This is a genomic window from Rathayibacter sp. VKM Ac-2856, assembly GCF_013205055.1.
Lineage (GTDB): Bacteria > Actinomycetota > Actinomycetes > Actinomycetales > Microbacteriaceae > Rathayibacter.
In genome coordinates, this window is the sequence record NZ_JABMLF010000006.1 from 56,291 (window position 1) to 168,290 (window position 112,000).

Genomic DNA, 112,000 nt, shown 5'->3' on the forward strand with positions numbered 1-112,000 from the left:
GCGCTCGCCGTGGGCATCGGCATCCTGCCCGGCTTCGCGCGCACCACCCGCGCCGAGGTGCTCCGGGTGCGCACGCTGCCCTACGTCGAGGCCGCGCGCACCGGAGGGGCGAGCCGGCTGCGCGTGCTCGTGCGGCACGTGCTGCCCAACTCCTGGGGGCCGGTCGCCGTGCTGGCCGTGCTCGATCTCGGCACCGCGATCATCGCGATCGCCGCGCTGAGCTTCCTCGGCTTCGGCGCCGCGCCGCCCGCGGCGGAGTGGGGGACGCTGATCTCCAGCGGCCGCAACCACCTCGTCACCAGCCCGTGGCTCTCACTGCTGCCGGGGCTCTTCGTCGGGCTGCTCGTCTTCGCGCTCAACCACGTGGCCAAGAGCCTCGAGGAGGTGCAGCGATGAGCGCGGCCGCCGTCGCCTCGGCCCCGGGTCCGCTCGTGCGGCTCGACCGCCTCAGCGTCGCCTACGGCGACCGCACCGTCGTCCACGAGGTCTCGCTCGAGATCGCGGCCGGCGAGATCGTCGCCGTGGTCGGCGAGTCCGGCTCGGGCAAGTCGACGACCGCGAACGCCGTGCTCGGCCTGCTGCCCTCCGGCGGCCGGATCACCGGCGGCACGATCGCGCTCGCCGGCGAGGACGTGACGCAGGCCGCCGAGAAGCGGCTCCGGCATCTGCGCGGCCGGTTCGTCGGCCTCGTCCCGCAGGACCCGATGGTCGGGCTCAACCCGACTCTGCGCATCGGCGCCCAGGTGGCGGAGGCGGTGCGCCTGCGCGGCGTCGACCGCCGCTCCGTCGACGCCGAGGTGCTCGAGGCGCTGCGCCAGTCGGGCATCGACGATCCGGAGCTGCGCGCCCGGCAGTACCCGCACGAGCTGTCCGGCGGGCTGCGCCAGCGGGCGCTGATCGCGATCGCGCTGGCCGGGCGCCCGCGGCTGATCATCGCCGACGAGCCGACCTCGGCCCTCGACGTCACGGTGCAGAAGCGCCTGCTCGACCACCTGCAGTCGCTCGTCCGCGAGCAGGGCATCGCGCTGCTGATCATCACCCACGACCTCGCCGTCGCCGCCGACCGGGCCGACCGCGTCCTCGTGCTGCGGGAGGGCCGGGTGGTGGAGCAGGGTCCGCCTGCGCAGCTCCTGGTCGCGCCGAGGGAGGAGTACACCCGCGAGCTGCTCGCGGCGGCGCCGGGACTCGGCGGCGAGCTCGTGCCGCGCTTCGAGCAGGTCGAGCCGGCTCCGGAGATCGTCCGGGTCGAGAGCGTGGTGAAGGACTTCGCGCTGCCGGGCCGCCGCCCGCCGTTCCGGGCGCTCGACGACGTCTCGTTCTCGATCCGCGCGGGGCAGACCCTCGCGCTGGTCGGGGAGTCGGGCTCGGGCAAGACGACCGCGCTGCGGATAGCCCTCGGCCTCGAGCGGGCGTCGAGCGGCCGGGTGCTCGTGGAGGGGGCGGACCTCACCGCGGCGAGCGACCGGCAGTGGCGGCCGCTGCGTCGGCGTATCCAGCTAGTGCAGCAGAACCCGTTCGCCGCGCTCGACCCGCGCTTCACGGTGCTGGAGTCGGTCGTCGAGCCGCTGGTCTCGTTCCGGATCGGCGACCGCGCCTCGCGGCTGGAGCGCGCCCGCGAGCTGCTCGACCGGGTCGGGCTGCCCGCCTCCTTCCTCTCCCGGCTGCCGGCGGAGCTCTCCGGCGGTCAGCGCCAGCGGGTCGCGATCGCCCGCGCGCTCGCCCTCGGCCCGGATCTCGTACTCCTGGACGAGCCGGTCTCGGCGCTGGACGTGTCGGTGCAGGCGCAGATCCTCGAGCTGCTGGTCGAGCTGCAGCGCGACCTCGGCGTCGCCTACCTCTTCGTCTCGCACGACCTCGCCGTCATCGCCGAGGTCTCCCACGAGGTCGTCGTCCTCGACCGCGGGCGGGTGCAGGAGGCGGGGCCCACCGCCCGCGTCTTCGGCTCGCCCGCGGCGGAGTACACCCGCACCCTGCTCGCGGCGATCCCCGGCCGAGCGGCGGTGCGCCCATGAGCGGCCGCTTCCTCGTGATCGGCGGCGGGGCCGTCGGCTCCGTCCTCGCCGCGCAGCTGCACCTGGCCGGGCAGCCGGTCCTGCTCGTGGCGCGCGGGGAGCACCTGCGGCTCCTCCGCGAGAACGGGCTGCGGGTGCGGCGTCCCGCGGGCGACGAGATCGTCCGGCTGCCCGTCGCCGGTGGCCCGGCGGAGGCGGCGCCCGTGCGCGGCGACGTCCTCGTGCTCGCGATGAAGGCGCAGGACGCGGAGGCGGCGCTCGCCGAGTGGGCCTGGACGCCGCTCGCCGGGGGCGGGGCCGGCGCCGAGCTGCCGGTGCTGACCCTGCAGAACGGACTCGCCACCGAGGACAGTGCGCTGCGCCGCTTCGCCGCCGTCTACGGGGTGTCGATCGGCATCGCCGCGAGCTTCCTGGTGCCTGGCGAGGTCGTCTCGCCCTCCTTCCCGACCGTCGGCGTGCTCTGGATCGGCCGGCACCCCGACGCCGCCGATCCGCGCGCGGAGGAGTTCGCCGCGATCCTCCGGAGCGCCGGGTTCGCCGCCCGCGCGGTGCCGGACATCGGCGCCTGGAAGGCCCGGAAGCTGCTCGTCAACGCGGCCAACGGCCTCGACCTCTTCGAGGGCCCCGCCGAGCAGCGCGCCGCCGCGCGCGACCTGCTCGTCGCGGAGGCGCGCGCCGCCCTCGCCGCGAACGGGCCGGCGGTCGCCTCCGACGACGGCACCCGCCTCGCCGTCGATCCCGTGCCCGGCCACACCGCCGGCCGACTGTCGACCTGGCAGAGCGCCGCCCGCGGCACGAGCAGCGAGATCGACCACCTCACCGGCGAGATCGTCCTGCTCGCCCGCCGCGCCGGCCTGCCTGCCCCTCTGAACGAGCGGCTGCAGCTCCTGCTCGGCCTGCGCGGCCGCGCCGCGGCCGTCGCGCCGCTCCCGCTCGCGGACCTGCTGGAGCCCGCGTCCGGGCTGGTCGAGCACCCCCGCAAGGCCGCTTCCGTGCTGGTCGAGTAGCCCCGCGGGGGCGCATCGAGACCCCCCGCCGCACCCCACCCTCCCGACCACCAAGGAGCCCCCATGACCCTCACCCACCCGCCCACCGCCGCCGCCGCCCGCGCCTTCGACGAGCCCGAGGGGATCGCCCCCCGCGGCACCCTCGTCGTCCTCGGCGGTCGCGGCGAGACCCCCGCCGTCTACGAGCGCTTCGGCGCCCGCATCGCCCGCGACGCCTACCGCGTCCGCGCCTTCGGCGACGCCACGGCCCCCGGCGTCCGGAACGCCGCGCTCGCCGTCCTCCGCGACCCCGCGACCATCACGCCGCTCGTCCTCGTCGGCTCCGACGCCGGTGCGGCCGTCGCCCTCGAGCTCGCCGCGACGGAGCCGGTCGACGCCGTCGTCCTCGCCGGCCTTCCCGTCCGCGCCGAGGGCGGCGCGGAGATCGGCGAGCGGACGGCCTGCCCGAACCACGCCGGCGTCCTCGAGCGCGAGACCGACTCCGCCGCGCGCGACGCCGCCCTCCCGCCCGAGCTGCTCGCGGTCGCCGCCAGCGCCGTCGCCGTCCCGCTGCTCGCGCTCCACGGCGCGGCCGACGCGATCAGCCCGCTCGCGGAGGCGATCGCCGTCTACCGCACGGCGCCACGCGCCGAGATCCACGTCCTCGCCGACGGCCGCCACGACGCGCTGAACGACGCGACGCACCGCTCGGCCGCCGCGACGGTGATCCTCTTCCTCGAGCGGGTGAAGGCGTCAGCCGCCGCCGCGCCGATCATCGAGCGGGTCGCGGAGTGAGCGCGCTCGCCCCCGCCGTCGACCCCACCGACGCCCCCGCCGTCGAGATCACCGCCGACGTCCCCACCGCCGACCGCTCCGGCTGGTCGCCCGGCGGCATCCCGCTCGGCGTCGTGCGCGCCCGCTCGGTCGACGACGTCCGCGCTGCGCTCCGGCACGCCTCCGCCCACGGCATCCCCGTCGTCACCCGAGGCGCCGCCTCCGGACTCGCCGGCGGCGCCAGCGCGGGGGAGGGCGTCCTCGTCCTCGACGTCTCGGGCCTGGACCGCATCCTCGAGATCGACCCCGTCGACGGCGTCGCCCGCGTCGAGCCGGGCGTGATCGCCGCCGATCTCGACCGCGCCGCCGCCGTGCACGGCCTTCTCTACGCCCCGGACCCGGGCAGCGTCGAGCTCGCGACCCTCGGCGGCACCATCGCCACCAACGCCGGCGGCCTGCGCGGCGCGAAGTACGGAGTCACGCGCGACGCCGTCCTCGCCCTCGACGTCGTCCTGGCCGACGGCTCGCTCCTGCACCTCGGGCGCGACACCGTGAAGGGCGTCGTCGGACTCGACCTCACCGCGCTCGTCGTCGGCTCCGAGGGCAGCCTCGGTGTGGTCGTCGGCGCGACCCTCCGCCTGCTGCCCCGGCCGCGGGCGACCGCGACCGCCGCCGCCTTCTTCGCCGACGTGGCCGCAGGTGCCGAAGCCGCCGTCGCCCTCGCCCGCGCGGGCCTGCGCCCGAGCGTCCTCGAGCTGGTCGACGACCGCACCCTCGAGGCCATCGACGCCCTGCGCGGCTCGACCCTGGCCGGCCGCGGCGGCGCCTTCCTCCTGGTGCAGACCGACGGCTTCGGCGCCGCCGAGGAGATCGCCGAGGTGCGCGCGGTGCTCGCCGCGACCGCGCTCAGCGTCGAGACCACCCTCGACCCGGCCGAGGGCCTCGCCCTCGCGAGCGCCCGCCGCGACGCCCTTCCCGCGATCGAGGCCCGCGGCCGCGTGCTGATCGAGGACATCGCCGTGCCCCGCTCCCGCCTCGCCGAGGCGATCCACCGCGTGCACGCCATCGCCGCGGAGACCGGCGCCGACGTCTACGTCTTCGCCCACGCCGGCGACGGCAACCTGCACCCGATCATCCGCCTGCGCGACGAGTCGGAGCAGTCCCGCCGCCAGGCCGACGCCGCGGCCGAGGCGGTCTTCGCCCTCGCCCTCGAGCTCGGCGGCACCGTCAGCGGCGAGCACGGCGTCGGCGCCCTGAAGCGCGACTGGGCCCGCCGCGAGCTCGGCCCCGACGTCGTCGCCCTGCAGCGCGCGGTGCAGCGGGTCTTCGATCCGCAGGGCATCCTGAATCCCGGTACCGCGCTGTGAGCGCACCCCTCGAGAGGACCGACATGACCACCACCCTCCGCTCCGACGTGCTCGTCACCCCCGACGAGCTGGAGGCGGCGCTCGCCTCGCCCGAGCCGCCGCTCGTCCTCGACGTGCGCTGGCGCCTCGACCGTCCCGACGGCCGCCCCGCCTACCTCGAAGGCCACGTCCCCGGTGCCGTCCACGTCGATCTCGACCACGAGCTCGCCGTGCACGGCGCTCCGGAGGACGGCCGCCACCCCCTGCCCCCGATCGAGGCGCTGCAGGAGTCGGCGCGCCGCTGGGGCCTGCGCCAGGGTCAGGCCGTCGTCGTCTACGACGACCTGAAGAACCTCTCCTCCGCCCGGGCCTGGTGGCTGCTGCGCGCCGCCGGAGTCGTCGACGTGCGCCTGCTCGACGGCTCGCTGCGCGCCTGGACCGGCTCGGGTCGCGCGCTGGAGGCCGGCCCCGTGACGCCGGCTTTCGGCGACGTCGAGCTGGCCTACGGCGCCCTGCCGGTGCTCGAGATCGACGAGGCCGCCGCGCTGCCGTCGACCGGCGTGCTCCTCGACGCCCGCGCCCCCGAGCGCTACCGCGGCGACGTCGAGCCGATCGATCCTCGCGCCGGCCACATCCCCGGTGCTCTGAACGCCCCCGCCACGGAGAACGTCGACACCGACGGCCGCTTCCTCGACGCCGCCGCCCTGCGCGCCCGCTTCGAGTCCCTCGGCGTCCGCCCCGACGCCCCCGTCGGCGTCTACTGCGGCTCCGGAGTGACCGCCGCCGCCGACGCCGTCGCCCTCACCCTCGCCGGCTTCGCCCCCGCCCTCTACCCCGGCTCCTGGTCCCAGTGGTCGAACACGGCGGGCCGGCCCGTCGCCACGGGCACGGAGGCGTAGCCCCCTTCGTGCTGGTCGAGCAGCGCGAAGCGCGTATCGAGACGCGGCCCCCGCCCGGCACCCGGCGCCCGCCGGTCCGTCAGCGCGGGATCTCGATGCGCGCGCTGTGCGCGCTACTCGATCAGCATGAAGTGCCCCTCCGTCGGCGCGCCGCGGTCTTCGCGTGCGCTTCATGCGTCACCCGTGCGTCGGCGTTCGCCGTGGCCGTCGCGTGCGCTTCATGCCTCACCCGTGTGTCGGCGTTCGCCGCGGCCGTCGCGTGCGCTCCATGCCTCGCGCGCGCGTCTGCGTTCGCCGCGGCATTCGCATGCGCTGCACGACGTGCCCGTGCGTCGGTGTCCGCTGCCGCCAGAGCGCGGACACCATGCTGGTCGAGTAGCGCGGAGCGCGTATCGAGACCCACCGTCGAGCAGAACATCAGCCGTGAGGCCCGCTCGTCGCCCATCGCGGATGAGTCGCCTCCTCAGCTGATGTTCCGTCCCGCCTCCGCGGAACCAGCTCCGCAGGCCGGGCTCCGATGCTCGCCACCTCCGCCACCGACTCCCCGAAAGTTGCGGTAGTCGCGCTCGACTACCGCAACTTTCGAGGAATGGCGCGGCCGCGGCGCGTCAGCCCAGGCGGGAGTGCTCGCCGAGGTGGTGCCACGTGCGGTTGTGGTACACCAGCGGCGCGGTCGCGTCGGAGTCCTCGGGCACGTGCGCCTCGAGGGCGTGCACGGCGACGATGGTCGACGAGCCGGCCTCCATGCGGTTGATGACGGTGCCGCGGATCCAAGCGGCCGCCCCGGGGAAGTACGGCTCGCCGGTGGGCAGGCGCGACCAGATCGAGGTGTCGGCGAAGCGGTCGATGCCGCTGGTCGAGCCGAGGCGGGCGAGATCGAGCTGCTCGGCGCCGAGGAGGTGCACGACCAGGGTCTCGGACGCCTGGATGGCCGGCGAGCTGGACGACGCCGACGAGAGCGAGAACACGAACAGCGGCGGCTCCGCGCTCACCGAGAAGACGGACGTCGCGGTCAGCGCGACGGGCCCGGTGCCCGGGTCGGCGGTGATCAGCGCCACACCCGCGGCGTGGTTGCGGAACGCCAGCTTGAAGTCGGCGGGGGAGAGCCCGGCGAAGGCGGCGTGCGGCCGCGGGTCGCCCGCGGGCACGGACTCGGGCGTGGTGGCGAGGTTCTCACGGCTCATCGGAGACTCCTGATCGATCGGGGACGCGGCGGCAGGACCGGCCCGCCGTCGCGCCGCAGCACGGCCCCTCCAGCCTGTCGCATCCGGCAGGGGCCGCTCGCCTCATTGCGGAGTATGACACCCGCGCCTCCGCCCCCGCCGCCCCGCGCGCCCCCGTCCGATCTGCAGGCTCCGCGCCGCGGAGAGCGCATCCATCCGCACACGGCGGGCCGCAGCCTCCCGGATCACCTGCAGATCGGACCGCCGCCTCGAGCGCACCCGTCCGCTCCCCGCGCAACCCGTGGCACCGCCGCCCCCGGGCGCGCACACTCGGAACCATGGCCCACCGCACCCGCGAGTCGAACACCCGCCCCGAGAGCAAGACCTGCGCCTCCTGCGGCCGCGAGATCGAGTGGCGCGCGAAGTGGGCGCGCGACTGGGAGAACGTCCGCTACTGCTCCGACGCCTGCCGCCGCCGCGGCGTGGGCCCGGAGGAGGCGCGCCTCGAGGAGGAGATCCGCACCGTGCTCCTGGCCCGCGCAGCCTCCTCCACCGCCTGCCCGTCCGAGGTCGCCCGCCGCGTCGGGGGAGAGGAGTGGCGGCCGCTGATGGAGCCGGTCCGCCGCGCCGCCCGCCGCCTCGTCGACCGCGGCGAGATCGACATCGTCCAGGGCGGGCAGATCGTCGATCCGTCCCGCGCGAAGGGCCCGATCCGCCTCCGCCGCCGCCCGGGCGGGCCCCTGTCGCCCGGCGGCGCCGCCAGCTAGCCTCGCTGACATGCCCAGCAGCGACGCCGTCGTCCTCACCGTCCCCGGACCGCACGGCGACCGGGAGGTGCGCCTCTCCAGCCCGTCGCGCGTGCTGTTCCCCGACTCGGGCATCACCAAGCGCGACGTGGCGGAGTACCTGATCGCGGTCGGCGAGGCCTTCGTCGCGGCCAACGGCGACCGGCCGATCTCTCTGCAGCGCTTCTCCTCCGGCATCGACGGCGACCAGTTCTTCTCGAAGAACCCGCCCAAGGGCGCGCCGGAGTATGTCCGATCCGTCCCCGTCACCTACCCCAGCGGACGCGTGCACCCGCAGCTCGTCATCGACGAGCCCGCCGTCGCTGTCTGGGCCGCGCAGATGAACACGCTCGTCTTCCACCCGTGGGCGTCCCGCGCGGAGGACTCCGACCGCCCCGACCAGCTCCGCATCGACCTCGACCCGCAGCCGGGCACCGACGTCGCCGACGCCGTCCGCGCCGCGCACGCCCTGCGCGAGGTGCTGCGCGAGGCGGCGCTGGAGTCGTTCGTGAAGACGTCGGGCAACCGCGGCCTGCACGTCTTCGCGCCGATCGTGGCCGAGCACGAGTTCCTCGACGTGCGGCACGCCGTCATCGCCGCCGCCCGCGAGCTCGAGCGGCGGATGCCCGAGCAGGTCACGACGGCGTGGTGGAAGGAGGAGCGCGGCGAGCGGATCTTCGTCGACTTCAACCAGGCCAACCGCGACCGCACGATGGCCGGCGCCTACAGCCCGCGCCCGCTCGCGCACGCCCCCGTCTCCTGCCCGCTGGAGTGGGAGGAGCTCGACGGCGTCGACCCGACCGCCTTCACGATCCGCACCGTGCCCGAGCGCCTTCGCACGACGGGCGATCCGTGGGCGCGGATGCACGACGCCCCCGGCCGCCTCGACGCGCTCCTCGGCTGGTGGGAGCGCGACCTCGCGGCGGGGCTCGGCGAGCTGCCCTTCCCGCCCGACTTCCCGAAGATGCCGGGCGAGCCGCCCCGCGTGCAGCCGAGCCGCGCGAAGAAGCCGGCGGCGGAGCCCGAGGAGCACTGAGGCGCCCGACGCGCACTGAGGAGCCCGACGAGCACTGAGGAGCCCAGCGGACCCGACCAGCGCCGGGACGCCTCAGCCCAGCACGTCCCCCAGGTCGTACGCGACGGGCTGCTCCAGCTGCTCGAAGGTGCAGGAGTCGGCGTCGCGGTCGGGCCGCCAGCGCTCGAACTGGACGGTGTGCCGGAACCGCGACCCCTCCATCTGGTCGTAGCGCACCTCGAGCACCGTCTCGGGTCGCAGCCGCACGAACGAGGTGTCGCGGCTCCCGGAGAACCGGCTGCGCTCGCCGTCGCCGCGGACCGGCTCGCCCGCCTCGTCGCGCTCGACGACGCCGGCGAGCTCGTCGATCAGCTCGATCCGCCGGGCGTCCGTGAAGGCGGAGGCGCCGCCGACCTGGCGCAGCGTCCCGTCGGCGTCGTGGAGGCCCAGCAGCAGCGAGCCGAGCCCCGGCTTCGAGGTGTGCTCGCGGTAGCCGATCGCGATCACGTCGGCCGTCCGGTGGTGCTTGACCTTGAGCATCGTCCGCTTGCCCGGCGCGTAGGGAGCGGCGAGCGGCTTCGCGATCACGCCGTCCAGCCCCGCGCCCTCGAAGCGCTCCAGCCAGTCGCGTGCGAGCGCCTCGTCGGCGGTGGTGCGGCCGAGGTGCACGGGTGACGGCGCGCCGTCCAGCACGGCGGCGAGCGCCTCCCGCCGCGCCGAGTACGGCTCGTCGAGCAGGCTGCGGCCGTCGACGGCGAGCAGATCGAAGGCGACGAGCATCGCGGGAGTCTCGGCCGCGAGGGTCGCGACGCGGCTGGCGGCGGGGTGGATGCGCTGCGAGAGCAGCTCCCAGTCGAGCCGCTGCGCGCCCTCCGGCCCGGTGGCCAGCACGATCTCCCCGTCGAGGACGCAGCCGTCGGGCAGCAGCCGGAGGAACGCCTCCACCAGCTCGGGGAAGTACCGGGTGAGCGGCTTCGAGCCGCGGCTGCCGATCTCGCAGACCCCGTCCGCGACGGAGACGATCGCGCGGAAGCCGTCCCACTTCGGCTCGTAGGAGTAGCCGCCGGCGACGGCGTCCTGAGCGGGCACAGCGGCGACGGCCTTGGCGAGCATCGGGGCGAGGGGGAGCGGGAACGGGAGGTCCATCCTGCGATCATCCTGCGCCGCCCCCGTGCGGCGCACCCCCTGCGGCGAGGCTCCTCCCCAGGGTCGAGCGCGTGACGAACAGATCACAAGCGCCCGCCCGGGTACCGTCCCCGTCGAGGGATACGGAAGACTGCGCCTCATGATGATGTGGGGACAGCACGCCGGAACACGCTCGGGACCAGACCGATCGGCCCCGTCGCTCCGAAGAGGATCTGTGACCCCCGAATGTCGGATCTATGCCGGACGGAGCCGCCGCTGATGGCGCGCACCGCCGTCTCGGCCGCCCGGCAGCTGTTCTCGCGCTCGCGCCGCAGCGACTCCCCCGGGGAAGGGGAACCCCCGTACGGAGTCGAACCCGACGTGACCGAGTACCTGCCGGCTCCGGCGCGCCAGGAGGACGAGCCCCGCCACGGCTCCGACTCCGGGCAGAGCGCTCCCTCGGCGCACGCGATCGGCGAGCACGTCTTCGACGTGCCCGCCCCCGCGATCGGCGAGCACTGCGAGCTCGATGCGGATGCTCTCGAGTTCCCGCATCCGGGGGTCGCCTCCTTCGTCCCCGATCTCTCCCGTCCGGCGCGGGGAAGCGGCTCGCACAGCGCGTTCCGCAGCCCGCCGCCGGCTCCGGCCCCGGCCCCGGCCGCACCGTCGCCGATGATCGATCTCCCGAGGGACTTCGCTCCCGCGGAGGACGTCGAGCAGCCGCTCGCGCCCGAGCAGACGCCGCCGAGCGCGCCCTCGCGGTTCGAGCCGCAGGCCGTGGACGCCGCTTCCGCCCTGGACGCCGCTCCCGTCGGGCCGCAGCCCGTGGACCCGCCGTCGTTCGAGCCGCCGACGACCGAGCCCGCCGCCGTCCAGCCGCCGGCGCCCGTGGACGCCCCGCCGGCGCCGTCCGTCGACCCCGCCCTCCTCCGCGGCTTCGCGCTGGCCCCGACCGGCTCCGCCGTCGCAGCGCCGGCACCGGTCATCGGCGAGGTCTGCGAGCTCGACACCGAGCACCTCGAGTTCCCGCACCCGAACGCGGCGGAGTTCGTGCCCGTCCAGGGCCGCCCCCGCGGCGCCTTCGGACTCTTCCTGCCCGACGCGACGCGCCGCTCCGCGCCCGTCGAGCCCGAGCAGTACGACGAGCCCGAGCAGTACGACGAGTCTGAGCAGTACGAGGGGCCTGAGCAGTACGACGGGTCCGACCAGCACGTCGAGCCCGAGCAGTACGCCGAGCCCGAGCAGTACGTCGAGCCCCAGGGATACGACGAGCCCCAGGGATACGACGAGCCCCAGGGATACGACGAGCCCCGGGGATACGCCGAGCCCGAGCAGCACGACGAGCCCGAGGCGCTCGCCGACACCCGACGTCACGTCGCCGCTGAGCCGCTGCACGGTCTCTTCGACGAGCCCTTCACCGCTCCCGCCCCCTTCCCCGGGCGCGGCGACTCCGACGGCGCTCACGCCGACACCGACTCCGCCGCCGTCTTCCTCGCGCCGCCCGTGCCCGCCACCGCGCACCAGTGGCACGGCGCGCCGCTCGCGGCCGACCCCGAGGACGACGAGAGCCGCCCGCGCTCGCACCGGAAGCCGATCCTGATCGGCGCCGCCGTCGCCGCGGCGCTCCTGGTCGTCGGCGGCGCACTCGTCGCCGTTCCGCTGCTCACCGGGGGCGACGACGGATCCTCCTCCGGTCCCGTCGCCGCCGCCGACCCGGGCACCACCGCGGCCGCCGTCACCTGGGTCGCCGACACGATCGACCCTGCGTCCGTCCTGCTGGTGCAGGACGATCTGGTCGCGGACGTCACGGACGCCGGCTACCCCGTCGACACCGTCGTCTCGGAGTCGACGCTCACCGCCGCGGCCCCCGACTCGGCCTGGCGCGCGGCCGACTACATCCTCGCCACGCCCGCTCTGCGGGACACCGCGACCGGCGAGACCGCGACCGCCCTCGACAACTCCGAGTCCGTGGCGAGCTTCGGCAGCGGCGACACCGTCGTCGAGGTGCGCCGCGTCCTCGACCAGGGTGCCGACCAGGCCGCCGCCGCGGCCGCCGTGCTCACCGCCGCCCGCGCGTCCGCCGGTGCGCAGCTCGCGGCCAACCCCGCGCTGACCACCACCGACGCCGCCCGCGCCCTGCTCGAGGGCGGCCGGGTCGACTCGCGCCTCCTGCTCCTGCTCGGTCAGCAGCTCGCCTTCACGCCGCTCTCGGTCGCCGACTTCCCCGTCGGGCCGAACGAGATCGACGGCGTCCGCCACCGGATGCTCCTGTCCGACTACAACGGCGCCGCGCTCCCGGCCGACGCCGCCGCCCTCCAGAACGCCACCACGTGGCTCGGCAGCCAGTCGGGCGATTTCGTCCCGACGTCCGTCGAGTCGACCCCCGAGGGTCTCCTCGTCGCCCTCGACCTCGATGAGCCGGCCGGGCTGCTCCCGGGCGCTCAGTAGCACGACCCCACCCGAAGGACCCGCCATGAACCCGATCCGCCCCCTCCGCCTCGTCCGAGCCGCGATCGCCGTCGCTGCCGTGTCGGCGCTCGCCGCACTCGGCGCCGCCCCCGCGTCGGCCGCCGAGGCGCCGCCCGCGACGGGCTGGGTGCGGGTCGCGCACCTCTCGCCCGACACGAAGTCGGTCGACGTGACCCTCACCGCACTCGGTGGAGGGGGCGCGGCCTTCGAGCTCGACGGCGTCGCCTACGGCGCGGTCTCGCCCTACTGGACGCTGCAGCCGGGCACCTACGTCGTGTCGATGGTGCCCTCCGATGCGCCCGAGGGAACAGCCCCCGTGATCGAGCAGTCCGTCGACGTGTCCGCCGGCACCCCGCTGACGGTCGCCGCCCTCGGCCGCAACGCCGTCCTGCGCACCACGGTCTTCACCGACGACCTCACCCCTCCCGCCGACGGTCAGGCCCGCGTGCGCGTCGTCCAGGCCTCGACCACGGCGAGCCAGGTCGACGTCGCCACCACCACCGGCACCCTGCTCGCGACCGCAGCCGCCCAGGGCACCGCCACCGGCTACACCAGCGTCCCCGCCGGACCGTGGAGCCTCGACCTGTCGGCCGGCGCCGTGACCGCGAAGGCCGATCTCGACCTCGCCCCCGGCTCCGTCGCGTCGCTGTTCGTCCTCGACGACGCCTCAAACGGCCTCGTCGTCTCGCCCGTGCTCGACTCGGCCGCCATCGGCGACCTGCCCACGGGCGGCATCCAGACCGGAGGCGGCGCCACCGCCGTGCACGTCGCCTCCACCTCCTCGTCCGCGCCGCTCGTCGACGGGCTGCTCGGCGTGCTGTCGGTCCTCGGCGTCTTCGCCGTCGTCGCCGGCGCCCTCGCCCTGATCGCGCGCCGCTCCGCGGTCGGCAGCGGCCGAGCGAGCTGATGCGCCGCACCGCCGGAGCGGGAGCGGCCCTCGCGGCGCTCCTGCTCCTGGCCGGCTGCGCGGCCGCGGGGGAGCAAGCCGCGCCGCCCGCGACCGCCGGCGCCTCCGCCGCTCCCGCCACACCCGCGCCCGCCACGCCGGGCCCGGGCGACGCGGGCGCCCTCCAGGACCCGGTCGCCGCCGCCGCTCCCGCCCGCTCGAGCGCCGTTCCGGTGCGCGTCGTGATCCCCGCGATCGGCGTCGACTCCACCCTCGAGTCGCTGACCCGCGACGAGACCGGCTGGATCCAGCCGCCCGTGCAGGTGGACGAGGCCGGCTGGTACCGCGACGGCGTCGTCCCGGGCGACATCGGCCCCTCCGTCATCGCCGGGCACGTCGACTCCCGGATCGGCCCCGGGGTCTTCCTCGATCTCACGGCGCTCGTCCCCGGCGACACCGTGGACGTCGTGCTCTCGGACGGCAGCACCCGCACCTTCTCCGTGACCGGCTCGGTCTCGGTGCCCAAGGAGGACTTCCCGACCGAGGACGTCTACGGCCCGAGCCCCACGGCGCAGCTGCGCCTGATCACCTGCGGCGGGGTCTTCGACGACTCCTACGGGCACTACGTCGACAACGTGGTCGTCTCGGCGGACCGCATCGCCTGAGCATCCCCGGGGCAACCGCCGACTCGCAGGCGCATCGCCGATTCGAGGCGTAGCGTCGGAGGCTATGAGCACCTCTTGGAAGCGCTGGGTCCCGGCCGCCGCCGTCCCCCTGGTCGTCGTCGCCGCGGCCGTCACCCTGCCCCTGTCCGCGAACGCGGCGGGCGACCTCCCGGAGAAGTCCGCAGCCGACCTCCTGACCTTCGTCGCCGAGAGCGACACGACCGCCTTCTCCGGCGAGATCCAGCAGACCTCCGCCCTCGGCCTGCCCGATCTCTCCGCGCTCGGCGGCTCCGGCTCCGGCATGGAGGGGCCCGACGGCGCCTCCGCCGGCGACGCGCTGATGGAGCTCGCGACAGGCTCGCACCAGGCCCGCGTCTTCGTCGACGCCGAGCAGGGGGCCCGGCTCCAGGTGCTCGACCGCCTCGCCGAGCGCGACGTCGTCGCCACGAAGGCCGACGGTGTCTGGATCTACGACTCCTCGGAGAACTCCGCGACCCACCTGCTGCCGCCGACCGGCGACGCCGCGACGCAGGCGGAGGCCCCGGCCGGCGAGGTCCCCACTCCCTCCTCGATCGCCGAGCAGCTCCTCGCCGCGATCGACCCGACGACCACCGTCGCGGTCGGCTCCGACGTCCGCGTCGCGGGCCGCGACGCCTACGAGCTCGTGCTCACCCCGCGCGACAGCGGCACCCTCGTCGGCTCCGTCACCGTCTCGATCGACGGCGAGACCGGCCTGCCCCTCGGCGTGGCCGTCACGCCCGTCGGCGGCACCGCGCCCGCCTTCAGCGTCGCGTACACGAGCATCGACGTCTCGGCGCCCGACGCCGCGATGTTCTCCTTCACCCCGCCCGCCGGCGCGGAGGTCACCGAGAAGGCCGCGCCCGTGCACGACGAGTCGGCCGCTCCCGCCGAGGGCACGGAGCCGGCGACCGCTCCGGAGAGCGACGTCACCACGACGGGCACCGGCTGGGGCTCGATCGTGGAGCTGCCCGCAGGCGACGCCGAGTCGCTCGCCTCGCTCGACGCCGTGACCACGCCGGTCGACGGCGGCCGCGCGCTCTCCTCCGCCCTCTTCTCGGTCCTGCTCACCGACGACGGACGCGTCCTCGCGGGCGCCGTCCCGGTCGACGCGCTCTCCGCGGCCGCCGGTCGGTGACGAGCGGCGAGCTCGCGGTCGAGACCCGGGGCCTCACCAAGCGCTTCGGGCGCCAGGAGGCGGTGTCGGGTCTCGACCTCGCCGTTCCCCGCGGGGCCGTCTTCGGCTTCCTCGGGCCCAACGGCTCGGGCAAGACCACGACGATCCGGATGCTGCTCGCCCTGGCCGCGCCGACCGAGGGCGACATCAGCGTCCTAGGCACGGCGATGCCGCGCGGAGCCGCCGAGGTGCTCCCGCGCGTCGGCGCCCTCGTCGAGGGGCCGGGCTTCTACCCGTTCCTCTCCGGCAGCGCCAACCTCCGGCGCTTCGACGCGGCCGAGGCCGGCACCTCTTCGCGCAGCCGCGACAGCCGCGCGAAGGAGGCGCTCGCCCGCGTCGGCCTCTCCGCCGCGGCCGGCAAGAAGGTCGGCTCGTACTCCCTCGGCATGAAGCAGCGCCTCGGCATCGCCGTCGCCCTGCTCTCACCACGCGACCTCATCGTCCTCGACGAGCCGACCAACGGCCTCGACCCGCAGGGCACCCGCGAGGTCCGCTCGCTCGTCCGCAGCCTGAACGCCGACGGCACGACGGTCCTCGTCTCCAGCCACCTCCTGGCCGAGATCGAGCAGCTCTGCACCCACGCCGCCGTGATGCGCACGGGTCGCCTCGTCGCGCAGGGCGGGCTGGACGAGCTGCGCGGCGACGCGGCCTCGCTCGAGCTGCTGACGCCCGACGCTGCCGACGCGCAGCGCGCCCTCGTCGAGCTGGGGCTCGCGCCGCGCCTCGTCCCGGCCGAGCACCCGATCGATCCGCCGCTGGTCGTGGCGGCGATGCCCACGACCGCCGCTCCGGAGACCGTCGTGGCCGCCCTCGTCGCCGCGGGAGTCCGCGTGCGCGGCTTCTCGGTGCGCCGCCCCTCGCTCGAGGAGCGCTTCGTCGAGCTGACCGGGGAGGGCTTCGATGTCGAGCGCTGAGACCGCGACCACCCGCACGCCCGGCCCGCGCCCGGCGCGCAGCCTGGGCAGCGGCGCCCTGCTGGCCTCCGAGCTGGCCCTGCTCTTCCGCCGCCGCCGCACCTGGGCGCTGCTCGCCGCGCTCGCGGCCATCCCGATCCTGCTGGCGGTCGCCGTGCGGCTGTCCGGCGGCGACGGCGGCGGCCCCTCGTTCGTCGGTGCGATCGCGGGCAACGGCCTCTTCACGGGGTTCGCGGCGATCACGGTCGCCGTCCCGCTCTTCCTGCCGCTGACCGTCGGCGTCGTCGCGGGCGACGCGATCGCCGGGGAGGCATCGCTCGGCACCCTGCGCTACCTCCTGGTCAGCCCGGTCGGACGGATCCGGCTCCTCGCGGTCAAGTTCGCGGCGGCGATCGCGTTCTGCCTGGCCGCGGCGCTCACGGTGATGGTCGTCGGCATCCTGATCGGCCTCGCCCTGTTCCCCGCCGGCCCGGTGACGCTGCTCTCGGGCAGCACCGTCCCGCTCGCGGACGCGATCGGACGCGCCCTCGCGATCGCCGTCTACGCGGCGCTGTCCCTCGTCGGGCTCGCGGCGATCGGCCTGTTCATCTCGACGCTGACCGACGTCCCGGTCGGAGCGATGGCCGCGACGGTGGTCGTCTCGATCGCGGCGCAGATCGTCGGCTCGCTCTCGCAGCTCGACGCCCTGCACCCGTTCCTGCTCACGGACCGCTGGTTCGACTTCGCCGATCTGCTGCGCGACCCGATCGCCTGGAGCTCCTTCGGCGAGAACGCGCTGCTGCAGCTCGCCTACGTCGCCGTCTTCGGCTCGCTGGCGATCGCGCGTTTCACCACCCGCGACGTCCTGTCCTGAGACCCGGGTCCGCTCGCGCGCCGGGAACGACGGAGGCCGCCCTCCCCGCAGCAGCGGGAGGGCGGCCTCCGTCGTCGTGGGCCGGTGTCAGCCCTGGGGGGTGATGCCGAAGGTGACGGCGCCGCCCTCGTCCACCTGCGCGTCGAGCACCTTGTCGCCGAGGGCCACGGAGGCGGCGACGTCGAGGAAGACCCGCGCCCCGTCCTGCTCCACGACCGCATCGGTGGTCTCCGGGGCCGGCGCGACGGCGACGGCGAAGTTGCGGGCGTCGAGGTCGTCGCCGCTGATGCGGAGTCCGCCCTCGACGGGGGTCTCGGTCTGCCCGGTGATGGTCTTGACGACGGTGCTGGCGTTGTCGGTGAGCGTGAGCATCGGGTCGTTCCTTCCGTCCGTGATCGATGAGGGAGCCACGTTGCCGAGAACCGCGCCGGGTCTCAACCCACGGCGACGGACGTGCAGGGGATGCACACCTGGGGGCGGCGGCCGAGCGGGGCGGGGGGAGCGGCCCGGCCCTGCGAGACTGTCCGGATGCACCCCGCCGACGCCTGTCCGTGCGGAAGCCGCCGCCACTACGCCGACTGCTGCCGCCCCGCCCACCTCGGCGAGACGCCGTCGCCGACCGCGGAGCGCCTGATGCGCAGCCGCTACAGCGCGAACGTGCTCGGCAGCGCCGGCTACCTCCTGGCGAGCTGGCACCCGTCCACCCGGCCGAACCGCGTCGACCTCGACGACGACGTCCGGTGGCGGCGCCTGCAGATCGTCGACACCGCGTTCGGCGGCGAGGACGACGCCGAGGGGCTCGTGGAGTTCCGCGCCTCCTACCGCTCCCCGGCCGGGCCGGGGCTCGTGCACGAGCGCAGCCGCTTCCTTCGCCAGGACGGCCGCTGGTACTACGTCGACGGCGAGCTGCTCGACGACGGATCCTGACCGGCCCGCCCATCGGGCCCGCGCGCGGCCTACCCTGGGGAGATGGCCAAGGACTTCCGACGGGCGGACCACGCGTCCCGGTACGAGCTGCATCAGGACGGGGCGCTCGTCGGCGTCCTCGACTTCCACGAGAACGCGGAGAGCGTGTCCCTCGTGCGCTCCTTCACCTCGCCCCCGCACCGCGGTCAGGGGCTGGCGGGCGAGCTGGTCGCCTTCGCGGTCGACGACATCGAGGCCTCCAGCGAGCGCAGCATCGTGCCGATGTGCTGGTACGTCGGGCAGTGGTTCGACCAGCACCCGGAGCGGGCGCACCTGCTCACGCGCGGCGCCTCGGCCTGAGCGGCCCGAGCCCCTCGCCGGGGAGCGCCGCTAGGTCCTGACGATCGGCTCGACACCCGCGAGATCGGGCCTGAGGCCGATGTCGACCAGCCGGATCCGCCCGGCGTAGGAGCGCGCGGGCTCCAGCAGCAGCCCCGCCTTGATCGCCCCGAAGGTCACCGTCACATCGGCGGGCAGGACGGTCGTGTCCGGCACCGCGCCGTCGTCGGGCCCGATGCCGCTCGGCAGGTCGACGGCGACGACGACGGGCCGGTCCTCGCGGCGGTCGAGCGCGTCGATCACCGTCGCCACCACCTCGCGCGACCGCCCGCGGAGGGCCGGCTCGGCGGTGCCGATGCCGAGGATCCCGTCGACGACCACGTCCGCGCGCGCGACCGCCGCCGCGAGGGCCGCCGGGTCGTCGGCGGCGACGCGGCTGCAGCCGTCGTCGAGCGCGACCGCGAGCCCGCGCTGGTGGGCCCGGTCCGCGGTGAGCACCAGCGAGACGTCGGTGCCGGAGGAGGAGATCTCGGCGGCCGCGTACAGCGCGTCCCCGCCGTTGTTGCCCGGCCCCACCAGCACGAGCACCGATCCCGCGCCGCGCCTGTCCTTCCGCGCGTCGAGCGCCGCGCGCAGCTCGCGCGCGAGCCCGTCCGCTGCCCGCTGCATCAGCGGCTCTCGACGCGCCAGGTGCGGCGCCTCAGCGGCCCGCACCTGCGCGGAGGAGTATCCCTCGGCCATCCCTCCACTCTGCGCCCCTCGCGCCCCGACGGCAACCGCCCCCGCTCGCGTCATGCCGATCGCCGCTCCGTCCTGTTGGTCGAGCAGCCCGGCCGGCCCTCATGCCGGTCGAGTAGCCCGAAGGGCGTATCGAGACCCACGCTCTCGAGCTCCCCCTCACCCCTCCTGCACCGCCCGGTCCGCCTCCTCCACGATCGCGCGCATCGCCGCCTCCGCCGCGCCGCCGTCCCCCGAGCCCACCGCGGCGGCGACCGCTCGGTGCAGCCGCACCGCCTCCGAGTCCGCCTCCCGCGGCATCAGCGCGTGCCTCGTCCGCCCGGCGAGCACCTCCGCGACCAGATCGCCGAGCTGCGCGAGCATCGGATTGCCCGACGCGGCCAGCACCGTGCGGTGGAACGCCGTGTCCGAGGCGAGGTACGCCCCCTGGTCGGCGGCCCGGGCGTGCTCCGACATGCCGCGCGCCGCCTCCTCCAGCGCCGCCCGCTGCTCCGTCGACGCGTGCACCGCCGCCAGGCGCGCGGCGAGCGGCTCCACCCCCAGGCGCAGCTGGCTGAGCCGGTGCAGCTGCGCCTGCCGGTCCGGCCCGTCGAGACTCCAGCCGATCACCCGCGGATCGAGCGCGTTCCAGCACTCCGGAGGCTGCACCCGCGTTCCCGCGCGCCGCCGGGACACGACCAGCCCGAGCGACTCCAGCACCCGCACCGCCTCGCGCATCACCGACCGGGACACCCCGCGGCGCTCCGCCCGCTCGTCCGCGCTGAAGACGCTCCCGGGCACGAGCGCGCCCTGCACGATCTGCGCGCCCAGCTCGTCGAGCACCGCCTCGTGCAGCGAGCGAGGTCCGTCCATGCCCTCAGTATTCCGGCGCGGGCCTCGCGCGACCAACGATACGTCGGACATAATCGAGCCCATGACTGCACCGGCCACCCCCGCCAGCGCCAGCGCCCCCGTCCGCGCCCTCGTCGTGATGGGCGTCTCCGGCAGCGGCAAGTCCACGATCGCCACCCTGCTGGCCGACAGGCTGGGCTGGATCTTCGTCGAGGGCGACGACCTGCACCCGGCGGCCAACGTCGCGAAGATGGCCGAGGGCACGCCCCTCACCGACGAGGACCGCGCGCCCTGGCTCGAGACGATCGCCGCCCGAGTCGACGACCTCGTCGACGCCGGCGACTCCGTCGTCGTCACCTGCTCCGCCCTGCGCCGGCGCTACCGCGACGTGCTCCGCCGCGACGACCTCGTCTTCGTGCACCTCGCCGGCACCCGCGAGCTCATCGCCGACCGCCTCGGCGCGCGGACCGGCCACTTCATGCCGCCCGCCCTGCTCGACTCGCAGTTCGAGGCCCTCGAGCCGCTGGGCGACGACGAGCGGCACCTCACCGTCGACCTCGCCGGCGCGCCGGAGGAGGAGATCAGCCAGATCGTGGAGACCCTCCACCTGGCCTGACGGCGGATCAGCCGAGCAGCGCTCCCAGATCCGCCACCGGCAGGCCGAACGCCTCGGCGACCGCCGCGTTGACGACCTGCCCGTCGTGCGTGCTGAGCCCCTTCGCGAGCGCCGGGTCCGCCGAGAGCGCCCCCTTCCAGCCGCGGTCCGCCAGCGCGATCACGTAGGGGAGCGTCGCGTTCGTCAGCGCCCGCGTCGACGTCTCCGGCACGGCGCCCGGCATGTTCGCGACGCAGTAGTAGACGCTGTCGTGCACCGCGAAGACCGGGTCGTCGTGCGTGGTCGGCCGCGATCCCTCGAAACAGCCGCCCTGATCGATCGCGATGTCGACCAGCACCGAGCCGGCCTTCATGGTCGCGACCATCTCGTCGGTGACGAGCTTCGGCGCCCGCGCACCCGGGATCAGCACCGAGCCGATGACGAGGTCCGCCTCCGCAACCTGCGCGGCGATCTCGTAGGCCGAGGAGGCGCGCGTCTGGATCCGCCCGTCGAAGCGTGCCTCGAGCTCGCGCAGCCGCGGGATCGACAGGTCGACGACCGTGACGTCGGCTCCCATGCCGAGCGCGTTCGCGGCCGCGTGCTCGCCCGCCACGCCGCCGCCGATCACGACGACCTTGGCCTTCGGCGTGCCGGGGACGCCGCCGAGGAGGGTGCCGCGCCCTCCGGCCGCCCGCATCAGGTGGTAGCCGCCGACGGTGATGGAGAGCCGGCCGGCGACCTCGCTCATCGGCGAGAGCAGGGGCAGGTGGCGATCCGGCAGCTGCACCGTCTCGTAGGCGATCGCGGTGGTGCCGGCGGCGAGCAGCGCGTCGGTGCACGGCCGGGAGGCGGCGAGGTGCAGGTAGGTGAAGAGGATCTGGCCGGAGCGCATCCTCGGGTACTCGGCCTCGATCGGCTCCTTGACCTTCAGCACGAGGTCGGCCTCGCCCCAGACCTCGTCCGGGCCCGCCGCGATCCGCGCGCCGGCGGCGGCGAAGTCCTCGTCCGAGACGCGCGAGCCCAGCCCCGCGCCGGCCTCCACCAGCACCTCGTGCCCGCGCCGCACCAGCTCGTGCACTCCGGCGGGCGTCGCTGCGACGCGGTTCTCGTTGTTCTTGATCTCGGTGGGAATGCCGATGCGCATGACTGCTCCTTCGCGGTGGACTGCCCCTATCGTGCGAAGATCGTGTTTCGAATGGGAGAACAACCGCAGGATCGCCGGTATCGAGCGCAAGCGCCGCAGGATCCGCAATCAAGGGAGGCTGCACCGCCGTGAGACCGCACGATCTGCACGACCTGGGGGACCTCGATCCCGTCGACCGCACCCTCGTCCGCCTGCTGCGCGCCGACGCCCGCACGCCGAACAGCCGCCTCGCCGAGAAGGCGGGCATCGCGCCGTCCACCTGCGTCTCGCGGGTGCGCTCGCTCGTGGACCGCGGCATCATCACCGGCTTCACCGCCGAGCTCGATCCCGCCGCCCTCGGCCTGACGCTGCAGGCGCTGATCAGCGTCAACATCCGCGCCGGTCAGCGCCAGGCGATCACCCGGTTCGCCGAGGAGATCCGAGCGCTTCCCGAGGTGGTGCAGCTGTTCTTCCTCGGTGGATCGGAGGACTTCCTCCTCCACGTCGCCGTGCGCGACTCGAACGACATCCGCGACTTCGTGGTGTCGAACCTCTCGGCGCACCCGGCGGTCGCCTCGACAAGGACGAGCCTGGTCTTCGATCACCACCGGAAGGGACCGGCGCTGCCGGAGTGACGCCGGTGACCGCCGGGAGCCGCCGCCGACAGCCGCTGCCGGTCGCGGTCGATCAGTGCGCGCCGGGGCTCAGGTCGCCGCCGCCGCGCTGGGTGAGTCCCGGGATCCGCCGCGCGAGGCCCGCGATGTGCTCCTCGGCGATCTCGATCCGGGTGTCGCGGAGACGCTGGCGCAGCAGCGCCTCGACGTCCTCCTCGGGCCGCAGCTCCGCGTCGGCGGAGACCTGCAGCAGGATGCCGCGGAGCTTCTCGTCCAGGGCGGCGTCGTCGCTGCCGTGCTGAATCGGGTGGTCCTGCGATGCGTTCGTCATGTCCCCATCGTGCCACCGTCGACGCGGGCCGCAGGGCAGGATGGCCGCATGCCGTTCTCCCGCGCCGAGCTGGCCTCGTACCGCGACCGCACCGTCGAGGATCTGCTCGACGGCGACGTCCGCCTGCTCTTCGTCGGCATCAACCCCGGGCTCTGGACCGCCGCGACCGGCGCCCACTTCGCGCACCCCGGCAACCGCTTCTACCCGGCCCTCGCCGCCGCGGGCATCCTCGACCGCGTGCTGCGCGTCTCCGAGGGGATGACGGCGGAGGATCGCCGGGCTCTCGTCGATCGCGGGGTCGGCATCACCAACCTCGCGCCGCGCGCCACCGCCCGCGCCGACGAGCTCACGTCCGACGAGCTCCGCGCCGGCGCCGAGCGCCTCGTCCGGACGGTCGAGCGGGTCCGCCCGGCGGCCGTCGCCATGGTGGGCATCACCGCCTACCGCGCCGCGTTCGGCCGCCGGAGCGCCCGCCAAGGTCGCCAGGAGGAGCCGCTCGCCGGCGTGCCGCTCTGGGTGCTGCCGAACCCCAGCGGACTGAACGCGCACGACACCGTCGCCTCGCTCGGGCGCGCCTATCGCGAGCCGGCCGTCGCGGCCGGACTGATCCAGGAATAGCCGTCACCCCTCGGAGGTTGCAAAGTCCATGAGTACGCATGAAGTGAAGTTCGGTGTCGACACGTTCGGCGATGTCACGGCCGGTGCCGACGGCACACCCCTCTCGCACGGCCAGGTCCTGCGCGACGTCGTGGAGGAGGGCGTCCTCGCCGACGCGGTCGGCCTCGACTTCTTCGGCGTGGGCGAGCACCACCGCGCCGACTTCGCCGTCAGCGCCCCCGACGTCGTGCTCGCCGCGATCGCCGCGAAGACCGAGCGCATCCACCTCGGCTCCGCGGTCACGGTCCTCTCCTCGGACGACCCCGTCCGCGTCTACCAGCGCTTCGCCACGCTCGACGGCCTCTCGAACGGCCGCGCCGAGGTCATCCTCGGGCGCGGCTCCTTCACCGAGTCGTTCCCCCTCTTCGGCTTCGACCTCTCCCAGTACGAGGTCCTCTTCGAGGAGAAGCTGGAGCTGTTCCACGAGCTTGTCCAGGGCGGCCCCGTCACCTGGCAGGGCACCGTCCGCCCGGCCCTGACCGAGCAGAGCGTCTACCCGTCCATGGAGGGCGACCGCCGCCTGCGCACCTGGATCGGCGTCGGCGGCAGCCCGGAGTCGGTCGTCCGCGCCGCGCGCTTCGGCTTCCCGCTCGTCCTCGCCATCATCGGCGGCGCCCCCGCCCGCTTCCGCCCCTACGTCGACCTCTTCGGCCGCGCCCTCGACCAGCTCGAGCAGCCGCGCCTGCCCGTCGCGGTGCACTCGCCCGGCTTCATCGCGGACACCGACGAGGAGGCGCACGAGCTCTACTACGGCCACTACAAGGGCATGCTCGACTCCATCGGCCGCGAGCGCGGCTGGGCCCCGCTCACCCGGGAGCGCTTCGCCGAGGAGGCGGGCCCCGACGGCGCTCTGCACCTCGGCTCGCCCGAGACGGTCGCCCGCAAGATCGCGAGCACGGTGAGCGCCCTCGGCATCGACCGCTTCGACCTCAAGTACAGCGCCGGCACGCTGCCGCACGCGGCGATCATGCGCAACATCGAGCTCTACGGCACGCAGGTGATCCCGCGCGTCCGCGAGATCCTCGCCGAGAGCTGACCCGCCCCCGGAGCACCGACGCGCGTCCGGGCGCCGTGGAGGGTGCGCACTGCGCGCTCCCACCGGGCGCCCGGGCGGCGTCGATATGCTCGGAGACCGGGCACCGTCCCGCCGCCCCCGACCCTCCGGAAGCAGATGCCAGACAGCCACGCCGCCCGCACCCCCTACGAGGTGCTGGGCGTCCCCGCGAGCGCGTCGGAGGACGAGCTCAAGCGCGCCTACCGCCGCCTCCTGCGGGAGACGCACCCGGACACCGGGGGAGACGCGGCCTCGTTCCACGCCGTGCAGGTCGCCTGGGAGCGGATCGGCAGCGCCTCCGCCCGCGGCGACTACGACCGGGGAGCGCCGGCCCCCGGCGCCTCGTCGCCGGCGCCGTTCACCGGCTCGCCGCGCCAGCAGACCGCCTCCTCGGTCCGCGCGCGCTCCTACGGGCACCCGGGCGGCGCGGCCCGCGAGTACTACCTCCGGCTCGTCCGCGAGTGGGTCGGCCGCGGCGTCGAGATCGACGACCCGTTCGATCCCGCCCTCGTGCGCTCCGCGCCGCGCGAGGTCCGCTCCTGGCTCGCGAAGGCGCAGGCGGAGGAGGCCACCGCCTCGCTCGTCGGTGCCCTCGGCATCGCCTTCACCATCTGGAACGACGTCGCGGTCGGCGACGGCGGCGTCAAGATCGACCACCTCGTGCTCGGCCCCTCCGGCCTGCTCGCCCTGACGTCCGCCGACTGGGGCGAGCCGGTGCGCCTGCGCAAGGGCGAGGTCGAGGGAGCGGGCCTGGCCGAGGACGAGAAGCCGCTCGCGTCGCTGTCCAAGGCGGCCCGCCGTCTCGGCCGCGAGTTGGGCGTCCGCTTCTCCGCGAGCGTGATCGTCGTCCCCGACGACGCGCTCGAGCAGCCCTACGAGCAGGTCGAGCGCGGCCGCCACGCGGGTGACGTGCTCATCCGCCGCTCCCTCCTCCCGCAGCTGCTGCGCTCCGGCACCGACGACCCGCGCCTCGGCGGCTACGGCGAGTCCTTCGAGGTCCGCACCCGCGTCCAGAACCGCGTCCGCTTCGTCTGACGCTCCGCGCTAGCTCGGCTCCGCCCGGTCGGCAAGGGGCTGTCGTCGTCGTCGCTGCGCGTCCGACGATGGAGTCTCACGATGAACGCCTGCCCTCCGGCACGGCGACGACGACGAGCGGAACGAGGCGGACGATGGTGCGATTCGGCTACACCCTGATGACCGAGCAGAGCGGCCCGAAGCAGCTGGTGGGCTACGCGGTCGATGCCGAGAGGCTCGGCTTCGAGTTCGCGGTCTCGAGCGATCACTACTCGCCCTGGCTGACCGAGCAGGGCCACGCGTCCTACGCCTGGACGATGCTCGGGGCCGTCGCGCAGGCGACCTCGACGATCGAGCTCGCCACCTACGTGACGGCCCCGACCATCCGCTACCACCCGGCCGTGATCGCGCAGAAGGCGGCGACGCTCGCGATCCTCTCCGACGACCGCTTCCTGCTCGGCCTCGGCTCCGGCGAGAACCTCAACGAGCACGTCGTCGGCGAGGGCTGGCCCGCGGTCGCCGCGCGCCAGGACATGCTCGAGGAGGCGGTGCACATCATCCGCGCCCTGCACTCCGGCGAGCTGGTCACCTGGGAGGGCGAGTACTTCCGCGTCGACTCCGCCCGCATCTGGGACCTGCCGGAGAAGCCCGTCCCGATCGGCCTCGCGGTCTCGGGGGAGAAGTCGATCGAGCGCTTCGCCCCGCTCGGCGACCACCTGATCACCACCGAGCCGGAGGCCGAGCTCGTCTCGCAGTGGACCGCCGTCCGCGGCGCCGACGCCGCCCCGTCGCGCGCGATCGGGCAGATCCCGATCTGCTGGGCGCCGGACAAGGAGCAGGCCGTCGCCCTGGCGCACGAGCAGTTCCGCTGGTTCGCCGGCGGCTGGTCCGTCAACGCCGACCTGCCGACCACGGCCGGCTTCGCGGGCGCGACCCAGTTCGTCCGCCCGGAGGACGTCGCCGAGTCGATCGCGTGCGGCCCGGACCTCGACGAGCTCGCCGAGAGCGTCGTCCCCTACATCGAGGCCGGCTTCACGGACATCGCGCTGGTCCAGGTCGGCGACGCCCTGCAGCAGCGCTTCCTCGACGAGGCGGCCGAGGGCCTGCTCGAGCGCCTGCGCGCCCTGGCCCCCTGACCCACCCTCCGCCTGCCTCCGGAGAGCCCCGGAGGCAGGCGAGGCCTGCCCTGCCTCCGCCCCCGTGCCTGCTGATCGACCAGCCCGCGCAGCGGCCCCCCCATGCTGATCGACCATCCCGCGCAGCGGCCCCCCATGCTGATCGAGCAGCCCGCTCCGGGGGCGCCTCGAGCCACGCTTGCATGCTGATCGAGCAGCCCGCTCCGCGGGCGTATCGAGATCCACGCCTGCATGCTGATCGAGTAGCCCGCTCCGCGGGCGTATCGAGATCCACGCGCAGGTCCCTCACCCGAGGACGGTGATCCCGACCGTCCGCACGGTGTTCGTCGTCCCCGTGTCGACCGCCGTCAGGACGTGCTCGCCCGGCGCCGCCGGCGCGCCGGGCAGCACGATCTCCGTGACGAACCCGCCGTGCTCGTCGGTCACGACGGACGCGAAGCGCGCCCCGCCGTCCAGCTGGAACCCGATGCCGGTGGTGGCGGGCCAGCCCGCCCCGGTGAGGGTGAGGCTCGGCGTGCCGGCCGGGACGGCGGTGCGCAGTGCGGTCACGGTCGGCCCCGCCGCGGGTGCCGCCGGCGCCGCGGCGGCACCCGGCGGGTCGAGGTCGACGGCGAGGGAGAGCACGTCCCCGTTGCGGGCGGCGACGACCTGGGTGCGCCCGCCCGCTGCGTCCGGGTACGCGGAGAGCGAGAAGCCGCCGTCGGGGCCGACGTCGACGGGGTCGGAGAGGTCCGGGCCGTCGCCGTACCCCTCCGACATCCCGGCCGGGAGGTGCCGCAGGACGGCGGAGCTCCCCGGGGGCAGCGTTCCGGTGACGGTGCGTCCCTCCACGCGCAGGTCGCCGAAGGCGAGGGCCGCGGGTCTCGCGGCGCCGGCGGTGCTGATGCCGAGGACGTGGTCGGTGCGGGTGTACTCGCCGGTGTCGGTCGGTGAGGTCCAGAGCCGGTACAGGCGGGTGGTGCCCGGCCCTTGGAAGGGTGCGGGTCCGGAGTCGCAGCGCCAGAGTCCTTCCTCGTCGATCTCCTGCGCACCGCAGACGAGCGCGCCGGTGGCGTCGTCCGTGACTCTCACGAAGGTGGTGGCGGTCCCGGTGCCCTTGAGCAGGGTCGTGGTCTGCTCGGCGACGGTGCCGCCGCGGGTGCTGAACGCGGTGGGCAGGTCGGTGTGGGTGATGGCGTGGACGACGTCGACGGGGTCGACGGAGGGGACGACGAGGGCGTTCTTCGACGGGTCGAACAGGCGCATGCTGTTCTCGGCGTGCTCGTAGAGGTCGAGGGTCTCGTTCGTGATCGAGCCGAACTGCGCGTCCGCTCGGCCGGTGTAGGCGTCGGGGTCGATCGGGTGGGTGTTGTCGGTGGGCAGCTCGTCGAGCGAGACCTTGTGCTTGGCGGAGCCGCACTGGGACAGTCCGCCCTTCTCGTTCACGGCGTCGACCCACTGGGAGCGGAAGTCGGTGAAGGTCTTGCCCGTGTTGACCTCGTCGGTGAGGACGCGGACGGCCTTGCGCAGGTCCTGCCCGCCGGCCTGCCAGGTCAGCTGGAGGGAGTGGTTCGCGGCGGTCCGGATGTCGTCGATCGCGCCCTGCACCGACGGGGGGAGCGTCTCGGCGGTGTAGCCCTGCGCGACGGCGTCCAGGACGATCCGGGACTGGGCGAACCTGGCCCGGTAGGCGATCTGGTCCTGCGCCAGGCGCACCGCGTCGAGCTCCTTCTTCGCCGCGACGCGGGTCATCCGCGAGAGGGCCTCGTGGGCGGGCCACTGGTACGCGTCGATGAGCTTCTGCCCGGGGAACTCGCACTCGCGCGGGTCGGATCCGTGCAGCCACATGTCCATGATCGCGATCACCAGCGCCACCGGCCCCAGTTCCGGGAACGCGAGCGCGACCAGGCCGACGATCGCGCTCGCAAGCTGGTACCCGTCTCCCGTGCTGTCGAAGTTCATGATCCCCTGCAGGGTCCCCAGTCCCACGGCCGCGGGCCCCATCTCCGGCACCACGACCGACGCGACGCCTGTCACGGCGACCGCGTCGGAGAGGGCGTCCGAGTCCCCGTGGAACGCGTCGATCAGGCCCTTCACCGCGAACGCGGCGTTGGCGATGCCCTCGCCGTTCCCCGCCGACGTGCGCACCAGCTCCGCCGCCGTCGCCCGGTAGTCGTTCCACACGCTCGCCCGCGCCTCCGCCGGGACGTACTCCCCGCCGAAGCGCTCGGCCAGCGCCGCCATGCGCGCCGCCGACGCCTCGTCCGCCAGCCCCGCCTCCGGCGCCACGGCCGTCCCGGAACCCGGCGGCTCCGTCGACGAACCCGGCAGCTCCTCAGCGTGCGGCCCCGTCTCCGCAGCAGGTCCCTCGTCGGGCGCCTTCTCCGCCGCAGGGCCCGGGATCCTCCTCGGAGGGGTCGCGGTCGCCTCACCGCCCTCGACGGCGCTCGACTCCACCTCGCAGAGGACGCACAGGGCGTCCGTCGGAGTCGGTGCCGACTCCTCGGGGCTGCTCGTCCGCGACCAGACGGCGTCGAGGGACGTCTCGAGTCGGAGGCTCGGGGACCTGAGCGGGTGCAGCAGGTCGGCGTGCCCGATCGGGCCGGTCCTCTCGAACGCCCCGACGCTGTTGATCAGCTTCCCGGAGGCGATCCTCCGCACCAGCGGCTCGTACTCGGCGCGGGCGGGGATGTGCAGGGCGGCGGCGATCCTGGTCTCGGTGGGGTGCTGCGTCACGAGCCTGTCGAGGGCCTGCGCTCGGCGCGCGAGAGCCTCCCGGACGTGCTCGGGCTCGTCCCCCGCGGCCTGCTCCTGCGTCCTCGCGCGCTCGAGCGCGACGTTCAGGAACGGATTGGGGCTTCGGACGAAGTGGGCCTCCGTGTAGGCGTCGTCCGGCTCGGACTCCGCTGCCGCCGGCGCCCCGGGGTCGGCGTCGTCATCGCTCAGGAGCCAGTCCTTCACCGCTGCGAGCCCGCGTGGTCCCCCCTGCGTCACGAGCTCATCGACCGGGCTGAAGATGCGCAGGTCCTGCTCCGGAGTGCCGAGCGTCCTCAGGTCGCCGCCGCGCACGGGGGTGGGGATCGAGAGCCTGTACTCCTTCCCGACCTGCGCGCCGGCGAGCCCCTGGACCGAGTGGTACAGCTCGTGGGCGAAGGTCGCCGTCGGTGAGAAGGCGCGGACGGCGCCGGTCTCCTCGTCGAAGTACGACGGAACGCGGTCCGGGTCGAAGGTGAGGAACGAGTCCGACCCGGCTCCTCCGATGGCGTCCGCCCCGCTCAGACGACCCGATGACCAGCTGTCCCCCGGGACGATCAGGACCCGGACGTCGGAGACGTCGCCGTTGACCTCCAGGAACCGGTTGCCGTCCGCCTCACTCGGGCCGAGGAGGTCCGGGATCGCCTCGACGAGGCTCCTCGACGGTTCGGCCGTCAGGAGCTCGGCCAGCATGGAGCTCACGAGCCGATGGTTCCGCAGGCCCTTCGGCGAGATCGCCATCCCGCCGACAGCGCTGGGCTGAGCCGCGACCGCGATCCCGGGAGCGACGGTCCACGCCTTGAAGACGCGCCCCGTGATCGGACTCTCGACGAGGGTGAAGGAGGCGGGCGGCAGCTCGCTGCCGCCCGGCGAGTCGCCGCCGGGCGCGGCCGACGCCCCGCTCCCCGAGATCAGGACGCCGACCACCGCGATTGCCGCGACGGCGGCGCTCAGTCGCGCCCCTCGTCCCCGGTCCCCCCGCGCCGACCGGGGGCGCCGGATAGATGCTGCCAGGAGCCGGATCGATGCCGAGAGAGATGACATTCCCTCAGACTAGAAGTCCGCCGAGCAGCCGCGCAGCGCAGTGGCGCGCGATCGCGGAGCGTGCGCGAGGTCGTCGGACCAGCGCCTCAGAAGCCGCGGAGCCGCTCGATCTCGCGCCGGTCGCGCTTGGTCGGGCGGCCCGCACCGCGGTCGCGCTCGATGATCGCGGGAGCCGCCTCCCGGGGCGGCGGCGGGGGAGTGCGGTCCTCGAAGCACTCGGCGGCCACCGGCGCGCCGACCCGCTTCACGATCAGACCGCGGACCACGAGCTCGCGATCGAAGCCGCCGATCCTCACGCGGACCTCGTCGCCGACCCGCACCGTCTGCGCGGCCTTGGCCCGCTCGCCGTTCACCCGGATGTGACCCGCACGGGCCGCCGTCGTGGCGGCGGAGCGGGTCTTGTAGACGCGGACGGCCCACAGCCAGGCGTCCACCCGGACGGAGCCGGTCACCGGGATCTGCATCCGTCCAGTCTACGAAGCCATGATGGATGCAGTCCCCAGCGGCGAGAGCGCCAGCTGTGCAGAAGATGCGGCCCGCACCCGGCCGTCGACCGAGGAGGTTCACCATGAGCACGTACCACAGCTACGGCGAGGACACCGGCGAGGGCGTCCCCGCCCGCGGCGCCCCCGAGCACAGCGGCTCGCCGTCCGAGCTGCGCGACACCGCGTTCCCGCACGCCGGGCTCGAGTTCTCCCTGGTCCCCTCGGGCCACGAGGAGTGGCAGGTCCGCCACCCCGAGGGCCGCCCGGTCGGCGTCCTCGCGATCATCTCCCACAGCGGCGAGGAGGGCGAGGCGGTGTTCGTCACCCGCCGCGTGGGCTCCGACGAGGCCGTCGCCGAGGGCACCGACTGGCGCGGGATCGTCTCCGCGGTGATCAACGACGAGGCGGCCGACCAGCGCGTCCAGGGCAGCATCGATCCCGCGCTCGACTACACCCGCGGCGGCCTGATGCACCACGGGAAGGCCGACATCGAGGACCAGGTCTGACCCGCCGAGTCCTCTAGCGCGCGAGGAGCGCCGCGTTGATCCGGGCCGTGAGCTCGTGATCGACGCGGCGCTCCTGCGCGTCCACCGCGCGGATCGGAGCGGAGTTCCGCGCGCTCGAGACCAGCCAGGCCGCCTCCGCCGCGGCGAGGTCCTCCGCCCGGAGCGGTCGCTCGGCGGTGCCGAGGCCGAGTCCGCCGGCCAGCGCGAAGAGGTCCGCCTGCGTCGTCCCCGGCAGCAGCCCGAGGCGGGGCGGGGGAGTGACGAGCTCGCCCGCCGCGAGCAGCACCAGGTTCGAGGTCGGCCCCTCGAGCAGGAAGCCGTCGCTGGAGACGAACAGTGCGTCGTCCGCCCCGCGCCGCAGGGCCTCGCGCGAGGCCGCGCGGTTGACCGCGTAGGAGAGCGTCTTCGCGCCCGCGAGCAGCCAGGGCGAGGTGCGCTGGACGTCGGAGTGCAGACCGCGATCGAGCAGGACGATGCGCACGCCGTCGCGTCGGGCGGGCCCGAAGTCGGGGCTCGTCTGCACGAAGACGATCCCGGTCGGCCGCCCGTCGCCCTCGACGCCCCGGCTCAGGATCGTCTTCACCATCGCCTCCGGCACGGGAGGATGCGCCTCGACGGCCGCGGCGATCGCGGCGAGCCACGCCGAGCGGTCCGGGCGGGGCAGACCGAGCATGCGCGCCGAGTTCTCGAACCGGTCGAGGTGGGCCTCGAGGGCCTGCAGGCGCCCGTCGACCAGGTTGATCGTCTCGAACACCCCGTCCCCGCGGGTGAAGCCGAGATCCGTCACGTCCAGGCCGCCCCGGCCGGTCGGATCGAGCGCGGGCCCGGGTCCGCCCTCGTGCGCCGGAGCGTCGAGCGAGGGGCGGCCGAGGACGACGAGGGTGTCAGCGGGCATGGGCGGTGCGGTCCTTCCGGAGGCGGAGCGAGGAGCGGGCGAGCACGACGACCAGGAGCGCGCCGAGGAGCGCCCCGGTGCCGTTCGAGACGAGGTCGCGCACGTCCGCGACGCGCGAGGGGAGGGCGAGCAGCTGGATCGTCTCGATCGCGACGGAGACGCCGAGGCCGATCACCGCGGCGAGGAGCCGGCGCCGGGGCGGCAGCTGCGCCGCGAGCAGGGCGCCGAGCGGCACGAACATCAGCACGTTCGCCGTGAACTCGGCGACGTCGAAGGTGAACCAGGAGGTGACCGGCGTCGAGGCGAGGAACGCGATGATCCCGCGGACGAGGGCCGACGGCTGCCCGGCCGGGTACGGAGCCGGGGTCAGAGTGATCAGGGCGACGATGCCGAGGTAGACGAGTGTCGCGACCGGGAGGATCCTCGAGCGCCGCATCCCCCGATTCTGCCAGGTGCCCGCCGGACGGTCCGGAGCGCCCCGCCCGGTGTGGAAGGCTGGAGCGCATGACGAGCGACGGCCCGGCCGACGGCGGAGCGCTTCCGCGCCACCCCTTCGACGCCGCGCTCGGCGACGGCTGGGTCGAGATCGGCGACGGGCGCCGCTTCTGGGGCCGCTTCGGCGCCGCGGGCCTGCTGCTGAGCGACCCGGACGGCCGCGTCCTGCTCCAGCACCGCGCCACCTGGAGTCACTTCGGCGACACCTGGGGCCTCCCCGGCGGCGCCCGCCACCCCGACGAGACCGCCTTCGAGGGCGCCCTGCGCGAATCGGTCGAGGAGGCGGGAGTCCCCGACGGGATCGTCGTGCCCGTCCTCTCCCGCGTCGTCACCGTCGGCCCGTGGAGCTACACGACCGTCCTCGCCCGGGCCCTCGAGCACTTCGCTCCTCGGATCGCCGACGCCGAGAGCCAGGAGCTGCGCTGGGTGCCGCCGGCCGAGGTCGACGCCCTCCCACTGCACCCCGGCTTCGCCGCCTCCTGGCGCGAGCTGCGCGCGCTCGGCACCGAGCCCCGCGTCCTCGTCGTCGACGCGGCCAACGTCGTCGGCTCGCGCCCGGACGGCTGGTGGCGCGACCGCGCCGGGGCGGCGGAGCGCCTCGTCGCCGGGCTGGCGCGACTCGCGACGCTCGGCGCCCCCGGCTCCGTCCTCTCGGTCGACGCGGACACCGCCTGGCCGCGGATCGTCGCGGTCCTCGAGGGCGACGCACGGGCGGCCCGCACCGCCGAGGCGGTCGAGGCCGCCCCGCGCGAGCGCTTGAGCATCGTGAGCGCCGCCGGCTCGGGCGACGACGCGATCGTCGAGCAGGTCGCCGCGATCGGCCCCTCCGCCCGCGTCGTCACCGCCGACCGCGGTCTCGTCGCCCGGATCGAGGAGCTCGGCGCCGCCGCGCTCGGCCCGCGGGTCCTGCTGGACCTGCTCGACGCCGTCCGGGAATAGCCCGCCGACCGGCCCGGTTGCATACGTCATGGCCACGACAGCGATGACTCTCGACACCCACGACCAGACCGTCTCCGACGGCATCGTCCTCATCGACTTCTGGGCGGAGTGGTGCGGCCCGTGCCGCCAGTTCGCCCCCGTCTTCGAGGCGACCAGCGAGAAGAACCCCGACGTCGTCTTCGCGAAGGTCGACACGGAGGACCAGCAGCAGCTCGCCGGCAGCTACGGCATCTCGTCGATCCCCACCCTCGTCGTCTACCGCGACGGCATCCCGCTGATGGCGCAGCCCGGCGCCCTCCCCGCCCCGGCCCTCGACGCCCTGCTCGAGCAGGTCCGCGGGCTCGACATGGTCGCGGTCCGCAAGCAGTACGAGGACGCGAAGGCCGCGCAGGAGTCCGGCGCCCCGCAGCAGTTCGACCACGGCGCGCAGATCTGATCCGCACCCCTCCACGACGACGGAACCCCCGGCAGCCGCTCAGGCCGCCGGGGGTTCCGTCGTTCGTGCGTGGGGCCGATCAGCCCGTGTTCTGCAGCCCGGCGGCCACGCCGTTCACGGCGAGCAGCAGCAGCCGCTGGTTCTGCTCCGTCCCCGATCCGCCCGGATCCGTGCGGAGGGCCCGGAGCGCGCGCAGCTGCAGCAGCGACAGCGCGTTGACGTAGGGCGTGCGCAGCCGGACCGCGCGGCCGAGCACGCGGTGCCCGGTGAGCAGGCTCTCCTCGCCCGTGATCGAGAGCACCCAGCGCCGGGTGAGCTCCATCTCGTCGAGGACGAGTCCGGCGAGGTCGTCGCGGGAGTCGAGCGCGAGGTAGCGGCGGGCGATGCCCTCGTCGGTCTTCGCCAGCGACATCTCGACGTTGTCGATCATCGTGGTGAACAGCGGCCAGGTCTCGTACGCGGTGCGCAGCTCGTCCAGATCGCCGACCGCCTCGAGCGCGCTGCCGAGCCCGAACCAGCCGGTCAGGTTGACGCGCGCCTGCGTCCAGGCGAACACCCACGGGATCGCCCGCAGGTCCTCGAGCGATTCGACCGAGAGGCCGCGACGGGCCGGCCGCGAGCCGAGCGCGAGCAGGCCGACCTCCTCCTGCGGCGTCACCCGGGCGAACCAGGGCGCGAAGCCGTCGGCCTTCACCAGCTCGAAGAAGCGGCGGCGCGACTCGCGGTCCATCGTCGCCGCGACGTCGCGGAAGCGGTCGGCGGCACCGGCGTTGCGGTCGCCGATCGAGGGAGAGGAGGCCAGGAGCGTGGCCCCGGCGACCTGCTCGATGTGCCGCGTCGCGATGTCCGGGTTGCCGTAGCGGGCGAAGATGACCTCGCCCTGCTCCGTCAGCTTGAAGCGGCCGTCGACCGATCCGGGCGGCTGCGCGAGGACCGCGCGGTTCGCCGGCCCGCCACCGCGGCCGAGGGCGCCGCCGCGGCCGTGGAAGAGCGTGAGCACGATGCCCTCGTCCTCGGCCCACTTCGCGATGCGCGCCTGCGCGTCGTAGAGCGCGAGCGTCGCCGAGACGGGTCCGACGTCCTTCGACGAGTCGGAGTAGCCGAGCATGACCTCGAGGCGGTTCCCCGTCGCCGCGAGGCGCTCGCGCACCTGGGGCAGCAGGATCATCTCGGCGAGGATGTCCGTCGAGGCGTCGAGGTCCGCGAAGGTCTCGAACAGCGGGACGGCGTCGATGATCGGCGGGGCGCCGTCCGTGGCCGCCTCGGCGAGGTCGAACACCGTGCGGAGGTCGTCCGCCGACTGCGTGAACGACACGACGTAGCGCCGCGCGGCGTCGGTGCCGAACCGCTCCTGGACCTTCGCGATCGCGCGGAAGACCGAGAGCACCTCGGTACTGCGCTCGTCCAGCTCGCCGCCCGCACGGATCGCCGCGAGGGTCTCGCGGTGCACCTTCGAGTGCTGGCGCACCTCGATCTCGGCGAGGTGGAAGCCGAAGGTCTCCGTCTGCCAGATCAGGTCCTGCAGATCGCCGTAGGCCGAGCGCACGTCGCCCGCCTCGATCAGCGAGTCCTGCAGGGTGCGCAGGTCGGCCAGCAGCTCGGCCGCGGAGCCGTAGGCGAGTGCGCCGCCGGTGCGGGTCGCCGCGAGCCGGTCGGCCGTGAGGAGCAGGACGCGCCGGTGGGTCTCGCTCGGCGAGCGCTCCGCGATGACCGCGGCGAGCTCGGGGGCCCTCTCGACGCCGGCGCTCCAGAGCGCTTCGACGGCGGCGGACGGGGGAGTGGTCCCGGCGTCGAGCGTCAGCGCACGGCCGACGCGGCGGGCGACGCGCTCGAGGCCGATCAGGACGTGCTCGGAGGCGATGTCGACGGCCTCGAGGGTCGTCTCGGCGGTGACGAACGGGTTTCCGTCGCGATCGCCGCCGATCCAGGTGCCGAGCCGCACGAAGGCGGGGGCGATCGGCTTCCGCGTGCCGGAGGCGTCGCCGAGCAGGGCGTCGTCGAGCCGGCGGTAGACCCGCGGCAGCACCGAGAAGAGCGACTCGTCGAACACGCTCATCGCGGTCCGCACCTCGTCCAGCGGGCTGGGCTTCGACTCCCGGAGCGGGGCGGTGCGCCAGAGCGTGTCGACCTCGGCGAGCAGTCGCCGGCGGTTCTCGACCAGCACGACGCCGCCGGTGCGCGGGTCGTCCCGCTGCTCGAGCAGCGCGCTGATCCGGCGGATGGTGGAGGAGACGGCACGGCGGCGCGCCTCGGTCGGGTGCGCGGTGAGGACCGGCCGGAACTCGAGGCGGGAGAGGCGCTCGAACGCCTCCTCCTCGCCCAGCTCGTCCGTGAGCGTCGCCATCGAGGCGATGATCGAGTCCTCGGGGCGCTGGGCGCCCGCATCGGCGTCGCGGCGGCGCAGGACCCGCACGCGGTGGAACTCCTCCGCCACGTTGACGAGGTGGAAGTAGCAGGTGAAGGCCCGCGCCACCTCCTCCGCGCGCTCGGCCGTCAGCGAGGCGACGAACTCCTCCGCCGCGGCGAGCTCGTCGGCGTGCCCGCTGTCGTAGGCGCCGATCGTGAGGGCGCGCAGCCGCTCGACGTCGGTGTAGAGGCTGTCGTCGCCGGACTCGCGCAGCACCTGGCCGAGGAGCTCGCCGAGCAGGTGGACGTCACCGCGGATGCGGTCGTCCATCGGCGGCGCGACGGTCCCGTCGGCGGAGGGGGCGGAGGAGGCGGGTGCTGCGGTCGCGGCTGGCGCGTCGGAGATCGGAGGCACGGCACGACCTTAGCGGCGGTGCGTGTCCGGCGGATGACGCCACTGTCACGCGGCGGAATGGAATGATCGAGGGGTGACCGTGACCCCTGCACCTCCCGCCCCCGCCGTCCAGACCGAGCAGGCCGCCCCCCACGTCGTCGTCCTGTTCGGAGCAGTGGGCGACCTGTCCCGTCGGAAGCTCATCCCGGGCATGGCTCACCTGGCGCTGTCCTCGCTCGCTCCCGACCTGCAGATCGTCGGCACCTCGCTCGAGGAGCACGACGACGAGTCCTTCCGCGCCTTCGCGAAGCTCGCCTACGACGAGTTCGGCAGCCGCTCGCTCACGCCCGCCCAGTGGGACGAGTTCGCCTCCAAGCTGCGCTATGTGCCGCAGTCCGCCGGCCCCGCGGCGCTGGCCGAGGCCGTCACCGAGGCCGAGAAGGTGCTCGGCCCGGACGTCAGCCGCCTGCACTACCTCAGCGTGCCGCCGCGCGCCGCGCTGTCGGTCGTCCGCATGCTCGCCGAGGCGGGCCTCGTCGAGCGCTCCCGCATCATCATGGAGAAGCCCTTCGGCGTCGATCTCGAGAGCGCCGTCGTCCTCAACGCCGAGCTGCACGAGACCTTCGACGAGGAGCAGATCTTCCGGATCGACCACTTCCTCGGCAAGGAGCCCGCGCAGAACATCCTCGCCTTCCGCTTCGCCAACGGCCTCTTCGAGCCGATCTGGAACCGGAACTTCATCGACCACGTCCAGATCGACATCCCCGAGAAGCTGACCCTGGACCGCCGCGCCGAGTTCTACGAGTCGACCGGCGCCTACAAGGACATGGTCGTCACCCACCTCTTCCAGGTCCTCGCCTTCATGGCGATGGAGCCGCCGACGGCCCTCGAGCCGAAGGCGATCAGCGAGGAGAAGAACAAGGTCTTCCGCTCGATGCGGCTGCTGAACCCGGAGAACGTCGTCCGCGGTCAGTACATCGGCTACCGCGAGGAGCCGGGCGTCGCCCCCGACTCCGAGACCGACACCTTCGTCGCGCTGAAGTGCGAGATCGACAACTGGCGCTGGGCCGGCGTGCCGTTCTACCTGCGCACCGGCAAGCGGATGGCGGAGGGGCAGCGGATCATCTCCATCGCCTTCCGCGAGCCCCCGAAGAGCATGTTCCCGCAGGGGTCCGGCGTCGGCGCGCACGGCCCCGACCACCTCACCTTCGACCTGGCCGACGCCTCCAAGGTCTCGCTGTCCTTCTACGGCAAGCGCCCCGGCCCGGGCATGCGGCTGGACAAGCTGAGCATGCAGTTCGCGCTGCAGGAGACCGACCGCGCGGGCGACGCGCTCGAGGCCTACGAGCGGCTCATCCTGGACGCGATGCGCGGCGACCACACGCTCTTCACCACGGCCGAGGGCATCGAGCGCCTCTGGGAGGTCTCGGCCCCGCTCCTCCAGGACCCGCCGCCCGTGCGCCTCTACGCGCCGGGATCGTGGGGTCCGAACGCGATCCACCAGCTGATCGCGCCGCACGCGTGGCGGCTCCCCTTCGAGCGGGTCTGGCGCGACAAGCGCTGACGAGGATCCCCGGCATGGCTCGCGCGCCGCAGGACCGCATCTGGACGGTCCCGAACATCCTGAGCATGGTGCGACTCGCACTCGTGCCGGTGTTCCTCGTGCTGATCATCGAGGGCGAGGACGCCCTGGCGCTGCTGACCCTCGTGCTCTCGAGCCTCACCGACTACCTCGACGGCTGGATCGCGCGCCGGTTCGACCAGATCACGCGCCTGGGTGCCGTCCTCGATCCGGCCGCCGATCGCCTGTACATCTTCGCGACGGTGATCGGCCTGGCGGTGCGCGAGCTGGTGCCGTGGTGGCTGGTGGCGGTCCTGGTCGCGCGCGACCTGATGCTCGTGGTGCTCGCCGTGATCCTCGCGAACAACGGCTACGGCCCGCTCCCGGTGCACCATCTCGGCAAGTTCGCGACGTTCTGCCTCTTCTACGCGCTGCCGCTGATCATGCTCGGGCAGGCGTTCCCGGCCCTCGCGCCGGCGTCGCTCCCCGTCGCCTGGGCCTTCGCGCTCTGGGGCGCGTTCCTCTACTGGTGGGCGGGGATCGTCTACGCCGTGCAGACCCGTGACCTCATCCGGGGGGTCGAGGGAGCGACGGATGCGACCGGCGGGCCCTCCGGTTCCGATACGCTGAGGGGATAGCGAGGAGGTACGTCTTGGTCGAGTCCGTGCGCGGAGCATCATCCGCAGATCCGTCCGTTCCCGTCGAGCCGTCGACGGAGACGACCCTCACGTTCACCGACGACATCGGCGCCCAGCTGGCGGCGCTCGACAACCGGGCGTCCCGCGAGGAGGCCGAGGCCGTCGGCGCTCTGCCCTCCGGCTCGGCCCTGCTGGTCGTCCGCCGTGGCCCCAACACCGGGGCCCGCTTCCTGCTCGACACCGACTCGACCACGGTCGGTCGTCACCCCGATGCGGGCATCTTCCTCGACGACGTCACCGTCTCGCGCCGTCACGCCGAGTTCGTGCGCCGCGGCACCTCCTTCGAGGTCCGCGACCTGGGCTCGCTGAACGGCACCTACTTCGACGGTGTGCGGATCGAGTCCGCGATCCTCACCGACGGCTCCGAGGTGCAGGTCGGCAAGTTCCGCCTCACCTTCTACGCGTCCCGCGCCGACCTCGTCGCCGCTCCGGACGCGTAGCCGTGGGTCGTTCGACCGCTCGCGCACTCCCGTCCGGCTCCGCCGCTCTGCTCAGCATCGGCCAGGTCCTCTCGCACCTCACCAGCGAGTTCCCCGACGTCACCCCGTCGAAGCTGCGCTTCCTCGAGGAGCAGGGGCTGGTCTCGCCGGCCCGCACCGACTCGGGCTACCGCAAGTTCTCCACGGGTGACGTCGAGCGCCTGCGGATGATCCTCGCGCTGCAGCGCGACCACTACCTCCCGCTCAAGGTGATCCGCGGCTACCTCGACGACGTCGATGCCGGCCGCGAGCCCTCCCTGCCCGCCGGTGCCGGCGGAGCGGCCCCGTCCCTGCTCGCCCCCGCCACCCGCCTCACGCGCGAGGGCCTGGCGAGCGAGTCGGGTGCGAGCCCCGCGCTCGTGCGCGAGGCGATCGCCGCCGGGCTCGTCCGCGGCGGCGACGTCTTCGGCGAGGAGGCCGTCACGACGCTCAGGGCGCTCGTCGACCTCGGCCGCTCGGGCATCGAGCCGCGCCACCTCCGCCCGCTGCGCATCGCCGTCGAGCGCGAGATGTCCCTCATCGAGAGCGTGGTCGCCTCGAGCGCCCGCCGCGGCGAGGCGTCCGGCTCGGCCGGCGCCGCCGAGAACGCGATCGGCCTCGCCGCGCACCTCGGCACCATCCGCGAGGCGATGGTGCGCAGCGCCCTCTCCCGGATCGCGCGCTCGTGACGAGCGGCCGAGGCGGGCGACACGCCCTCGCGGAAGAGCGGATGTCGTTTACTCGGCATCCCCGGGTCGGTAGCTTAGGGAACGCGTTCGGAGCGACCGGCGTTCGTATCCGGAAGGCACAGGGATGAGAGAAGTCAGCCGCGACGTCAGCGGCCAGCGCGACCTCGTCCTCTTCACCGACGGGCTGCCCGACCTCGACGCGGACGCGGGCTACCGCGGCGCCGTCGCCGCGCGGGCCGCCGGGATCACCTACCGCCAGCTCGACTACTGGGCCCGCACCGAGCTCGTCGAGCCGACCGTGCGCGGCGCCTCGGGGTCCGGGACGCAGCGCCTCTACGGCTTCCGCGACATCCTCGTGCTCAAGCTGGTCAAGCGCCTGCTCGACACCGGCATCTCGCTCCAGCAGATCCGCACCGCGGTCAACCAGCTCCGCGAGTCCGGGGTCGACGACCTCGCGCAGACGACACTGATGAGCGACGGCGCCAGCGTCTACCTCTGCACCTCCAACGACGAGGTCATCGACCTCCTCAGCCGCGGCCAGGGCGTCTTCGGCATCGCGGTCGGCAAGGTCCTCCGCGAGGTCGAGACCAGCCTCGTCGAGCTCGACCACCAGTCGGTCGACCCCGGCGACGAGCTCGCCCGCCGCCGCGCCTCCCGCAAGGTCGGCTGACCGCCCCACGCGGCGGCTGCCGGCGCTCGATCACGGCCCCATGCTGGTCGAGTAGCCCCGGAGGGGCGTATCGAGACCCACGTCGTCGACACGTCGCTCGTGCAGACCCGCCGTCCGTCAGCGTGGATCTCGATACGTCCGCTGCGCGGACTACTCGATCAGCATGCCCGGTGGACTGCCCTGCTGCGGGATCTCACTGCGTCCGCCGCGCTCGATCAGCATGTCCGTGGACTGCCCGCCTTCGGGATCTCGAGGCGCCCGTTGTGCGGACTACTCGTTCGACATGCTGAGCGGGCCGCTCTGCAGCCCGCCCAGCCGATCCGTCAGCTCGTCGCCGCCGGCACTGCCTGCTCGCCGATGCGGCCGGTGCGGATGACGCGGTCGAGCAGCAGGTCGAAGTTGTGCGCCATCTCCTGCGCGCTCTCGCCGGGCCAGACGTGCACCGGCTTCGCGGCGCCCTGCGCCTGCTGGAGCGAGGTGCGCTCGGGGAGCTGCGGGCTGAGGACCAGCGGGCCGAACATGTCGCGCAGCTCCTTGATCCGGAACTGGTGCTCGAGCGACTGCACGCGCGCGCGGTTCACGATGATGCCCAGCGGCTGGAGTCGCGGGCTGAGACCGCGGCGGATCTCCTCGATCGCGCGCAGCGCGCGGTCGGCGGCGGCCACGGAGAACAGGCCCGGCTCGGTGACGACGGCGACGCGGTCGCTCGCCGCCCACGCCGTGCGGGTCAGCGCGTTGAGCGACGGTGCGCAGTCGATGAGGACGAGGTCGTAGTCGGCCTCGACGCTCGCGAGCGCCTCCTCGAGCTTCCAGATGTCGCGGATGCTGGGGTGCGGTCCGTCGAAGTTGATGGCGGAGGGGCTGCCGATCAGGACGTCGATGGTGCCCTGGCGCTCCTTCGTCCAGCCGGAGGGCGCGATCGCCGAGCGGACGATCTTCTCCTTCGGCGACGTGAGGACGTCCGCGATGTTGAGGTGACCGGCGACGTTGATGTCCATGCCGGTCGAGACGTCGGACTGCGGATCGAGGTCGACGACCAGCGTTCGCAGGCCCTTGGAGAACGCCGCGGAAGCAAGGCCGAGCGTCACCGTGGTCTTGCCGACGCCGCCCTTGAGGGAGCTCACGCTGAGTACATGCATGGCTAGGTACTTTACTTTCCCCGGGTGGGAGAACCTAACCGCTCCCTGCGTAGCACTCCGGTCGCGGGCGGCGGAACCCGGGATCCAGGGCCCGAGTGCGCCGCCGGGCCCGCCGGTACACTGACGGCAAGCGGAAGGAGGCTCGTTCGCATGGATGAGCGCAACGACGACCAGCCCGATCTCGACACCGGCCCGACTCCGCGGACGGCGCTCGACGCGGCGCGGGACTCCGAGCAGTACGCACCGCGCGCGAGCGACACCGCTCCCACCCGCATCCCGGACGGCATCCGCCTGGACACGCCCGCTCCCGCGCGCCGCCGCTCCACGGCTCCGGCGCCCGCCGAGGACCCGGCCGTCGATGTCGGACGACTCGGGATCCCCGACGCTCCCGGCGCCGTCCGGCCCGTCTCCGCCGGCATCCCGCCGCGGGACGAGGTGTCGGTGCTCCCCGAGGACTCCGGCGAGCGGCCGCGAGGTCGCGGCGAGCAGCGCCCGGCCGTGCCCGCCGCCGAGTCCGTCGCGCCCGAGGCGTCCGCCGAGCAGACCCCCGGGGTCACGCGCCGCGACCGCCTCCGCGCCGAGTCCGGCACCGCCGGCACGTCCTCGACCCCCGAGTCCGCGTCGATGCTCACGCCGGACCGCCTGCTCGAGGTCAACCGCAAGACCCGGCCCGCGCCGACCGGCGGCTGGAACCGCTTCGTGTACGGCCTCACCTTCCACACCGTCAACCTCGGCGACTCGGCGAAGGTCCAGGCCTGGAAGGCCATGGACGAGCGGATCGGCCGGCAGTTCGAGGGCGGCACGCGCTTCGTCCCGGTGATGACCCGCAAGGGCGGGGTCGGCAAGACCACCGTCACCACGCTCCTCGGCATGGCCCTGGCCGACTCCCGCGAGGACCGCATCATCGCGGTCGACGCCAACCCGGACCGCGGCACCCTCGCGGAGCGCGTCCCCAAGCAGACCCGCTCGACCGTCCGCGACGTCGTCAACCGCGCTGCCGGAGTGACCGGCTTCACGGAGTTCTCCACGATGGTCTCGCGCGACGAGACCCGCCTCGACGTGCTCGCCTCGGACACCGACCCGCAGCTCTCCGAGGCCTTCGACGAGGACGACTACAACGTCGTCGCGGATCTCGTCGAGCGCTTCTACTCGATCATGCTCACCGACTGCGGCACGGGCATCGTGCACTCGGTGATGCGCGCGACCCTGCAGCGCGCGGACAGCGTCGTGATCGTCTCCGGCGGCAGCGTCGACGAGGCGCGCCTCGCCTCCGAGACCCTGACCTGGCTCGACGCGAACGGCTACGGCGACCTGGTCAGGAACGCCGTCGTCGCGCTCAACACCGCGACCCAGGGCACGAGCCTGGTGAAGCTCGAGGAGATCGAGTCGCACTTCCGCTCCCGGGTGCGCGACATCGTCCGCATCCCCTACGACCCGGTGCTCGCCGCCGGCTCCGTGGTGAAGTGGGAGCAGCTCCGCCCCGCGACCAAGGAGGCGGCGCGCCTGCTCGCCGCGCTCGTCGTCGAGGGCATCCCGGTCCGTCGTGCCTGACGCGCCCGGCTCCGACACCGCCGAGGCCCTCGCGTTCGACCTGATCGTCCTCGGCGCCGGCTCCGGCAACTCCATCGTCGGCCCCGAGTGGGCGGGCTCCCGCGTCGCCCTCCTCGACGACGGCGAGTGGTTCGGCGGCACCTGCCTCAATGCGGGCTGCATCCCGACCAAGATGTTCGTCCACGTGGCCGACATCGTGACCGACGTCGATCAGGGCGACCGGGTCGGCGTGCACGGCCGCGTGGCCCGACCCGAGTGGTCCGAGGTGCGCGACCGAGTCTTCGGCCGCACCGACGCGATCAGCGAGGGCGGCCTGGACTACCGGGCGAACCGCTCCGAGAACGTCGCCGTGCTCCGCGAGAGCTTCGGCTTCGAGTCGCTCGGCGACGGCGTCCGCCCGCACGTGCTGGTGAGCGCGAGCGGCGTCCGCATCAGCGCTCCCCAGGTGGTCGTCGCCGCAGGCTCCCGTCCCCGTCCGCTCCTCGCGGCCTACGAGCCCGACCCCCGGATACACGACTCCGACTCGATCATGCGGATCGACGAGCTCCCGCCGCGGATGCTGGTCCTCGGCGGCGGAGCGGTCGCCGTCGAGTTCGCGCACATCTTCTCGGCCTTCGGCACCGCGGTGACGGTCGCCGTCCGCGGCGACCGGCTGCTCCGCTCGCTCGACGAGGGGATCGCCCGCGGCTTCACCGAGCTGGCGCGCGAGCGCTGGGACGTCCGCACCGGCGTCTCCGCCGAGAGCGTCGAGGCGACGCCGACCGGTCTCGTCGCCGTCTTCGACGACGGCTCCCGCGTCGAGACCGACACGATCCTCGTCGCCACCGGCCGCGACCCGAACAGCGACACCATCGCCGCCGCCTCCGTCGGCATCGATCTGCACCCCGACGGCCGCGTCGTCGTCGACGGCGAGCAGCGGGTCCTCTCCGGCGGCCGCGTCGTCCCCGGGCTCTTCGCGCTCGGCGACGTCTCCTCCGAGTGGCAGCTGAAGCACGTCGCCAACCACGAGGCGCGGCTCGTCGCGCACAACCTCCTGCACCCCGGCGAGATGCTCTCGAACACGCTCGCCCCGGTGCCCGGCGCGATCTTCGCCCACCCGCAGATCGCGCACTTCGGCCTGACCGAGCGGGAGGCGGGGGAGCGCGGCATCGAGGTCGTCGCCGTCACGCAGGAGTTCGGCTCCACCGCCTACGGCTGGGCGATGGAGGACGACTCCAGCATCTGCACCCTCGTCGTCGGACTCGACGGCGAGCTCCTCGGCGCGCACCTGATGGGGCCGCAGGCGAGTATCCTCATTCAGCCGCTCGTCCAGGCCGCCAGTGCGGGGGTCGGGATCCGCGGTCTCGCCCGCAGCCAGTACTGGCCGCACCCCGCGGCGAGCGAAGTCGTCGAGAACGCCCTCCTCTCCGCCGAGGAGGCACTGAGGGAGCGCACCGCATGACCGAACGCCAGATCCGCATCTTCGGGGATCCCGTCCTGAAGACCGTGTCGGCTCCGATCGAGGCGGTCGACGACGGCATCCGCGGACTCGTCGAGGACCTCCTCGACAGCGTGCGCACCCCCGGCCGCGCCGGCGTCGCCGCCCCGCAGATCGGCGTCAACCTCCGCGCCTTCAGCTACAACGTCGACGGCGTCGTCGGCTACGTCCTCAATCCCGAGATCGTCGAGCTGAGCGGCGAGCCGCAGCCGGTCGACGAGGGCTGCCTCTCCGTCCCGAACCTCTGGTACCCCGCGATCCGCTACCCGCACGCGAAGGTCCGCGGCACCGACCTCGACGGCAACGAGGTCGTCCTCGAGGGCGACGGCCTGATGGCGCAGGCGCTCCAGCACGAGTGCGACCACCTCGACGGCCGCCTCTACCTCGACCGCCTGTCCAAGGACGACCGCCGGGCCGCGATGAAGGAAGTCCGCGAGAGCTCCTGGTTCTGAGTTGATTCCGAGCCGGTCCTTGCCCGGCTCGGCGCGGTCGGCTTCCTGAGGTGGCTGCGTTCCGCAGAGCGTCGGGCGTCCGCCGACGTCGAAGCGCTGGGACGCGCTTCGCCGGATGCGGCTCGGCCTTTCGGCCGCGCGCTGACCGAGTGGGGCGAGTTGTGCACACGTGCGGTCTCGATACGCGCTCCGGGTTGCGCGGAGCGGCCGCATCACGCTGATCGAGTAGGCCGCGGAGCGGCCGTATCGAGATCCACGTTCTGCAGGCGTGCGGTCTCGATACGCCCTTCGGGCTGCTCGACCGGCATGGGGTCGCCCTGCGGGCGGACCACCCTGATCGAGTGGGTCGCGGAGCGGCCGCAACATGCTGATCGAGTGGGTCGCGGAGCGGCCGCAACATGCTGATCGAGTAGGCCGCGGAGCGGCCGTATCGAGATCCACCGTGCTGCAAGCGTGGGTCTCGATACGCCCTGCGGGCTACTCGACCTGCATAACAGCGCTGCGGTCGCTCCATGCTGATCGAGGAGGGCGCGGAGCGGGCGTGTCGGGATCCGCCGTCGTGCAGGTGGTGGCCGCGTCGTGGTCAGCGGAGGCTGATGCCCTCCGTGGCGGGGGCGGCGCTGTAGACGCTGCTGATGGTCTGGGCGAAGTCGTCGAGGATGACGTTGCGCTTGATGCTCATCTTCGGCGTGAGGTGGCCGCTCGCCTCGGTGAACTCGGTCGGCAGGATGACGAACTTGCGGATCGACTCGGCGCGCGAGACGCGGGCGTTCGCGGCGTCGACGGCGCGCTGCACCTCGGCGAGGACCGCGGGGTTCACCGCCGCCTTCTCGAGCGAGAGTGACGCGTCCTGACCGTTGTTGGCGAGCCAGGTCGGCAGCATCTCGGGGTCGAGGGTCACCAGCGCCGCGATGAACGGGCGCTGGTCGCCGACGACGACCACCTGCCCCACCAGCGGGTTGGCGCGGATCGGGTCCTCGAGCGCGGCCGGGGCGACGTTCTTGCCGCCCGCGGTGACGATGATCTCCTTCTTCCGCCCGGTGACGCGGAGGTAGCCCTCCTCGTCGAGCGAGCCCAGGTCGCCGGTCTTGAACCACTCGCCGTCGAAGGCCTCGGCCGTCGCCTTCTCGTCGTTCCAGTAGCCGCCGAAGACGTCGATCCCGCGCACCTGGATCTCGCCGTCCGCGGCGATCCGGATCGAGCAGCCGGGCATCGCGGGCCCCACGGAGCCGATCTTGAAGCGCTCGGTCCGGTTGACCGTCGCGGGCGCGGTGGTCTCGGTGAGCCCGTAGCCCTCGAGGATCTTGATGCCGAGGCTGTGGAAGAAGTGCCCGAGCCGGTCGCCCAGCGGGGCCGAGCCGGACACCGCGAAGCGGACGTTGCCGCCCATCGCCGTGCGCAGCTTCGAGTAGACGAGGCGGTCGAAGAGCAGGAACTGCAGCTTCAGCGCGAGCGGCACCGAGCCGGCCTCGACGGCGATCGAGTGGGCCACGGCGACGTCGGCCGCGCGGCGGAAGATCTTGCCCTTGCCACCGGCCTCGGCCTTCTGCTCGGCCGAGTTGTACACCTTCTCGAACACGCGCGGCACGGCCAGCAGGAAGGTCGGCTTGAACGAGCCGAGGGAGGGGAGCAGCTGCTTCGTGTCGGCCTGGTGCCCGACCTTCACGCCGCCGTGCACGCAGAGGATGGCGATGAAGCGCGCGAACACGTGCGCGGTGGTGATGAAGAGGAGCGTCGAGGCGCCCGGCTGGTGGATCAGCTCCGTCAGCGCCACCGCGGAGTTGCGGCTGAGCTCGACGAAGTTGGAGTGCCGGATGATGCAGCCCTTGGGGCGGCCGGTCGAGCCGGAGGTGTAGATGATCGTCGCGACGTCGGCGCCCGTGGCGAGCGAGCGGCGGCGCTCGATCTCGGCGTCGGGCACGTCGACCCCGCGGGCCGCGAGCTTGTCGAGGTCGCCGAGGCCGATCTGCCAGGCGCTCCGGACGTCCGGGAGGTCCGCGCGGATCTCGTCGAAGCGGGCGAAGTGGTCGGCGGTCTCGACGATGACGGCGCGCGCCCCGGAGTCGGCGAGGTTCCACTGCACCTGCGCGGGGGAGGAGGTCTCGTAGACCGGCACGAGGACGCCGCCCGCGAACCACACGGCGAAGTCGATCAGGGTCCACTCGTAGCGCGTCTTGCAGATCAGGCCGATCTTGTCGCCCGGCTCGATCCCCGCGGCGACGAGGCCCTTCGCGAGGGCGGTCACCTGGTCGAGGAACTCGCGCGCCGTGACGTCGCGCCAGCCCGAGCCGTCCGGCAGGGCGAAGAGCGCCCGCTCGGGCGTCTCCCGGACGCGGTCGAGGAGCAGCGCCGTCGTGTTGGCCTGCGGATCCGGCGCCACGACGAGGGGGGAATCGAACTGCTCCACGGCAACTCCTTCGGTACCTGAACGATTGTCGGGTCCAGCCTACCGGCGGCGCCTGACTGTGTATCCACTCAGGGTAACGATCCGCACGTCGGTTCTCAGCGGGTCACTACACTCGATGTGGCCGCCGCACCGGGGCGGACGCGGCGCAGCGGCGCTCGGTCAGCGAGGGGAAGGCGGTTCGCGTGCACGCGATCGGTATCGACATCGGCGGCACGAAGATCGCCGGGGCGCTCGTCGACGAGTTCGGCGGCATCGTCCGCGAGGACCGCCAGCCGACCCCCGCCGGCCACCCCGAGCTCATCGTCGACGTGGTCGTCGAGATGGTCGCGCGGCTGCGCGAAGGGCTGCCCGCCGGGGACGTCTCCGCCGTCGGCGTCGCCGCGGCCGGCTTCATCGACGCCTCGCAGTCGATCGTCTACTACGCACCCAACATCAACTGGCGCAACGAGCCCTTCCGCGAGAAGCTCTCGGCCCGCATCGACCTCCCGATCATCATCGAGAACGACGCGAACGCGGCCGGCTGGGCGGAGTTCCGCTACGGCGCCGGCCGCCTCGTCAGCGACATGCTGATGCTCACGATCGGCACCGGCGTCGGCGGCGCGATCGTCATCAACGACCGGCTCCTGCGCGGCGGCTTCGGTGCCGCGGCCGAGATCGGCCACATGCGCGTCGTGCCGGGCGGACTGCCCTGCGGCTGCGGCGCCCGCGGCTGCATCGAGCAGTACGGCTCCGGCCGGGCCCTGCAGCGCTTCGCCGCCGAGCTGGCCGACGCCGGCGGGATCGGCCAGGGCATCGCCGACGCGCGGGCCCGCAACGGCGGAGAGCTCGACGGCGCCGTCATCGCCGACCTGATCAGCGCCGGCGACCTCGGCGCCCTCGCGGCCCTGCGCCAGCTCGGCCACTGGCTCGGCGAGGCGGCGGCGAGCCTCAGCGCGGTGCTCGACCCGCAGATGTTCGTCATCGGCGGCGGAGTGGCCCAGGCCGGCGACCTCCTGCTGGACCCGATCCGCCAGGCCTATCTCGACAACCTGCCCGCCCGGGGCTACCACCCCGAGCCCGAGTTCCGCATCGCGGAGCTCGTCAACGACGCGGGGGTCGTCGGCGCCGCCGACCTCGCCCGCCTGCACGCGAGCTCGCTGTGACCCCGGTCGCGGACCGCTGAGGAGCGCCCCTTGTTCTACTGGTTCATGAAGCACATCGTCGCCGGGCCCCTGCTCAAGACGATCTTCCGGCCGTGGGTGGTGGGCGCCGACCGCGTCCCCGCGACGGGCGGCGTCATCCTGGCGAGCAACCACCTCTCCTTCATCGACTCGGTGTTCCTCCCGCTGGTGATCGAGCGGAACATGGTCTTCCTCGCCAAGAGCGACTACTTCACCGGCAAGGGCCTGAAGGGCTGGGCGACGAAGCTCTTCTTCACCGCCACCGGCATGCTCCCGATCGACCGCTCCGGCGGCAAGGCGTCCGAGGCGTCGCTCAACACCGGCCTCCGGGTCCTCGCGAGCGGCGAGGCGCTGGGCATCTATCCCGAGGGCACCCGCAGCCCCGACGGACGGATGTACCGCGGACGCACCGGCGTCGCGCGCATGGTCCTCGAGGCGCGCGTGCCCGTCATCCCCGTGGCGATGATCGACACCGCCCGCATCATGCCGATCGGCAGCAGGATGCCCCGGCTCGGCCGCATCGGCATCGTCTTCGGCGAGCCGCTCGACTTCAGCCGCTTCGAGGGCATGGAGGGCGACCGCTTCATCCTCCGCTCGATCACCGACGAGATCATGTACGAGCTGCTCGCGCTCAGCGGCCAGGAGTACCTCGACGTCTACGCCACCTCCGTCAAGGAGAAGCGAGCGGCCCTGCTCCGCTGAGCACTCCTCCGGAGAAGGCCCCACCGAGCCGATAAGCTCGTCAACCGTCGCCGTCCGACCGGGCGGCGATCACTGCGCGCGCCGCGCGCCCGTCAGAACCAGGAACCCTCGTGGTCATCGATCCGAACGAACCGTACGTCCTCGCCGCCCCCTCCGTGGTCGCCGGCCTGGACTATTGGCGTGAGCTCGAGATCAAGCAGCAGCCGAACTGGCCAGACGCCGCCGCGGTCGCCGCCGCGTCCGCCGAGGTCGCCGCGCTGCCGCCGCTGGTCTTCGCGGGCGAGGTCGACCAGCTGCGCGAGCGCCTGGGTGCCGCAGCTCGCGGCGAGGCGTTCCTGCTCCAGGGCGGGGACTGCGCCGAGACCTTCGCGGGAGCGACGGCAGATCAGATCCGCAACCGGGTCAAGACCGTGCTCCAGATGGCCGTCGTCCTCACCTACGGCGCGAGCATGCCCGTCATCAAGATGGGCCGCATGGCCGGCCAGTTCGCCAAGCCCCGCTCGAGCGACCTCGAGACCCGCGGCGACGTGACGCTGCCCGCCTACCGCGGCGACATCGTGAACGGCTACGACTTCACCCCGGAGTCGCGGGCCGCCGACCCGCGCCGCATCGTGCAGGGCTACCACACGGCCGCCTCGACGCTGAACCTCATCCGCGCCTTCACGCAGGGCGGCTTCGCCGACCTCCGCCTCGTGCACTACTGGAACAAGGGCTTCACCGAGAACCCGCAGAACCAGCGCTACGAGCAGCTCGCCCGCGAGATCGACCGCGCCGTGAAGTTCATGGTGGCGTGCGGAGCCGACTTCGAGGGCATGAAGCGCACCGAGTTCTACACCGGCCACGAGGGCCTGCTGATGGACTACGAGCGACCGATGACGCGGATCGACTCGCGCACCGGCACGCCGTACAACACGTCCAGCCACTTCATCTGGATCGGCGAGCGCACCCGTGAGCTCGACGGCGCGCACGTCGACTTCCTCTCGCGCGTCCGCAACCCGATCGGCGTGAAGCTCGGCCCCTCGACGACTCCGGAGACGATGCTCGAGCTGATCGACAAGCTCGACCCGGACCGCGAGCCCGGACGCCTGACCTTCATCACGCGGATGGGTGCCGGGAAGATCCGCGACGCCCTCCCGCCGCTGCTCGAGGCCGTCAAGGCGAGCGACGCGCTGCCGCTGTGGGTCACCGACCCGATGCACGGCAACGGCCTGACGACGCCCACCGGCTACAAGACCCGTCGCTTCGACGACGTGGTCGACGAGGTCAAGGGCTTCTTCGAGGCGCACCGCGCGGCCGGCACCCACCCGGGCGGCATCCACGTGGAGCTCACGGGCGACGACGTCACCGAGTGCCTCGGCGGCTCGGAGCACATCGACGAGGCCACCCTCGCGACGCGCTACGAGTCGGTCTGCGACCCGCGCCTCAACCACATGCAGTCGCTCGAGCTGGCCTTCCTGGTCGCCGAGGAGCTCCGCGAGCGCTGAGCGAGCGGTCCGCGGAGCGGACCCCCTGCATGCTGATCGAGTAGGCCGCGCAGCGGGCGTATCGAGATCCACCGTCGTTCGGCGGGTGGGTCTCGATACGCCCCTGCGGGGCTACTCGACCAGCATGGAATGAGGACGCTGCCGTAGGCAGCGAGCGCGATGCGCGCTTGCGCGCATGCTGGTCGAGCAGTCCGCGAAGCGGACCCCTGCATGCTGATCGAGTAGGCCGCGCAGCGGGCGTATCGAGATCCACCGTCGTCCGATGGGTGGGTCTCGATACGCCCCTGCGGGGCTACTCGACCAGCATGCAGTGAGGACCACCGTGGTGCGCGGAGCTCATGCGCGCTTGCGCGCATGCTGATCGCACGGTCCGCGGAGCGGGGCCGCGCATGCTGATCGAGCAGGCCGCGCAGCGGTCGTATCGAGATCCGCCGCGGAGGGGCGCCCCTGCCGGGCCGCTCGAGCGGACCGGATCAGATCGAGATGGTGATCGAGAGCTGGATCGTGGTGCCGCGCTGGACGAGGGCGCCCTCCTTGTCGGACTGGTTGGTCACCTTCGTCACCTCGTCCGGCACCTGGTCGATCAGCGGGGTCGTCAGGCCGTAGCTCCACTTGAGGTCGACGGCGGCGAGGGCCGCCTTCGCCTGGTCGCGGGTCATGCCGACGACGTTCGGCACGGCGACCGGCTGCGGACCCTTCGAGACGACGACGGAGACGGTGTCGCCGGTGGTGGCGGGCGCCTCCGGGTTGATCTGCGTGAGCACCACTCCCGCGGCGACCGTGTCGCTCCATTCCTCGCGCTCGCGGTCGAGGGCGAGCCCGGCGTCCTTCGCCGCGGCCGTCGCCTCATCCACGGTGAGGCCGACGACGTTCGGGATCGCGCCGAGGCTGACGGTCATCGCGATCGTGCTGGTCTCGGACATCGTCGCGGGCAGCTCGCCGCCGTCGGGCAGCGAGGCCGAGACGACCACGCCGGACGGAACGTCCGCGTCGAAGATCCGCGTCACGTCGCCGAGAGTGAAGGAGCCGCTCTGGATCGCGGTCGTCGCCTCCTCCTCCGACACGCCGGCGAGAGCCGGCACGGGGAGCTGGCGCGGACCGCTCGAGACCACGAGGGTCACGACGTCGCCCTTGTGCAGCCCCTGTCCGCCCGGCGGATCGGTGCTGAGCACGGTGCCCGCGGGCACGGTCAGATCGTTCGCCTGCTGCGGCTCGACGGTGAAGCCCTGCCCCTGCAGCGCGGCCGTCGCCTCGTCCTGCGACTGGCTCACCACGTCCGGCACGTTCACGATGGCGCCGGGACCCTCGCCGAACCACCACGCGGTGCCGCCGCCGATCAGGGCGAGCAGCAGGACGACGACGGTGAGTAGCACGCCCCGGCGACGGCGCGTGCGGCGCTTCGCCGCGAGGCGGGCGACCGCGTCGTCGTCCTCGCGCTGCTCGAGCTCGGCCGGCGGTCCCTCGATCACCGAGGTGTGCCCGGTGACCGCCTCGTCGAAGAGGAGGGCGGTGGCGGGCTCGGGGGCGGGCAGGGGAGTGACGGCCTGGGTGTCCGCGATGCGGCGGTCGGTCGGCGTGATGCCCATCAGCCGCTCGGCCTCGAGGAGCTGGGCGAGCATGACGCCGGCGTCGCGCGGCCGCATGTCCGGGTCGCGCTCGGTGGCCCAGAGCACGAGCTCGTCGAGCGAGGTCGGCACCGAGGGCACCTTGGCGCTGGGATAGGGGACCGAGTCGTTCGCGTGCTGGTAGGCGATCTGCATCGGCTGCTCGCCGGTGAAGGGCTGCTCGCCGGTGAGCATCTCGTAGATCATGATGCCGATGGCGTAGATGTCGCTGCGGGTGTCGGCCGTGCCGCGGGTGACCAGCTCGGGGGAGAGGTACGCGATGGTGCCGAGGAGCGCCTGCCCCGAGGCGGTGTTCGCGCTCGCGGCCCGCGCGAGTCCGAAGTCGCCGATCTTGATCCGGCCGTCGTCGGCGAGGAGCACGTTCTCGGGCTTGAGGTCGCGGTGCAGGATGCCCGCCCGGTGCGCGGCCGCGAGGCCGGACAGCACCGAGTGCATGATGTCGACGACCTGCTGAGCCGTCAGCCGACCGCGCTCCTTGAGCAGGTCGCGCAGCGTGATGCCGGGCAGGTACTCCATCACCAGGTAGGCCATGTCGGAGTCCTGGCCCTGGTCGAACACGCTCACCACGTTCGGGTGCGCCAGTCGGGCGGCGGAGCGCGCCTCCTGGACGAAGCGGTTCTTGAAGGTGGCGTCGTCGGACAGGTGCCCGTGCATGACCTTGATGGCGACGCGGCGCTCGAGGCGCTGGTCGTGCGCCAGGTAGACGGTGGCCATGCCGCCCCGCGCGATGCGGGAGCGCACCTCGTACCGGCCGTCGACGAGACGGCCGAGGAGAGGGTCGAGCTGGCTGGTGGTCACGCGACGAGTCTAGGCAAGACCCTCCGGACAACCGGCGTGCAACGCGGAGGCGGCTCGTGGCACTCTTGACAGGTGACCGACTCGTCCGCTGCCTCCGCCTCCTCGTCCGCTCCCGAGATCCAGTGGCTGACCGTCCCCGATCTGGTGGAGCTCACCGGCCTCGGCGTCAGCCGGGTGCGCCGCCTGATCGAGGAGCGCCACCTGCTCGGCACCCGGCGCGACGGCAAGCTCGTCGTCCCGTCCGTGTTCCTCCGCGACGGGGAGCCGCTCAGCGAGATCCGCGGCACCGCGATCCTGCTCTCGGACCAGGGCTTCTCGGACGACGAGGCGGTCGAGTGGCTGCTCTCGGACGAGGACAGCCTCGGCACCAGCCCGGTGCAGGCGCTCCTCGCCGGCCGCAAGGCCGAGGTGCGTCGGGTCGCCCAGGCTCTGGCCTGAGCCCACCCGCGGCCGCGTCCTACGCGGACCGCGCGGTGACCCGCTCGGCGAGCTCGCGCAGCTCCGCGACGCCCTCCTCGCGCAACGGTGCGCCGTCCAGCACGGCCAGGGAGTCCGCCACCTCGCGGGCGATGCGCTCCTCGAGCCGGTCGAGGGCGCCGCTGCCCGCGACGATCTCCTGAGCGCGGGCGATGTCGTCGGCGCTCGCGTCGTCGCGGCCGACGACGGCGTCGAGCTCGTCGCGCTCGCTCGCCGAGGCCGCGGCCCGGGCCAGGCCGAGCAGGACGGTCCGCTTGCCCTCGCGGAGGTCGTCGCCCGCCGGCTTGCCGGTCACGGCGGGGTCGCCGAACACGCCCAGGACGTCGTCGCGCAGCTGGAAGGCGATGCCGAGCGGCAGGCCGAACCGGCGCAGGGCGTCGATCTGCTCGTCGTCGCCGCCGCCGAGCGACCCGCCGATGGCGAGCGGCGCCTCGATGCTGTACTTGGCGCTCTTGAAGACGACCACGCGCTCCGAGCGCTCGAGGTGCTCGTGCTCGGGGTGGCGCACCCAGGCGCTCTCCTCGAGGATGTCGAGGTACTGGCCCAGCGTCACCTCCGTGCGCATCAGGTTGAACTCCGCGCGGGCGCGCGACGCGGCGGTGCGGTCCTCGAGGGCCCACTCGGCGTCCGCGAAGATCTCGTCCGACCAGACGAGCAGGAGGTCGCCGAGGAGGATCGCGGAGGACCGGCCGAACTGATCGGCGGAGCCGGACCAGCCGCCGCCGGAGTGCAGGGAGGAGAACCGGCGGTGCGCCGCGGGGGCGCCGCGACGGGTGTCGGAGTTGTCGATCACGTCGTCGTGCACCAGGGCCGCGGCGTGGAAGAGCTCCAGGCTCGCGCCGACGCGGGCGACGGGATCGGAGGCGCTCCGATGCCCGTCGCTGGGGACCGCCGAGACCGCCGTCCAGCCCGCCTCGCAGAAGCGCGCGCGGAAGCGCTTGCCCCCGCTGAGAAAGTCCCGCGAAAGGTCGCCGAGGGCGGAGACGTCCTCTCCTATGGAGCGCAGAATTGGGGTGCGCCCGGTGAGGAATTCATCGATTCGGAACTGGACGCGATCGACCAGACGAGTGCTGTGGTTCACCCGACCAGCCTATGCACCGACGGCGCCTGGCGCCTCGGCGGGCCTCGGTCTACACTGAAGCGCCACCAGCCCGGTCGAGCAGACCGCCCGCCCACCTCGGCGTCGTCCCAGCCGGGTCGACGCCACTCCCTGAAGGGGTCCCGATGCCGCTTTCGGAACACGAGCAACGGCTCCTCGACGAGATGGAGCGCAATCTCTATCAGAACGACGCCGATTTCGTCGCGGCCGTCAGCAAGGGCCGGGGCGGCACCAACTACCGCGCGCTCGTGCTCGGCATCCTCCTCGCCATCGTCGGCCTCGGAGTGCTGGTCGCCGGCGTCATCGTCCGCCAGCCCCTCGTGGGCGTGGCCGGCTTCGCGCTGATGCTCGGGGGCGTCGTCGTCGCCATGCGTCCCGCACCCGGCGGCTCCACCACCTCCGGCGTCCCGGAGGCGGGCCGCCCCGCCAAGCCCCGCTCGGCGAGCGGCCGCCAGGGCTCCAACTTCATGGACCGCCTGAACGACCGGTGGGACAACCGCGGGGACGGTCGCGGCTAGCGCCGTCCGCGGCGAGTCTCCACCTCGCACCACCACAGGGTCGATCCTCACGGATCGGCCCTTTTTTCGTGCCCGGATGCTCCCCGGGAGTGCGATTCTCCTCCACTGCGCTCCACCCGCGCCGATCGCTGCAACGGCGCGGATCGGCGCCGACGTGTCGGCGCGCCGCGGGCTCTTGGATGGTTGTGGGTGGGGGGAAGTGGAGTACTGTGGGGCCCACACCAACCTTGGCCGGAGAGAAGTGGGGGCAGTCCGTTGTTCCTCGGCACTCATTCCCCCAAGCTCGACGAGAAGGGCCGTGTGATCCTGCCCGCCAAGTTCCGCGACGAGCTCTCCTCCGGAGTCGTCGTCACGCGCGGCCAGGAGCGGTGCCTCTACGTGTTCAGCCAGCGCGAGTTCGAGGCGATGCACGAGAAGATCCGCCAGGCGCCGGTCACCAGCAAGCAGGCCCGCGACTTCCTGCGCGTCTTCCTCTCGGGAGCCAGCGCCGAGACGCCGGACAAGCAGAACCGCATCACCCTCCCGGCGCCGCTGCGCGCCTACGCCGGTCTCGATCGCGACCTCACCGTCATCGGTGCGGGTAATCGCGCCGAGATCTGGGCTCAGGACGCCTGGGACAGCTACCTGACCGAGCAGGAGTCCGTGTTCTCCGACACCGAGGAGGAGGTGATCCCCGGACTGTTCTAGCTCCTGCCGCGCGACTCCCAGCCACTCGGCGCCCGGACGCACCTTCCCCGGTGTCCGGTCGTGAGCTGGATGGGGATCGGACGGCAGGAACAGGACGGCGGGACCGCCATGCCAGAGAACACCGAGAGCACAGAGAACACCGAGAGCACCCCTGTGCACCGCGAGGTGCGCCCCACCGAGGAGCGGCACCTCCCCGTGCTGCTCGAGCGCTGCGTCGAGCTGCTCGCGCCGGCGCTGGAGCGCGACGGCGCCGTCCTCGTCGACGCGACGCTCGGCATGGGCGGGCACTCGCTCGCGCTGCTCGAGCGCTTCCCGCGCCTGCGCCTCGTCGGCCTCGACCGCGACCAGGAGGCTCTGCAGCTCGCGGGTGAGCGGCTCGCCGCGCACTCCGCCCGGATCGACCTCGTGCACGCCGTCTACGACGAGCTGCCCGACGTGCTCGACGAGCTCGGCATCGACACGATCGACGGCGCGCTGTTCGACCTCGGCGTGTCCTCGCTGCAGCTCGACGAGACCGAGCGCGGCTTCTCCTACTCCAAGGACGCCCCGCTGGACATGCGGATGGACGCGACGGCGCCGCTCACCGCGGCGAGCATCCTCGCGGACTACGACGAGATCGCCCTCCGGCGGATCTTCCACGAGTACGGCGAGGAGCGGCTCGCCGCGCGCTACGCCAAGAAGATCGTCGAGGCCCGTCAGAACGCGCCCATCGTGCGCTCGGGCCGGCTCGTCGAGATCATCCAGGCGGCCACGCCCGTCGCGATCCAGCGCAACGGCCACCCGGCGAAGCGCGTCTTCCAGGCGCTGCGCATCGAGGTCAACCAGGAGCTCTCGGTGCTCGAGCGCGCGATCCCCGCTGCGCTCGGCCGCATCGCCGTCGGCGGTCGCATCGTCGTCGAGGCGTACCAGTCGCTCGAGGACCGCATCGTGAAGCGCGCCCTGCAGACCGCCTCCTCCTCCACGGCGCCCGTCGGCCTGCCGATGGAGCTGCCGGAGCACCGACCCGAATTCCGACTCGTCATCCGCGGCGCCGAGCTCGCCTCGGACGACGAGAAGGCCGCCAACCCCCGAGCGACACCCGTGCGTCTGCGCGCGGCCGAGAGGATCAGGAGCACCGCATGAGCGCGACCGCCGTCATCGACCCCGTCATCGACCGCAGCACCGCACGACCGGCGCTGCCCGCCGAACCGGCGCAGCGACCCCGCATCGAGGCGGTCCCCGCTCCCGAGCGCCAGGCGCGGCCGAAGCTGGTCTACGGGATCGTCGCCGTCGCCGGGCTCTTCGCGATCATCGTGATCCAGCTCCTGGTCAGCGTCGGCCTGTCCGAGGGCGCGTACCAGATCGCGACGCTGCAGGGCGAGCAGAAGACGCTCACCCGCGGCAACGCCGAGAAGCAGGACGCGGTCGACACCCTCAGCTCGCCGCAGAACCTCGCGACCGCCGCGCAGGGCCTCGGGATGGTCGCGAACACCGCGCCCGTCTACCTCCGCCTCTCCGACGGCGCCGTGCTGGGCGACCCCGCCACCGCCGCCTCGAGCGAGGTCGGCACCGCCGCGACCGCCTCCGCGGTGCCGAACGCGCTGATCGCCCCGCCGGCCGCCGCGCCGAGCGCGTCCTCCCCGGGCTCCGCGACCGCGGTCGTACCGTTGCAGGGCGAGCTGCCCGCTCCCATCACGCACTGAGCCAGACCGAGGCACCGAGCCGCTCCGACCACGCACCGAAGGGCCCCGCCGCCGTGAGACACCACCGCTCGAGCAGGCGACGCACCGCCGTCACCTTCCTCGTCATCGCCGCCGTCGTCGGCCTCTTCATCGGCAAGCTGGTCGACATCCAGGTCGTCCGCGCGAACGAGCTGACCGACGAGGCGGCGCAGAACCAGTCGAACAGCGTGGTCACCTACGGCACCCGCGGGTCGATCGTGGACCGCTCCGGCACGGTTCTGGCCGACGCCACCACCCGCTACCGGCTGACGACCTCGCCGAAGAACGTGGCGCAGTTCCTCCGCGAGATGCCCGACGGCCAGGACGTCGTCGTGAGCGTCGAGCAGGCCGCCTCCGAGATCGGCGCGATCACCGGCCAGAGCGTCGAGCAGATCGTGACGGCGGTGAACGACGCGGTCGCCAAGGACCCGAAGGCGAACTACCTGATCCTCTCCGAAAGCCTGGATCTCGAGGCGTACCAGAAGCTCGTCGCGCTCGACATCCCGTGGACCTACTTCGAGACGCAGCAGGGCCGGACATACCCGAACGGCGCGGTCGCCGGCAACCTGGTCGGCTACGTGGGCGGCGACGGCGCGGCCCAGGAGGGCATGGAGTACGCCGAGAACGCCTGCCTCGCCGGCGCCAACGGCTCCGAGAGCTACGAGCGCAGCGCCGACTTCGTCCGCATCCCCGGCAGCACCGTGGCGGAGACGCCCGCGGTCGACGGCGGGAAGCTCGAGCTCACCATCGACGCCGACCTGCAGTACTACTCGCAGCAGGTGCTCGCCCAGCGGGTCGCCGAGGTGGGCGGCAGCTACGGGATCGTCGTGGTGCAGGAGGTCAAGACCGGCAAGCTCCTGACCGTCGCGGAGACGCCGACGGTCGATCCGAACAACGTCTCGGCCAGCGCCGCGGCCGACCGCGGCTCGCGCGCCTTCCAGAGCCCCTTCGAGCCCGGCTCGACCTTCAAGCCGATGACCGCGGCGATGCTGATCGACCAGGGCCTCGCCACGCCGACCAGCCAGATCGTCGTCCCCGACACCTTCGAGAAGGACGGCGCCTCGTTCAGCGACGACTTCGCGCACACGCCGACCAACTACACGCTGACCGGCATCCTCAAGGACTCCTCGAACGTCGGCATCGCGCTGATGGGCTCCAAGCTCTCCGCCTCGCAGCGCTACGACTACCTGAAGAAGTTCGGGCTGGGCGCCTCGACGGCCGTCGGCTTCCCCGGCGAGTCGGGCGGCCTCCTCGCCGACGCCGCCGACTGGGACAACCAGACCAACTACACGACGATGTTCGGCCAGGGCGTCTCGGCCACCGCCGTCCAGGTGGCGGGGATCTACCAGACCCTCGGCAACGGGGGAGTGCGCCTGCCCGCGCAGCTGGTCGAGGGCTGCACCACGCCCGACGGCTCCGTCATCGACGTGCCCGACAGCACCGGGACCCCGGTGGTCTCCTCCGGAGCAGCGAAGAGCGTCGTCGACATGCTGCAGACCCACTACAACGAGGGCTGGCTGGCGAACGACATCCACGTCGACGGCTACAACATCGCCACCAAGACCGGCACGGCGCAGCAGCCGGACGGCAACGGCGGCTACTCGTCGAGCTACACCGTCTCGCTGGCCGGCCTCGCCCCCGCGGAGGACCCGGAGTACGTCGTGACGGTCACCATCGCCGATCCGGTTAAGATGAACACGTCCCAGGCGACGGCCCCCGTGTTCCAGCAGGTCATGACCCAGGTGCTCAAGACCAACCGCGTGGAGCCGTCCACGGTCCCGCCGGTGGAGTACCCCACCACGTGGTGACCGCCGCGCGGCGGGCACGACCACCGAGGGCGCGAGCACTGACGACACGACCGCAGGCCCTACGGCCGCCGACGACACCCCCCGACCACCGGACCACAGCACCAGCACGAGAGAAAGAGCGGGCATTGCACGACACTCGCCCGCAGACCTCCCTCCGGCCCGAGCATCCGGCGCCCCGCTCGCTCTCGCAGCTGGTCGCCGAGTTCGCGCTCGGACCCGTCCGCGGCGTCGAGGGTGTCGAGGTCAGCGGGGTCACCCTCGACTCGCGCTGCGTCGAGCCGGGCGACCTCTACGTCGGCGTCGCCGGCCGGCGGGCGCACGGCGCTTCCTTCGCGGCCGACGCCGCCTCGTCCGGCGCCGTCGCGGTGCTCACCGATCCCGAGGGCGCCGATCTCGCGGCCGCCGGCGGGCTGCCCGTGCTGGTCACCCCCGACCCCCGCGCCGCTCTCGGCGACGTCGCCGCGTGGATCCACCGCACCCGCGAGGACGCCCCGACGCTGTTCGGCGTGACCGGGACCAACGGCAAGACGAGCGTGGTCTACCTCCTCGACGCCCTGCTGCGCCGTCTCGGCGTCGTCTCCGGACTGAGCTCCACCGCCGAGCGCCGCATCGGCGACCTCGCGGTCGTGAGCGCGCTGACCACTCCCGAGGCGAGCGAGCTGCACGCCCTGCTGGCGCGGATGCGCGAGGCGGCGGTGCGCGCGGTCTCGATCGAGGTGTCCGCGCAGGCGCTCACCCGCCACCGGATCGACGGCATCGTCTTCGACGTCGTCGGGTTCACCAATCTCACGCACGACCACCTCGACGACTACACCGACATGGAGCACTACTTCGAGGCGAAGGCCGACCTGTTCGGACCGGACCGCGCGCGCCGCGGCGTCGTGACGGTGGACAGCAGCTGGGGCCGGGAGCTCGTCGAGCGCAGCCGCATCCCGGTGACGACCCTCGCCAGCTCGCCCGTCGTCGGCGTCGCGCCGACGACCCCCGCGGACTGGTCGATGACCGTGGTCGAGGGCACCGCCGACGGGACGACCTTCCGCCTGGACGGACCGGAGAACCGCTCGGTCGTCGTCGGCATCCCGCTGATCGGCTGGTACATGGCGGCGAACGCGGCGCTGGCGATCGTGATGCTCGTCGAGTCGGGCTTCGACCTCGAGGCCATCGCGCACGCTCTCGAGGAGGGCGCGCTCGACGTCTACATCCCCGGTCGCGCCGAGCGCGTCTCGGGTGATCGCGGCCCGCGCTTCTACGTCGACTACGGCCACACCCCGGACGCGTTCTCGAACGCCCTCGAGGCGCTGCGCGCGCTCACGCCGGGTCGGCTGATCATGGTCTTCGGCGCCGACGGCGACCGCGACCCCACGAAGCGCGCGGACATGGGGCGCATCGCCGCCGAGCTGTCCGACGTCGTGATCGTGACCGACTTCCACCCGCGCTGGGAGGACCCGGCGGCGATCCGCGCCGTCCTCGTCGGCGCGGCGACCGAGGCCGTGCCGGGCCGGGAGATCCACGAGATCCCCGATCCGCGGGCCGCCGTGCGGGCGGCCGTCGCCCTCGCGGACGAGGGCGATGCGATCCTCTACGCCGGACCCGGCCACGAGGACTATCAGGAGATTGCAGGAGTGCACATGCCGTATTCGGCCAGAGACGACGTCCGGCAGGCTCTGCGCGAGGCGGGCTGGCTGTAGATGATCGCCCTCACCCTCACCGAGATCGCCGAGGCCGTTTCCGGGCGCCTCCACCTCGCCGGCTCGTCCGCGAACGCCTCGACCGTCGTCGACGGCGCGACCGAGACCGACTCGCGCGAGATCGCGCCCGGCGGGATCTTCGTCGCCAAGCGCGGCGAGCACACCGACGGGCACCTCTTCGCGCCCGTCGCCGTCGAGCGCGGGGCCGCCCTCCTCATCGTGGAGCGCCCGCTCGACCTGGACGTGCCGCAGGTGCTCGTCGACGACTCCGTCGAGGCGCTCGGCGCCCTCGCGACCGAGGTGGTCCGCCGCGTGCGCGCCCTCGGGAACCTCACCGTGCTCGGCGTCACCGGCTCGAACGGCAAGACGACCACGAAGAACATGCTCCGCACGATCCTCGAGCGCCGGGGCGAGACCGTTGCCCCGCGCGGGTCGTTCAACAACGAGGTCGGCGCGCCGATCACGATGCTGCAGGTGTCCGAGTCGACCCGCTTCCTGGTGGCGGAGATGGGCGCGAGCGCGGTCGGCGAGATCCGCCGCCTCGTCCGGATGGCGAAGCCCGACGTCGGGATCGTCCTCGCCGTCGGCCTCGCGCACGCCGGCGAGTTCGGCGGCATCGAGCGCACGCTCGAGGCCAAGACCGAGATGGTCGCCGACCTGACGGCGGACGACGTCGCGGTGCTGAACGCCGATGACGGCCGGGTCGCCTCGATGCAGGCCAGGACCGACGCCCGGGTGCTGTGGTTCGGCCACGGCGAGGAGGCTGACGTCCGCGCCGTCGACGTCGAGCCGACGGCCGAGGGCACCCGCTTCGTGATCGAGGTCCGGGCCGGCGAGGGTCGCGAGGCCGCCCGCGCGGAGCTCTTCCTCCGCGTCCTCGGCGAGCACCACGTGATGAACGCCCTGGCCGCGACCGCCGCGGCGCTGTCGGTCGGCGTCCCGCTCGACGCGATCATCGAGGCCCTCGGCACCGTCACGCTCGCGGAGCGCTGGCGCATGCAGGTGCTCGGCGGGCCCGACGTCACGATCGTCAACGACGCCTACAACGCGAGCCCCGACTCCACCGCGGCAGCGCTGCGGACCCTCGCTCAGATCAGGAAGCCGGAGGGCCGCACCGTCGCCGTCCTCGGCGAGATGAGCGAGCTGGGGGAGTGGGCCGACGAGGAGCACGACCGCGTGGGCCTGCTCGCCGTCCGGCTCAACATCGCCCAGATCGTCGTGGTCGGAGCGCGAGCGCGCCGGATCCACGTCGCCGCCGAGCGCGAGGGCTCGTGGAGCGGCGAGTCCGTCTTCGTCGAGACCGCCGACGAGGCCTACGAGGTCCTCGAGGGCTATCTGAGGAGCGGCGACACCGTCCTGGTGAAGTCGTCCAACTCCGCCGGGCTGCGATTCCTCGGCGACCGACTGGGAGAGCGCCACCGATGAGAGCACTCCTTCTGGCCGGAGCCTTCTCCGGCGCGTTCACACTGCTGCTGACGCCGCTGTTCATCCGGCTGTTCCACCGTCTGCAGTGGGGCCAGTTCATCCGCGAGGACGGGCCGAAGTCGCACCACGTCAAGCACGGCACGGCGACGATGGGCGGCATCGTCATCATCATCGCCACCGTGGCGGGCTACTTCCTCGGCATGCTCTTCGGCAACCGGGCGCTGGCGCCGTCGGCGCTCCTGGTGCTGTTCATGATGGTGGGGCTCGGCTTCGTCGGCTTCATCGACGACTTCCTGAAGACCCGCAACCAGCGCAGCCTCGGCCTCGGGGGTTGGGCGAAGATCGCCGGGCAGATCATCGTCGCGGCGGCCTTCGCGGTCATCGCGATCATGGTCCGCGACTCCAACGGCCTGACGCCGGCGTCGACGTCGATCTCGTTCATCCGCGATCTGCCGTTCGACTTCGCGACCCTCGGCTGGATCGGCATCGGGCTGTTCGTCCTCTGGATCTGCGTCATCGTCACCAGCACGTCGAACGGCGTGAACGTGGCGGACGGCCTCGACGGCCTCGCGACCGGCTCCTCGATCCTCGCGATCGGCTCCTACGTCATCATCGGCTTCTGGCAGTCGAACCAGTGGTGCTTCGACGCGCAGCTGAACCCCGAGGTGGCCGACAAGTGCTACCAGGTCAGCGATCCGTTCGACCTCGCGATCATCGCGGCGGCGATCTCGGGCGCACTCGTGGGCTTCCTCTGGTGGAACACCTCGCCGGCGCAGATCTTCATGGGCGACACCGGCTCGCTCGGCCTCGGCGGCGCGCTCGCGGCCCTCGCGATCCTCACCCGCACCGAGCTGCTCGTCATCCTGATCGGCGGCCTGTTCGTCATCGTCACCGGCTCGGTGATCGTGCAGCGGATCTACTTCAAGCTCACCCGGGGCAAGCGCATCTTCCTGATGAGCCCCCTCCATCACCACTTCGAGCTCAAGGGCTGGGCCGAGATCACGGTGGTGGTCCGCTTCTGGATCATCGCCGGCATCTTCGTCGCGGCCGGCGTCGGGCTCTTCTACCTCGAATGGCTCTCCCTGGCATGACCGATCCCGCCTCGTCCGCCCGCCCCGAGTCGCTGACCAGCTGGCACGCCGACTGGCGCGGTCTCCGCGTCGCCGTGCTCGGTCTCGGCGTCACCGGCTTCTCCGTCGCCGACACGCTGACCGAGCTGGGCGCCGAGGTGCTCGTGCTGGCCGACCGCGCCGACGAGGAGCGGGAGCGCCTGCTCGAGGTGATCGGCGCGCGCCTGCACCGCGCCGACTCGCTCGACAGCGTGCCGGAGGAGCTCGCCGCGTTCGCGCCCGAGCTCGTCGTGGTGTCGCCCGGCTTCCGCCCGACGCACCCGATCGTCCGCTGGGCGGGGGACTCGGGCATCACCCTCTGGGGCGACGTGGAGCTCGCCTGGCGCGTGCGCGACAAGGTCGTCCGGGCCGACGGGACTCCGGCCGACTGGGTGCTGGTCACCGGCACCAACGGCAAGACGACGACGGTGCAGCTCACCGCGACGATGCTCGTGGCGGGTGGGCTCCGAGCCGCGCCGTGCGGCAACATCGGCGTGCCGGTGCTCGACGCCGTCCGCGATCCCCAGGGCTTCGACGTCCTGGTGGTCGAGCTCTCGAGCTACCAGCTGCACTACCTCGGCCGGATCGAGCCGCTCGCCAGCACCTGCCTCAACCTCGCCGACGACCACCTCGACTGGCACGGCACGGCCGCGGCCTACCGCGACGCGAAGGCGAAGGTCTACGCGAACACCCGGGTGGCCTGCGTCTACAACCGCGCCGACGCCGTCACCGAGCAGATGGTCCTCGACGCCGAGGTGATCGAGGGCGCCCGCGCGATCGGCTTCGGCCTCGGGGTGCCCGGGCCGAGCGACTTCGGCATCGTGGACGGGATCCTCTGCGATCGCGCCTTCCTCGAGGACCGCGCGACCAGCGCCATCGAGATCGCCACCGTCGACGAGCTCGCCGCCCGCGGGCTCGCGGCCCCGCACATCGTGCAGAACGTGCTCGCGGCCGCGGCGCTCTCGCGGGCCTGCGGGATCGAGCCCGGCGCCGTCCGCCGCGCGCTCGCGACCTTCGAGCTCGACGCGCACCGCATCCAGGTGGTCGCGGAGAGCTCCGGAGTGGTCTGGGTCGACGACTCCAAGGCGACCAATCCGCACGCCGCGGACGCCTCGCTCCGGGCCTACCCGTCCGTGGTCTGGCTCGTCGGCGGGCTGCTGAAGGGCGTCGACATCGACGCGCTGGTCGCCGCCCACGTCGAGCGCCTCCGGGGCGCCGTGGTGATCGGCACGGACCGCGCGGACGTCCTCGAGGCATTCCGGCGACACGCGCCCGCCCTCCCCGTGACCGAGGTGGTCCCGGATGACACTGGGGCGGTGATGCAGGCGGCCGTCGAGGCCGCCGCGGTGCTCGCCCGCACGGGCGACGTCGTCCTGCTCGCACCTGCCGCGGCGTCGATGGACCAGTTCCGCGACTACGCGGAGCGGGGCCGCTTCTTCGCGGCCGCCGTGGCGACGTATCTGGGAGGGGGAGCCGATGACCGCTCCGACGACGAACCGCACCCCGGGCCGCTCGCGCATTGACGCGACCGCGGGCGACCAGGGCCGGGAGCACGGTCGCCTGCGCACCGCGCGGATCGTGCTCGCCCGGGTCCTCGCCTCGGGCTCGCCCAACTTCTTCCTGCTCTTCGGCACCACGCTGTTCCTCGTGCTCTTCGGGCTGACGATGGTGCTCTCCTCCTCGTCCGTCACCTCCTACGTCAGCAGCGACGACTCCTTCGGCGGCTTCTTCCGCCAGGGCGGGTTCGCCCTGCTCGGCGTGCCGATGATGCTCGTGGTCTCGCGGCTCCCGGTCCGCTTCTGGAAGAAGGCGACGCCGCTCCTGCTCGGCTTCGGCTGCTTCCTCCAGCTCCTCGTCCTCTTCTCGCCGCTCGGCTGGTCGGTCGGCGGCAACACGAACTGGCTGCGGATCGGCGGCTTCACGATGCAGCCGTCCGAGGTGATCAAGCTCGCGCTCGCGCTCTGGCTCGGCCTCCTGCTCGCCCGGCGCTACCGCGACCCGAAGGACTGGAAGGACGCGCTGCTGCCGGTGCTCATCGTCGCCGGCGGCTCGATCGGCCTGGTGCTCGGCGGCGGCGACCTCGGCACCGTGCTGATCCTCGCGGGCATCGTGCTCGCCGCGCTGTTCTACGCGAACGTGCAGATGCGCGTGCTCGTCCCGATCGTGCTGGTGGGCGCCGTCGGCGCCGTGCTCTTCGCGGTCTCGAGCGAGAACCGCCTGACCCGGATCATGTCCTTCCTCGGCGACTGCTCCGGCGCCGAGCAGTACGAGACGTCGTGCTGGCAGCCCGTGCACGGCACCTGGGCGATGGCCTCGGGCGGCATCTTCGGCGTCGGCCTCGGCAACTCCAAGGCCAAGTGGTCCTGGCTGCCCGCCGCCGACAACGACTACATCTTCGCGATCATCGGCGAGGAGCTCGGCCTGATCGGCGCGATCGTGGTCCTCGCCCTCTTCGTCGTCCTCGCGATCGCGTTCTTCCGCATCATCCACGCCTCGACCGACCCGTTCGTCCGCATCACGACGGGCGCCGTCATGGTCTGGCTGATCGGCCAGGCGTTCGTCAACATCGGGGTGGTGCTCGGGGTGCTCCCGGTCCTCGGAGTGCCGCTCCCGCTGATCTCCTCCGGAGGCACCGCCCTGCTCAGCTCGCTCCTCGCCATCGGCGTCGTGCTCTCCTTCGCGCGCAACCAGACCTCCCCGAACGACGGCGTCTCGCGCGCCGCTCGGAAGGTCGCCGCCCGATGACCCGCTACCTGCTCGCCGGCGGGGGCACCGCCGGCCACGTCAATCCGCTGCTCGCCACCGCGGACGAGATCCGCGCGCGGAACGCGGACGGCGAGGTCCTCGTCCTCGGCACCGCCGAGGGTCTCGAGGCCCGGCTGGTCCCGCTGCGCGGCTACGAGCTGTCGGTCATCCCGCGCCTGCCCTTCCCGCGCCGCCCGAACGCCGCCGCCCTGCGCTTCCCCTCCGCCTTCCGTTCCACCATCGACGGGATCGTCCGCACCCTCCGCGAGCGCCGGATCGACGCCGTCGTCGGCTTCGGCGGTTACGCGGCCGCCCCCGCCTACCTCGCGGCCCGACGCGCCGGCGTGCCGTTCGTCGTGCACGAGGCCAACGCCCGGCCCGGGCTGGCGAACCGGCTCGGCGCGCGGTTCACCCCGTACGTCGGGGTCGCCTTCGAGGGCACGCCGCTGCGGAACGCGCAGGTCGTCGGCATGCCGCTGCGCCGCGAGATCGCGCAGCTGGACCGCGCGGCCGTCCGCGGAGAGGCGATGACCGCGCTCGGCCTCGACCCCGCGCGCCCGACGCTGCTCGTCACCGGCGGATCGCTCGGGGCCCGGCGGATCAACGCGACCGTGCACGCGAGCGCCGCCGCCCTCGTCGCGACCGGCTTCCAGGTGCTGCACATCACCGGCGACCGCGCCGAGATCGGCGACCCGGGCGTCGCCGGCTACCACCTCCTGGCCTACTGCGACCGGATGGACCTCGCCCTCGCCGCCGCGGACCTCGCCGTCTCGCGCGCCGGCGCGGCCACCGTGAGCGAGCTCAGCGCGCTCGGGCTGCCCGCGGTCTACGTCCCGTACCCGGTCGGCAACGGCGAGCAGCGCTTCAACGCGCGCGGCGTCGTCGACGCGGGCGGCGCGGTCCTCGTCGAGGACGCGTCGTTCACCCCCTCCTGGGTCGCGAGCGACCTCGTTCCGCTGCTCGGCGACGCGCTGCGCCGGGAGGAGATGGGCCGCCGCGCCGCGTCGGTCGGGGTGCGCGACGGGTCCGGCCGCCTGGTCGACCTCATCGAGTCCGGCGTCCGCCTACACTGATCCTCTGCCCGGAGTGCGGCACCCCGCACCGCCGAGCCGACACCCGAAAGCGAGAGCCCCGTGATCAAGCCCGACCTCGGCATCACCGTCCCCGACGAGCTCGGCTCGGTCCACTTCATCGGCATCGGCGGCTCGGGGATGAGCGGGATCGCGCGGCTCTTCCACCGCGCCGGTCACCGCGTCACGGGCTCCGACGTGCGCGAGTCGCACCCGATCGAGCAGCTGCGCGAGCTCGGCATCCCCGTCGCCATCGGGCACGACGCGGCCCACCTCGGCGACGCCGAGGCGGTCGTGGTCACCTCCGCCCTCTGGCCGGACAACCCCGAGTACGTGCTGGCGAAGGAGCGCGGGCTGCCCGTGCTGCACCGCTCGCAGGCGCTCGCCTGGCTCGTCCGCGGCAAGCGCCTCGTCGCCGTCGCCGGTGCGCACGGCAAGACCACCTCGACCGGCATGATCGTCACCGGTCTGCTCGGCCTCGACGCCGACCCCAGCTTCGTCAACGGCGGCATCATCGAGGGCCTCGGCACCTCGTCCGCGGCGGGCTCCGGCGAGGTCTTCGTCGTCGAGGCCGACGAGTCCGACGGCAGCTTCCTGCTCTATGACACCGCGGTGTCGCTCGTCACGAACGTCGACCCGGACCACCTCGACCACTACGGCTCGCTCGAGGCGTTCGAGGAGGCGTTCGTCACCTTCACCTCCGGTGCGCGCGAGCTGGTGGTCATCTCCTCCGACGACCCCGGCGCCGTCAGCGTCACGCGACGGATCGACGGGCCGAAGGTGCTGACCTTCGGCGAGGCCGAGGGCTCCGACGTCCGCGTCGTCGACCTCGCGCTGGTCGGCCCAGTCGGCTTCACCGTCGAGTACGAGGGCCGCCGCTACACGACCCGCCTGCGCATCCCGGGCCGTCACAACGCGATCAACGCCGCGGGCGCCTTCGCCGTGCTCGTCGGACTCGGCTTCGAGCCGGCGGCCTCCCTCGAGGCGATCTCGGCCTTCGGCGGCACCGAGCGCCGCTTCGAGCTGCACGGCGCGGTGCGCGGCGTGAGCGTCTACGACGACTACGCGCACCACCCGACCGAGGTCGCCGCGGCGCTCTCGGCCGCCAGGACCGTGGTCGGCACCGGCCGGATCATCGCGGTGCACCAGCCGCACCTCTACAGCCGGACCCGGCTGTTCGCGCGCGAGTTCGCCGAGGCGCTGGAGCAGCACGCCGACGAGACGATCGTGCTCGACGTCTACGGCGCCCGCGAGGACCCGGAGCCCGGGGTCACCGGCGCGCTGGTCAGCGAGAAGTTCGCCGACCCGTCCCGCGTCTCGTTCCTCGCCGACTGGCAGGCCGCCTCTCGGCGGACGGCCGAGATCGCGCGCGAGGGCGACTTCGTGATCACCCTCGGCTGCGGCGACGTCTACCGGATCATCCCGCAGCTGCTCGAGTCGCTCGGCGCGAGCGAGGGCGCGCCGGTCGCTCGATGACCCGCCGACGGCTCCGACGCTCCGGGCGGCGCGCGTGAAGCGCCCGGACGGCGTGCGGCCCCCGAGCGGAGCGCGCCCCGCGGCGCCGCGCCAGGACAGCGGCGAGCAGCCCACCGAGCCGATCGTGCTCACGCCCCGGTCGCTGCCGCGCGTGCCGCCCGCGCCCAGGAGCGCCGCGGGGAAGCTGCAGGCGGAGCGGCTGAAGGCCGAGAAGTCGGCCGCGGCGGAGAAGTTCGCAGCGGCGGAGAAGTCGGGTGACACGGAGTCCGCGAAGACTCAGGAGTCCGAGAGCACTCGGACGTCCGAGGGTCCCGTGAAGGCCCGGAAGGCGGAGAAGCCTCCGAAGTCCTCGTCCGCGGAGACGGAGCCCCCCGCGGCCTCGCGCCGGCGACTCCGCCTCCCGCTGCCCGGTGCGGAGGGCCGCGCCGTCGCCAGGGCCGCCCGGGAGCGCCGGCGCTTCGAGCGCGGCGAGGTCCGCCGGTTCACGAAGCGGGCGCGCCGGCGCCGCACCATCGCGCTGGTCACCGCGGGCTCGCTCGTCCTCCTCGCCCTCGTGGTGGCGGTCGCCGCCTACTCGCCGCTGATGGCCGTCAAGACGATCGAGATCACGGGGACGCAGCGCGTGAGCGCCGAGGCGATCCAGGAGTCGCTCGCCGACCAGGTCGGGGTGCCCCTCACGCTGGTCGACCGCGCGGCCGTCGGGCGCGTGCTCGGCAGCTATCCGCTCGTGCGCAGCTACTCGGTCCAGACGCGGCCGCCGAGCACGCTGATCGTCAGCGTGATCGAGCGGACGCCGGTGGGCGTGATCGCCGACGGCGCCGAGTTCGACCTGGTCGATCCGGCCGGCGTGGTGATCGAGACGGCGCCCGCCGCGCAGGAGGGCTACCCGGTGCTCACCACGCCCACGGGATCCGCCTCGGGAGCCGCGTTCCGCGCGATGGCGCGGGTGCTGCTCACGCTGCCCGACTCCCTCGAGGGCCAGGTCGCCTCGGCGGCCGCGACCACCGGGGACGACGTCTCGCTGACGCTCGCGGACGGCGCGGTCGTCCTCTGGGGCGGCTCCGACGACTCGGCGCTGAAGGCCGTGGTCCTGGAGAAGCTGATGGCCGCGACCGATCCGGCCGCCGTCGCCTCGTACGACGTGTCCTCACCCGAGGCCGCCGTCGTCGCCCGCCGGTGACGGCGGCGACCGGCCCGCAGGACGGATCCGCTCGGCTCTTTGCCGATTGCGGGCGTGTCTGTCGCGGGGCGGCGCGCACTCCGCCTACCGTCGACCCCACACCCCAAATGCATACTCAGCATAACTTTAAGCCTCAACTACAGGTTTAAGGTTCAGCCCGGAGGCCGGACTCGTGACTTCAAACCAGAACTACCTCGCCGTGATCAAGGTCGTCGGCATCGGCGGTGGCGGCGTCAACGCCGTCAACCGGATGATCGAGCTCGGCCTCCGCGGCGTCGAGTTCATCGCGATCAACACCGACGCGCAGGCGCTCCTGCTCAGCGACGCCGACGTCAAGCTCGACGTGGGCCGCGAGCTCACCCGCGGCCTCGGCGCCGGCGCCGACCCCGAGGTCGGCCGCCGCGCCGCCGAGGACCACGCGGAGGAGATCGAGGAGGTGCTCGCGGGCGCCGACATGGTCTTCGTCACCGCGGGCGAGGGCGGCGGCACCGGCACCGGCGGCGCGCCCGTCGTGGCCCGGATCGCGAAGTCGATCGGCGCGCTCACCATCGGTGTCGTCACGAAGCCCTTCGGCTTCGAGGGCCGCCGCCGCCAGACCCAGGCCGAGGCGGGTGTCGCGACCCTCAAGAACGAGGTCGACACCCTCATCGTCGTCCCGAACGACCGCCTGCTCGAGATCAGCGACCGCGGCATCTCGATGCTCGAGGCCTTCGCCACGGCCGACCAGGTCCTCCTCGCCGGTGTCCAGGGCATCACCGACCTGATCACCACCCCGGGCCTGATCAACCTCGACTTCGCCGACGTGAAGTCGGTCATGCAGGGCGCCGGCTCCGCGCTGATGGGCATCGGCTCGTCCCGCGGCGCGGACAGGGCGATCAAGGCGGCCGAGCTGGCCGTCGCGTCCCCGCTGCTCGAGGCGAGCATCGACGGAGCCCACGGCGTGCTGCTCTCCATCCAGGGCGGGTCGAACCTCGGCATCTTCGAGATCAACGACGCCGCGCGCCTGGTCCAGGAGGCGGTGCACCCCGAGGCGAACATCATCTTCGGTGCGGTCATCGACGACACCCTCGGCGACGAGGTGCGCGTCACCGTGATCGCGGCCGGCTTCGACGGCGGCGAGCCCGGCGCGAGCGGCCCCGCGGCCGTCGCGCAGCCGCGCGCGCAGCAGAGCCTGCCCGCCGAGGCGTCGAGCGAGCCCGCACCGGCCCCGGTCGCCGCGCCGTCCGCCGGATCGATCTGGTCGAGCACCCCGGTCGCCGCGCCCGCTCCCGTCGCCGACCCGTCGTTCGACGACGACGAGAGCGACCTCGACATCCCCGACTTCCTCAAGTAGTCGCGGTGGTGGATCGCGAGCTGGCCGAGCGCTGGGCCTCGGTGACCGGGCAGGTCGCCGAGGCGGCGCGCTCGGCCGGCCGCGACCCGTCCGAGCTGACCACGATCGTGGTCACCAAGTACCACCCCGTCTCCCTCCTGCAGGACCTCCTCGCGCTCGGCGTCGTCGACTTCGGCGAGAACCGCCACCAGGAGGCGCAGGAGAAGTCGGTGGAGCTCGCCGGCACCCCGGCGCGCTGGCACTTCATCGGGCAGCTGCAGAGCAAGAAGGCGCGGCAGGTGCGGCGCTACGCGGACTCGATCCACTCGGTCGACCGGCTCGCCCTCGTGCCGCTGCTCGACGCCGGGGAGCCCGGGCCGGGGGAGACCCCGCTCGAGGTGTTCCTGCAGGTCAACCTCACCGACGATCCCGATCGCGGGGGAGCGGCGCCGGATGAGGTCGATCCGCTGGCGGAGGCGCTCCGCGCGGCCCCCGGGCTCGCCCTGCGCGGCGTCATGGCCGTCGCTCCGCTCGGCGAGGAGCCCCGCCCGGCGTTCGCGCGCCTGCGGGCGATCTCGGACCGGGTGCGCGCGATCGACCCCGGAGCGACCGCGATCTCCGCCGGCATGTCGCACGACTTCGCCGAGGCGATCGCCGAGGGCGCGACACACCTGCGAATCGGATCGGCAATCACCGGCAATCGCCCCGCCCGCCCGTAGCCTCGTCGTGACCCAGCTGTGGGGAGAGACGACAACACGGAGGACACTGATGGCCAACCCGCTGAAGAAGACGATGGTGTACCTCGGACTCGCCGACGAAGAGGTCGAGTACGAGCGTGCCGAGACCGTCGAGGCGGCTCCCGCGACCGCGCACCGCGCACCGGTGTCGCCCGTGCAGCCGGTCCCGCCGGTCGAGCAGGCCCCGCAGCAGCCCCGCGCGACGGTCACCCCGCTCCGCAAGCCCACCCCCCAGACCCCGAAGGCGACGGCACACGCTGAGATGAACGAGATCCTCACCGTCCACCCCAAGCAGTACCGCGACGCGCAGGTCATCGCGGAGAACTTCCGCGACGGCATCCCCGTCATCATCAACCTGTCGCAGATGAGCGACGCGGACGCCCGTCGTCTGATCGACTTCGCCAGCGGCCTCTCGCAGGGCCTCTACGGCCGCATCGAGCGCGTCACCAGCAAGGTCTTCCTCCTCTCCCCGTCGCACATCACCGTCGCGGGCGATTCGGCCTCCGCCGAGAGCGACGCCGACGCGTCGTTCTTCGCGAAGTCCTGATCCCGGGAGCCCTGTCGTTCGGTGAGCTCCGTCATCTCGCTCTTCGCGAGCGTCCTCTACTTCGTGCTCCTGCTGTACTTCTTCGCCATGTGGGCGCGCTTCGTCCTCGATCTCGTGCGGGTCATCCGCCGGGAATGGCGTCCGCGCGCTGTCGGACTCGTCGCGGCGGAGACCGTCTACACGGTCACCGACCCGCCGATCTCCTTCTTCCGCCGCGTGATCAAGCCGGTCTCGATCGGCCCGATCGCCCTCGACTTCGGCTGGAGCCTCACCATGCTCTGCGTGATCGTGGGCATGTACATCGCCACCTGGCTCCAGCGCGTCTGACGGCCGGGGGCGGTCCTGCGCGACCGGCACTCCCTGTATCGTTGGCGGCGACCGGACGTTCTCCGTGGTGCCCTGCACTGCGCCGCGCGCTCCCAGTTGCTAGCTTTAGTCGTTGCTAGCCCTAGTCGAACGTTCTTGAACGTGTACCTACTTGAAATCGAAGGTGGAAAGCCATGGCGCTCACTCCCGAAGATGTTGTCAATAAGCGGTTCCAGCCGACCAAGTTCCGCGAGGGATACGACCAGGACGAGGTCGACGACTTCCTCGACGAGGTCGTCGTGGAGCTCCGCCGCCTGAACCAGGAGAACGAGGAGCTGCGCCAGCGCCTCTCCTCCGGGGACTCGCGGCCGATGGACGCCCCTGTGGCCTCCGCGCCGGCCCCCGCCCCGGTGGTCGACGAGGCCCCCGAGCCGGAGCCCGAGCCCGAGCCGGAGCCCACCCCGGCTCCCGCGCCGGTCTCCGCTCCCGCCGCCTCGCAGTCGGCCCCGGTCGACGAGGCCGAGAGCTCCAGCGGACTCCTGCAGCTCGCGCGCCGTCTCCACGAGGAGCACGTCCGCGAGGGTGCCGAGAAGCGCGACTCGCTCGTCGCCGAGGGCCGTGCCACCGCCGCGCGCATCGTCGCCGAGGCCGAGGCCAAGCAGCGCGCCCAGGTCGCGAAGCTCGAGGAGGAGCGCGCGACGGTCGAGCACCGCATCGACGAGCTCCGCACCTTCGAGCGCGAGTACCGCCAGAAGCTGAAGAGCTACATCGAGGGCCAGCTCCGCGACCTCGACACCCAGCCGGTGTCGGCCGAGTCGTCCTCGTTCCCCGGCTTTGGGGCGTAGCACCACCGCAGCGAACGTCAGGCCGAGGGTGCTGGTCACCCTCGGCCTCGTTGCGCTCGCGGTGTTCGCGATCGATCAGACCGCGAAGCACCTCGTCACCACCGGGCTCACGCTCGGTGAGGACGTGCACGTCCTCGGCGACGTGCTGATCCTGCACTACGTGAAGAACCCCGGCGCGGCCTTCTCGCTCGCGAGCGGCTCGACCTGGATCTTCTCGATCATCGCCGCCTGCGTGGTCGTCGCGGTGATCTGGTTCGCCCGGCGGATCCGCTCCGGCGCGTGGGCGCTGTTCTTCGGCCTGCTGCTCGGCGGCACGCTCGGCAACCTGTTCGACCGGCTCTTCCGCGAGCCGTCGTTCGGGCTCGGCCACGTGATCGACTTCCTCTACACGCCGTGGCTCCTGCCGGCGATCTACAACGTCGCCGACATCGCGATCTGCACGGCGATGGGGCTCTTCGTGATCCTCAGCCTGCGCGGCGTGAACCTCGACGGGACGCGCGGGTCGCGGAAGGACGACGAGGCGGCCGTCGAGCCGACCTCGGACGAGTCCGCCGCGATCGACTCCGAGCCCCGCGGCGGCGCCTGATGGTCCAGTCCCGCGCGCTGCCCGTCCCCGACGGTCTGGCCGGCCTGCGCGCCGACGCGGCCGTCGGCAAGCTCCTCGGCTTCTCGCGCACCTTCGCCGCCGAGGTCATCGACGCCGGAGGGGTCACGGCCGACGGCCGGGTCCTCGACAAGAGCGACCGCGTCGCCGCGGGCGCCTGGCTGAGCGTCGAGTGGAGTCCTCGCGAGGAGCCGCGCATCGTGCCGATCGCGGTCCCCGAGCTCGGCATCGTCCACGACGACGACGACATCGTGGTGATCGACAAGCCGGTGGGCGTCGCCGCTCACCCGGCCGTCGGCTGGGAGGGGCCCACCGTCCTCGGCGCCCTGGCCGCCGCGGGCTTCACGATCTCCACCTCCGGCGCCGCCGAGCGCGCGGGCATCGTGCACCGCCTGGACGCGGGCACGAGCGGCCTGATGGTGGTCGCCAAGTCCGAGCGCGCCTACACGCACCTGAAGCGCGCCTTCCACGACCGCCAGGTCGAGAAGATCTACCACGCCGTCGTCCAGGGGCACCCCGACCCGCTCGCCGGCACGATCGACGCGCCGCTCGGACGCCACCCCTCCTCGGACTGGAAGTTCGCGATCCGCGCCGACGGCAAGCCCTCCGTCACGCACTACGAGACGATCGAGGCGTTCCCGTTCGCGTCGCTCCTCGAGATCCGGCTCGAGACCGGACGCACGCACCAGATCCGCGTGCACATGGCCGCTCAGCGCCACCCCTGCGTGGGCGACGCGATGTACGGCGCCGACCCGACGCTCTCCAAGCGGCTGGGTCTCACGCGGCAGTGGCTCGACGCCGTGCGGCTGGCCTTCCTCCACCCGGGAACGGGGGAGCGGGTGCAGTTCGAGGCGACCTACCCCGACGACCTCGCGCACGCGCTGGACGTCCTCCGCGGGGAGTGACGCGGGTAGACTTTCGGTCTCCCTGCCCGCAGTCCGTCGGAGGCGCATCCTTTGCCGAGTAACGATTCCTTCGTCCACCTGCACGTGCACAGCGAGTACTCGATGCTCGACGGTGCCGCCCGGGTCAAGCCGCTGATCGACGCGGCGGTGGAGGAGGGCATGCCGGCGATCGCCGTGACCGACCACGGGAACGTGTTCGGCGCCTTCGACTTCTGGCGGACGGCCACCGCGGCGGGCATCAAGCCCATCATCGGCACCGAGGCGTACATCACCCCCGGCACGCACCGCTCGGACAAGACGCGGATCCGCTGGGGCGACGGCGGCGGCGACGACGTGTCGGGCTCCGGCGCGTACACCCACATGACGCTGCTGAGCTCGACGACGACCGGCATGCACAACCTCTTCCGCCTCTCCTCGCGCGCGTCGATCGAGGGCTACTACTTCAAGCCCCGGATGGACCGCGAGATCCTCGCGGAGCACTCCGAGGGGCTCATCGCGACCACCGGCTGCCCGAGCGGCGAGGTGCAGACCCGCCTGCGACTGGGGCAGTACAAGGAGGCGCGGCAGGCCGCCGCCGACTACCGCGACATCTTCGGCAAGGAGAACTACTTCGCCGAGATCATGGACCACGGGCTCGAGATCGAGCGCCGCGTCATCGGCGACGTGATCCGGCTCGCGAAGGACCTCGACCTGCCGCTCGTCGCGACCAACGACCTGCACTACACCCACTCCCACGACGCCACGTCGCACGCGGCGCTGCTCTGCGTGCAGTCGGGCACCACGCTCGACGACCCCAAGCGCTTCAAGTTCGACGCCGACGAGTTCTACCTCAAGTCCCCGCGCGAGATGCGCCAGGTCTTCCGCGACCACCCCGAGGCCTGCGACAACACGCTCCTGATCGCCGAGCGCTGCGACGTGCAGTTCGACACCTCGGCGAACTACATGCCGCGCTTCCCGGTGCCCGAGGGCGAGACCGAGGACAGCTGGTTCGTGAAGGAGGTCGAGGCCGGCCTGAACGAGCGCTACCCGGACGGGATCTCGCAGGAGGTGCGCGACCGCGCCGACTACGAGACCCGCGTCATCCTGCAGATGGGCTTCCCGGGCTACTTCCTCGTCGTCGCCGACTTCATCAACTGGTCCAAGCGCAACGGCATCCGCGTCGGCCCGGGCCGCGGCTCCGGAGCCGGCTCGATGGCCGCCTACGCGATGAAGATCACCGACCTCGATCCGCTGCGCCACGGCCTGATCTTCGAGCGCTTCCTCAACCCGGACCGCGTCTCGATGCCCGACTTCGACGTCGACTTCGACGACCGTCGCCGCGGCGAGGTCATCCGGTACGTCACGGACAAGTACGGCGACGAGCGCGTCGCGCAGATCGTCACCTACGGCACCATCAAGGCGAAGCAGGCGCTCAAGGACGCCTCGCGGGTGCTCGGCTTCCCGTTCGGGATGGGCGAGAAGCTGACGAAGGCGATGCCGCCCGCGATCATGGGCAAGGACATCCCGCTGACCGGGATCAACGACCCGGAGCACCCGCGCTACAAGGAGGCGCTCGACGTCCGGAACGTCATCGCCGAGGACCCGCAGGCCAAGCTCGTCTTCGAGACGGCGCTGGGCCTGGAGAACCTCAAGCGCCAGTGGGGCGTGCACGCGGCCGGCGTGATCATGTCGAGCGATCCGCTCAAGGACATCATCCCGATCATGAAGCGGGAGCAGGACGGCCAGATCGTCACGCAGTTCGACTACCCCGCCTGCGAGTCCCTCGGCCTGATCAAGATGGACTTCCTGGGGCTGCGCAACCTCACGATCATCGACGACGCGCTCGACAACATCCGCGCCAACCGCGGTGAGGACCTCGTGCTCGAGGACCTCGAGCTCGACGACCCGGCCGCCTACGATCTGCTGGCCCGGGGCGACACGCTCGGCGTCTTCCAGCTCGACGGCGGGCCGATGCGCGGGCTGCTGCGGCTGATGAAGCCCGACAACTTCGAGGACATCTCCGCAGTCCTGGCGCTGTACCGGCCGGGCCCGATGGGCGCCGACTCGCACACCAACTACGCGCTGCGGAAGAACGGCGTGCAGGAGATCACGCCGATCCACCCCGAGCTCGAGGAGCCGCTGGCGGAGGTGCTCGGCGGCACCTACGGACTGATCGTGTACCAGGAGCAGGTGATGTCGATCGCGCAGAAGCTCGCGGGCTTCACCCTGGCCCAGGCCGACCTGCTCCGCCGCGCGATGGGCAAGAAGAAGAAGTCCGAGCTGGACAAGCAGTTCGAGGGCTTCTCCGGCGGAATGAACGCCAACGGCTACTCGATGGCCGCGGTGAAGACCCTCTGGGACATCCTGCTGCCCTTCTCCGACTACGCGTTCAACAAGGCCCACTCGGCCGCGTACGGGGTCATCTCCTACTGGACCGCCTATCTCAAGGCGCACTACCCCGCGGAGTACATGGCGGCGCTGCTCACGAGCGTCGGCGACTCCAAGGACAAGATGGCCGCCTATCTCAACGAGTGCCGGCGGATGGGCATCAAGGTGCTGCCGCCAGACGTGAACGAGTCGATCGGCTTCTTCACCGCCGTCGGCCCCGACATCCGCTTCGGCCTCGGCGCCGTGCGCAACGTCGGGACCAACGTGGTCGAGGGCATCCGGGCCTCCCGCGAGGCCAAGGGCCGCTTCGAGTCGTTCCACGACTTCCTGCGCAAGGTGCCGCTCCCGGTCGCGAACAAGCGCACCATCGAGTCGCTGATCAAGGCCGGCGCGTTCGACTCGCTCGGCTCGACCCGGCGCGCGCTCGTCGAGGTGCACGAGGACGCGGTCGAGGCCGCCGTCGGCGAGAAGCGCAACGAGGCGAACGGCCAGGTCGGCTTCGACTTCGACAGCCTTTGGGACGAGCCGCAGGCCGCGATCCAGGTGCCCGTCCGACCGGAGTGGGCCAAGCGCGACAAGCTCGCCTTCGAGCGCGACATGCTCGGCCTGTACGTCTCGGACCACCCGCTCGCCGGGCTCGAGACCGAGCTCGCGAAGCACTACAGCACGACGATCGCCGACCTCCTGGTCTCCGAGTCGATCGGCGACGGCGAGACCGTCGTCGTCGCCGGGCTCGTCACGAGCGTGCAGCACCGGATGGCCAAGACCTCGGGCAATCAGTACGGGATGATCCAGGTCGAGGACTTCGGCGGCGAGATCACCTGCATGTTCATGGGGAAGGCGTACCAGGAGTTCGCTCCCGCGCTCACGAACGACTCCATCGTCGTCGTGCGCGGCCGCGTCAGCATGCGCGACGACGGGATGAACCTGCACGCGTTCAGCCTGTTCGCCCCCGAGATGAGCCAGGACGGCGACTCCGGGCCGCTGACGGTCTCGATGCCGGAGTCGCGCGCGACCACCGACACGGTCTCGCAGCTCAGCGACGTGCTCATCCGCCACTCCGGCCGCACCGAGGTCCGCCTCAAGCTGATCAAGGGCGACACCGCCCGCGTCTTCGAGGTGCCCTTCCCCGTGCGGATCACCCCGGACCTCTTCGGCGAGCTGAAGAGCCTTCTGGGGCCCAACTGCCTCTATTAGGCCGTGTCCGCCACATGCTGGTCGAGTAGCCGCGGAGCGGCGTATCGAGACCCGGTGACCGGCGTGCGGTCGGTGGGGGATCTCGATACGCCCGCTGCGCGGGCTACTCGATCAGCATGTGGCGCTGGTCGTGTATCACGACTCCGCCGTCGCCGCATGGTGGTCGAGTAGCCGCAGCGCGGCGCATCGAGACCGGCCGCCGACGGGCGCCGCGGCGGGGGAGCGCGCGAGCGCGGCCGGTAGGCTGGGGCGGCCATGATTCAGACTCTCGATCTGCGGGGGCGGCGTCCGTCCGCCGCCGAGCTCCTCGCCCTCGTTCCTCGCAACCCGGGCACCTCCGCCGCCGTCGGGCCCGTCGTCGCCGAGCTGATCGCCGACGTCCGCGCCCGCGGCGCCGACGCGCTGCTCGAGCAGTCCGAGCGCCTCGACGGCGTCCGCCCGCCGCACCTGCGCGTCCCCGCCGAGGAGATCGCCGCGGCGGTCCGCGACCTCGACCCCGCGATCCGCGCGGCCCTCGAGGAGGCGATCGTCCGCGTGCGGAAGGCCAGCGCGGCGCAGATCCCGCCGGCGCGCACCACGGTCCTCGACGACGGCGCCACGGTCACCCAGCGCTGGCAGCCCGTCGGCCGCGCCGGCCTCTACGTGCCCGGCGGCAAGGCCGTCTACCCCTCGAGCGTGATCATGAACGCGGTGCCCGCCCAGGCCGCGGGCGTCGGCTCCGTCGCGATCGCCTCGCCCCCGCAGAAGGCGTTCGGCGGCTCCGTGCACCCGACCATCCTCGCGGCGGCCGGCCTCCTCGGCATCGACGAGGTGTACGCCATGGGCGGCGCGGGAGCGGTGGCCGCACTCGCCTACGGCGTCGAGTCGCTCGGCCTCGACCCCGTCAGCGTCGTCACCGGCCCCGGCAACGTCTGGGTCACCACGGCCAAGCGCCAGGTGCTCGGCCAGGTCGGCATCGACTCCGAGGCCGGCCCGACCGAGATCCTCGTCATCGCCGACTCCAGCGCCGACGCCCGCCTGATCGCCGCCGACCTGGTGAGCCAGGCCGAGCACGACGAGGCGGCCTCCGCGGTGCTCGTGACGGACGATGCGGCCCTCGCCGAGGCCGTCGGCCGCGAGATCGTCGAGCAGGCCGCGCGCACCCACCACTCGGAGCGCGTCGGCATCGCCCTCGCCGGCCCGCAGTCGGCCCTGGTGATCGTCGACGACCTCGAGATCGCCTGCGCGTTCAGCGACGCCTACGGCCCCGAGCACCTCGAGCTGCACACGGTCGACCCGGAGGCGACGGCCGAGCGGATCCACGACGCCGGCGCCGTCTTCCTCGGCCCGACCACGCCCGTGAGCCTCGGCGACTACCTGGCCGGCTCCAACCACGTGCTGCCCACCCTCGGCCAGGCGCGCTTCTCCGCCGGTCTCGGCGCGCACACCTTCCTCCGCCCGCAGCAGCTCGTCTCCTACGACCGCGCCGCCCTGCAGCGGGTCGCCCCGCACATCCGCGCGCTGAGCGACGCCGAGGCGCTCCCCGCGCACGGCGACGCCGTCGACGCCCGCTTCGCCTGACCTCGAGAGGCATCCGAGATGTTCTGCCCCTTCTGCCGGCACCCCGACTCCCGCGTGATCGACTCGCGCACCAGCGACGACGGCCTCTCCATCCGCCGCCGTCGGCAGTGCCCGTCCTGCGGCCGCCGCTTCTCCACCACCGAGACCGCGAGCCTCGTCGTGATCAAGCGCAGCGGCGTCGTCGAGCCGTTCAGCCGAGAGAAGATCGTCAGCGGCGTCCGGAAGGCCTGCCAGGGCCGCCCGGTCACCGACACCGACCTCGCCGTGCTCGCCCAGCGGGTCGAGGAGAACCTCCGCTCGACGGGCGCCTCGCAGATCGACGCGAACGACATCGGGCTCGCCATCCTCGTGCCGCTGCGCGAGCTCGACGAGGTCGCCTACCTGCGCTTCGCGAGCGTGTACCAGGCGTTCGACTCGCTCGACGACTTCGAGTCCGCGATCGCGCTGCTGCGCGCCGAGCGCCCCGCCGCCCTGCACGCCTCCGACGAGCTGTGAGCGCCGCCGTGTACCCGCTGCTGTTCCGCACCGTCCTCCGCCGCCTCGACCCCGAGCGCGCCCACCACCTCGCCTTCCCGGTCATCCAGGCGCTCGGCCCCGTCGCACCGCTCGTGCGGCGGCTCACCGTGCCGCGCGCCGATCTCTCGGTCGAGGCGCTGGGCCTGCGCTTCCGCACGCCCTTCGGCATGGCCGCGGGCTTCGACAAGGACGCGACCGCCGTGCTCGGACTCGGCGCGCTCGGCTTCGGCCACGTCGAGGTCGGCACCCTGACCGCTCGCGCGCAGCCCGGCAACGACCGTCCGCGGCTCTTCCGGCTGATCGCCGATCGCGCGCTCGTCAACCGGATGGGCTTCAACAACCACGGCGCCCGGGCGGCCGCGGGCCGTCTCGCCCGCCTCCGCGGCGCGCGCGGCCGTCCCGTCATCGGCGTCAACATCGGCAAGAGCCGCGTGGTCGAGGTCGACGACGCGGTCGAGGACTACCTCGTCAGCGCTCGGATGCTCGCGCCGCTCGCCGACTACCTCGTCGTCAACGTGAGCTCGCCGAACACCCCGGGGCTCCGCGGCCTGCAGGAGATCGACCGGCTCGAGCCGCTGCTCGCCGCGGTCGCCGAGGCGGCCGACACCACGCCGCTGCTGGTGAAGATCGCGCCGGACCTCTCGGACGAGGAGGTCGTGCGGGTCGCGGAGCTCGCGGTCCGGCTCGGACTCGCCGGCATCATCGCGACCAACACGACGCTCTCCCGCGAGGGCCTGCGCACCGAGCGCGCCGTCGTCGAGCGCGCCGGAGCCGGCGGGCTGTCCGGTGCTCCGCTCGCGGCGCGCGCCCTCGAGGTGCTGCACGTCATCCGCCGGGCGGTGCCCGCGTCGTTCTGCGTGATCTCGGTCGGGGGAGTCGACACCGCCGAGGACGTGAAGGAGCGGCTCGACGCCGGCGCCACGCTCGTGCAGGGCTACTCGGCGTTCGTCTTCCGCGGACCGCTCTGGGCCCGGCAGATCAACCGCGGGCTCGCGCGCCTGCGCTGAGGCCCGCGGACCCGGCGCCGAGAGCCGGGGCCCGCGGTGCCGGGTCGGTCCGCGAAGGCGGCGGGCCGGTCAGGCCGGGAAGGCGCCGCGCTTGACCTGGGGCTTCGGGAGGCGCATCACGCGCAGCTGCAGGGCGCGCATCGCGGCGTACCACGGGATGCCCTTCTCGACCTTGTCGGCGCCGAAGCGCTCGGCGAGCTTCTTCTTCAGGCGCCGGCCGAGCAGGACGCAGTCGAGGACCGCGAGCAGGAAGAACGCCCACAGGACGATCAGCGTGAGCGAGGCGAGCTCGGGCTGCGGGAAGAAGCTGATCAGCAGGACGACGACCATCACCGGGATGAGGAACTCGCCGAAGCTGAAGCGCGCGTCCACGTAGTCGCGGACGTACTTGCGCTGCGGACCCTTGTCGCGCAGCGGGAGGTAGCGCTGGTCGCCGGCGGCCATGCCGACCCGGGCCTGCTCGCGCATCGCGGCCGTCTTCTCACGGGCGTCGCGCGCGGCCTGCTTGCGGTCGGAGACGACCAGCGGGCGCTTGCGGGCGAGCTCCTGCTCGCGGCGCGTCGGGGTCGGCCGACCCTTGCCGACCGCCGTCACGTCGGCGTCGTCGGGAGTGTCGTGTGCGATCGGGTGCTTGGCCACAGGGGAACGTCCTTGGAATCGAGGGTCTCTTAAGATTACCTCCATGGCTCACGACGCTCAGACTCCGTCCTCCACCGCCTCCACGACCGCCGCCGAGGAGGCGGTGCTGGCCGCCGTCCGCGACGACCTGCCCCGCTCGCTCGCCGAGCTGGGGCGCCTGGTGCGGATTCCGTCCGTCTCGTGGGACGGCTTCGACGCCACCCGCGTCGCGGCCAGCGCCGAGGCGATCGCCGAGCTCGCGCGCGAGACCGGCGTCTTCGACGAGGTCTCGATCCGCAGCTCCACCATCGGCGACTCGGATCTGCTCGGCCACCCCGCGGTCCTCGCGACCCGCGCCGCCCGGAACGGCGCTCCGACCGTCCTCCTCTACGCGCATCACGACGTGCAGCCGCAGGGAGCGGAGGAGGCCTGGGAGACGCCGCCCTTCGAGCCGACCGTGCGCGGCGACCGGCTCTACGGGCGCGGCGCCGCGGACGACAAGGCCGGCGTGGTCTCGCACCTCGCGGCCGTCCGGGCCCTGCGCCGCGTGGCGGGCGACGACCACGACCTCGGCCTCGTGCTCTTCATCGAGGGCGAGGAGGAGTTCGGCTCGCGCTCGTTCCCGACCTTCCTCCGCGAGCACCACGACGCGCTGCGGGCCGACGTGATCGTCGTCGCGGACAGCGACAACTGGGACGTCGACACCCCCTCGCTCACCGTCGGCCTGCGCGGCAACGTCACGCTGACGCTCACGGTGCGCACGCTCGACCACGCCTCGCACTCGGGCATGCTCGGCGGCGCGGTCCCCGACGCGATGCTCGCGACGATCCGCCTGCTCGACACGCTCTGGAACGAGGACGGCTCGGTCGCGGTCGACGGCCTCACCGAGCACGACGGCGTCGTCCCCGAGACCTCCGAGGAGGACCTGCGCCGTGACGCCGGTCTCCTGGACGGCGTCACGCCGATCGGCTCCGGTCCCCTCCTCTCCCGGATCTGGTCGAAGCCCTCGATCACGGTGACCGGGATCGACGCGCCCAGCGTCGTCGACGCCTCGAACACCCTCAGCCCCTCGGTGCGGGTCAAGATCAGCGCCCGCATCGCGCCGGGGCAGCAGGCGGCCGAGGGCTTCGCCGCGCTCGAGCGGCACCTGCGGGCGAACGCCCCGTTCGGCGCGCACCTCGAGATCGCCGACGTCGACACGGGGGAGCCCTTCCTCGTCGACACCTCGGGCTGGGCGGTCGGCCTGGTCAAGCAGGCGATGGCCGACGCCTGGGGCCGCGAGCCGCTCGAGACGAGCGTCGGTGGCAGCATCCCCTTCATCGCCGACCTGGTGCGGGAGTTCCCGGCCGCGCAGATCCTCGTCACCGGAGTGGAGGACCCGGACTCGCGGGCGCACAGCCCGAACGAGTCGCTGCACCTGGGCGTGTTCAAGCGCGCGGCGCAGACCGAGGCGCTCTTCCTGCTCCGCGCCGCCGGTCACCGCGCCTGAGGGCGGCGGGTCCGCTCCGCTGGGGCGGATTCGGAATAGCCCGGCCCGCGGGCGGGTTGCCACCGTAGAATCGACGTCAGCACGCCGACCGAACCCGCCCTGTGCTGTTCCGCCCCGCACCGACCGGGGCCCGGCACCACGACGAGGGCCCCGCACTACCGAGGAGTGACATGTCCGACACGACACTGACCGCCAGCACCACCACCGCGGCGCACGGCGTCTCGATGACCCCCGTCGCCGCCGCCAAGGTGAAGAGCCTCCTCGAGCAGGAGGGCCGCGACGACCTGCGCCTGCGCGTCGCCGTGCAGCCCGGCGGCTGCTCCGGCCTGATCTACCAGCTGTACTTCGACGAGCGCATGCTCGACGGCGACGCGGCGGTGGAGTTCGAGGGCGTCGGCCTGGTCGTCGACAAGATGAGCGTCCCCTACCTCGACGGCGCCTCGATCGACTTCGAGGACACGATCCAGAAGCAGGGCTTCACCATCGACAACCCGAATGCCGGCGGCAGCTGCGCCTGCGGCGACAGCTTCCACTGATCCACCGCGGCGACACGCCGCACAGGCTCGCTTCGACGGCGTCCGACACCCCGCTCCGGCGGGCGGTCGGGCGCCGTTCGTCGTCGCAGCACCACTTCGGCGCGAGGTCAAGAGCGGGTCCCCGTGCACTCCGCCTCCACGACGGCGGGTAGGCTAGGGCCGGTCTAATACAGTTTCGTGTGAACTGGTCCCCAGTCTTCCGAAAGGTCACCGGTGCGCTTCAATCGCCGTCTCCGCCGATGGGTCGCAGTACCCGTCGCAGGAGCTCTCGCCCTCGTCCTCGCGGGCTGCACGCAGGAGCAGCTGCAGGGCTGGCTCCCCACCGAACCCGGCACGACGAACCACGTCGACCGGGTCATCGGACTCTGGGTCACCTCCTGGATCGTCCTCCTCGCCGTGGGTGTCATCACCTGGGGCCTGACGATCTGGGCGGTCGTCGTCTACCGCCGCCGGAAGGGCCAGACCGGCCTGCCGGTGCAGCTGCGCTACAACATGCCGATCGAGATCTTCTACACGATCGTGCCGCTGATCCTCGTGATCGGCTTCTTCGCCTTCACCGCGCGCGACCAGGCCGCCATCGAGCAGCCCTACGACGACCCGGACGAGACCATCCAGGTGTACGGCAAGCAGTGGGCGTGGGACTTCAACTACGTCGACGAGGACGTGTACTCCGCGGGCATCCAGGGCCAGTACGAGGACAGCGGCGACGCCGCCGGATCGCTCGTCGAGTCCGAGGTCCCGACGCTCTACCTGCCGGTGAACCAGAAGATCAAGATCCAGCTCGACGCCCGCGACGTCATCCACTCCTTCTGGGTCGTCGACTTCCTGTACAAGAAGGACATGATCCCCGGCAAGACGAACTACATGTACGTCACGCCGCTGAAGGAGGGGACCTACGCCGGCAAGTGCGCCGAGCTCTGCGGCGAGTACCACTCCGCGATGCTCTTCAACGTGAAGGTCGTCTCGCAGGGCGAGTACGACGACTACATCCAGTCGCTGCGCGACGCGGGCCAGACCGGCCAGCTCGGCGCCGAGTACGACCGCAACAGCAACCTGCCCGGCACCGGCGCGCCGGCCCGCACCGAGAACGAGGAGTAGAGGGAGCATGAGCACCGCCACCGCACCCGCCCCGTCCCGCTCATTCGGCACACCGCCGGTCGAGCGCAAGGCGAACGTCCTCGTTCGCTGGATGACGTCCACCGATCACAAGGTCATCGGGTACATGTACCTGATCACCTCGTTCATCTACTTCTGCATCGCGGGTGTGATGGCCCTGGTCATCCGCGCCCAGCTCTTCGAGCCCGGCCTCGCCGTGGTCGAGACCCGCGAGCAGTACAACCAGCTCTTCACGATGCACGGCACGATCATGCTGCTGATGTTCGCGACGCCGCTCTTCGCGGGCTTCGCCAACGTGCTCATGCCGCTGCAGATCGGCGCGCCCGACGTCGCCTTCCCGCGACTGAACGCGTTCGCCTACTGGCTCTACAGCTTCGGATCGCTGATCGCTGTCGCCGGCTTCATCACCCCGCAGGGCGCCGCGTCGTTCGGCTGGTTCGCCTACGCGCCACTCTCCAGCACGACGTTCTCGCCAGGGCTGGGTGGCAATCTCTGGGTGTTCGGCCTCGCGCTCTCGGGCTTCGGCACCATCCTCGGCGCGGTGAACTTCATCACCACGATCATCACGATGCGCGCCCCCGGCATGACGATGTTCCGCATGCCGATCTTCACCTGGAACATCCTGGTGACGTCGATCCTCGTGCTGCTGGCCTTCCCGGTCCTCGCGGCGGCGATGTTCGCCCTCGGTGCGGACCGCGTGTTCGACGCGCACATCTACGACGCGGCCAACGGCGGCGTCCTGCTCTGGCAGCACCTGTTCTGGTTCTTCGGCCACCCCGAGGTGTACATCATCGCGCTGCCGTTCTTCGGCATCGTGTCCGAGGTCTTCCCGGTCTTCAGCCGCAAGCCGATCTTCGGCTACAAGACGCTGATCTACGCGACCATCGCGATCGCGGCCCTCTCGGTCACGGTCTGGGCGCACCACATGTACGTCACCGGCTCTGTGCTGCTGCCGTTCTTCTCACTGATGACGATGCTCATCGCGGTCCCGACCGGGGTGAAGATCTTCAACTGGATCGGCACCATGTGGCGCGGATCCGTCACGTTCGAGACCCCGATGATCTGGGCGATCGGCTTCCTGATCACCTTCACGTTCGGTGGACTCACCGGCGTCATCCTCGCCTCGCCGCCGCTCGACTTCCACGTGTCCGACTCGTACTTCGTCGTCGCGCACTTCCACTACGTGGTCTTCGGAACCGTGGTCTTCGCCATGTTCTCCGGCTTCTACTTCTGGTGGCCCAAGTGGACCGGCAAGATGCTGAACGAGACGCTGGGCAAGTGGCACTTCTGGCTGCTGTTCATCGGCTTCCACACCACCTTCCTCATCCAGCACTGGCTCGGAGTCGTGGGCATGCCCCGCCGCTACGCGAGCTACCTGCCCGAGGACGGCTTCACCTGGATGAACCAGCTGTCGACGGTCGGCGCGATGATCCTCGCGGTCTCGCTGATCCCGTTCTTCCTGAACGTGTACATCACGGCCCGCAAGGCGCCGAAGGTCACCGTGAACGACCCGTGGGGCTTCTCGCGGTCGCTCGAGTGGGCGACCTCCTGCCCGCCGCCCCGGCACAACTTCACCTCGATCCCGCGCATCCGCAGCGAGGCTCCGGCCTTCGACCTCAACCACCCCGAGGCCGGCATCCCCGTCGGAATCGGTCCGGCGAAGGACGCTCCGGACGCCCCCACGTACGACAAGTCCGAAGGCACGGTGAAGTAGGGCCATGCGCGCCAACGTCAATCTGTTCTGGCTGCTCGCCGGCTTCTTCCTCCTCGCGGACATCACCTACATCGTCTGGTCGCTGCTCGACACCGGCCAGATCGAGTGGGTCGGCACCGTGGGCATCGCGCTCTCGTCCGTGCTGGGTGGCTTCATCGCCTTCTACGTCGGACGCGTGCACAAGGCCCAGGGGGCCGAGCTGCCCGAGGACCGTCTTGACGCCGACATCGACGACGGGGACCCCGAGCTGGGCTTCTTCAGCCCGTGGAGCTGGTGGCCCCTGATCCTCGGCGGCTCCGCCGCGCTGGCCTTCCTCGGCCTCGCGGTCGGCTTCTGGATCACCTACATCGCGGTCGGCCTCTTCCTGGTCGCCATCGCCGGCTGGGTGTACGAGTACTACCGCGGGTACTTCGCCCGCTAGGCGACCTGCACGGCTTCGAGGGCCGGGCGCAGGAGGTTTCGACCTCCGGCGCCCGGCCCTTCTGCGTGCCCGGTGCTGAATCGGGAGTTCTGGAGTCGCGAGTGGACGGGAGCGGGGCTCTGAGGCCCGTCGAGGGCCCCTTCAGCGGCGTCTCGCGGTGCACTGGGCGGCAAGGGATGCGGCGCGAACGGCAGCTGCGGGCGGGGCGGGCAGTGCGGGTGGATCTCGATACGCCCGCGGTGCGGGCTACTCGATCAGCATGGTGGGGGCCGCAGCGTGCTCCCGGTCATGCCGCGTGAGCTGGAAGCGGCGAGTGGACGCGAGCGGGGCTCTGAGGCCTGTCCACGGCCCGCTCCGGGGCGTCTCGTGGCGCTCAGCGGCGAGCGAGGCGGCCGGCCGCCGGCAATTGCTGGGACGGTACGCAGTCCACGCGGATCTCGATACGCCCGCGGTGCGGGCTACTCGATCAGCATGAACCGTGGCGCGGCGCGGCGCGGCGGGGCGGCGCGGGCCGGGGCGGCCGAACCAGGTCGACGCGGTGCTCCTGCCGGTCGAGTAGGCGCCGGAGGCGGCGTATCGAGCCGGATGCTGTCGCGGGGTGGATCTCGATACGCCCGCGGTGCGGGTTACTCGATCAGCATCGTGTCGGGTCGGAGCGAGGTGGGTGACGTGCTCATGCTGGTCGAGTAGCCACCGAAGGTGGCGTATCGAGACCCGCCCTCCTGGGGGAGGAGATCTGGATGCTCAGCGCCCAGCAGCTGCTCGATCAGCCTGATCAGGGCTTGAGGCACGCCTCTGGCGACTCCTTCGTGTATAGGAGGCCTCCGAGTGGACGCCAGCAGGGCTCAGAGGCCCGTCCGAGTCCCGTTTCGCGGCGGCTCGCAGCCGGCTCTGCGGCGAGGGAGGCGGTCGGGGACGGCAGTTGCGGACGGTGCATGCAGGTCACGTGGATCTCGCTACGTGCGCGGAGCGGGCTGCTCGATCAGCATGGGCCGGCCCGGTCCGGGGGATCGCGGCGGATCGGACGGATCGGAGCAGGTCGGTCGCGGTGCTCTTGCCGGTCGAGTAGGCGCCGGAGGCGGCGTATCGAGACCCGACGCTGTCGTCGGGTGGATCTCGATGCGCCCGCGGAGCGGGCTACTCGATCGGCATGGACGGGGCGGGGCTGCGCCGGATCGGGTCGTGTCGGGTCGCAGTAGATCGGATGCCGTGCTCTTGCTGGTCGAGTAGGCGCCGGAGGCGTATCGAACCCGACGCTGTCGTGGGGTGGATCTCGATACGCCCGCTGCGCGGGCTACTCGATCAGCATGGTCCGGCACACGGAGGTGGGGACGACGAAGGGCCCGGACGACGGTGCGTCCGGGCCCTTCGGGGGAGGGGGTCAGTGCTCGCTGTGCGAGCTCTCGAGCTCCTTCTGGGTGACGGGGGTGATGCGGTCCTCGAAGAACCAGCGGGAGAGGCCGGCGCGGACGCGCTGCGGGGCGGTGATGCGGCCGCGGGAGTCCGGACGGATCATCAGCGGCTCGTACTCGTCCTGGCCGACCAGCTTCCAGCGCTCGTAGTCGTCGAGCTGCTGGTGCACCTCGATGAACTCGCCGCCGGGGAGGCGGACGATGCGGCCGGACTCGAAGCCGTGCAGGGCGATCTCGCGGTCCTTCTTCTGCAGGGCGAGGCAGATGCGCTTCGTGATGAAGTACGCGACGAAGGGGCCGATGATGACCACGGCCTGCAGGGCGTGGATGACGCCCTCCATGGTGAGGTGGAAGTGCGTCGCGATGATGTCCGACGACGCGGCGGCCCAGAGGCCCGCGTAGAAGGTCACACCGGCGGCGCCGATCGAGGTGCGGGTCGCGGCGTTGCGCGGGCGGTCGAGCAGGTGGTGCTCGCGCTTGTCACCGGTGATCCACGCCTCGAGGAACGGGTAGAGCATCACGACGGCGATGAACAGACCGAGCCCGACGAGCGGGATCAGGATGTTGAACGAGATCGTGCCGATGCCCGGGATGGCCCACTCGAGTCCCGGCGGGATGAGGCGCAGGGCGCCGTCCGCGAAGCCGATGTACCAGTCGGGCTGGGTGCCGGCGGAGACGGGGGAGGGGTCGTACGGGCCGTAGTTCCAGATCGGGTTGATCGTGAACAGCGAGGCGATGAGGACGACGACACCGAAGACGATGAAGAAGAATCCACCGGCCTTGGCGGCGTAGACCGGGAGCACCGGGTAGCCGACGACGTTCTGCTCGGTCTTGCCCGCACCGGGGAACTGGGTGTGCTTGTGCACGACCACGAAGACGAGGTGCAGGGCGATGAACGCGAGCACCAGGGCCGGCAGCAGCAGGATGTGCAGCGTGTAGAGGCGGCCGACGATGTCGGTGCCCGGGAACTCGCCGCCGAAGAGGAGGAACGAGATCCAGGTGCCGACGATCGGGATGCCCTTGACCATGCCGTCGATGATGCGGAGGCCGTTGCCCGAGAGCAGGTCGTCCGGGAGGGAGTAGCCGGTGAAGCCCTCGGCCATCGCGAGGATGAAGAGGACGAAGCCGATGACCCAGTTGATCTCGCGCGGCTTGCGGAACGCACCGGTGAAGAAGATGCGCAGCATGTGCAGGCCGATCGAGGCCACGAACAGCAGGGCCGCCCAGTGGTGGATCTGGCGCATCAGCAGGCCGCCGCGGATGTCGAACGAGATGTCGAGCGACGAGGCCATCGCCGCGGACATCTCGATGCCCTTGAGCGGCAGGTAGCTGCCCTCGTAGTGCGTCTCGACCATCGAGGCCTGGAAGAAGAACGTGAGGAAGGTGCCCGACAGCAGGATGATCACGAAGCTGTAGAGCGCGACCTCGCCGAGGAGGAACGACCAGTGGTCCGGGAAGATCTTGCGGCCGAACTCCTTGACGACCGCCGAGATGCTCGTGCGCTCGTCGATGTAGTTCGACGCGGCTCCGACGTACCCCTTCTGCAGCTTGCCGCTGCCGAGGATGACGCCGTCGCCGGGCTCCGCGGGCGATGCCGCGGGGCGGGAAGGTGTGGTGGTGGACATGTGTGTCATCGCTCCCAGAAGGATGGTCCGACCGGCTCCGTGAAGTCGCTGCGGGCGACCAGGTATCCGTCGGCGTCGATGGTGATGGGGAGCTGCGGAAGCGGGCGCTTCGCAGGACCGAAGATGACCTCGGCCTCGCGCTTGATGTCGAACTGCGACTGGTGGCACGGGCACAGGAGGTGGTGGGTCTGCTGCTCGTACAGCGCCACGGGGCAGCCGACGTGCGTGCAGATCTTGGAGTAGGCGACGATGCCGTCGTAGTTCCAGGTCTCGCGACCCTCGCTGACGGTCAGGTCCTCGGGCTTCAGGCGCATCAGGAGGACGGCGGCCTTGGCCTTCTCCTCCAGCTTGCCCTCGACCTGGTCGAGTCCCTCGGGGATGACGTGGAAGGCGGAGCCCAGCGTGACGTCCGATGCGAGGATCGGCGCTCCGGAGGGGTCCAGGGTGAGCCGCGTGCCCTCGCGCCACAGCGTGGTCTTGAGGAGGGCGACGGGGTCCTGATCCTGGGGTCCGAGGCCTCGGAACAGGATCACGGCGGGCAGGGGGAAGACGATCAGCGAGCCGATGAGGCTGTTGCGGATCAGGGAGCGGCGGCCGAAGCCGGACTCCTTGTCGGACTGGTCGAAGATCTCGAGGGCGCGGGCGCGGGTGTCCTCCGCGCTGCGGACCGGGTGGCGGATGTCGATGCCCTCGTGGTCGGACATGAGCTGCTTGCCCCAGTGGACCGCGGCGATGCCGATGCCGAGGAGCGCCAGCGCCATGCCGAGGCCGATGAACAGCGTGTTCAGCCGGACCGACTCGATGCTCTCCGTGATGGGGAACGCCATGTAGGCGGCCACCGCGAAGATCGAGCCCGCGAAGGAGAGGTAGAAGAGCGTGTAGACCGTGCGCTCGGCCCGCTTCGCGACCTTGGGGTCGAGGTCGGTCATCCGGGGGCGGTGCGGCGGGAGGCCCGGGTCCTGGACGCGGTCCCGCGTCACGACCGCGGTGCCGGCCGGAGCACTTCCGTGCCCGGGGGCCGACGAGGTGGCGAGGTCGGTGCCACCCTCATCGTGCTCTGCCATGGTTCTCCTTTTCACGCCGTGTCGACGCCGCTCGGCGTCGTGGGGGTCGAGCGCCCGCCAGGGCGCCTGTCGTTGCTAGTTGGATCGTGCGGTGATCCACACCGTCAGGGCGACGATGGAACCGAGTCCGAAGATCCAGAGGAAGAGGCCTTCGGCCACGGGGCCGAGGGAGCCCAGGGCGAATCCGCCCGGAGAGGGGTTGGCCTCGATGTACTTGAGGTAGGAGATGATGTCGCGCTTGTCTTCCGGCGAGATGTTGAGGTCGTTGAAGACCGGCATGTTCTGCGGGCCGGTGACCATCGCCTCGTAGATGTGCGCCTCGGTCACGCCGCCCAGCGGGGGAGCGAACTTGCCCTCGGTCAGTGCGCCGCCGGCGCCGGCGACGTTGTGGCACATGGCGCAGTTGATGCGGAAGAGCTCGGCGCCGTTGGCGGAGTCGCCCTGGCCGTCGAGGACCTCGCCGCTGGGGATCGCGGGGCCGGGCGCCAGGGAGGCGACGTAGGCCGCCAGCTCGGCGACCTGGTCGTCGGTGAACTGCACCGGCTTCTCGAGCGCCTGCGGGCCGTGCATCTGCATCGGCATGCGGCCCGTGCCGACCTGGAAGTCGACCGAGGCGGCGCCGACGCCGATGAGCGACGGGGCGTTGCTGGTGCCCGCGGCGTCGAGGCCGTGGCAGGTGGCGCAGTTGGCGGCGAAGAGCTTCGAGCCCTCGTCGATCGTCTGCTGGCTCGTGGCCGAGGTCTCGGCGGAGGCGGAGGTCGCGACGCCGACGGCCGCGTAGGTGCCGCCGGTGAGCCCGAGGCCGATCGCGATCAGGGCCAGTGTGGCCAGCGGGTGACGGCGACCCTTCTTGGCGCGGCTCTTCTTCGGGGAGGCCATCGAGGCAACCTTCCTGCGGGGTTCGGGAGTGTGGTGGGGCATGGAGGCGGCGGGCCTCACTTGAGGAAGTAGATGACGACGAAGAGGCCGACCCAGACGACGTCGACGAAGTGCCAGTAGTAGGACACGACGATCGCGCTGGTCGCCTCCTTGTGGCCGAAGTTCTTGACGGCGAAGGCGCGGCCGATGACGAGGAGGAAGGCGATGAGCCCGCCGGTCACGTGCAGGGCGTGGAAGCCGGTGGTGATGTAGAAGGCCGAGCCGTAGGCGTTGCTCGAGAGGGTGACGCCCTCGGAGACGAGGGTCGCGTACTCGAGGACCTGGCCGCAGACGAACACCGCGCCGAGGGCGTAGGTGAGGAAGAACCACTCGACCATGCCCCACTTGAACGGGCTGAGCCCGGTGGAGCGCGGCTGCAGGCGCTCGGCGGCGAACACGCCGAACTGGCAGGTGAACGACGAGGCGACCAGGATCACCGTGTTGACGCTCGCGTACGGGACGTTCAAGATGCTGGTCTCGGCCGACCACAGCTCCGGGGAGGTGCTGCGGAGGGTGAAGTAGATCGCGAAGAGGCCCGCGAAGAACATGACCTCGCTTCCCAGCCAGACGATCGTTCCGACCGCGACCGGGTTGGGTCGGTTCACTGCGGGCACGGTGGCCGTGGGGGAGAGAGAGGTGCTCGTCACACAGACCATTATGAACGATCGCAAGGGGGGGAAGTCGCACTTCCCGTGGGGCCTTCGTAGTCGCATAATCTGAGAGCCATGTCGGAAACCCTGTCCTGGCCGCGCATTCTCGGTTCCCTCCTCGACTCCTCCGATCTCTCGGTGTCCGAGGCGACGTGGGCGATGGAGCGGGTGATGCAGGGCGAGGCGACGCCGGCGCAGCTCGCCGGGCTGCTGATCGCGCTGCGCGCCAAGGGCGAGACGGTCGACGAGATCGTCGGCTTCCGCGACGCGATCCTCGAGCACGCGGTGCCGCTGGACGTCGATCCGATGGCCCTGGACATCGTCGGGACCGGCGGCGACCGCTTCGGCACGGTCAACATCTCCTCGACGGCGTCGATCATCGCCGCGGCGGCCGGGACGCCGGTGATCAAGCACGGGAACCGCGCGGCCTCGTCGTCCTCGGGCTCCTCGGACGTGCTCGCGGCGCTCGGCGTCGACCTGACGCTGCCGGCGGAGCGGGTCGCGGAGGTCTTCCGCCGCACGGGCATCGGCTTCGTCTTCGCGGCGATGTTCCACCCCGGGTTCCGCCACGCCGGACCGGTCCGCGCCGAGCTCGGCGTGCCGACCGTCTTCAACTTCCTCGGGCCGCTCTGCAACCCGGCGCGCCCGGAGGCGTCGGCGGTGGGCGTGGCGCACCTCGACCGCGTTCCGCTCTTCGTCGGCGTGTTCCAGACCCGCGGGGCGACCGCGCTCGTCTTCCGCGGCGACGACGGGCTCGACGAGCTCTCGACCACCGGGCACAGCCACATCTGGGAGGTCTCGCGCGGCTCCGTCGTCGAGCACGACCTCGACCCGCGCGACCTCGGCATCCGCCGGGCGAGCATCGACCAGCTGCGCGGGCGCGACGCCGCCTACAACGCGCAGGTCGTCCGCTCCGTCCTCGCCGGCGAGGAGGGCCCGGTGCGCGACATCGTGCTGCTGAACGCCGCGGCGGGGCTGATCGCCTTCGACCTCGCGCGCGACCCGGGCCTCATCCGCACGGCGATCCTGGACCGCTTCCGCTCGGCGCTCGATCGCGCCGCGGCGGCGGTCGACTCCGGGGCCGCGACGGCGAAGCTCGACCAGTGGGTCGAGGAGACGCAGCGCGCGAGCTGAGCCCGTGCCGCACCCGCGCCGAGCCGTCGGCCCGCGCGGGTCGGGGCCTGCGCCGGGACGGGGCTCGGGCGTAACGTGGAGCCGCTGTCCGCGACGGTGCGGCGCGCCCTGGAGGAGACCTCGATGAAGAAGCTCATCAACGACCCGAAGAACGTCGTCGCGGAGTCCGTGGCCGGATTCGGCCTCGCGCACGCCGACCTGGTGCGGGTCGAGCCCGATCCCCTGTTCGTCGTGCGGGTGGACGCCCCGCGGCAGGGCAAGGTCGGCCTGGTCAGCGGCGGCGGCAGCGGGCACGAGCCGCTGCACGCGGGCTTCGTCGGAGTCGGCATGCTCGACGCCGCGGTGCCCGGACCGGTGTTCACCTCGCCGACCCCCGACCCGATCGTGGCGGCCACCAAGGCGGTCGACGGCGGGGCGGGCGTCCTGCACATCGTGAAGAACTACACGGGCGACGTGCTCAACTTCGAGACCGCGGCCGACCTGGCCCTCGCCGACGGCGTCGAGGTGCGCTCGGTGATCGTCGACGACGACGTCGCGGTGAAGGACTCGCTCTACACCGCCGGGCGCCGCGGCGTCGCGGGCACCGTGCTGGTGGAGAGGATCGCCGGGGCCGCCGCCGAGCGCGGTGACTCGCTGGACGAGGTGGCCGCGGTCGCGGAGGCGGTCGTCGCGGGCGTGCGCTCGATGGGCGTCGCGCTGCGGCCGTGCACGGTGCCGCACGCGGGGGAGCCGAGCTTCGAGCTGGCGGAGGACGAGATCGAGATTGGCATCGGGATCCACGGCGAGCCCGGGCGCGAGCGGATCCCGCTCGAGCCGGCCGACCGGATCGTCGACCGCCTGCTCGCCCCGATCCTCGAGGACCTCCCCTTCTCCTCCGGCGACGACGTGCTGCTCTTCGTCAACGGACTCGGCGGCACTCCGCAGATCGAGCTCTACCTCGTCTACCGCCGCGCGGCCGAGGTGCTGGCCGAGAAGGGCGTCGTCGTGCAGCGGAGCCTGGTCGGCAGCTACACGACCTCGCTGGAGATGCAGGGCGTCTCGATCACGCTGCTGAAGCTCGACGCGGCGATGACGGAGCTCTGGGACTCGCCGCTGCAGACGGCGGCGCTGCGCTGGGGCCGCTGAGCGCGCCGGAGCGGGCACGGGGCGGGGCCGCCGCCGGGAGCACGGCGACGGCCGGACGGACGACACGACGACACGACGGTCGCGGGAGCGACGCAGGGAAGAGGACGGATCGATGCAGGACGGACAGGGAGCCCAGGGGCTCGATGCGGCGTGGGCCGCGGCGTGGATCCGCGGGGCGGCGCAGGCCGTGTCGGAGCACCGGGTCGAGCTGATCACGCTCGACCGCGCGATCGGCGACGGCGACCACGGCGAGAACATGGACCGCGGCTTCCAGGCCGTGCTCGCGAAGCTCGACGCGGCGGACACCGGGGCGCAGACGCCGGGGGACGTGCTCAAGCTGGTCGCGACCACGCTGATCTCCACGGTGGGCGGTGCCTCCGGCCCGCTCTTCGGCACGGCGTTCCTCAAGGCCGCAGGCGCGGTCGCCGGCAAGGAGTCGCTCGACGGCGCGGCGGTCGTCGCGCTGCTGACGGCGGCGCGGGACGGCATCGTGCTGCGGGGCAAGGCCGAGGTCGGCGACAAGACGATGGTGGACGCGTGGACTCCGGCGGTCGAGGCCGCGGGGAGCGCCGCGGCGGGCGGCTCCTCGCCGGCCGAGGTCCTGGCGGCGGCGGCGGACGCGGCGCAGGCGGGGGCGGAGTCGACCGACCCGCTCGTCGCGCGGAAGGGCCGGGCGAGCTACCTGGGCGAGCGGGCGATCGGGCACCGCGATCCGGGCAGTGTCTCGAGCGTCCTGCTGCTGCGCGCGGCGGCCGAGGCGGCGGCGTGAGCGTCGGGCTGGTCCTCGTCTCGCACAGTGCGCGCCTGGCCGAGGGGCTGGTCGAGCTGGCGGCGCAGATGGCGCCCGAGGTCGCTCTGATCGCCGCGGGCGGCACGGACGACGGCGGCATCGGGACCAGCTTCGAGCGGATCACCGCGGCGCTGGCCGAGGCCGACTCCGGCGAGGGCGCCGTGGTGCTCTGCGACCTGGGCTCCGCGATCATGACGGCGGAGACGGCGGTCGAGTTCCTCGACGACGAGGCCCGGGAGCGGGTGCGGATCGCGGACGCACCGCTCGTGGAGGGCGCGGTCGCTGCGGCGGTCGCGGCCGGGGCGGGCGGTGCTCTCGCCGACGTGCTCGCGGCGGCGGAGTCGGCGCGGGGCGCGCTCCTCGCGGAGCCGGGGCAGCAGTCGGCGGCGGCCGACGTGCCGAGCGTGCGCCGGACCGTGCGGCTGATCAACCCGAACGGGCTGCACGCCCGTCCGGCGGCCGACTTCGTCACCCTCGCGACCCGCTTCGACGCCCGGATCGACGTCAACGGCAAGGACGCGACGAGTCTGCTCGGCGTGATGTCGCTGGGGCTGGACCGCGGCGACGAGGTGGCGATCTCGGCAACCGGCACCGAGGCGGAGGAGGCCGTGGGCCGGCTGGCGGACCTCGTCGAGTCGGGGTTCGGCGAGGTCTAGGCGCAGCCCGCTCAGGTGGGGGCGGCGCGCGCCTCCTACCCTGAGCGCATGCCTCTGCGCGGAACCCGACCCCCGTCCGTCCTGCTCCGGCGCGTCCTCGCGGTTCCGCGCGCCGTCCGCCGCGCCGACGCCCGCGCCGCCCGGCGGCTGAACGCCCGCCGTCCGGTGCCGCTGCTGGACGGCGCCCTGGTCGGGCTCTCGCGCGCCGCCGACCACGGGGTGCTCTGGTTCGGTCTCGGGGCGCTGCTCGTGCTCGCGGGGCGGCCGCGGGAGGCGGCCCGGGGAGCGGCGTCGCTGGCCGTCGCGAGCGCCGCGGCGAACCTGGTGGGCAAGCAGCTCTTCGGCGGGGTCCGGCCGCTCGTCGTCGACGTGCCGGTGGGGCGGCGGCTCGCCCGCGTGCCCACCTCGCCCAGCTTCCCCTCCGGTCACGCGGCGAGCGCGGCCGCCTTCGCCGCCGGTGTCGCGCTGGAGAACCCGCGGGTCGGGCTGGCGGTCGCGCCCGTCGCCGCGGCGGTCGCGTTCTCGCGACTGCACGTCGGCGTGCACTGGCTGTCGGACGTGCTCGGCGGGGCGGCGCTCGGTGCGGCCGTCGCGGGGCTCGGGCGGGTGCTGGTGCCGGCGCGACCGCGGCACGTGCCCGTCTCGGAGCGCGCGATGCTGCCGCCCGTGGACGTCCGGCCGCTGGGCGACGGCGCGGGTCTGCTGGCGGTGCTCAATCCGAGCGCGGGTCGCGACTCGCACCGGCCGGACCCGGAGCCGATGATCCTGCAGCGCTTCCCCGCGGCGCGCGTGCACCGGCTGGCCGAGGGTGAGGACCTCGCTGAGGTCGTCCGCTCGGCGCGCGCCGGCGACGCTCCGCCCGAGGTGCTCGGTGTCTACGGCGGCGACGGGACCATGGCGGTCGGCGCGGCGCTCGCGCGGGCGGAGGGCATGACGCTGCTCGTGCTGCCCGGCGGGACGATGAACCACTTCGCTAAGGCGCTGGGCCTCGTCTCGATCGAGGACGCGCTCGACGCGGCCGCTCACGGGGAGCGCCGCGACGTCGACGTGGCGGAGGTGACCGCTGGGGACGCCGCGCCGGTGACGGTGCTGAACACGGTCTCTATCGGGCTGTACCCGGAGTTCGTGGCGGCGCGGGAGAAGCGCGAGAAGGTGCTCGGCAAGCCGCTCGCCTCCGTCCTCGCGGCCTTCGAGGTCGTCCGCTCGAGCGACCCGTTCGAGCTGAGGCGCGACGGGCGCACCGAGCTGGTCTGGTCCTACTTCGTCGGGGTGAACGGGGAGCACCCGCGCACCGCGACTCCGCTCGCCCGCCGGCGCCTGGACGACGGGCACCTCGACATCCGCGTGCTGCACTCGGGCCGGACGCCGCGGACCCGCGGGGCCGTGTCGCTGGCGCTCGGCCGCGGCGCGACGCCGGTGGTGGGGCGCGTGCCCGGCTGGCGGGCGCCGGTGGTCGAGTCGACCAGCACGCCGGACGTCGTGGTCGGCGCGCGGCGCCCGGCCGGCGTCGACCCGGAGTGGGCGCACGACGGCGAGAGCGAGGTGTTCGACGGCGAGCCGGCGGGCTTCCACGAGGCGAGCGTCCGGATCGTGCCGCTGGCGCTGCGGGTCTACTCGGCGGCGGACGACCGGGGCCCGCAGGAGGGCGGTGCCCGGAAGTAAAGCCCCCCGTCGACATCCGCCCGGACGGGGCCGGGGCGGGGAGCGCGTGCCACGCTGAGGACGGAGCCGGCCGGGCTCTCCTGCAGCCGGCCGCTCCCCAGCTGAAGGAGTCCGCCGTGCGACGCATCCACTACGCCGAGGGAAGCGTGCTCACCGGTGACGACATCGCCGCCGCTGTGCTCGAGTACGCCCGGATGCTCGCCTCGACGGCGACCGCCGCGACGGTGGAGATCCCCGTCCGGCGCGGCGAGGACGTGCTGACCGCTCGGCTGCTCCTCGGTCCGTCGAGCCAGATGCTCGTCGAGGACGAGCCGGACGTCGGCGCCGAGCTCGTCGACGCGGAGCTCGTGGCGGACATGCTCGACCGGGCCCGGCGACTCGGGCGCCCGGTGCCGATGGCGACCGACGACGACCTGGCGGTGCCGCTGGACGTGCTCGACTACTGAGCGCTCGACGCTCCGGCCCACTGCGCCTCGAGGGCGTCGAGGGCGGGGAGCTGACCGGCGGTGATCAGCTCGCGCGCCCGGTCGATCGGGAGCCACTCCGCGCGCTCGATCTCGGGGAAGGCGCGGACGACGCCGGAGCCGGGCGGCCACTCCAGCTCGAAGGTGTTGCTCGCGACGAAGGCGATCCCGTCGGCGCACTCCGCGGCGAAGACGGTCACGGTCTTGCCGGAGCGCAGGCGCCAGGAGCCGAGCAGCGCGTAGTCGAGCTCTGGCGCGGGCACGCCGATCTCCTCCTCGAACTCGCGGCGGGCGGCGTCCAGCGGCGCCTCCTCGAGGGTGTGCAGGCCCTTGGGGATCGACCAGGCTCGCGGGCGGCGCGTCCACAGCGGTCCGCCCATCCGGCCGAGGAACACCTCGCACCCGCCCTCGTGCCGCCGGTGCAGGAGGAGGCCGGCGCTGGTGGGGGACGTCATCGCCGCGATCCGCTCATCCCGTCATCCTGCCGCGTCGCCGTGGAAGGATCGAGGGGCCGACCCGCGATCCGCCCGGAGTGACCCATGAGCAGCACCGCCGCCCGCAGCACTGACGTCAGCACCGACGTCAGCACCGACGCCAGCGCCGACGCCGCCGTCGAGAACCGCCCCGAGAGCGCCGAGGGCGCCGAGAGCGCGGTCCTTCGGCGGCTGCGCGAGGAGCTCGGCGAGGCGGTGACGACTGAGGGGCCGGCCTTCGAGGCCGCGCACATCGACAAGTCGGGCTGGACGGCGGAGGGACGCGCGCTGGCGCTCGTCCGCGCGCGGTCGATCGCCGACGTGCAGGCGACGCTCCGGCTGGCCTCCGCGCACCGGGTGCCGGTCGTCCCGCGCGGCGCGGGGACCGGGCTCGCGGCGGGAGCCGTCGGTCGCGCCGGCGCGATCGTGCTGTCGACGGCGGCGATGGACCGCATCCTCGAGATCTCGCTGGAGGACGAGCTGGCGGTCGTCGAGCCGGGCGTCCTCAACCAGGCGCTCTCGGACGCGGTCGCCGCCGACGGGCTGATCTTCTCGCCCGACCCGGCCAGCAAGGCGATCTCGAGCATCGGCGGCAACATCGCCACGAACGCGGGCGGACTGCTCTGCGCGAAGTACGGGGTCACCCGCGAGTCGGTGCTGGGCCTCGCGGTCGTGCTGGCCGACGGGCGCCTGCTGCGGACCGGGCGCCGCAGCGTCAAGGGCGTCGCCGGCTACGACCTCACGGCGCTGCTGACGGGGTCGGAGGGGACGCTCGGCGTGATCGTGGAGGCGACGGTGAAGCTGCGGCCGATCCCGGCCGGCCGGGTCGTGACGATCGGCGCCTACTTCCCGAGCGTCGTCGCCGCGGCCGCGGCCTCGGCCGCCGTCACGGCCGCGCGGCTGCGACCCGCGGTGATGGAGCTGATGGACGAGGCGGCGCTCGCCGCGATCGGCCGCTACACCGGCACCGCGCTGGACCGCGGCGCGGCCTACCTGCTCGTGCAGACCGACGGCGGGGGAGCGGAGGACGAGGCGCGCCGCATCCTGGCGATCGTGGCGGAGGCGGGCGGGGACGCCGAGTCCACGGACGACCCGGCGGCGGGCGAGGCGCTGCTGGCCGTGCGGCGGGCGTTCCACCCGGCGCTCGAGGCGGAGGGGGAGGTCCTGATCGAGGACGTCTGCGTGCCGCGCTCGGCCCTGCCCGCGATGTTCGCCGCGATCCGCGGCATCGAGGAGCGGACCGGGCTGAGCATCCCGACCGTGGCGCACGCCGGCGACGGCAATCTGCACCCGAACTTCGTGGTGCCGCCGGGCTCGGACGGCGTGGGAGAGGACGTCTGGGCGGCCGCGGGGGAGCTCTTCCGCACGGCGCTCGCCCTGGGCGGCACGCTGACCGGCGAGCACGGCGTGGGGCTGCTGAAGCGGCGCTGGCTGGCGGAGGAGCTGGGCGAGGACTCGATGGCGCTCCAGCGCGGGATCAAGGCGGTGTTCGATCCTCTCGGGATCATGAACCCGGGGGCCGTGTACTGAGGAGGCCCCGCTCCGTCGTCGCCCGTCAGAGCAGCTCGGTCAGCTGCGCGGCTGTGAGGACGATCACGGCGGCCGACATCAGCCAGTAGAGGATCGTCTCGCGCCACGAGCCGGCCGAGCCGAGCACCGGGACCGCCGCGTAGCCGCCGGAGGTCCAGAGGCGGCGCAGCACGGGCGTCCGCCGCACCCAGCGCGGCGAGCGGATCCGCAGCGGCCACAGCCAGTTGATCCCCTCGGTGGTGAGCGCGTCGCCGGCGACGTGCACGAGGTAACCCAGTGTCGCGGCGACCTGCAGCCAGGCCCAGGTGCCGTCGGCGAGGGCGACCAGGAGCGCGGTCACGACGCCCGCGCCCGCCCACGCGATCGGCCAGGAGGGCGCGGCCCGCACCGCCTTCGCGGCGAAGGCGAGGGCCGGCAGCGTGAGGACGGCGGCGAGGGACACGGGACCCACCAGCGGCACCGGGAAGCGCAGGGCGACCAGGATCGGGATCAGGTACCAGACGACGGCGACGGCGAGCAGGGAGTGCATCCCGTGCCGGTGCCCGCCGCTGATGCGGCCCGCGGTCGCGGTGAGGAGCGAGGCGCCGGGTGCGGAGCGCGAGATCGTCGCGCGGGCGTGATCGGCGTCGGGGACGAGCGCCCAGCCGGCGGCGACGCCGAGGCCGACCAGCCGGAGGTCCGGCGGCAGGCCGTCGAGGCCGAGCGGTGCGGCGAGAGCCGGGACGGTGGTCGCGACGGACCAGGCGAGCGCGCCGGAGACGGCGTGCGAGCGACCCATCACGAGGTGCCTCCGCGGGGTGGAGATGCGGAAGAGGGAGGAGAGGAGAGGGAGTGGGCGATACCGGACTCGAACCGATGACCTCTTCCGTGTGAAGGAAGCGCGCTACCAACTGCGCCAATCGCCCTGACAGCCGTCTTGTGGACGACCCGAGAATCGATCGTAGCGGATCCGCGACGCCCCGGCGCACCAGGACGGGCGCGCCACGCCCGGGTGAACAGCGGGTTGCGGGGCGGTTTCGCGCGGAAAGACGCGGCTCGCGAGACGCGGAGCCCGAATCGGTGCGCCGTCGATTTGGAACTTCGCGCGGCGTTCGGATACAGTCTTCTAGGTCGAGCCGGGCAGCGAAAGCGCCGGGGAGACAGGCAAGGCAGTAGCAAATAGCAAGTGGCAGCAAGACAGTGTTCCAACACATCATGCGGATGTGGCGCAGTGGTAGCGCATCACCTTGCCAAGGTGAGGGTCGCGAGTTCGAATCTCGTCATCCGCTCGAAGAACCGGCCCCCGGGCCGGTGTTTCACCAGGTCGGCCTCGAGGAATCATGAGGGGCCGCCGACACCGAATCCCGTACACGGTGGATTGGCCGAGAGGCGAGGCAGCGGCCTGCAAAGCCGTATACACGGGTTCGAATCCCGTATCCACCTCGATCGTTCACCGAACGAGGTGCTCCTTCTGGGGCAACGGGCGATTGGCGCAGCGGTAGCGCGCTTCCCTGACACGGAAGAGGTCACTGGTTCGATCCCAGTATCGCCCACCACTCAGGACACCCCCGGCTCCGGCCGGGGGTGTTCTGCGTTAACCGCCCGGAGTCCGTGCGCCGACGGCCCGGGTCGGTCTAGCCTCGCAGGGTGTCAGCCTCGATCGCCGTCGGTCACGGCACCGTCCTCCGTCTGATCGCCCGCGAGGACGGCCCCGCGCTCGCGGCCGCCTACCGCCGGAACCGCCGCCGGCTCGCGCCGTGGGAGCCGCTGCGCTCGGCACGGTTCTTCGAGGCGGGCGGGCAGACCGACGCGATCGCGGACGCGCTGCACGCGCACCGGTCGGGTGCCTTGCTCCCGCTGGTCCTCGAGCGCGGGGACGAGCTGGTCGGCCGGGTGACGCTCTCGAACGTCGTGCACGGCGCCTTCGACAGCGCGGACCTCGGCTACTGGGTCGACGGCGAGCTGGAGGGCCGCGGCGTGATGACCCGCGCGGTCGGCGCCACCCTGGGACTCGCCCGCGACGAGCTGCGGCTGCACCGGGTGCAGGCGGGCACGCTGCTGCACAACGTCGGCTCGCAGACGGTGCTCGAGCGCAACGGCTTCGAGCGGATCGGCGTGGCCCGGCGATACCTGCGGATCGCGGGGGAGTGGCAGGACCACCAGCTCTTCCAGGTGCTGCTGGAGGACGCGGCGCCGCTGCCGCTGCTGCCGCCGCAGCCCTCGCCGATGCGGCTCGTCTAGGGTGAGCGGCGCCGACGCTCGCTCGGCGCGGGCAGCCGGAGGGACGACGACGATGAGGCGCACGATCGGTGGACGCGCATTCGACTTCGAGCGCGAGGTCGCGGTGATGGCGGTCGTGAACCGCACGCCCGACTCCTTCTACGACAAGGGCTCCACCTTCGCGCTGGACCGGGCGGTCGAGGCCGCCGTGCGGGCCGCGGAGCAGGGCGCGGACTGGGTCGACATCGGCGGGGTGCCGTTCGGGCGGGGGCCCGCCGTCTCACTGCAGGAGGAGCTGGACCGGGTGGTGCCGGTGGTCGCCGGAATCCACGAGCGCAGCGACGTGGTGATCTCGGTCGACACGACGCGCGCCGAGGTGGCCCGCGCGAGCATCGCCGAGGGCGCCTCCGTGGTCAACGACACCAGCGGGCTGCACGATCCGGGGATGCTCGCGGTGCTGGCCGGGTCCTCGGCGCAGCTCGTCGTGACGCACAGCGTCGGTGCGCCGCGCAGCGAGCCGGTGGCGCCGCAGTACGACGACGTCGTGGCGGAGGTGATCGAGCACCTGCGCGTCCGGGTCGAGCGGGCGCGGGCGGCGGGCGTCCCCGACGACCGGCTGATCGTCGATCCCGGCCACGATCTGAACAAGAACACGCTGCACACGCTGGAGCTGACGCGGCGGCTGGGCGAGCTCGGGGTGCTCGGGCTCCCGGTGCTGGCGGCGGTGTCGAACAAGGACTTCATCGGCGAGACGCTGGACCGGCCGCAGGGGGAGCGGCTGGAGGGATCGCTGGCGGCGGCGGTGATCTGCATCCTGAACGGGGCGCGGATCGTGCGGATGCACGACGTGCGCCAGGCGGTCGACGCGGTGCGGCTCACGGAGGCCGTGCTGGGCTGGCGGGCGCCGGCGTTCCTGCGCCACAACACGGCGGCGGATCCGGCGGCGGTGGCGGCGGCGGCGACGGCGACGGCGGCGGGGTCTGCGGGCACGGCCGGCGCGAGCGGCGCGACGGCGGTGGGCGCGTGAGCGCGGCGATCGACCGGCTGCGGCCGGCGCCCGCCGCGGACCTCGACGACGGGCAGCTGCTGGCGGCGTACGCGGACGGCGCCGGCGACGCGTGGCTCCGGGTCAACTTCGTCTCGAGCATCGACGGCGCGGTGACGCGCGAGGGCGTGTCGGGGGCGCTGGGCGGCGAGGCGGACCTCCGGGTGTTCGACCTGCTGCGGCGACTCGCCGACGTGGTGCTCGTCGCGGCCGGCACGGTGCGGAACGAGGGCTACGGGCCGATGGTGCTCGGCGAGGAGGGGGCGGCGGCGCGGACGGCGGCGGGGCTGCCGCCGCACCCCGTGTTCGCGGTGGTGTCGGGGTCGCTCGACCTCGATCCGGCGGACCGGCTCTTCACCGAGGCGCCGGTGCGGCCGATCGTGGTGACGACCGCGGCGTCCCCGGCGGATCGCCGGGCGGCGCTCGCGGAGGTGGCCGACGTGCTGGTCTGCGGCGAGGACGCCCTGGACGTGCCGCGGCTGCGCGAGGAGCTCCTCGCGCGCGGGCTGGCCCGGATCCACTGCGAGGGCGGCCCGGGGCTGCTCGGCACGCTGCTGGCCGCGGACGCCGTCGACGAGCTGTGCCTGACGATCAGCCCCTCCCTCGAGTCGGGCGACGCCGGCCGCATCGCCCGCGGCACCGCGACCGCCCGCGACATGCGCCTCGCCCACGTCCTCGCCGCCGGCGACACCCTCCTCCTCCGCTACCTCCGCTGACCCCTCCCTCCCCTCCCCGTCCCCCCTCCCCGCCGCGAGATGCCACTTGTGCACGCGACACGCCGTGGAGAGCGTGCACAAGTGGCATCTCGCGGGAAGAGAAGAGGGGGAGGGGGAGGATGAGGGGGTGAGTGGGCCGGATCTGGGGAGGCAGACGTCGATGGCGGGGGTGCGGGTGCCCGCGGTCGCGGTGGCGATGAACGGGGGTGCGGTGCCGGCGCTGGTGTGGCGGAATCAGCTGGACGGGCTGACCTTCCGGGTGCGGGACGGGTTCCTGAAGTGGAATCCGCGCTCGAGTGGCGTCGATCTCGGGCGGGAGGCGCTCCGGCTGGAGTGGGTCGCGGGTCGGCATCCGGTGCCGCGCGTGCTGGAGCGCGGCGAGGACGCCGAGGCGCAGTGGCTGCTGACCGCGCCGCTCGTCGGGACGAGCGCCGTTGCTCCGGAGTGGATCGCCCGCCCGGAGGACGCCGTCCGGGCGATCGCGGCGGGCCTGCGGGCGCTGCACGCGCTGCCGGTGGCCGAGGTGCCCGCGGCGCTCCGCGGGGACTCGTGGTTCGACCGTCGCCCGGACGTGCTCGGGGCGGCTCCTCCCGTGCCGGAGCCGGTCGTGGTGCACGGGGACGCCTGCGCCCCGAACACCCTGATCGGCGCGGACGGACGCTGGAGTGCCAGCGTCGACGTGGGCGATCTGGGCGTCGGGGACCGCTGGGCGGATCTCGCGGTCGCGGCGGTCAGCCTGGGCTGGAACTACGGCGAGGGCTTCGCGCCGCTGCTGCTGCAGGAGTACGGGATCGAGTCCGACGAGCGCCGCGCGCAGTACTACCGGGAGCTGTGGCGCCTGGAGTCCTGAGCGGCGCGCGCGTCGCCGGCCGTCACTTCCTCTCGGCGGCCTCCTCGGTCTCCTTCGCGCCGTCGTCGTCCTGCGAGGGGCCCTTCTGCCCGCGGTTCTCGCTGGAGAGGCGCAGCCAGCGGCCGTCGCGGACGTCCTTCTCGTGCACCTTCGCCTTCTTGTCGCTCGCCGCGGTGTCGCGCGGGGGCAGCTGGATGGTCTCCTCCGCCGCGATGCCGGCCTGGAGCTCGCGGCCGCGCTCGAGCTCGGCGTCGAACTCTGCGCCGAAGAGCAGGGCGATGTTGGTGATCCAGATCCAGAGCAGGAAGACGATCACGCCACCGAGGGAGCCGTACGTCTTGTTGTAGTTGGAGAAGTTGGCGACGTAGAAGGCGAAGCCGACCGAGGCGAGCAGCCAGATGAAGAGGGCGAGGATCGAGCCGGTGCTGATCCAGCGGAACTTCGGCTGGCGGATGTTCGGCGCCCAGTAGTAGAGGATCGCGATGGTCAGGACGGCGATGACGATCAGCACCGGCCACTTGGCGATGTTCCAGACCGACAGCGCGGCGGGGCCGAGGCCGACGACGTCGCCGACGGCGGTGGCGACCGGGCCGCTGAGCACCAGGATCAGGGCGGCGACGACGATGAGGACCACGGTGACGACGGTGACGCCGAGCATGGTCGGGCGCAGCTTCCAGAACGGGCGGCCCTCGTCGATCTCGTAGACGCGGTTCATCGCGCGGCCGAAGGCGCCGACGTAGCCGGACGCGGACCAGAGGGCGCCGAGGAGGCCGGTGACGAAGGCGACACCGGCGGCCGGGGAGTTCACCAGCGACTCGATCGGGTCGCGCAGCAGGTCGACGACCTCGGCGGAGGCGAGGTTGCCGACCAGGTCGAGCACGGTCTGCGTCGTTGCCTGGGCCTGGCCGAACAGGCCGAGCACGGAGACGATCGCGAGCAGCGCCGGGAACAGGGCCAGCACGGCGTAGTAGGTCAGCGCGGCGGCGAGGTCGGTGCACTGGTCGGCGCCGAACTCGCGGCCGGTCTTCTTCAGGACGTAGAGCCAGGAGCGCTTCGTGATGTCGGTGACGTCGTCGGGCTTGCGCGCGTCGTCGGGCTCGGGCGCGGTCTTCTCGCGGGTCGTGCTCTTCTCGGCCATGCCGGACACGCTATTGCCCCGCGGGTCCCGAGGGAGGCCCCTTGACGCCGCGCTGCGGGATCCGAGCGGGAAGCGCTCTCAGACGGTGCGGCCCTGGCGGGTCGCGGCGAGGATCCCGAAGGCGAGGAAGGAGCAGGTGGCGGTGAGGACGATCAGCAGCGGCGCGCTCCAACCGCCGGTGAGGTCGTGGGCGAGTCCGATGACCGTGGGGGCGGTCGCGGCGACGGCGTAGCCGAGGCCCTGCACCGTGGCGGAGAGCCGAGAGGCGTGCCGATCGGAGCGGGAGAGCCGCACGAGCAGGACGAAGACGACGGTGATGCCGCCGCCCTGGGCCGCACCGCCCAGCAGGCACCAGAGCGCCCAGAGCTGGGGCGCCAGGAGCAGGCCGAGCGGGACCGTGCACCAGAGCACGCCGATCAGGACGATGCTGCCCAGCGGCCGGAGCCGGCGGACCACCAGGGGCACGCCGAGGGCGCCGATGATCGCGGCGATCTGGAACACGGAGGAGCTCGCTCCGGCCGCCTCGATCGAGAAGCCGTTGGTGTCGACCAGGAGCGAGGGCAGCCAGGCGGTGACGCCGTAGTAGGAGAAGGCCTGGCTGGCGAAGCAGACGGCCAGGGCGAGCACGGTGGCGCTGCGCCAGATCCGCGGCGCCGGCTCCTGGGGGCCGCGGGCGACGGGCGGGCGGGGCGCGGGGCGCAGCGCCCGGGCCGGGCCGCGGGCGAGGAGCCAGCCGGCGATGGCCAGGGCGTTGAGCGCGAGCCAGGCGAGGAGCGCGCCGCGCCAGCCGAGCGCCACGGCGAGGGGCGCGGTGCCGAGCGAGGTGATGGTCGAGCCGATGTTGAGCGCCGCGGTGTAGACGCCGGTGGTGAGGTCGACGCGCTCGGGCGCGATGTCGCGGCGGATGACGACGGGGACGACGACGTTGCCGATCGTGATGACGACGCCGATGACGATCGTCCCCGCGACGACGAGCGCGACGTCGCCGGCCGAGCGCAGGATCGTGCCGAGCGCGACGCCGAGCACGGTGATCGTGACGGCCGCGTCCGGTCCGGCCCGCCGGATCACCAGGAGGGCGAGCGGCGTGGCCAGGGCGAAGCAGAGCACCGGGATGCTGGTGAGGACGCCGGCCTGGCCGGACGAGAGCGAGAGGTCGTCGCGGATCGCGTCGATGACCGGTGCGACGGCGACGATCGGCCCGCGCAGCACCAGCGCCACCAGGGCGACGGCGAGGACGAAGAGCCAGGGGGCGCTCCGCCCGCGCACGGCGGTCAGCTCGTGATCCCGGCGATGCGCCCGAGGACGGACAGCGCGCCGAAGGCGATGCCGATGATGCCGGTGATCAGGCCCGCGGACGCGAAGCCGCGGCCGCCGAGCTGGACCGAGGCGGCCCGGCCGCGGACGCCGAAGACGATCGCGAGGATCGACGGGACGAGCAGCGGGTTGACCAGGAGGCTCGCGATGCCGAGGACGAGGCTCGCGATCGCGAGGGTGTTGCGGCGCGCGGGGGCGGTGCCGTAGCCGGGGGCGGCGCCGTAGGCGGGCGTCTGAGCGTAGTCGGGCGTCTGGCCGTAGCCGGGGGCGGCGGGGTACTGCGGGACGGCGCCGGCACCGTGGCCGGGGTCGCCGTAGGCGGGCTCGCCGTACGGGGACTGCTCGGGCGCGTCCGGCTGCGGGGGCGTGCCGTAGGCGGGAGCGGGCGGCGCGGCGGGGCGCGAGCGGTCGGTCCAGGCCGCTCCGTCCCAGTAGAGCTCGGCGCCGAGGTCGGCGGGGTGCGGATACCAGCCGGGCGCGGGCAGAGGGGCGGAGTCGTCGGGCATGGGGCGAGTCTAGGACGGCGCAGGAGCCGCTCGCGGCGGGGCGGGGCGGGGCGGGTGGTGCAGGGGGCGGCGCAGGGCAGGATGGACCCGCTGAGCGGGTTCGCCGCGCGCGCCGGAGGAGGAGCCATGGGCTGGAGCATCGTCGAGGTCGAGTGGGCGGATCCCCGGGCCGAGAGCCTGCGCGCGGCGCAGCGCGTCGAGCTGGACGAGCGCTACGGCTCGGACGACCACGAGCCGGGGACGCCGCCGTCCGCCGAGGACGTGCCCGTGTTCCTCGTCGCGCTCGACGAGGCGGGAGCCGCGGTGGCGTGCGGCGGACTGCGGCCGCTGCCGGAGACGGTGCTCGGCGCGGACGTCGTCGAGGTCAAGCGGATGTTCGTCGACCGCGCCGCCCGCGGGTCCGGCGTCGCCGCGGCGGTGCTCGCCGCGCTGGAGGAGAAGGCCCGCGAGCGCGGGGCCGTGCGCCTCGTGCTCGAGACGGGGACGCTGCAGCCGGACGCGATCCGCTTCTACACGCGGCAGCGCTACGCGCCGATCCCGCTCTTCGGCTCGTACATCGGCTCCGAGCACTCGGTCTGCTTCGGGCGCTCGCTGCGGCCGGCGCGCGTCGAGGCGTCCGCGGACGTGGATCCGCGGGCCGGGATCGGCGACGGGACGCTCGTCTGGCACCTCGCGCAGGTGCGCGAGGACGCGCGGGTCGGCCGGGACTGCGTGATCGGCCGCGGAGCCTACGTGGGACCGGGGGTCGTGGTCGGCGACCGCTGCAAGATCCAGAACCACGCCCTCGTCTACGAGCCGGCCGTGCTGGGCGACGGCGTCTTCGTCGGCCCCGCCGTGGTGTTCACGAACGACCTGCGGCCGCGGGCCGTGACTCCGGAGGGTGCGCTGAAGTCCGCCGACGACTGGCACGCGGTCGGCGTCGTCGTGGAGGAGGGCGCCGCGATCGGCGCGCGGGCGGTCTGCGTCGCGCCGGTCCGGATCGGGGCCTGGGCGATGGTCGCGGCCGGCGCCGTGGTCGCGGCCGACGTGCCGGCCTTCGCCCTCGTGGTCGGGGTGCCCGCCCGGCGGGTCGGCTGGGTCGGCCGCGCCGGCGCTCGCCTCGAGGCCGCCGGCGACGGGCCGGACGGCGCGCTCTGGCGCTGCCCGGAGACCGCGGAGGAGTACGTCGAGCGCGACGGGGTGCTGAGCCGGCTCTGAGACCGGGACCGGCCCCGGGTCAAGGCCCCGTCGCTCCGCCGCGCACAGCGCTCAGCGCCGGGTGCCGGCGAGGCCGCTGCGCTCGGGGACGGGTGTGCGCGGCCGGACGAGAGCGGGGGCCGCGGGGGCGACCGGGGCCGCGATCGCCGCATCGAGCGCCGGGCGGGCGGCGTGCGACGGCCCTGACGAGGGCCCCGGCCTGGCCGAGCGCCGGCCCTCGACCGCGCGGGCGATCGAGATCGCGCCGAAGAGGAGCACGATGCCGCCGACGGCGACCATGATCACCGCGCGGAGCCGGTCCGAGATCTGCTCGACCGCCTTGCCGGGGGTCTGCACCTCGAGCGCGGTGAAGAGGTAGCGGTCGTCGGCGCCGTTGACGGTCTGGATGCCGCGGAGGGTGTCGACGAGTCGGTCGCCGAGCGCGGTGGTCGTCGCGAGCGAGCCGTCGGCCGTGGGGGCGTCGGCCGTCACGCTGAGCAGCAGACCCTGGCCGGACCAGGCCGAGCGCTCGACCGCGAACTGCGTGCTGAGCCCCTGGGCGGCGAGCGCCTCGGCGGTCTCGTCGCTGTTCAGGACGGTGACGAGCACCTGCGCGGCGAGCGAGTTGTCCGAGGAGCGCAGGTAGGGGTTGTCGGAGTTCAGCGCGGCGACCGCCGGATCCGCCTCCAGCTCGGCGGTGGTGGGGAGCTTGGGGTTGACGAGCGCGTAGGTCGCGGTCGAGGCGTAGGTGCGCGGGGACAGCACGAGCACGTACGCCATCGCGGCGACGGTGAGGACGAGGACGACACCCGCGAGGAGGCGGTGGCGCCAGAGCGTGCGGAGGACGGAGACGGGGTCCATCAGGACAGCCTTTCTGAGACGTGATCGATCTCGCCGCGGGAGGGGACGGGAGTGTCCGAGCGCGGGGCGGAGGGGAGCGCGAGCTCGGCGCGCACGAGGAGCCAGCAGCTCCCGGACAGGCCGAGCACGAACGGGAACAGCAGGGCGAACACCGGGAAGCCCAGTGAGTCGAAGGTGGCGGAGGCGACCGCGGCGACCGTCGCGGAGGCGGCGACGCTCCCGGTCAGGGCGCGCAGGCGCGGGTCCTGCGCGAACTGGGCGGCGATCAGCCCGAAGAGGGCCGGGACGCCGAAGTAGGCGAGCACCGCGGCGGCGCCGAGGAGCCCGAGCGTGATGGCGGCGCC

At 72.9% G+C, this 112,000-nt stretch carries 106 protein-coding genes, 4 tRNA genes and 1 pseudogene (2 of these 111 cut by a window edge); 82 read left to right on the forward strand and 29 right to left on the reverse strand.

Annotated elements, in window-relative coordinates:
• The 6 genes from HQQ82_RS17470 to HQQ82_RS17495 form a co-directional block, all read left to right on the forward strand.
• Window positions 1–396, forward strand: partial view of an ABC transporter permease gene (locus HQQ82_RS17470; protein ID WP_173235345.1) — the 3' end only. 501 nt of this gene lie to the left of the window's left edge; the window shows 396 of its 897 coding nt (coding positions 502–897); the start codon falls outside the window, past its left edge; its stop codon occupies window positions 394–396.
• A complete protein-coding gene (locus HQQ82_RS17475; protein WP_173235346.1) occupies window positions 393–2,012 on the forward strand; it encodes an ABC transporter ATP-binding protein in 1,620 nt (539 codons plus the stop codon). Before HQQ82_RS17470 ends, HQQ82_RS17475 begins: the two co-directional genes overlap by 4 nt.
• Window positions 2,009–3,019, forward strand: a complete 1,011-nt coding sequence (locus HQQ82_RS17480) for a ketopantoate reductase family protein (protein ID WP_173235347.1) — start codon at window positions 2,009–2,011, stop codon at window positions 3,017–3,019. The genes HQQ82_RS17475 and HQQ82_RS17480 overlap by 4 nt, the downstream gene beginning before the upstream one ends.
• Before the next feature lie 63 nt (window positions 3,020–3,082).
• Window positions 3,083–3,793 carry an alpha/beta hydrolase gene (locus HQQ82_RS20145; protein ID WP_173235348.1) on the forward strand — a complete coding sequence of 237 codons (711 nt, stop codon included), beginning with the start codon at window positions 3,083–3,085 and terminating at the stop codon, window positions 3,791–3,793.
• Window positions 3,790–5,139: an FAD-linked oxidase C-terminal domain-containing protein gene (locus HQQ82_RS20685; protein ID WP_173235349.1), complete on the forward strand. Its 1,350-nt coding sequence runs from the start codon at window positions 3,790–3,792 to the stop codon at window positions 5,137–5,139. Before HQQ82_RS20145 ends, HQQ82_RS20685 begins: the two co-directional genes overlap by 4 nt.
• 23 nt (window positions 5,140–5,162) lie before the next feature.
• Window positions 5,163–6,017, forward strand: a complete 855-nt coding sequence (locus HQQ82_RS17495; protein ID WP_173235350.1) for a sulfurtransferase — start codon at window positions 5,163–5,165, stop codon at window positions 6,015–6,017.
• Window positions 6,018–6,625: 608 nt separating this feature from the next.
• Here the strand turns inward: HQQ82_RS17495 and HQQ82_RS17500 are convergent.
• Window positions 6,626–7,201, reverse strand: a complete 576-nt coding sequence (locus HQQ82_RS17500; RefSeq protein WP_173235351.1) for a flavin reductase family protein — start codon at window positions 7,199–7,201, stop codon at window positions 6,626–6,628.
• Between the two features lie 317 nt (window positions 7,202–7,518).
• Between HQQ82_RS17500 and HQQ82_RS17505 the strand changes: the two genes are divergently transcribed.
• Window positions 7,519–7,947 (forward strand): DUF2256 and DUF3253 domain-containing protein, encoded by a 429-nt coding sequence (locus HQQ82_RS17505; protein WP_173235352.1) that lies wholly within the window; start codon window positions 7,519–7,521, stop codon window positions 7,945–7,947.
• 10 nt (window positions 7,948–7,957) lie between these two features.
• Window positions 7,958–9,001 carry a non-homologous end-joining DNA ligase gene (gene ligD, locus HQQ82_RS17510; RefSeq protein ID WP_173235353.1) on the forward strand — a complete coding sequence of 348 codons (1,044 nt, stop codon included), beginning with the start codon at window positions 7,958–7,960 and terminating at the stop codon, window positions 8,999–9,001.
• Between the two features lie 72 nt (window positions 9,002–9,073).
• Here the strand turns inward: ligD and HQQ82_RS17515 are convergent, their stop codons facing one another.
• The gene (locus tag HQQ82_RS17515) at window positions 9,074–10,126 is read right to left on the reverse strand and encodes an ATP-dependent DNA ligase (protein WP_173235354.1); all 1,053 of its coding nucleotides are present in this window, start codon (window positions 10,124–10,126) and stop codon (window positions 9,074–9,076) included.
• A 258-nt stretch (window positions 10,127–10,384) separates the two neighbouring features.
• Here HQQ82_RS17515 and HQQ82_RS17520 point away from each other — a divergent pair, with 258 nt between their 5' ends.
• The 6 genes from HQQ82_RS17520 (at window position 10,385) to HQQ82_RS17545 (ending at window position 17,087) form a co-directional block, all read left to right on the forward strand.
• Window positions 10,385–12,553, forward strand: coding sequence for a hypothetical protein (locus tag HQQ82_RS17520; protein WP_173235355.1), 2,169 nt, complete (start codon window positions 10,385–10,387; stop codon window positions 12,551–12,553).
• Window positions 12,554–12,578: 25 nt separating this feature from the next.
• The gene (locus HQQ82_RS17525) at window positions 12,579–13,481 is read left to right on the forward strand and encodes a DUF4397 domain-containing protein (protein WP_173235356.1); all 903 of its coding nucleotides are present in this window, start codon (window positions 12,579–12,581) and stop codon (window positions 13,479–13,481) included.
• A complete protein-coding gene (locus HQQ82_RS17530; RefSeq protein ID WP_173235357.1) occupies window positions 13,481–14,125 on the forward strand; it encodes a class F sortase in 645 nt (214 codons plus the stop codon). The genes HQQ82_RS17525 and HQQ82_RS17530 overlap by 1 nt, the downstream gene beginning before the upstream one ends.
• Before the next feature lie 64 nt (window positions 14,126–14,189).
• Entirely contained in the window at window positions 14,190–15,281 is a 1,092-nt protein-coding gene (locus HQQ82_RS20160) for a DUF2092 domain-containing protein (RefSeq protein ID WP_173235358.1), read from the forward strand.
• Complete coding sequence (locus HQQ82_RS17540) at window positions 15,278–16,234, forward strand: ATP-binding cassette domain-containing protein (RefSeq protein ID WP_173235359.1); 957 nt, start codon at window positions 15,278–15,280, stop codon at window positions 16,232–16,234. Before HQQ82_RS20160 ends, HQQ82_RS17540 begins: the two co-directional genes overlap by 4 nt.
• Window positions 16,221–17,087: an ABC transporter permease gene (locus HQQ82_RS17545; protein ID WP_173235360.1), complete on the forward strand. Its 867-nt coding sequence runs from the start codon at window positions 16,221–16,223 to the stop codon at window positions 17,085–17,087. The genes HQQ82_RS17540 and HQQ82_RS17545 overlap by 14 nt, the downstream gene beginning before the upstream one ends.
• Window positions 17,088–17,174: 87 nt before the next feature.
• Here the strand turns inward: HQQ82_RS17545 and HQQ82_RS17550 are convergent, their stop codons facing one another.
• Window positions 17,175–17,459, reverse strand: coding sequence for a hypothetical protein (locus tag HQQ82_RS17550; protein WP_173235361.1), 285 nt, complete (start codon window positions 17,457–17,459; stop codon window positions 17,175–17,177).
• A gap of 156 nt (window positions 17,460–17,615) precedes the next feature.
• Here HQQ82_RS17550 and HQQ82_RS17555 point away from each other — a divergent pair, with 156 nt between their 5' ends.
• Entirely contained in the window at window positions 17,616–18,014 is a 399-nt protein-coding gene (locus HQQ82_RS17555; protein WP_173235362.1) for a YchJ family protein, read from the forward strand.
• A gap of 42 nt (window positions 18,015–18,056) precedes the next feature.
• Window positions 18,057–18,353: a GNAT family N-acetyltransferase gene (locus HQQ82_RS17560; RefSeq protein WP_173235363.1), complete on the forward strand. Its 297-nt coding sequence runs from the start codon at window positions 18,057–18,059 to the stop codon at window positions 18,351–18,353.
• 30 nt (window positions 18,354–18,383) lie between these two features.
• On the opposite strand, the gene HQQ82_RS17565 is transcribed toward HQQ82_RS17560, so the two are convergent.
• Together HQQ82_RS17565 and HQQ82_RS17570 are read right to left on the reverse strand one after the other, a co-directional pair.
• Window positions 18,384–19,073, reverse strand: coding sequence for an NAD(P)H-hydrate epimerase (locus HQQ82_RS17565; RefSeq protein WP_173235364.1), 690 nt, complete (start codon window positions 19,071–19,073; stop codon window positions 18,384–18,386).
• A 156-nt stretch (window positions 19,074–19,229) separates the two neighbouring features.
• Window positions 19,230–19,922: a FadR/GntR family transcriptional regulator gene (locus HQQ82_RS17570; RefSeq protein WP_216848749.1), complete on the reverse strand. Its 693-nt coding sequence runs from the start codon at window positions 19,920–19,922 to the stop codon at window positions 19,230–19,232.
• 61 nt (window positions 19,923–19,983) lie between these two features.
• Here HQQ82_RS17570 and HQQ82_RS17575 point away from each other — a divergent pair, with 61 nt between their 5' ends.
• Complete coding sequence (locus tag HQQ82_RS17575; RefSeq protein WP_173235366.1) at window positions 19,984–20,517, forward strand: gluconokinase; 534 nt, start codon at window positions 19,984–19,986, stop codon at window positions 20,515–20,517.
• Between the two features lie 7 nt (window positions 20,518–20,524).
• Here HQQ82_RS17575 and ald read toward each other — a convergent pair whose 3' ends face one another.
• On the reverse strand, window positions 20,525–21,640 hold the full coding sequence (gene ald / locus HQQ82_RS17580) for an alanine dehydrogenase (protein WP_173235367.1): 1,116 nt from the start codon (window positions 21,638–21,640) through the stop codon (window positions 20,525–20,527).
• A 128-nt stretch (window positions 21,641–21,768) separates the two neighbouring features.
• Here ald and HQQ82_RS17585 point away from each other — a divergent pair, with 128 nt between their 5' ends.
• On the forward strand, window positions 21,769–22,254 hold the full coding sequence (locus HQQ82_RS17585) for an Lrp/AsnC family transcriptional regulator (protein ID WP_173235368.1): 486 nt from the start codon (window positions 21,769–21,771) through the stop codon (window positions 22,252–22,254).
• A gap of 52 nt (window positions 22,255–22,306) precedes the next feature.
• Here the strand turns inward: HQQ82_RS17585 and HQQ82_RS17590 are convergent, their stop codons facing one another.
• Entirely contained in the window at window positions 22,307–22,564 is a 258-nt protein-coding gene (locus HQQ82_RS17590; RefSeq protein ID WP_173235369.1) for a hypothetical protein, read from the reverse strand.
• Window positions 22,565–22,612: 48 nt separating this feature from the next.
• On the opposite strand from HQQ82_RS17590, the gene HQQ82_RS17595 reads away from it, so the two are divergent.
• The 4 genes from HQQ82_RS17595 (at window position 22,613) to HQQ82_RS17610 (ending at window position 26,425) form a co-directional block, all read left to right on the forward strand.
• Complete coding sequence (locus tag HQQ82_RS17595; RefSeq protein WP_173235370.1) at window positions 22,613–23,182, forward strand: mismatch-specific DNA-glycosylase; 570 nt, start codon at window positions 22,613–22,615, stop codon at window positions 23,180–23,182.
• Between the two features lie 28 nt (window positions 23,183–23,210).
• The gene (locus HQQ82_RS17600) at window positions 23,211–24,257 is read left to right on the forward strand and encodes an LLM class flavin-dependent oxidoreductase (RefSeq protein WP_173235371.1); all 1,047 of its coding nucleotides are present in this window, start codon (window positions 23,211–23,213) and stop codon (window positions 24,255–24,257) included.
• A gap of 135 nt (window positions 24,258–24,392) precedes the next feature.
• Complete coding sequence (locus HQQ82_RS17605; protein WP_173235372.1) at window positions 24,393–25,310, forward strand: J domain-containing protein; 918 nt, start codon at window positions 24,393–24,395, stop codon at window positions 25,308–25,310.
• Window positions 25,311–25,444: 134 nt separating this feature from the next.
• Complete coding sequence (locus tag HQQ82_RS17610) at window positions 25,445–26,425, forward strand: TIGR03557 family F420-dependent LLM class oxidoreductase (RefSeq protein WP_173235373.1); 981 nt, start codon at window positions 25,445–25,447, stop codon at window positions 26,423–26,425.
• Between the two features lie 285 nt (window positions 26,426–26,710).
• Here HQQ82_RS17610 and HQQ82_RS17615 read toward each other — a convergent pair whose 3' ends face one another.
• Both HQQ82_RS17615 and HQQ82_RS17620 read right to left on the reverse strand, forming a co-directional pair.
• Window positions 26,711–30,085 (reverse strand): hypothetical protein, encoded by a 3,375-nt coding sequence (locus tag HQQ82_RS17615; protein ID WP_173235374.1) that lies wholly within the window; start codon window positions 30,083–30,085, stop codon window positions 26,711–26,713.
• Window positions 30,086–30,288: 203 nt separating this feature from the next.
• Window positions 30,289–30,666 carry an RNA-binding S4 domain-containing protein gene (locus HQQ82_RS17620; RefSeq protein WP_173235375.1) on the reverse strand — a complete coding sequence of 126 codons (378 nt, stop codon included), beginning with the start codon at window positions 30,664–30,666 and terminating at the stop codon, window positions 30,289–30,291.
• Window positions 30,667–30,770: 104 nt separating this feature from the next.
• Between HQQ82_RS17620 and HQQ82_RS17625 the strand changes: the two genes are divergently transcribed.
• Complete coding sequence (locus HQQ82_RS17625; protein WP_173235376.1) at window positions 30,771–31,193, forward strand: hypothetical protein; 423 nt, start codon at window positions 30,771–30,773, stop codon at window positions 31,191–31,193.
• 13 nt (window positions 31,194–31,206) lie between these two features.
• Here HQQ82_RS17625 and HQQ82_RS17630 read toward each other — a convergent pair whose 3' ends face one another.
• Complete coding sequence (locus HQQ82_RS17630) at window positions 31,207–32,088, reverse strand: aminotransferase class IV (protein ID WP_173235377.1); 882 nt, start codon at window positions 32,086–32,088, stop codon at window positions 31,207–31,209.
• On the reverse strand, window positions 32,078–32,524 hold the full coding sequence (locus tag HQQ82_RS17635) for a VanZ family protein (RefSeq protein ID WP_173235378.1): 447 nt from the start codon (window positions 32,522–32,524) through the stop codon (window positions 32,078–32,080). The genes HQQ82_RS17630 and HQQ82_RS17635 overlap by 11 nt, the downstream gene beginning before the upstream one ends.
• A gap of 68 nt (window positions 32,525–32,592) precedes the next feature.
• Between HQQ82_RS17635 and HQQ82_RS17640 the strand changes: the two genes are divergently transcribed.
• Window positions 32,593–33,522: an NUDIX hydrolase gene (locus HQQ82_RS17640; protein WP_173235379.1), complete on the forward strand. Its 930-nt coding sequence runs from the start codon at window positions 32,593–32,595 to the stop codon at window positions 33,520–33,522.
• 28 nt (window positions 33,523–33,550) lie between these two features.
• Window positions 33,551–33,958 carry a thioredoxin gene (trxA, locus tag HQQ82_RS17645; RefSeq protein WP_173235380.1) on the forward strand — a complete coding sequence of 136 codons (408 nt, stop codon included), beginning with the start codon at window positions 33,551–33,553 and terminating at the stop codon, window positions 33,956–33,958.
• Window positions 33,959–34,037: 79 nt separating this feature from the next.
• On the opposite strand, the gene HQQ82_RS17650 is transcribed toward trxA, so the two are convergent.
• Entirely contained in the window at window positions 34,038–36,635 is a 2,598-nt protein-coding gene (locus tag HQQ82_RS17650) for a phosphoenolpyruvate carboxylase (protein ID WP_173235847.1), read from the reverse strand.
• A gap of 163 nt (window positions 36,636–36,798) precedes the next feature.
• On the opposite strand from HQQ82_RS17650, the gene zwf reads away from it, so the two are divergent.
• The 5 genes from zwf (at window position 36,799) to HQQ82_RS17675 (ending at window position 40,774) form a co-directional block, all read left to right on the forward strand.
• Window positions 36,799–38,262 (forward strand): glucose-6-phosphate dehydrogenase, encoded by a 1,464-nt coding sequence (gene zwf, locus HQQ82_RS17655; RefSeq protein ID WP_367948028.1) that lies wholly within the window; start codon window positions 36,799–36,801, stop codon window positions 38,260–38,262.
• Window positions 38,263–38,276: 14 nt separating this feature from the next.
• Window positions 38,277–38,897, forward strand: coding sequence for a CDP-alcohol phosphatidyltransferase family protein (locus HQQ82_RS17660; RefSeq protein WP_173235383.1), 621 nt, complete (start codon window positions 38,277–38,279; stop codon window positions 38,895–38,897).
• Between the two features lie 26 nt (window positions 38,898–38,923).
• Complete coding sequence (locus HQQ82_RS17665; RefSeq protein ID WP_160091368.1) at window positions 38,924–39,397, forward strand: FHA domain-containing protein; 474 nt, start codon at window positions 38,924–38,926, stop codon at window positions 39,395–39,397.
• A gap of 2 nt (window positions 39,398–39,399) precedes the next feature.
• A complete protein-coding gene (locus tag HQQ82_RS17670; protein WP_173235385.1) occupies window positions 39,400–40,104 on the forward strand; it encodes a MerR family transcriptional regulator in 705 nt (234 codons plus the stop codon).
• Between the two features lie 124 nt (window positions 40,105–40,228).
• On the forward strand, window positions 40,229–40,774 hold the full coding sequence (locus tag HQQ82_RS17675; protein WP_173235387.1) for a MerR family transcriptional regulator: 546 nt from the start codon (window positions 40,229–40,231) through the stop codon (window positions 40,772–40,774).
• Between the two features lie 323 nt (window positions 40,775–41,097).
• Here HQQ82_RS17675 and HQQ82_RS17680 read toward each other — a convergent pair whose 3' ends face one another.
• Window positions 41,098–41,913, reverse strand: a complete 816-nt coding sequence (locus tag HQQ82_RS17680; protein WP_123446122.1) for a ParA family protein — start codon at window positions 41,911–41,913, stop codon at window positions 41,098–41,100.
• A 150-nt stretch (window positions 41,914–42,063) separates the two neighbouring features.
• Here HQQ82_RS17680 and HQQ82_RS17685 point away from each other — a divergent pair, with 150 nt between their 5' ends.
• From HQQ82_RS17685 to def, 3 genes are read left to right on the forward strand one after another with little or no spacing between them, the layout of a single operon-like run.
• The gene (locus HQQ82_RS17685; protein WP_254071628.1) at window positions 42,064–43,464 is read left to right on the forward strand and encodes a MinD/ParA family protein; all 1,401 of its coding nucleotides are present in this window, start codon (window positions 42,064–42,066) and stop codon (window positions 43,462–43,464) included.
• Entirely contained in the window at window positions 43,457–44,905 is a 1,449-nt protein-coding gene (locus tag HQQ82_RS17690; RefSeq protein WP_173235389.1) for a mycothione reductase, read from the forward strand. Before HQQ82_RS17685 ends, HQQ82_RS17690 begins: the two co-directional genes overlap by 8 nt.
• Window positions 44,902–45,393 (forward strand): peptide deformylase, encoded by a 492-nt coding sequence (gene def / locus HQQ82_RS17695; protein WP_173235391.1) that lies wholly within the window; start codon window positions 44,902–44,904, stop codon window positions 45,391–45,393. The genes HQQ82_RS17690 and def overlap by 4 nt, the downstream gene beginning before the upstream one ends.
• A 583-nt stretch (window positions 45,394–45,976) precedes the next feature.
• On the opposite strand, the gene HQQ82_RS17700 is transcribed toward def, so the two are convergent.
• A complete protein-coding gene (locus tag HQQ82_RS17700) occupies window positions 45,977–47,800 on the reverse strand; it encodes a long-chain fatty acid--CoA ligase (protein ID WP_173235393.1) in 1,824 nt (607 codons plus the stop codon).
• Window positions 47,801–47,982: 182 nt separating this feature from the next.
• Here HQQ82_RS17700 and HQQ82_RS17705 point away from each other — a divergent pair, with 182 nt between their 5' ends.
• From HQQ82_RS17705 to HQQ82_RS17715, 3 genes are all read left to right on the forward strand, one after another.
• Window positions 47,983–48,942 carry an ROK family glucokinase gene (locus HQQ82_RS17705; protein ID WP_173235395.1) on the forward strand — a complete coding sequence of 320 codons (960 nt, stop codon included), beginning with the start codon at window positions 47,983–47,985 and terminating at the stop codon, window positions 48,940–48,942.
• A 30-nt stretch (window positions 48,943–48,972) separates the two neighbouring features.
• Window positions 48,973–49,662, forward strand: coding sequence for a 1-acyl-sn-glycerol-3-phosphate acyltransferase (locus HQQ82_RS17710; RefSeq protein ID WP_173235397.1), 690 nt, complete (start codon window positions 48,973–48,975; stop codon window positions 49,660–49,662).
• 155 nt (window positions 49,663–49,817) lie between these two features.
• On the forward strand, window positions 49,818–51,146 hold the full coding sequence (locus HQQ82_RS17715) for a class II 3-deoxy-7-phosphoheptulonate synthase (protein ID WP_173235851.1): 1,329 nt from the start codon (window positions 49,818–49,820) through the stop codon (window positions 51,144–51,146).
• Window positions 51,147–51,619: 473 nt separating this feature from the next.
• Here HQQ82_RS17715 and pknB read toward each other — a convergent pair whose 3' ends face one another.
• On the reverse strand, window positions 51,620–53,569 hold the full coding sequence (gene pknB, locus HQQ82_RS17720; protein WP_173235399.1) for a Stk1 family PASTA domain-containing Ser/Thr kinase: 1,950 nt from the start codon (window positions 53,567–53,569) through the stop codon (window positions 51,620–51,622).
• Between the two features lie 72 nt (window positions 53,570–53,641).
• On the opposite strand from pknB, the gene HQQ82_RS17725 reads away from it, so the two are divergent.
• Window positions 53,642–54,007, forward strand: a complete 366-nt coding sequence (locus HQQ82_RS17725; RefSeq protein ID WP_367948001.1) for an Rv2175c family DNA-binding protein — start codon at window positions 53,642–53,644, stop codon at window positions 54,005–54,007.
• 19 nt (window positions 54,008–54,026) lie between these two features.
• Here the strand turns inward: HQQ82_RS17725 and HQQ82_RS17730 are convergent, their stop codons facing one another.
• A complete protein-coding gene (locus HQQ82_RS17730; protein ID WP_173235401.1) occupies window positions 54,027–55,127 on the reverse strand; it encodes a polyprenyl synthetase family protein in 1,101 nt (366 codons plus the stop codon).
• A 143-nt stretch (window positions 55,128–55,270) separates the two neighbouring features.
• Here HQQ82_RS17730 and HQQ82_RS17735 point away from each other — a divergent pair, with 143 nt between their 5' ends.
• From HQQ82_RS17735 to HQQ82_RS17850, 24 genes are all read left to right on the forward strand, one after another.
• Complete coding sequence (locus HQQ82_RS17735) at window positions 55,271–55,663, forward strand: DUF3040 domain-containing protein (RefSeq protein ID WP_173235403.1); 393 nt, start codon at window positions 55,271–55,273, stop codon at window positions 55,661–55,663.
• A 255-nt stretch (window positions 55,664–55,918) separates the two neighbouring features.
• On the forward strand, window positions 55,919–56,350 hold the full coding sequence (gene mraZ / locus HQQ82_RS17740; protein ID WP_123446130.1) for a division/cell wall cluster transcriptional repressor MraZ: 432 nt from the start codon (window positions 55,919–55,921) through the stop codon (window positions 56,348–56,350).
• A gap of 108 nt (window positions 56,351–56,458) precedes the next feature.
• Entirely contained in the window at window positions 56,459–57,472 is a 1,014-nt protein-coding gene (gene rsmH, locus HQQ82_RS17745; RefSeq protein ID WP_173235405.1) for a 16S rRNA (cytosine(1402)-N(4))-methyltransferase RsmH, read from the forward strand.
• Window positions 57,469–58,032, forward strand: coding sequence for a hypothetical protein (locus HQQ82_RS17750; RefSeq protein WP_173235407.1), 564 nt, complete (start codon window positions 57,469–57,471; stop codon window positions 58,030–58,032). The genes rsmH and HQQ82_RS17750 overlap by 4 nt, the downstream gene beginning before the upstream one ends.
• 53 nt (window positions 58,033–58,085) lie before the next feature.
• Entirely contained in the window at window positions 58,086–59,858 is a 1,773-nt protein-coding gene (locus HQQ82_RS17755; protein ID WP_367948002.1) for a peptidoglycan D,D-transpeptidase FtsI family protein, read from the forward strand.
• Between the two features lie 125 nt (window positions 59,859–59,983).
• Window positions 59,984–61,546, forward strand: coding sequence for a Mur ligase family protein (locus HQQ82_RS17760; protein WP_173235409.1), 1,563 nt, complete (start codon window positions 59,984–59,986; stop codon window positions 61,544–61,546).
• A complete protein-coding gene (murF, locus tag HQQ82_RS17765; RefSeq protein WP_173235411.1) occupies window positions 61,547–62,971 on the forward strand; it encodes a UDP-N-acetylmuramoyl-tripeptide--D-alanyl-D-alanine ligase in 1,425 nt (474 codons plus the stop codon).
• Complete coding sequence (gene mraY / locus HQQ82_RS17770) at window positions 62,968–64,062, forward strand: phospho-N-acetylmuramoyl-pentapeptide-transferase (RefSeq protein ID WP_159984465.1); 1,095 nt, start codon at window positions 62,968–62,970, stop codon at window positions 64,060–64,062. Before murF ends, mraY begins: the two co-directional genes overlap by 4 nt.
• Window positions 64,059–65,603, forward strand: coding sequence for a UDP-N-acetylmuramoyl-L-alanine--D-glutamate ligase (gene murD / locus HQQ82_RS17775; protein WP_173235412.1), 1,545 nt, complete (start codon window positions 64,059–64,061; stop codon window positions 65,601–65,603). The genes mraY and murD overlap by 4 nt, the downstream gene beginning before the upstream one ends.
• Window positions 65,557–66,825 (forward strand): putative lipid II flippase FtsW, encoded by a 1,269-nt coding sequence (gene ftsW / locus HQQ82_RS17780; protein WP_173235414.1) that lies wholly within the window; start codon window positions 65,557–65,559, stop codon window positions 66,823–66,825. The genes murD and ftsW overlap by 47 nt, the downstream gene beginning before the upstream one ends.
• A complete protein-coding gene (gene murG, locus HQQ82_RS17785; protein ID WP_173235416.1) occupies window positions 66,822–67,898 on the forward strand; it encodes an undecaprenyldiphospho-muramoylpentapeptide beta-N-acetylglucosaminyltransferase in 1,077 nt (358 codons plus the stop codon). The genes ftsW and murG overlap by 4 nt, the downstream gene beginning before the upstream one ends.
• Window positions 67,899–67,958: 60 nt before the next feature.
• Window positions 67,959–69,371, forward strand: coding sequence for a UDP-N-acetylmuramate--L-alanine ligase (gene murC, locus HQQ82_RS17790; protein ID WP_173235418.1), 1,413 nt, complete (start codon window positions 67,959–67,961; stop codon window positions 69,369–69,371).
• A 34-nt stretch (window positions 69,372–69,405) separates the two neighbouring features.
• Window positions 69,406–70,551, forward strand: coding sequence for an FtsQ-type POTRA domain-containing protein (locus HQQ82_RS20690; protein ID WP_173235420.1), 1,146 nt, complete (start codon window positions 69,406–69,408; stop codon window positions 70,549–70,551).
• Window positions 70,552–70,723: 172 nt separating this feature from the next.
• Window positions 70,724–71,884: a cell division protein FtsZ gene (gene ftsZ, locus HQQ82_RS17800; protein WP_173235422.1), complete on the forward strand. Its 1,161-nt coding sequence runs from the start codon at window positions 70,724–70,726 to the stop codon at window positions 71,882–71,884.
• A gap of 5 nt (window positions 71,885–71,889) precedes the next feature.
• Window positions 71,890–72,582: a YggS family pyridoxal phosphate-dependent enzyme gene (locus tag HQQ82_RS17805; RefSeq protein ID WP_367948003.1), complete on the forward strand. Its 693-nt coding sequence runs from the start codon at window positions 71,890–71,892 to the stop codon at window positions 72,580–72,582.
• Window positions 72,583–72,631: 49 nt separating this feature from the next.
• A complete protein-coding gene (locus HQQ82_RS17810; RefSeq protein WP_173235424.1) occupies window positions 72,632–73,147 on the forward strand; it encodes a cell division protein SepF in 516 nt (171 codons plus the stop codon).
• A 21-nt stretch (window positions 73,148–73,168) separates the two neighbouring features.
• On the forward strand, window positions 73,169–73,474 hold the full coding sequence (locus HQQ82_RS17815; RefSeq protein WP_367948004.1) for a YggT family protein: 306 nt from the start codon (window positions 73,169–73,171) through the stop codon (window positions 73,472–73,474).
• A 173-nt stretch (window positions 73,475–73,647) separates the two neighbouring features.
• Window positions 73,648–74,298 carry a DivIVA domain-containing protein gene (locus tag HQQ82_RS17820; protein WP_173235426.1) on the forward strand — a complete coding sequence of 217 codons (651 nt, stop codon included), beginning with the start codon at window positions 73,648–73,650 and terminating at the stop codon, window positions 74,296–74,298.
• Between the two features lie 28 nt (window positions 74,299–74,326).
• Window positions 74,327–74,884 (forward strand): signal peptidase II, encoded by a 558-nt coding sequence (gene lspA, locus HQQ82_RS17825; RefSeq protein ID WP_367948005.1) that lies wholly within the window; start codon window positions 74,327–74,329, stop codon window positions 74,882–74,884.
• A complete protein-coding gene (locus tag HQQ82_RS17830) occupies window positions 74,884–75,807 on the forward strand; it encodes an RluA family pseudouridine synthase (protein ID WP_173235429.1) in 924 nt (307 codons plus the stop codon). Before lspA ends, HQQ82_RS17830 begins: the two co-directional genes overlap by 1 nt.
• A gap of 51 nt (window positions 75,808–75,858) precedes the next feature.
• The gene (gene dnaE / locus HQQ82_RS17835; RefSeq protein WP_173235431.1) at window positions 75,859–79,371 is read left to right on the forward strand and encodes a DNA polymerase III subunit alpha; all 3,513 of its coding nucleotides are present in this window, start codon (window positions 75,859–75,861) and stop codon (window positions 79,369–79,371) included.
• A 255-nt stretch (window positions 79,372–79,626) separates the two neighbouring features.
• Window positions 79,627–80,931, forward strand: coding sequence for a histidinol dehydrogenase (gene hisD / locus HQQ82_RS17840; RefSeq protein WP_173235433.1), 1,305 nt, complete (start codon window positions 79,627–79,629; stop codon window positions 80,929–80,931).
• 18 nt (window positions 80,932–80,949) lie between these two features.
• Entirely contained in the window at window positions 80,950–81,426 is a 477-nt protein-coding gene (gene nrdR, locus HQQ82_RS17845; protein ID WP_173235435.1) for a transcriptional regulator NrdR, read from the forward strand.
• 8 nt (window positions 81,427–81,434) lie between these two features.
• Entirely contained in the window at window positions 81,435–82,454 is a 1,020-nt protein-coding gene (locus HQQ82_RS17850) for a quinone-dependent dihydroorotate dehydrogenase (RefSeq protein ID WP_173235863.1), read from the forward strand.
• Between the two features lie 69 nt (window positions 82,455–82,523).
• On the opposite strand, the gene HQQ82_RS17855 is transcribed toward HQQ82_RS17850, so the two are convergent.
• The gene (locus tag HQQ82_RS17855) at window positions 82,524–83,093 is read right to left on the reverse strand and encodes a DUF3043 domain-containing protein (protein WP_367948006.1); all 570 of its coding nucleotides are present in this window, start codon (window positions 83,091–83,093) and stop codon (window positions 82,524–82,526) included.
• A gap of 43 nt (window positions 83,094–83,136) precedes the next feature.
• Here HQQ82_RS17855 and HQQ82_RS17860 point away from each other — a divergent pair, with 43 nt between their 5' ends.
• The 5 genes from HQQ82_RS17860 (at window position 83,137) to HQQ82_RS17880 (ending at window position 88,348) form a co-directional block, all read left to right on the forward strand.
• Window positions 83,137–84,561 (forward strand): dipeptidase, encoded by a 1,425-nt coding sequence (locus HQQ82_RS17860; RefSeq protein ID WP_173235439.1) that lies wholly within the window; start codon window positions 83,137–83,139, stop codon window positions 84,559–84,561.
• A 170-nt stretch (window positions 84,562–84,731) separates the two neighbouring features.
• A complete protein-coding gene (erpA, locus tag HQQ82_RS17865) occupies window positions 84,732–85,097 on the forward strand; it encodes an iron-sulfur cluster insertion protein ErpA (RefSeq protein WP_173235441.1) in 366 nt (121 codons plus the stop codon).
• A gap of 213 nt (window positions 85,098–85,310) precedes the next feature.
• Window positions 85,311–86,195, forward strand: coding sequence for a cytochrome c oxidase subunit II (coxB, locus tag HQQ82_RS17870; protein WP_173235443.1), 885 nt, complete (start codon window positions 85,311–85,313; stop codon window positions 86,193–86,195).
• Window positions 86,196–86,202: 7 nt separating this feature from the next.
• On the forward strand, window positions 86,203–87,927 hold the full coding sequence (gene ctaD, locus HQQ82_RS17875; RefSeq protein ID WP_173235445.1) for a cytochrome c oxidase subunit I: 1,725 nt from the start codon (window positions 86,203–86,205) through the stop codon (window positions 87,925–87,927).
• A 4-nt stretch (window positions 87,928–87,931) separates the two neighbouring features.
• The gene (locus HQQ82_RS17880; RefSeq protein WP_173235447.1) at window positions 87,932–88,348 is read left to right on the forward strand and encodes a cytochrome c oxidase subunit 4; all 417 of its coding nucleotides are present in this window, start codon (window positions 87,932–87,934) and stop codon (window positions 88,346–88,348) included.
• A gap of 1,381 nt (window positions 88,349–89,729) precedes the next feature.
• Here the strand turns inward: HQQ82_RS17880 and HQQ82_RS17885 are convergent.
• The 4 genes from HQQ82_RS17885 to HQQ82_RS17900 all read right to left on the reverse strand — a co-directional run bounded on the left by HQQ82_RS17885 (window position 89,730) and on the right by HQQ82_RS17900 (window position 94,023).
• Window positions 89,730–91,385: a ubiquinol-cytochrome c reductase cytochrome b subunit gene (locus tag HQQ82_RS17885; protein ID WP_173235449.1), complete on the reverse strand. Its 1,656-nt coding sequence runs from the start codon at window positions 91,383–91,385 to the stop codon at window positions 89,730–89,732.
• 5 nt (window positions 91,386–91,390) lie between these two features.
• Complete coding sequence (locus HQQ82_RS17890) at window positions 91,391–92,449, reverse strand: ubiquinol-cytochrome c reductase iron-sulfur subunit (RefSeq protein WP_173235451.1); 1,059 nt, start codon at window positions 92,447–92,449, stop codon at window positions 91,391–91,393.
• A 75-nt stretch (window positions 92,450–92,524) separates the two neighbouring features.
• A complete protein-coding gene (locus tag HQQ82_RS17895; protein ID WP_173235453.1) occupies window positions 92,525–93,328 on the reverse strand; it encodes a c-type cytochrome in 804 nt (267 codons plus the stop codon).
• Between the two features lie 56 nt (window positions 93,329–93,384).
• Window positions 93,385–94,023, reverse strand: coding sequence for a heme-copper oxidase subunit III (locus HQQ82_RS17900; RefSeq protein WP_173235455.1), 639 nt, complete (start codon window positions 94,021–94,023; stop codon window positions 93,385–93,387).
• 69 nt (window positions 94,024–94,092) lie between these two features.
• Between HQQ82_RS17900 and trpD the strand changes: the two genes are divergently transcribed.
• The 6 genes from trpD to HQQ82_RS17930 all read left to right on the forward strand — a co-directional run bounded on the left by trpD (window position 94,093) and on the right by HQQ82_RS17930 (window position 99,830).
• Window positions 94,093–95,151, forward strand: a complete 1,059-nt coding sequence (gene trpD / locus HQQ82_RS17905) for an anthranilate phosphoribosyltransferase (protein ID WP_173235457.1) — start codon at window positions 94,093–94,095, stop codon at window positions 95,149–95,151.
• A gap of 123 nt (window positions 95,152–95,274) precedes the next feature.
• A complete protein-coding gene (dhaK, locus tag HQQ82_RS17910; RefSeq protein WP_173235459.1) occupies window positions 95,275–96,276 on the forward strand; it encodes a dihydroxyacetone kinase subunit DhaK in 1,002 nt (333 codons plus the stop codon).
• Window positions 96,277–96,388: 112 nt separating this feature from the next.
• The gene (dhaL, locus tag HQQ82_RS17915; protein ID WP_173235462.1) at window positions 96,389–97,045 is read left to right on the forward strand and encodes a dihydroxyacetone kinase subunit DhaL; all 657 of its coding nucleotides are present in this window, start codon (window positions 96,389–96,391) and stop codon (window positions 97,043–97,045) included.
• Window positions 97,042–97,722 carry a dihydroxyacetone kinase phosphoryl donor subunit DhaM gene (dhaM, locus tag HQQ82_RS17920; protein WP_173235464.1) on the forward strand — a complete coding sequence of 227 codons (681 nt, stop codon included), beginning with the start codon at window positions 97,042–97,044 and terminating at the stop codon, window positions 97,720–97,722. Before dhaL ends, dhaM begins: the two co-directional genes overlap by 4 nt.
• A 48-nt stretch (window positions 97,723–97,770) precedes the next feature.
• Window positions 97,771–99,384, forward strand: a complete 1,614-nt coding sequence (locus HQQ82_RS17925; protein WP_173235466.1) for a bifunctional phosphatase PAP2/diacylglycerol kinase family protein — start codon at window positions 97,771–97,773, stop codon at window positions 99,382–99,384.
• A 116-nt stretch (window positions 99,385–99,500) separates the two neighbouring features.
• Window positions 99,501–99,830, forward strand: coding sequence for a hypothetical protein (locus HQQ82_RS17930; protein ID WP_173235468.1), 330 nt, complete (start codon window positions 99,501–99,503; stop codon window positions 99,828–99,830).
• On the opposite strand, the gene HQQ82_RS17935 is transcribed toward HQQ82_RS17930, so the two are convergent.
• On the reverse strand, window positions 99,824–100,303 hold the full coding sequence (locus HQQ82_RS17935; RefSeq protein ID WP_173235470.1) for an NUDIX domain-containing protein: 480 nt from the start codon (window positions 100,301–100,303) through the stop codon (window positions 99,824–99,826). The genes HQQ82_RS17930 and HQQ82_RS17935 overlap by 7 nt on opposite strands.
• 84 nt (window positions 100,304–100,387) lie before the next feature.
• On the opposite strand from HQQ82_RS17935, the gene HQQ82_RS17940 reads away from it, so the two are divergent.
• Window positions 100,388–101,851 carry an FAD-binding oxidoreductase gene (locus HQQ82_RS17940; protein WP_173235472.1) on the forward strand — a complete coding sequence of 488 codons (1,464 nt, stop codon included), beginning with the start codon at window positions 100,388–100,390 and terminating at the stop codon, window positions 101,849–101,851.
• 25 nt (window positions 101,852–101,876) lie between these two features.
• Here the strand turns inward: HQQ82_RS17940 and HQQ82_RS17945 are convergent, their stop codons facing one another.
• Together HQQ82_RS17945 and HQQ82_RS17950 are read right to left on the reverse strand one after the other, a co-directional pair.
• The gene (locus HQQ82_RS17945; RefSeq protein ID WP_173235474.1) at window positions 101,877–102,629 is read right to left on the reverse strand and encodes a metal-dependent hydrolase; all 753 of its coding nucleotides are present in this window, start codon (window positions 102,627–102,629) and stop codon (window positions 101,877–101,879) included.
• A gap of 54 nt (window positions 102,630–102,683) precedes the next feature.
• Window positions 102,684–102,756: transfer RNA gene (locus HQQ82_RS17950), tRNA-Val, on the reverse strand.
• 291 nt (window positions 102,757–103,047) lie between these two features.
• Here HQQ82_RS17950 and HQQ82_RS17955 point away from each other — a divergent pair.
• The 7 genes from HQQ82_RS17955 to HQQ82_RS17985 all read left to right on the forward strand — a co-directional run bounded on the left by HQQ82_RS17955 (window position 103,048) and on the right by HQQ82_RS17985 (window position 106,661).
• Window positions 103,048–103,119 (forward strand) — tRNA-Gly (locus HQQ82_RS17955).
• An 83-nt stretch (window positions 103,120–103,202) separates the two neighbouring features.
• A tRNA-Cys gene (locus tag HQQ82_RS17960) sits at window positions 103,203–103,273 on the forward strand.
• A 38-nt stretch (window positions 103,274–103,311) separates the two neighbouring features.
• A tRNA-Val gene (locus tag HQQ82_RS17965) sits at window positions 103,312–103,386 on the forward strand.
• Between the two features lie 91 nt (window positions 103,387–103,477).
• Window positions 103,478–104,071: a GNAT family N-acetyltransferase gene (locus tag HQQ82_RS17970; protein WP_173235476.1), complete on the forward strand. Its 594-nt coding sequence runs from the start codon at window positions 103,478–103,480 to the stop codon at window positions 104,069–104,071.
• Window positions 104,072–104,123: 52 nt separating this feature from the next.
• On the forward strand, window positions 104,124–105,077 hold the full coding sequence (gene folP / locus HQQ82_RS17975; RefSeq protein WP_173235477.1) for a dihydropteroate synthase: 954 nt from the start codon (window positions 104,124–104,126) through the stop codon (window positions 105,075–105,077).
• Complete coding sequence (locus HQQ82_RS17980; RefSeq protein WP_367948007.1) at window positions 105,074–105,811, forward strand: pyrimidine reductase family protein; 738 nt, start codon at window positions 105,074–105,076, stop codon at window positions 105,809–105,811. The genes folP and HQQ82_RS17980 overlap by 4 nt, the downstream gene beginning before the upstream one ends.
• Window positions 105,812–105,938: 127 nt before the next feature.
• Complete coding sequence (locus HQQ82_RS17985; protein WP_367948008.1) at window positions 105,939–106,661, forward strand: phosphotransferase; 723 nt, start codon at window positions 105,939–105,941, stop codon at window positions 106,659–106,661.
• A gap of 22 nt (window positions 106,662–106,683) precedes the next feature.
• On the opposite strand, the gene HQQ82_RS17990 is transcribed toward HQQ82_RS17985, so the two are convergent.
• From HQQ82_RS17990 to HQQ82_RS18000, 3 genes are all read right to left on the reverse strand, one after another.
• Window positions 106,684–107,799: a YihY/virulence factor BrkB family protein gene (locus tag HQQ82_RS17990; RefSeq protein WP_216848750.1), complete on the reverse strand. Its 1,116-nt coding sequence runs from the start codon at window positions 107,797–107,799 to the stop codon at window positions 106,684–106,686.
• 78 nt (window positions 107,800–107,877) lie between these two features.
• Window positions 107,878–109,065 (reverse strand): CynX/NimT family MFS transporter, encoded by a 1,188-nt coding sequence (locus HQQ82_RS17995; RefSeq protein ID WP_367948009.1) that lies wholly within the window; start codon window positions 109,063–109,065, stop codon window positions 107,878–107,880.
• A 5-nt stretch (window positions 109,066–109,070) separates the two neighbouring features.
• Complete coding sequence (locus HQQ82_RS18000) at window positions 109,071–109,619, reverse strand: DUF4190 domain-containing protein (protein WP_173235479.1); 549 nt, start codon at window positions 109,617–109,619, stop codon at window positions 109,071–109,073.
• Window positions 109,620–109,745: 126 nt separating this feature from the next.
• Between HQQ82_RS18000 and HQQ82_RS19620 the strand changes: the two are divergent.
• Together HQQ82_RS19620 and HQQ82_RS18005 are read left to right on the forward strand one after the other, a co-directional pair.
• A pseudogene (locus HQQ82_RS19620) lies at window positions 109,746–110,129 on the forward strand (GNAT family N-acetyltransferase); the annotation flags it as partial.
• Between the two features lie 81 nt (window positions 110,130–110,210).
• On the forward strand, window positions 110,211–110,816 hold the full coding sequence (locus tag HQQ82_RS18005; protein ID WP_173235871.1) for an acyltransferase: 606 nt from the start codon (window positions 110,211–110,213) through the stop codon (window positions 110,814–110,816).
• Between the two features lie 51 nt (window positions 110,817–110,867).
• Here the strand turns inward: HQQ82_RS18005 and HQQ82_RS18010 are convergent, their stop codons facing one another.
• Window positions 110,868–111,656, reverse strand: coding sequence for a chain-length determining protein (locus HQQ82_RS18010; protein WP_173235481.1), 789 nt, complete (start codon window positions 111,654–111,656; stop codon window positions 110,868–110,870).
• Window positions 111,656–112,000, reverse strand: partial view of an O-antigen ligase family protein gene (locus HQQ82_RS20695; protein ID WP_173235483.1) — the final stretch only. The gene runs 1,023 nt beyond the window's last position; only the last 345 of its 1,368 coding nucleotides appear in the window; the start codon falls outside the window, past its right edge; the stop codon is at window positions 111,656–111,658. The genes HQQ82_RS18010 and HQQ82_RS20695 overlap by 1 nt, the downstream gene beginning before the upstream one ends.

Bases quoted from the DNA above. Each gene is read 5' to 3' on its own strand.
- HQQ82_RS17525 (WP_173235356.1), top strand. From the start codon at position 12,579: ATGAACCCGATCCGCCCCCTCCGCCTCGTCCGAGCCGCGATCGCCGTC.
- HQQ82_RS17660 (WP_173235383.1), top strand. From the start codon at position 38,277: ATGGCTCGCGCGCCGCAGGACCGCATCTGGACGGTCCCGAACATCCTG.
- erpA (WP_173235441.1), top strand. From the start codon at position 84,732: ATGTCCGACACGACACTGACCGCCAGCACCACCACCGCGGCGCACGGC.
- HQQ82_RS17555 (WP_173235362.1), top strand. From the start codon at position 17,616: ATGCACCCCGCCGACGCCTGTCCGTGCGGAAGCCGCCGCCACTACGCC.
- HQQ82_RS17610 (WP_173235373.1), top strand. From the start codon at position 25,445: ATGGTGCGATTCGGCTACACCCTGATGACCGAGCAGAGCGGCCCGAAG.
- HQQ82_RS20145 (WP_173235348.1), top strand. From the start codon at position 3,083: ATGACCCTCACCCACCCGCCCACCGCCGCCGCCGCCCGCGCCTTCGAC.
- dhaK (WP_173235459.1), top strand. From the start codon at position 95,275: ATGAAGAAGCTCATCAACGACCCGAAGAACGTCGTCGCGGAGTCCGTG.
- HQQ82_RS17880 (WP_173235447.1), top strand. From the start codon at position 87,932: ATGCGCGCCAACGTCAATCTGTTCTGGCTGCTCGCCGGCTTCTTCCTC.
- HQQ82_RS17500 (WP_173235351.1), bottom strand. From the start codon at position 7,201: ATGAGCCGTGAGAACCTCGCCACCACGCCCGAGTCCGTGCCCGCGGGC.
- HQQ82_RS17685 (WP_254071628.1), top strand. From the start codon at position 42,064: ATGGATGAGCGCAACGACGACCAGCCCGATCTCGACACCGGCCCGACT.
- HQQ82_RS17550 (WP_173235361.1), bottom strand. From the start codon at position 17,459: ATGCTCACGCTCACCGACAACGCCAGCACCGTCGTCAAGACCATCACC.
- ligD (WP_173235353.1), top strand. From the start codon at position 7,958: ATGCCCAGCAGCGACGCCGTCGTCCTCACCGTCCCCGGACCGCACGGC.
- HQQ82_RS17940 (WP_173235472.1), top strand. From the start codon at position 100,388: ATGAGCAGCACCGCCGCCCGCAGCACTGACGTCAGCACCGACGTCAGC.
- folP (WP_173235477.1), top strand. From the start codon at position 104,124: ATGAGGCGCACGATCGGTGGACGCGCATTCGACTTCGAGCGCGAGGTC.
- murG (WP_173235416.1), top strand. From the start codon at position 66,822: ATGACCCGCTACCTGCTCGCCGGCGGGGGCACCGCCGGCCACGTCAAT.
- HQQ82_RS17590 (WP_173235369.1), bottom strand. From the start codon at position 22,564: ATGACGAACGCATCGCAGGACCACCCGATTCAGCACGGCAGCGACGAC.
- HQQ82_RS17895 (WP_173235453.1), bottom strand. From the start codon at position 93,328: ATGGCCTCCCCGAAGAAGAGCCGCGCCAAGAAGGGTCGCCGTCACCCG.
- hisD (WP_173235433.1), top strand. From the start codon at position 79,627: ATGATTCAGACTCTCGATCTGCGGGGGCGGCGTCCGTCCGCCGCCGAG.
- HQQ82_RS17635 (WP_173235378.1), bottom strand. From the start codon at position 32,524: ATGCGGCGCTCGAGGATCCTCCCGGTCGCGACACTCGTCTACCTCGGC.
- HQQ82_RS17990 (WP_216848750.1), bottom strand. From the start codon at position 107,799: ATGGCCGAGAAGAGCACGACCCGCGAGAAGACCGCGCCCGAGCCCGAC.
- HQQ82_RS17735 (WP_173235403.1), top strand. From the start codon at position 55,271: ATGCCGCTTTCGGAACACGAGCAACGGCTCCTCGACGAGATGGAGCGC.
- HQQ82_RS17625 (WP_173235376.1), top strand. From the start codon at position 30,771: ATGAGCACGTACCACAGCTACGGCGAGGACACCGGCGAGGGCGTCCCC.
- trpD (WP_173235457.1), top strand. From the start codon at position 94,093: ATGTCGGAAACCCTGTCCTGGCCGCGCATTCTCGGTTCCCTCCTCGAC.
- HQQ82_RS17885 (WP_173235449.1), bottom strand. From the start codon at position 91,385: ATGTCCACCACCACACCTTCCCGCCCCGCGGCATCGCCCGCGGAGCCC.
- HQQ82_RS17605 (WP_173235372.1), top strand. From the start codon at position 24,393: ATGCCAGACAGCCACGCCGCCCGCACCCCCTACGAGGTGCTGGGCGTC.
- HQQ82_RS20160 (WP_173235358.1), top strand. From the start codon at position 14,190: ATGAGCACCTCTTGGAAGCGCTGGGTCCCGGCCGCCGCCGTCCCCCTG.
- HQQ82_RS17475 (WP_173235346.1), top strand. From the start codon at position 393: ATGAGCGCGGCCGCCGTCGCCTCGGCCCCGGGTCCGCTCGTGCGGCTC.
- HQQ82_RS17565 (WP_173235364.1), bottom strand. From the start codon at position 19,073: ATGGCCGAGGGATACTCCTCCGCGCAGGTGCGGGCCGCTGAGGCGCCG.
- HQQ82_RS17545 (WP_173235360.1), top strand. From the start codon at position 16,221: ATGTCGAGCGCTGAGACCGCGACCACCCGCACGCCCGGCCCGCGCCCG.
- HQQ82_RS17925 (WP_173235466.1), top strand. From the start codon at position 97,771: ATGCCTCTGCGCGGAACCCGACCCCCGTCCGTCCTGCTCCGGCGCGTC.
- trxA (WP_173235380.1), top strand. From the start codon at position 33,551: ATGGCCACGACAGCGATGACTCTCGACACCCACGACCAGACCGTCTCC.
- HQQ82_RS17620 (WP_173235375.1), bottom strand. From the start codon at position 30,666: ATGCAGATCCCGGTGACCGGCTCCGTCCGGGTGGACGCCTGGCTGTGG.
- HQQ82_RS17600 (WP_173235371.1), top strand. From the start codon at position 23,211: ATGAGTACGCATGAAGTGAAGTTCGGTGTCGACACGTTCGGCGATGTC.
- ftsW (WP_173235414.1), top strand. From the start codon at position 65,557: ATGACCGCTCCGACGACGAACCGCACCCCGGGCCGCTCGCGCATTGAC.
- ctaD (WP_173235445.1), top strand. From the start codon at position 86,203: ATGAGCACCGCCACCGCACCCGCCCCGTCCCGCTCATTCGGCACACCG.
- murD (WP_173235412.1), top strand. From the start codon at position 64,059: ATGACCGATCCCGCCTCGTCCGCCCGCCCCGAGTCGCTGACCAGCTGG.
- HQQ82_RS17630 (WP_173235377.1), bottom strand. From the start codon at position 32,088: ATGCCCGCTGACACCCTCGTCGTCCTCGGCCGCCCCTCGCTCGACGCT.
- HQQ82_RS17520 (WP_173235355.1), top strand. From the start codon at position 10,385: ATGGCGCGCACCGCCGTCTCGGCCGCCCGGCAGCTGTTCTCGCGCTCG.
- HQQ82_RS17945 (WP_173235474.1), bottom strand. From the start codon at position 102,629: ATGGGTCGCTCGCACGCCGTCTCCGGCGCGCTCGCCTGGTCCGTCGCG.
- HQQ82_RS17575 (WP_173235366.1), top strand. From the start codon at position 19,984: ATGACTGCACCGGCCACCCCCGCCAGCGCCAGCGCCCCCGTCCGCGCC.
- HQQ82_RS18000 (WP_173235479.1), bottom strand. From the start codon at position 109,619: ATGCCCGACGACTCCGCCCCTCTGCCCGCGCCCGGCTGGTATCCGCAC.
- HQQ82_RS18010 (WP_173235481.1), bottom strand. From the start codon at position 111,656: ATGGACCCCGTCTCCGTCCTCCGCACGCTCTGGCGCCACCGCCTCCTC.
- HQQ82_RS17750 (WP_173235407.1), top strand. From the start codon at position 57,469: ATGAGCGCGACCGCCGTCATCGACCCCGTCATCGACCGCAGCACCGCA.
- def (WP_173235391.1), top strand. From the start codon at position 44,902: ATGACCGAACGCCAGATCCGCATCTTCGGGGATCCCGTCCTGAAGACC.
- HQQ82_RS17830 (WP_173235429.1), top strand. From the start codon at position 74,884: ATGGTCCAGTCCCGCGCGCTGCCCGTCCCCGACGGTCTGGCCGGCCTG.
- HQQ82_RS17675 (WP_173235387.1), top strand. From the start codon at position 40,229: ATGAGAGAAGTCAGCCGCGACGTCAGCGGCCAGCGCGACCTCGTCCTC.
- HQQ82_RS17680 (WP_123446122.1), bottom strand. From the start codon at position 41,913: ATGCATGTACTCAGCGTGAGCTCCCTCAAGGGCGGCGTCGGCAAGACC.
- HQQ82_RS17595 (WP_173235370.1), top strand. From the start codon at position 22,613: ATGCCGTTCTCCCGCGCCGAGCTGGCCTCGTACCGCGACCGCACCGTC.
- ald (WP_173235367.1), bottom strand. From the start codon at position 21,640: ATGCGCATCGGCATTCCCACCGAGATCAAGAACAACGAGAACCGCGTC.
- rsmH (WP_173235405.1), top strand. From the start codon at position 56,459: ATGCCAGAGAACACCGAGAGCACAGAGAACACCGAGAGCACCCCTGTG.
- HQQ82_RS17560 (WP_173235363.1), top strand. From the start codon at position 18,057: ATGGCCAAGGACTTCCGACGGGCGGACCACGCGTCCCGGTACGAGCTG.
- mraY (WP_159984465.1), top strand. From the start codon at position 62,968: ATGAGAGCACTCCTTCTGGCCGGAGCCTTCTCCGGCGCGTTCACACTG.
- HQQ82_RS17505 (WP_173235352.1), top strand. From the start codon at position 7,519: ATGGCCCACCGCACCCGCGAGTCGAACACCCGCCCCGAGAGCAAGACC.
- HQQ82_RS17495 (WP_173235350.1), top strand. From the start codon at position 5,163: ATGACCACCACCCTCCGCTCCGACGTGCTCGTCACCCCCGACGAGCTG.
- murF (WP_173235411.1), top strand. From the start codon at position 61,547: ATGATCGCCCTCACCCTCACCGAGATCGCCGAGGCCGTTTCCGGGCGC.
- HQQ82_RS17935 (WP_173235470.1), bottom strand. From the start codon at position 100,303: ATGACGTCCCCCACCAGCGCCGGCCTCCTCCTGCACCGGCGGCACGAG.
- HQQ82_RS17530 (WP_173235357.1), top strand. From the start codon at position 13,481: ATGCGCCGCACCGCCGGAGCGGGAGCGGCCCTCGCGGCGCTCCTGCTC.
- dhaL (WP_173235462.1), top strand. From the start codon at position 96,389: ATGCAGGACGGACAGGGAGCCCAGGGGCTCGATGCGGCGTGGGCCGCG.
- HQQ82_RS17480 (WP_173235347.1), top strand. From the start codon at position 2,009: ATGAGCGGCCGCTTCCTCGTGATCGGCGGCGGGGCCGTCGGCTCCGTC.
- HQQ82_RS17860 (WP_173235439.1), top strand. From the start codon at position 83,137: ATGGCTCACGACGCTCAGACTCCGTCCTCCACCGCCTCCACGACCGCC.
- HQQ82_RS17515 (WP_173235354.1), bottom strand. From the start codon at position 10,126: ATGGACCTCCCGTTCCCGCTCCCCCTCGCCCCGATGCTCGCCAAGGCC.
- HQQ82_RS17570 (WP_216848749.1), bottom strand. From the start codon at position 19,922: ATGGACGGACCTCGCTCGCTGCACGAGGCGGTGCTCGACGAGCTGGGC.
- HQQ82_RS17650 (WP_173235847.1), bottom strand. From the start codon at position 36,635: ATGGACGACCGCATCCGCGGTGACGTCCACCTGCTCGGCGAGCTCCTC.
- HQQ82_RS17890 (WP_173235451.1), bottom strand. From the start codon at position 92,449: ATGGCAGAGCACGATGAGGGTGGCACCGACCTCGCCACCTCGTCGGCC.
- HQQ82_RS17810 (WP_173235424.1), top strand. From the start codon at position 72,632: ATGGCCAACCCGCTGAAGAAGACGATGGTGTACCTCGGACTCGCCGAC.
- HQQ82_RS17900 (WP_173235455.1), bottom strand. From the start codon at position 94,023: ATGGTCTGTGTGACGAGCACCTCTCTCTCCCCCACGGCCACCGTGCCC.
- HQQ82_RS17640 (WP_173235379.1), top strand. From the start codon at position 32,593: ATGACGAGCGACGGCCCGGCCGACGGCGGAGCGCTTCCGCGCCACCCC.
- HQQ82_RS17820 (WP_173235426.1), top strand. From the start codon at position 73,648: ATGGCGCTCACTCCCGAAGATGTTGTCAATAAGCGGTTCCAGCCGACC.
- nrdR (WP_173235435.1), top strand. From the start codon at position 80,950: ATGTTCTGCCCCTTCTGCCGGCACCCCGACTCCCGCGTGATCGACTCG.